This is a genomic window from Corallococcus sp. AS-1-6, from assembly GCF_020037015.1.
Classification (GTDB): domain Bacteria; phylum Myxococcota; class Myxococcia; order Myxococcales; family Myxococcaceae; genus Corallococcus.
Map to the genome: position 1 here is coordinate 56757 of NZ_JAIQDE010000001.1, position 112613 is coordinate 169369.

At 69.6% G+C, this 112613-nt stretch carries 101 protein-coding genes and 2 pseudogenes (2 of these 103 cut by a window edge); 65 read left to right on the forward strand and 38 right to left on the reverse strand.

Annotated features, from left to right (window positions below; all coding sequences use genetic code 11):
- Nucleotides 1-354 carry the beginning of an ATP-grasp domain-containing protein gene (locus K8612_RS00235; RefSeq protein WP_223739195.1) on the reverse strand. It extends 747 nt beyond the left edge of the window, so 354 of the gene's 1101 nt are visible here — the first part of the coding sequence; it begins with the start codon at nt 352-354; its stop codon lies beyond the left edge, outside the window.
- Nucleotides 355-521: 167 nt separating this feature from the next.
- Here K8612_RS00235 and K8612_RS00240 point away from each other — a divergent pair, with 167 nt between their 5' ends.
- From K8612_RS00240 to K8612_RS39460, 5 genes are all read left to right on the forward strand, one after another.
- Nucleotides 522-1820: an HD domain-containing protein gene (locus K8612_RS00240; protein WP_223739196.1), complete on the forward strand. Its 1299-nt coding sequence runs from the start codon at nt 522-524 to the stop codon at nt 1818-1820.
- A 17-nt stretch (nt 1821-1837) separates the two neighbouring features.
- Nucleotides 1838-3364 carry an MBL fold metallo-hydrolase gene (locus tag K8612_RS00245; RefSeq protein ID WP_223760859.1) on the forward strand — a complete coding sequence of 509 codons (1527 nt, stop codon included), beginning with the start codon at nt 1838-1840 and terminating at the stop codon, nt 3362-3364.
- 707 nt (nt 3365-4071) lie between these two features.
- Nucleotides 4072-5067, forward strand: a complete 996-nt coding sequence (locus K8612_RS00250) for a DNA cytosine methyltransferase (RefSeq protein WP_223760860.1) — start codon at nt 4072-4074, stop codon at nt 5065-5067.
- A gap of 5 nt (nt 5068-5072) precedes the next feature.
- Nucleotides 5073-5939, forward strand: a complete 867-nt coding sequence (locus K8612_RS00255) for an NgoMIV family type II restriction endonuclease (RefSeq protein ID WP_223761163.1) — start codon at nt 5073-5075, stop codon at nt 5937-5939.
- Between the two features lie 9 nt (nt 5940-5948).
- Nucleotides 5949-6404: a very short patch repair endonuclease gene (locus K8612_RS39460; protein WP_223760861.1), complete on the forward strand. Its 456-nt coding sequence runs from the start codon at nt 5949-5951 to the stop codon at nt 6402-6404.
- 123 nt (nt 6405-6527) lie between these two features.
- Here the strand turns inward: K8612_RS39460 and K8612_RS00265 are convergent, their stop codons facing one another.
- The 3 genes from K8612_RS00265 to K8612_RS00275 all read right to left on the reverse strand — a co-directional run bounded on the left by K8612_RS00265 (nt 6528) and on the right by K8612_RS00275 (nt 10562).
- Nucleotides 6528-7286 carry a protein NO VEIN domain-containing protein gene (locus K8612_RS00265; RefSeq protein WP_223760862.1) on the reverse strand — a complete coding sequence of 253 codons (759 nt, stop codon included), beginning with the start codon at nt 7284-7286 and terminating at the stop codon, nt 6528-6530.
- A gap of 76 nt (nt 7287-7362) precedes the next feature.
- Nucleotides 7363-9198: a DEAD/DEAH box helicase gene (locus K8612_RS00270; protein ID WP_223760863.1), complete on the reverse strand. Its 1836-nt coding sequence runs from the start codon at nt 9196-9198 to the stop codon at nt 7363-7365.
- The gene (locus tag K8612_RS00275; protein ID WP_223760864.1) at nt 9195-10562 is read right to left on the reverse strand and encodes a hypothetical protein; all 1368 of its coding nucleotides are present in this window, start codon (nt 10560-10562) and stop codon (nt 9195-9197) included. The genes K8612_RS00270 and K8612_RS00275 overlap by 4 nt, the downstream gene beginning before the upstream one ends.
- Before the next feature lie 162 nt (nt 10563-10724).
- Between K8612_RS00275 and K8612_RS00280 the strand changes: the two genes are divergently transcribed.
- Nucleotides 10725-11411, forward strand: a complete 687-nt coding sequence (locus K8612_RS00280) for a hypothetical protein (RefSeq protein WP_223760865.1) — start codon at nt 10725-10727, stop codon at nt 11409-11411.
- Nucleotides 11412-11480: 69 nt separating this feature from the next.
- On the opposite strand, the gene K8612_RS00285 is transcribed toward K8612_RS00280, so the two are convergent.
- The 5 genes from K8612_RS00285 to K8612_RS00305 all read right to left on the reverse strand — a co-directional run bounded on the left by K8612_RS00285 (nt 11481) and on the right by K8612_RS00305 (nt 15769).
- Nucleotides 11481-11711, reverse strand: a complete 231-nt coding sequence (locus tag K8612_RS00285; protein ID WP_223760866.1) for a hypothetical protein — start codon at nt 11709-11711, stop codon at nt 11481-11483.
- Nucleotides 11712-11757: 46 nt separating this feature from the next.
- Nucleotides 11758-12501: a GlsB/YeaQ/YmgE family stress response membrane protein gene (locus tag K8612_RS00290; protein ID WP_223760867.1), complete on the reverse strand. Its 744-nt coding sequence runs from the start codon at nt 12499-12501 to the stop codon at nt 11758-11760.
- Between the two features lie 12 nt (nt 12502-12513).
- Nucleotides 12514-14394: an FTR1 family protein gene (locus K8612_RS00295; protein WP_223760868.1), complete on the reverse strand. Its 1881-nt coding sequence runs from the start codon at nt 14392-14394 to the stop codon at nt 12514-12516.
- A gap of 89 nt (nt 14395-14483) precedes the next feature.
- On the reverse strand, nt 14484-14978 hold the full coding sequence (locus K8612_RS00300; RefSeq protein WP_255671285.1) for a dihydrofolate reductase: 495 nt from the start codon (nt 14976-14978) through the stop codon (nt 14484-14486).
- A complete protein-coding gene (locus tag K8612_RS00305) occupies nt 14975-15769 on the reverse strand; it encodes a thymidylate synthase (RefSeq protein ID WP_223760870.1) in 795 nt (264 codons plus the stop codon). Before K8612_RS00305 ends, K8612_RS00300 begins: the two co-directional genes overlap by 4 nt.
- A gap of 103 nt (nt 15770-15872) precedes the next feature.
- On the opposite strand from K8612_RS00305, the gene K8612_RS00310 reads away from it, so the two are divergent.
- Genes K8612_RS00310 through K8612_RS00320 form a run of 3 tightly spaced genes read left to right on the forward strand, consistent with a single transcriptional unit; the run spans nt 15873 to nt 18386 of the window.
- Complete coding sequence (locus tag K8612_RS00310; RefSeq protein ID WP_223739209.1) at nt 15873-16433, forward strand: cob(I)yrinic acid a,c-diamide adenosyltransferase; 561 nt, start codon at nt 15873-15875, stop codon at nt 16431-16433.
- 4 nt (nt 16434-16437) lie between these two features.
- A complete protein-coding gene (gene queG, locus K8612_RS00315; RefSeq protein ID WP_223760871.1) occupies nt 16438-17463 on the forward strand; it encodes a tRNA epoxyqueuosine(34) reductase QueG in 1026 nt (341 codons plus the stop codon).
- Entirely contained in the window at nt 17436-18386 is a 951-nt protein-coding gene (locus K8612_RS00320) for a DMT family transporter (protein ID WP_223760872.1), read from the forward strand. Before queG ends, K8612_RS00320 begins: the two co-directional genes overlap by 28 nt.
- Before the next feature lie 10 nt (nt 18387-18396).
- On the opposite strand, the gene K8612_RS00325 is transcribed toward K8612_RS00320, so the two are convergent.
- Nucleotides 18397-19209, reverse strand: a complete 813-nt coding sequence (locus K8612_RS00325; RefSeq protein ID WP_223760873.1) for a hypothetical protein — start codon at nt 19207-19209, stop codon at nt 18397-18399.
- A 95-nt stretch (nt 19210-19304) separates the two neighbouring features.
- Here K8612_RS00325 and K8612_RS00330 point away from each other — a divergent pair, with 95 nt between their 5' ends.
- Together K8612_RS00330 and K8612_RS00335 are read left to right on the forward strand one after the other, a co-directional pair.
- On the forward strand, nt 19305-20195 hold the full coding sequence (locus K8612_RS00330; RefSeq protein ID WP_223739213.1) for an MTAP family purine nucleoside phosphorylase: 891 nt from the start codon (nt 19305-19307) through the stop codon (nt 20193-20195).
- Nucleotides 20196-20312: 117 nt separating this feature from the next.
- Nucleotides 20313-21362 carry a YihY/virulence factor BrkB family protein gene (locus tag K8612_RS00335; protein WP_223760874.1) on the forward strand — a complete coding sequence of 350 codons (1050 nt, stop codon included), beginning with the start codon at nt 20313-20315 and terminating at the stop codon, nt 21360-21362.
- 24 nt (nt 21363-21386) lie between these two features.
- On the opposite strand, the gene K8612_RS00340 is transcribed toward K8612_RS00335, so the two are convergent.
- Nucleotides 21387-22211 carry a M48 family metallopeptidase gene (locus K8612_RS00340; RefSeq protein WP_223760875.1) on the reverse strand — a complete coding sequence of 275 codons (825 nt, stop codon included), beginning with the start codon at nt 22209-22211 and terminating at the stop codon, nt 21387-21389.
- A 149-nt stretch (nt 22212-22360) separates the two neighbouring features.
- Here K8612_RS00340 and mutM point away from each other — a divergent pair, with 149 nt between their 5' ends.
- The 9 genes from mutM (at nt 22361) to K8612_RS00385 (ending at nt 31075) form a co-directional block, all read left to right on the forward strand.
- The gene (gene mutM, locus K8612_RS00345) at nt 22361-23263 is read left to right on the forward strand and encodes a bifunctional DNA-formamidopyrimidine glycosylase/DNA-(apurinic or apyrimidinic site) lyase (protein ID WP_223760876.1); all 903 of its coding nucleotides are present in this window, start codon (nt 22361-22363) and stop codon (nt 23261-23263) included.
- Between the two features lie 79 nt (nt 23264-23342).
- Nucleotides 23343-25211, forward strand: coding sequence for a TIGR04551 family protein (locus K8612_RS00350; RefSeq protein WP_223739217.1), 1869 nt, complete (start codon nt 23343-23345; stop codon nt 25209-25211).
- 3 nt (nt 25212-25214) lie between these two features.
- Entirely contained in the window at nt 25215-25430 is a 216-nt protein-coding gene (locus K8612_RS00355) for a hypothetical protein (RefSeq protein WP_223739218.1), read from the forward strand.
- Complete coding sequence (gene lysA / locus K8612_RS00360) at nt 25427-26668, forward strand: diaminopimelate decarboxylase (protein ID WP_223760877.1); 1242 nt, start codon at nt 25427-25429, stop codon at nt 26666-26668. Before K8612_RS00355 ends, lysA begins: the two co-directional genes overlap by 4 nt.
- 16 nt (nt 26669-26684) lie before the next feature.
- Entirely contained in the window at nt 26685-27572 is an 888-nt protein-coding gene (gene dapA / locus K8612_RS00365) for a 4-hydroxy-tetrahydrodipicolinate synthase (protein ID WP_223760878.1), read from the forward strand.
- Between the two features lie 14 nt (nt 27573-27586).
- Nucleotides 27587-28405 carry a 4-hydroxy-tetrahydrodipicolinate reductase gene (dapB, locus tag K8612_RS00370; protein WP_223760879.1) on the forward strand — a complete coding sequence of 273 codons (819 nt, stop codon included), beginning with the start codon at nt 27587-27589 and terminating at the stop codon, nt 28403-28405.
- Nucleotides 28402-29169: a fumarylacetoacetate hydrolase family protein gene (locus K8612_RS00375; protein ID WP_223739222.1), complete on the forward strand. Its 768-nt coding sequence runs from the start codon at nt 28402-28404 to the stop codon at nt 29167-29169. The genes dapB and K8612_RS00375 overlap by 4 nt, the downstream gene beginning before the upstream one ends.
- Nucleotides 29166-29705, forward strand: coding sequence for a 2-amino-4-hydroxy-6-hydroxymethyldihydropteridine diphosphokinase (folK, locus tag K8612_RS00380; RefSeq protein ID WP_223739223.1), 540 nt, complete (start codon nt 29166-29168; stop codon nt 29703-29705). Before K8612_RS00375 ends, folK begins: the two co-directional genes overlap by 4 nt.
- Nucleotides 29702-31075, forward strand: a complete 1374-nt coding sequence (locus K8612_RS00385; RefSeq protein WP_223739224.1) for a lipopolysaccharide assembly protein LapB — start codon at nt 29702-29704, stop codon at nt 31073-31075. Before folK ends, K8612_RS00385 begins: the two co-directional genes overlap by 4 nt.
- Nucleotides 31076-31087: 12 nt before the next feature.
- Here the strand turns inward: K8612_RS00385 and K8612_RS00390 are convergent, their stop codons facing one another.
- The gene (locus K8612_RS00390) at nt 31088-32152 is read right to left on the reverse strand and encodes an SIS domain-containing protein (protein WP_223760880.1); all 1065 of its coding nucleotides are present in this window, start codon (nt 32150-32152) and stop codon (nt 31088-31090) included.
- A 119-nt stretch (nt 32153-32271) separates the two neighbouring features.
- Here K8612_RS00390 and fsa point away from each other — a divergent pair, with 119 nt between their 5' ends.
- The 4 genes from fsa to K8612_RS00410 all read left to right on the forward strand — a co-directional run bounded on the left by fsa (nt 32272) and on the right by K8612_RS00410 (nt 36170).
- Nucleotides 32272-32937 (forward strand): fructose-6-phosphate aldolase, encoded by a 666-nt coding sequence (gene fsa / locus K8612_RS00395; protein ID WP_223739226.1) that lies wholly within the window; start codon nt 32272-32274, stop codon nt 32935-32937.
- A gap of 160 nt (nt 32938-33097) precedes the next feature.
- Nucleotides 33098-34234: an acyl-CoA dehydrogenase family protein gene (locus K8612_RS00400; protein ID WP_223760881.1), complete on the forward strand. Its 1137-nt coding sequence runs from the start codon at nt 33098-33100 to the stop codon at nt 34232-34234.
- Between the two features lie 131 nt (nt 34235-34365).
- Nucleotides 34366-35163, forward strand: a complete 798-nt coding sequence (locus K8612_RS00405; RefSeq protein WP_014399255.1) for an electron transfer flavoprotein subunit beta/FixA family protein — start codon at nt 34366-34368, stop codon at nt 35161-35163.
- Nucleotides 35164-35204: 41 nt separating this feature from the next.
- Entirely contained in the window at nt 35205-36170 is a 966-nt protein-coding gene (locus K8612_RS00410) for an electron transfer flavoprotein subunit alpha/FixB family protein (protein ID WP_223760882.1), read from the forward strand.
- Nucleotides 36171-36262: 92 nt separating this feature from the next.
- On the opposite strand, the gene K8612_RS00415 is transcribed toward K8612_RS00410, so the two are convergent.
- Complete coding sequence (locus K8612_RS00415) at nt 36263-36835, reverse strand: cytochrome c oxidase assembly factor Coa1 family protein (protein WP_223760883.1); 573 nt, start codon at nt 36833-36835, stop codon at nt 36263-36265.
- A 111-nt stretch (nt 36836-36946) separates the two neighbouring features.
- Between K8612_RS00415 and K8612_RS00420 the strand changes: the two genes are divergently transcribed.
- From K8612_RS00420 to K8612_RS00435, 4 genes are all read left to right on the forward strand, one after another.
- Nucleotides 36947-37924: a GNAT family N-acetyltransferase gene (locus tag K8612_RS00420; RefSeq protein ID WP_223760884.1), complete on the forward strand. Its 978-nt coding sequence runs from the start codon at nt 36947-36949 to the stop codon at nt 37922-37924.
- 84 nt (nt 37925-38008) lie between these two features.
- A complete protein-coding gene (locus K8612_RS00425; RefSeq protein WP_223760885.1) occupies nt 38009-38932 on the forward strand; it encodes a DMT family transporter in 924 nt (307 codons plus the stop codon).
- 65 nt (nt 38933-38997) lie between these two features.
- Nucleotides 38998-39972: an MBL fold metallo-hydrolase gene (locus K8612_RS00430; protein WP_223739232.1), complete on the forward strand. Its 975-nt coding sequence runs from the start codon at nt 38998-39000 to the stop codon at nt 39970-39972.
- 36 nt (nt 39973-40008) lie between these two features.
- Nucleotides 40009-40623, forward strand: coding sequence for an MOSC domain-containing protein (locus K8612_RS00435; RefSeq protein ID WP_223739233.1), 615 nt, complete (start codon nt 40009-40011; stop codon nt 40621-40623).
- Between the two features lie 15 nt (nt 40624-40638).
- On the opposite strand, the gene K8612_RS00440 is transcribed toward K8612_RS00435, so the two are convergent.
- The 3 genes from K8612_RS00440 to K8612_RS00450 all read right to left on the reverse strand — a co-directional run bounded on the left by K8612_RS00440 (nt 40639) and on the right by K8612_RS00450 (nt 45431).
- Nucleotides 40639-42192, reverse strand: a complete 1554-nt coding sequence (locus tag K8612_RS00440) for a DUF3943 domain-containing protein (protein ID WP_223760886.1) — start codon at nt 42190-42192, stop codon at nt 40639-40641.
- 70 nt (nt 42193-42262) lie between these two features.
- On the reverse strand, nt 42263-43684 hold the full coding sequence (locus K8612_RS00445; protein ID WP_223760887.1) for a DUF3943 domain-containing protein: 1422 nt from the start codon (nt 43682-43684) through the stop codon (nt 42263-42265).
- Nucleotides 43685-43955: 271 nt separating this feature from the next.
- Nucleotides 43956-45431: a pentapeptide repeat-containing protein gene (locus K8612_RS00450; protein WP_223739236.1), complete on the reverse strand. Its 1476-nt coding sequence runs from the start codon at nt 45429-45431 to the stop codon at nt 43956-43958.
- Nucleotides 45432-45475: 44 nt separating this feature from the next.
- Between K8612_RS00450 and K8612_RS00455 the strand changes: the two genes are divergently transcribed.
- Both K8612_RS00455 and K8612_RS00460 read left to right on the forward strand, forming a co-directional pair.
- Nucleotides 45476-46438: an RluA family pseudouridine synthase gene (locus K8612_RS00455; RefSeq protein WP_223739237.1), complete on the forward strand. Its 963-nt coding sequence runs from the start codon at nt 45476-45478 to the stop codon at nt 46436-46438.
- 30 nt (nt 46439-46468) lie between these two features.
- Nucleotides 46469-49042, forward strand: coding sequence for a penicillin-binding protein 1A (locus K8612_RS00460; RefSeq protein WP_223760888.1), 2574 nt, complete (start codon nt 46469-46471; stop codon nt 49040-49042).
- A gap of 32 nt (nt 49043-49074) precedes the next feature.
- Here the strand turns inward: K8612_RS00460 and pyrF are convergent, their stop codons facing one another.
- Nucleotides 49075-49929 (reverse strand): orotidine-5'-phosphate decarboxylase, encoded by an 855-nt coding sequence (gene pyrF, locus K8612_RS00465; protein WP_223760889.1) that lies wholly within the window; start codon nt 49927-49929, stop codon nt 49075-49077.
- A gap of 14 nt (nt 49930-49943) precedes the next feature.
- On the reverse strand, nt 49944-50705 hold the full coding sequence (locus K8612_RS00470; protein WP_223760890.1) for an SDR family NAD(P)-dependent oxidoreductase: 762 nt from the start codon (nt 50703-50705) through the stop codon (nt 49944-49946).
- A 153-nt stretch (nt 50706-50858) separates the two neighbouring features.
- Between K8612_RS00470 and K8612_RS00475 the strand changes: the two genes are divergently transcribed.
- Nucleotides 50859-51257: a PleD family two-component system response regulator gene (locus K8612_RS00475; RefSeq protein WP_223760891.1), complete on the forward strand. Its 399-nt coding sequence runs from the start codon at nt 50859-50861 to the stop codon at nt 51255-51257.
- A 9-nt stretch (nt 51258-51266) separates the two neighbouring features.
- Here the strand turns inward: K8612_RS00475 and K8612_RS00480 are convergent, their stop codons facing one another.
- Both K8612_RS00480 and K8612_RS00485 read right to left on the reverse strand, forming a co-directional pair.
- A complete protein-coding gene (locus tag K8612_RS00480; protein ID WP_223760892.1) occupies nt 51267-53081 on the reverse strand; it encodes a hypothetical protein in 1815 nt (604 codons plus the stop codon).
- Nucleotides 53082-53175: 94 nt separating this feature from the next.
- Nucleotides 53176-54675: an arylsulfatase gene (locus tag K8612_RS00485; protein ID WP_223760893.1), complete on the reverse strand. Its 1500-nt coding sequence runs from the start codon at nt 54673-54675 to the stop codon at nt 53176-53178.
- 171 nt (nt 54676-54846) lie between these two features.
- Between K8612_RS00485 and K8612_RS39115 the strand changes: the two genes are divergently transcribed.
- From K8612_RS39115 to K8612_RS00520, 7 genes are all read left to right on the forward strand, one after another.
- Entirely contained in the window at nt 54847-55803 is a 957-nt protein-coding gene (locus tag K8612_RS39115; protein ID WP_306799586.1) for a hypothetical protein, read from the forward strand.
- A 95-nt stretch (nt 55804-55898) separates the two neighbouring features.
- On the forward strand, nt 55899-56870 hold the full coding sequence (locus K8612_RS00495) for a CorA family divalent cation transporter (protein WP_223760894.1): 972 nt from the start codon (nt 55899-55901) through the stop codon (nt 56868-56870).
- A gap of 324 nt (nt 56871-57194) precedes the next feature.
- Nucleotides 57195-58187, forward strand: coding sequence for an HAD family phosphatase (locus K8612_RS00500; RefSeq protein ID WP_223760895.1), 993 nt, complete (start codon nt 57195-57197; stop codon nt 58185-58187).
- Nucleotides 58187-59089, forward strand: a complete 903-nt coding sequence (locus tag K8612_RS00505; RefSeq protein ID WP_223760896.1) for a bile acid:sodium symporter — start codon at nt 58187-58189, stop codon at nt 59087-59089. Before K8612_RS00500 ends, K8612_RS00505 begins: the two co-directional genes overlap by 1 nt.
- Nucleotides 59090-59207: 118 nt before the next feature.
- Entirely contained in the window at nt 59208-60965 is a 1758-nt protein-coding gene (locus K8612_RS00510; protein WP_223760897.1) for a SulP family inorganic anion transporter, read from the forward strand.
- Between the two features lie 4 nt (nt 60966-60969).
- Complete coding sequence (locus K8612_RS00515) at nt 60970-62421, forward strand: hypothetical protein (protein ID WP_223760898.1); 1452 nt, start codon at nt 60970-60972, stop codon at nt 62419-62421.
- Complete coding sequence (locus K8612_RS00520; RefSeq protein WP_223760899.1) at nt 62418-63692, forward strand: threonine/serine exporter ThrE family protein; 1275 nt, start codon at nt 62418-62420, stop codon at nt 63690-63692. Before K8612_RS00515 ends, K8612_RS00520 begins: the two co-directional genes overlap by 4 nt.
- A 4-nt stretch (nt 63693-63696) precedes the next feature.
- Here the strand turns inward: K8612_RS00520 and K8612_RS00525 are convergent, their stop codons facing one another.
- Entirely contained in the window at nt 63697-64698 is a 1002-nt protein-coding gene (locus K8612_RS00525) for a formylglycine-generating enzyme family protein (protein ID WP_223739251.1), read from the reverse strand.
- A 251-nt stretch (nt 64699-64949) separates the two neighbouring features.
- On the opposite strand from K8612_RS00525, the gene K8612_RS00530 reads away from it, so the two are divergent.
- Both K8612_RS00530 and K8612_RS00535 read left to right on the forward strand, forming a co-directional pair.
- Nucleotides 64950-65297: a hypothetical protein gene (locus K8612_RS00530; protein ID WP_223760900.1), complete on the forward strand. Its 348-nt coding sequence runs from the start codon at nt 64950-64952 to the stop codon at nt 65295-65297.
- Between the two features lie 46 nt (nt 65298-65343).
- Nucleotides 65344-65700, forward strand: coding sequence for a hypothetical protein (locus K8612_RS00535; RefSeq protein ID WP_223760901.1), 357 nt, complete (start codon nt 65344-65346; stop codon nt 65698-65700).
- Nucleotides 65701-65756: 56 nt separating this feature from the next.
- Here the strand turns inward: K8612_RS00535 and K8612_RS00540 are convergent, their stop codons facing one another.
- From K8612_RS00540 to K8612_RS00550, 3 genes are all read right to left on the reverse strand, one after another.
- Nucleotides 65757-67415, reverse strand: coding sequence for an arylsulfatase (locus tag K8612_RS00540; protein ID WP_223760902.1), 1659 nt, complete (start codon nt 67413-67415; stop codon nt 65757-65759).
- A gap of 71 nt (nt 67416-67486) precedes the next feature.
- Nucleotides 67487-68239: a DUF5953 family protein gene (locus K8612_RS00545; protein WP_223760903.1), complete on the reverse strand. Its 753-nt coding sequence runs from the start codon at nt 68237-68239 to the stop codon at nt 67487-67489.
- A gap of 1 nt (nt 68240) precedes the next feature.
- Complete coding sequence (locus tag K8612_RS00550) at nt 68241-69143, reverse strand: DUF6310 domain-containing protein (protein ID WP_223760904.1); 903 nt, start codon at nt 69141-69143, stop codon at nt 68241-68243.
- Between the two features lie 154 nt (nt 69144-69297).
- Between K8612_RS00550 and K8612_RS00555 the strand changes: the two genes are divergently transcribed.
- The 4 genes from K8612_RS00555 (at nt 69298) to K8612_RS00570 (ending at nt 72610) form a co-directional block, all read left to right on the forward strand.
- A complete protein-coding gene (locus K8612_RS00555) occupies nt 69298-69951 on the forward strand; it encodes a glutathione S-transferase family protein (protein WP_223760905.1) in 654 nt (217 codons plus the stop codon).
- Nucleotides 69952-70013: 62 nt separating this feature from the next.
- Nucleotides 70014-70817 (forward strand): hypothetical protein, encoded by an 804-nt coding sequence (locus tag K8612_RS00560; protein ID WP_223739258.1) that lies wholly within the window; start codon nt 70014-70016, stop codon nt 70815-70817.
- A gap of 42 nt (nt 70818-70859) precedes the next feature.
- Nucleotides 70860-71483, forward strand: a complete 624-nt coding sequence (locus K8612_RS00565; RefSeq protein WP_223739259.1) for a hypothetical protein — start codon at nt 70860-70862, stop codon at nt 71481-71483.
- Nucleotides 71484-71527: 44 nt separating this feature from the next.
- Nucleotides 71528-72610 carry an FAD-dependent oxidoreductase gene (locus K8612_RS00570; protein ID WP_223760906.1) on the forward strand — a complete coding sequence of 361 codons (1083 nt, stop codon included), beginning with the start codon at nt 71528-71530 and terminating at the stop codon, nt 72608-72610.
- Between the two features lie 37 nt (nt 72611-72647).
- Here the strand turns inward: K8612_RS00570 and K8612_RS39465 are convergent.
- Together K8612_RS39465 and K8612_RS00580 are read right to left on the reverse strand one after the other, a co-directional pair.
- Nucleotides 72648-72716, reverse strand: a pseudogene (locus tag K8612_RS39465) (hypothetical protein); the annotation flags it as partial.
- A 57-nt stretch (nt 72717-72773) separates the two neighbouring features.
- Nucleotides 72774-73109, reverse strand: coding sequence for an IS66 family insertion sequence element accessory protein TnpB (locus K8612_RS00580; protein ID WP_223760907.1), 336 nt, complete (start codon nt 73107-73109; stop codon nt 72774-72776).
- A gap of 48 nt (nt 73110-73157) precedes the next feature.
- Between K8612_RS00580 and K8612_RS00585 the strand changes: the two are divergent.
- Nucleotides 73158-73316 (forward strand): annotated as a pseudogene (locus K8612_RS00585) (transposase); the annotation flags it as partial.
- Nucleotides 73317-73870: 554 nt separating this feature from the next.
- Here the strand turns inward: K8612_RS00585 and K8612_RS00590 are convergent.
- The gene (locus tag K8612_RS00590; RefSeq protein WP_223760908.1) at nt 73871-74572 is read right to left on the reverse strand and encodes a hypothetical protein; all 702 of its coding nucleotides are present in this window, start codon (nt 74570-74572) and stop codon (nt 73871-73873) included.
- 861 nt (nt 74573-75433) lie between these two features.
- Between K8612_RS00590 and K8612_RS00595 the strand changes: the two genes are divergently transcribed.
- The gene (locus K8612_RS00595) at nt 75434-76759 is read left to right on the forward strand and encodes a hypothetical protein (protein WP_223760909.1); all 1326 of its coding nucleotides are present in this window, start codon (nt 75434-75436) and stop codon (nt 76757-76759) included.
- Nucleotides 76760-76811: 52 nt separating this feature from the next.
- Here the strand turns inward: K8612_RS00595 and K8612_RS00600 are convergent, their stop codons facing one another.
- Nucleotides 76812-77858 (reverse strand): histone deacetylase, encoded by a 1047-nt coding sequence (locus K8612_RS00600; protein WP_223760910.1) that lies wholly within the window; start codon nt 77856-77858, stop codon nt 76812-76814.
- 91 nt (nt 77859-77949) lie between these two features.
- Here K8612_RS00600 and K8612_RS00605 point away from each other — a divergent pair, with 91 nt between their 5' ends.
- From K8612_RS00605 to K8612_RS00635, 7 genes are all read left to right on the forward strand, one after another.
- Nucleotides 77950-80010, forward strand: coding sequence for a methyl-accepting chemotaxis protein (locus K8612_RS00605; RefSeq protein ID WP_223739261.1), 2061 nt, complete (start codon nt 77950-77952; stop codon nt 80008-80010).
- Between the two features lie 30 nt (nt 80011-80040).
- Nucleotides 80041-81342, forward strand: coding sequence for an MFS transporter (locus K8612_RS00610; protein WP_223760911.1), 1302 nt, complete (start codon nt 80041-80043; stop codon nt 81340-81342).
- A gap of 153 nt (nt 81343-81495) precedes the next feature.
- Nucleotides 81496-81993: a Sec-independent protein translocase protein TatB gene (tatB, locus tag K8612_RS00615; RefSeq protein WP_223760912.1), complete on the forward strand. Its 498-nt coding sequence runs from the start codon at nt 81496-81498 to the stop codon at nt 81991-81993.
- 39 nt (nt 81994-82032) lie between these two features.
- Complete coding sequence (locus K8612_RS00620; RefSeq protein ID WP_223739264.1) at nt 82033-83238, forward strand: twin-arginine translocase subunit TatC; 1206 nt, start codon at nt 82033-82035, stop codon at nt 83236-83238.
- Between the two features lie 12 nt (nt 83239-83250).
- Nucleotides 83251-84342, forward strand: coding sequence for a TrkA family potassium uptake protein (locus K8612_RS00625; protein ID WP_223739265.1), 1092 nt, complete (start codon nt 83251-83253; stop codon nt 84340-84342).
- Between the two features lie 20 nt (nt 84343-84362).
- The gene (locus tag K8612_RS00630; protein WP_223760913.1) at nt 84363-85001 is read left to right on the forward strand and encodes a hypothetical protein; all 639 of its coding nucleotides are present in this window, start codon (nt 84363-84365) and stop codon (nt 84999-85001) included.
- Nucleotides 85002-85201: 200 nt separating this feature from the next.
- Nucleotides 85202-86029, forward strand: a complete 828-nt coding sequence (locus K8612_RS00635) for a transglycosylase SLT domain-containing protein (protein ID WP_223760914.1) — start codon at nt 85202-85204, stop codon at nt 86027-86029.
- 3 nt (nt 86030-86032) lie between these two features.
- Here K8612_RS00635 and K8612_RS39120 read toward each other — a convergent pair whose 3' ends face one another.
- From K8612_RS39120 to K8612_RS00655, 3 genes are read right to left on the reverse strand one after another with little or no spacing between them, the layout of a single operon-like run.
- Nucleotides 86033-88546 (reverse strand): bifunctional aspartate kinase/homoserine dehydrogenase I, encoded by a 2514-nt coding sequence (locus K8612_RS39120; protein ID WP_306799587.1) that lies wholly within the window; start codon nt 88544-88546, stop codon nt 86033-86035.
- Nucleotides 88543-89877, reverse strand: a complete 1335-nt coding sequence (locus K8612_RS00650) for an alpha/beta fold hydrolase (protein ID WP_223739269.1) — start codon at nt 89875-89877, stop codon at nt 88543-88545. Before K8612_RS00650 ends, K8612_RS39120 begins: the two co-directional genes overlap by 4 nt.
- 4 nt (nt 89878-89881) lie before the next feature.
- On the reverse strand, nt 89882-91174 hold the full coding sequence (locus tag K8612_RS00655; RefSeq protein WP_223760915.1) for an O-acetylhomoserine aminocarboxypropyltransferase/cysteine synthase family protein: 1293 nt from the start codon (nt 91172-91174) through the stop codon (nt 89882-89884).
- A gap of 405 nt (nt 91175-91579) precedes the next feature.
- On the opposite strand from K8612_RS00655, the gene K8612_RS00660 reads away from it, so the two are divergent.
- The 5 genes from K8612_RS00660 (at nt 91580) to K8612_RS00680 (ending at nt 98271) form a co-directional block, all read left to right on the forward strand.
- The gene (locus K8612_RS00660) at nt 91580-92497 is read left to right on the forward strand and encodes a S9 family peptidase (RefSeq protein ID WP_223760916.1); all 918 of its coding nucleotides are present in this window, start codon (nt 91580-91582) and stop codon (nt 92495-92497) included.
- A gap of 198 nt (nt 92498-92695) precedes the next feature.
- Nucleotides 92696-94693 carry an AHH domain-containing protein gene (locus K8612_RS00665; protein ID WP_223760917.1) on the forward strand — a complete coding sequence of 666 codons (1998 nt, stop codon included), beginning with the start codon at nt 92696-92698 and terminating at the stop codon, nt 94691-94693.
- Nucleotides 94693-95337 carry a hypothetical protein gene (locus K8612_RS00670; RefSeq protein ID WP_223761165.1) on the forward strand — a complete coding sequence of 215 codons (645 nt, stop codon included), beginning with the start codon at nt 94693-94695 and terminating at the stop codon, nt 95335-95337. Before K8612_RS00665 ends, K8612_RS00670 begins: the two co-directional genes overlap by 1 nt.
- A gap of 292 nt (nt 95338-95629) precedes the next feature.
- Nucleotides 95630-97624 carry an AHH domain-containing protein gene (locus K8612_RS00675; protein WP_223760918.1) on the forward strand — a complete coding sequence of 665 codons (1995 nt, stop codon included), beginning with the start codon at nt 95630-95632 and terminating at the stop codon, nt 97622-97624.
- On the forward strand, nt 97621-98271 hold the full coding sequence (locus K8612_RS00680; RefSeq protein WP_223760919.1) for a hypothetical protein: 651 nt from the start codon (nt 97621-97623) through the stop codon (nt 98269-98271). The genes K8612_RS00675 and K8612_RS00680 overlap by 4 nt, the downstream gene beginning before the upstream one ends.
- Before the next feature lie 105 nt (nt 98272-98376).
- Here the strand turns inward: K8612_RS00680 and K8612_RS00685 are convergent, their stop codons facing one another.
- On the reverse strand, nt 98377-99000 hold the full coding sequence (locus K8612_RS00685; protein WP_255671286.1) for a glutathione S-transferase family protein: 624 nt from the start codon (nt 98998-99000) through the stop codon (nt 98377-98379).
- 123 nt (nt 99001-99123) lie between these two features.
- Between K8612_RS00685 and K8612_RS00690 the strand changes: the two genes are divergently transcribed.
- Complete coding sequence (locus tag K8612_RS00690) at nt 99124-99960, forward strand: class I SAM-dependent methyltransferase (RefSeq protein WP_223740129.1); 837 nt, start codon at nt 99124-99126, stop codon at nt 99958-99960.
- A gap of 3 nt (nt 99961-99963) precedes the next feature.
- On the opposite strand, the gene K8612_RS00695 is transcribed toward K8612_RS00690, so the two are convergent.
- Nucleotides 99964-100407, reverse strand: coding sequence for a hypothetical protein (locus K8612_RS00695; protein WP_223760921.1), 444 nt, complete (start codon nt 100405-100407; stop codon nt 99964-99966).
- On the opposite strand from K8612_RS00695, the gene K8612_RS00700 reads away from it, so the two are divergent.
- On the forward strand, nt 100406-101593 hold the full coding sequence (locus K8612_RS00700; RefSeq protein WP_223760922.1) for a cytochrome P450: 1188 nt from the start codon (nt 100406-100408) through the stop codon (nt 101591-101593). The genes K8612_RS00695 and K8612_RS00700 overlap by 2 nt on opposite strands.
- An 8-nt stretch (nt 101594-101601) precedes the next feature.
- Here the strand turns inward: K8612_RS00700 and K8612_RS00705 are convergent, their stop codons facing one another.
- From K8612_RS00705 to K8612_RS00725, 5 genes are all read right to left on the reverse strand, one after another.
- Entirely contained in the window at nt 101602-102450 is an 849-nt protein-coding gene (locus tag K8612_RS00705) for an aldose epimerase (RefSeq protein WP_223740127.1), read from the reverse strand.
- Nucleotides 102451-102454: 4 nt separating this feature from the next.
- Complete coding sequence (gene pruA, locus K8612_RS00710; protein ID WP_223761166.1) at nt 102455-104110, reverse strand: L-glutamate gamma-semialdehyde dehydrogenase; 1656 nt, start codon at nt 104108-104110, stop codon at nt 102455-102457.
- 123 nt (nt 104111-104233) lie between these two features.
- A complete protein-coding gene (locus tag K8612_RS00715) occupies nt 104234-104632 on the reverse strand; it encodes a response regulator (protein ID WP_223740126.1) in 399 nt (132 codons plus the stop codon).
- Between the two features lie 150 nt (nt 104633-104782).
- Nucleotides 104783-105067 (reverse strand): hypothetical protein, encoded by a 285-nt coding sequence (locus K8612_RS00720; RefSeq protein ID WP_223740125.1) that lies wholly within the window; start codon nt 105065-105067, stop codon nt 104783-104785.
- A 120-nt stretch (nt 105068-105187) separates the two neighbouring features.
- Nucleotides 105188-105853, reverse strand: coding sequence for a serine protease (locus K8612_RS00725; protein ID WP_223740124.1), 666 nt, complete (start codon nt 105851-105853; stop codon nt 105188-105190).
- 352 nt (nt 105854-106205) lie between these two features.
- Between K8612_RS00725 and K8612_RS00730 the strand changes: the two genes are divergently transcribed.
- The 5 genes from K8612_RS00730 to K8612_RS00750 form a co-directional block, all read left to right on the forward strand.
- On the forward strand, nt 106206-109859 hold the full coding sequence (locus K8612_RS00730; RefSeq protein ID WP_223760923.1) for a serine/threonine-protein kinase PknK: 3654 nt from the start codon (nt 106206-106208) through the stop codon (nt 109857-109859).
- Between the two features lie 27 nt (nt 109860-109886).
- Nucleotides 109887-110564, forward strand: coding sequence for a 2-hydroxychromene-2-carboxylate isomerase (locus K8612_RS00735; protein ID WP_223760924.1), 678 nt, complete (start codon nt 109887-109889; stop codon nt 110562-110564).
- Nucleotides 110561-111211: a hypothetical protein gene (locus K8612_RS00740; protein WP_223760925.1), complete on the forward strand. Its 651-nt coding sequence runs from the start codon at nt 110561-110563 to the stop codon at nt 111209-111211. Before K8612_RS00735 ends, K8612_RS00740 begins: the two co-directional genes overlap by 4 nt.
- A gap of 74 nt (nt 111212-111285) precedes the next feature.
- Nucleotides 111286-112482 (forward strand): acetyl-CoA C-acetyltransferase, encoded by a 1197-nt coding sequence (locus K8612_RS00745; RefSeq protein ID WP_223760926.1) that lies wholly within the window; start codon nt 111286-111288, stop codon nt 112480-112482.
- A 57-nt stretch (nt 112483-112539) separates the two neighbouring features.
- On the forward strand, nt 112540-112613 hold the start of the coding sequence (locus tag K8612_RS00750; RefSeq protein ID WP_014399195.1) for a hypothetical protein. The gene runs 142 nt beyond the window's last position; the window shows 74 of its 216 coding nt (coding positions 1-74); its start codon is at nt 112540-112542; its stop codon lies off the right edge, out of view.

Consider the following 112613-nt stretch of genomic DNA (forward strand, 5'->3'; position numbering starts at 1 on the left):
GCGCAGCACGTCCTTGGCCTTGGGCTTGTGCAGCGCCAGGCCCAGCGACAGGGCGGACGAGCCGGTGTACGGCAGGCCCAGCGCGTCCAGCAGGCAGGGGACGGCCATCTCCCCGCGGCTGTCGGCGGCCAGCGACTCGCAGAGGTTCACCACGAGGTCGGGCTGGAGGAAGCGCAGGGCCTCCACGAAGTCCAGCTTGTCTCCTTCGATGGCGAGCGGCTCGGCGTTCACGCCGTCCCGGCTCAGCGCGTGGGCCAGGCTCTCGGCCACCCGGACCACGTCCTCGCGGGCTTCGCGCCCCGGGTCGTCCTCGAGGAGGTCGTGGTCACGATTGTGCAGCAGGATGATGTGCATTCGGAGTGTCCCGAGGGTTAGCACGTCCCCACGGACCTTCCCAGCCTGTGGCGTGGTGGCTGGTCGGTCCCTCACGGGGCTACCGCCTGCCGGGGTATGCGCTACGGTGGGTGACCCGTTGGAGCGGAAACCGGCCACTCCCGGTTTCAGGTCCCGACAAGGACGACATGCGGATTCGCGACCCCATCCACGGCGTCATCCCGGTGAGCGACCCGGAGAAGGCCGTCATCGACAGTCGCTTCTACCAGCGCCTGCGCTACGTGCGGCAGTTGGGCTTCGGGGACATGGCCTTCCCCGGCGCCACCCACACGCGCCATGCGCACAGCCTGGGCGCCATGTACGTCGCCTCGCGCGTCTTCAACGCCGTGGCGGGCCGCTCCGAGCTGCCGGACGATGTACGTGAACATTTCTGCACCGCCGTGCGCCTGGCGGTGCTCTGTCATGACCTGGGGCACATGCCCCTGTCGCACGCGTCCGAGCGCATCGCGCCCCGGCGGTCGCTGCTGCGGCTGCCCGGCTGGCTGGACTCCGTGGCGGAGGGGGAGCAGGCGACCCACGAGGACTACACCGCGAAGCTGCTGCTGGACAGCTCGCTGACGGACGTCATCCACCGCGAGTTCGGACCGCGCGGCATCACCCCCATGGCGGCGGTGGCGTTGATCACCGGCGCGAAGCCGCCCAAGGACCCGGGCTTCACCTACAAGGGCGTGGACTGGACGCCGCTCTTGCGCGCCATCGTCTCCGGTGAGCTGGACGCGGACCGGATGGACTACCTCCTGCGCGACTCGTTCTACACGGGCGTGAACTACGGCCGGTACGACATGGATTGGATCGTCTCCAACCTGAACCCGGCGGTGAAGGACGGGCGCGCGGTGCTGGCCCTGTCGCGCGCGGCGGCGTTCGCGTTCGAGGACTTCCTGCTCAGCCGCTACCACATGTTCGTGTCGGTGTACCTGCACCACACGTCGGTGAACTTCGACCACATGCTGCGCCGGTACTACGAGGAGACGCCCGGCGAGTTCGAGATTCCGCACGACCCGGAGTCCTTCCTGCTCTGCGACGACGCGGCGCTCTGGTACACGCTGCGCCGCTCGAAGAACCGGTGGGCGGAGCGCATCAGCCGCCGGCAGGGCTTCAAGCTGCTGGCGCAGTTCACGGAGCGCGACACCGGCTACGACCTGGAGGTGCTCAGCAGCGCGCTCACCAGCGGCGGCTTCGAGCACTACACGGTGCAGTCCAAGGGGGCGCTCAGCAAGTACGTGGGGTCCTCCGGGGGCGGCGGCAACCCGGGGCTCTTCATCCTGGACGTGTCCACGGGGCGGCTGACGGAGGTGGCGCGCTACACGCCGCTCTACCAGCGCTACAGTGGCGCGGTGCGACTGACGCGGCTCTATGTCCGGCCAGACCAGGCGGAGCGGGCGCGCGAGATGATGGGCCGGCTGCTCGGCCAGACGACGCAATCCTGAAGGACGACGGTGCAACCATGAGCGAGCCCCTTCCCGGCATGGGCCTCTTCGCGCCCCACACCCCCGTGGAGCCCCGGCCCTCCTCGGTGGTCATCCTCTACCGCCGCGCGCACTCCGGCGTGGAGGTGTTCTGGGTGAAGCGCGAGCGCGCGCTCGCCTTCGCGGGCGGCTTCCAGGCCTTCCCCGGCGGCAAGCTGGACAAGGACGACCACGACGTCCCCGTGCAGGGCGCCCAGGAGGAGGAGGCCGCGCTGCGCTCCGCGGCGGCGCGCGAGCTGTTCGAGGAGGCGGGCGTGCTGGTGGCGGAAGGGGCGCGCGCGCTGACGCCCGAGGCGCTGGAGGAGGGCCGGGCGGCGCTGCTCGCGGGCACGGTGAAGTGGAGCGAGTGGCTCACGCGCCACACGCTGTCCCTGCGCGCGGAGGACCTCAAGCCCGCGGGGCGCTGGGTGACGCCGCCAGCCATCCCGGTGCGCTTCGACACGCGCTTCTACCTGGTGGAGCTGCCGGAGGGCGCGGCGGCGAGCATCATCCCCGGCGAGCTGACGGAAGGCGCGTGGATCCGCCCGGAGGACGCGCTGTCGCGCTGGAGCGACGGCACGGCGCTCTTGCACCCGCCCGCGCAGCACGCGTTGCAGGTGCTATCCGGGTTCACGGACGAAGCGGACGCGCGCGCGAAGCTGTGCACGCCGCCGTACTGCCCGGGCTTCGTGGCCCAGCGCATCGAGTTCCAGCGCGGCGTGCGCGTGGTGGCGCTGGAGACGCCCACGCTGCCCCCGGCGACGCACACGAACGCGTACGTGCTGGGCACGGGCGACCTGCTCATCGTGGACCCCGGTTCGTCGGACGTGAAGCAGTACGCGAAGCTCCTGTCGCTGGTGGCGGGGCTGAAGGCGGAGGGCGCCCGTCCGGTGGCGGTGGTGCTCACGCACCATCACGGCGACCACGTGGGCGGGGCGTTCGCGGTGAAGGAGCGGCTGGGCATCCCGCTCTGGTGCCACGCGCGCACGGCGGACCGGCTGGACTTCCCGGTGGAGCGGCTGCTGGAGGACGGCGAGGTGCTGAACCTGGACGGGCCGATGGTGCAGCGCTGGCACGTGCTGCACACGCCGGGGCACGCGCGCGGCCACCTGTGCCTGGTGGACTCGCGCAGCAAGGCGGCCATCGTGGGGGACATGGTGGCGAGCGTGGGCTCCATCGTCATCGACCCGCCGGAGGGCAACATGGCGGAGTACCTCACGCAGTTGAAGCGGCTGCGCGACTGGCCCGTGACGACGCTCTACCCCGCGCACGGCTCTCCGGTGCCGGACGGCCCGGGCAAGCTGAACGAGTACCTGCGCCACCGCGCCCAGCGCGAGGCCCTCATCCTGGAGGCGGTGCCCGCGTCGGGCGCGACGCTCGCGGAGGTGGTGGCCACGGCCTACGCGGACACGCCGCCGATCATGCACCCGGTGGCGGAGCGCAGCGCCCTGGCGTCATTGGAGAAGCTGACGGCGGAGGGCCGCGTGCGCGAGGAGTCCTTCACCTGGTTCCGCGTCGGGGCCTGAAGGAGCATTGACAAATTGATGATTTGCAGCAGCGACGCGAACTCCGCATCCTGGCATTCCGCGCTCTGGGGGACATTCTGGGCTTCTCCTCGTTTAGTCGAAGAGCAGGAGGCGCAGCAGGCGCACTTCCGCAGGCATAGCAACGAGCAACCGTGAGTCAGTTGCAGTTCACAGTCAGTGCAACTCCGGGGACCTAGTCGCAGGTGGAACTCGTCGTGACGGCGACGCACGCCACCCCCGGCAAAGTGCGGATGGTGGGATGATGAGAGGCCTCCATCCGCCAACGACTCCGCTGGCCGCTCTGTCACTCCAACTGTGGGGCCATGGAAACTAAGTTGCCGACGCCCGTCCCGCGTGGGAGACGACACATCTCGTCCTTCGGCCTGGGCTTCGTGGTTCCATCACTAAGCGATGGCCTTGGTTCTTTTCCTGCAACCCGCACGGTTCACGGAGGGCGGATGGCAGGTGGCAAGGGAACAGCGTGGGTTGTTCCGGTACAGCGGTCCTTTGGGTTCGACGAGATACCAGTGAAGGCTCGGCGTCAAGCTCCGGGCCTCCCCGCACTTTGTGCGGGATCGTCCAACGGCGGTGTGGATCAAAGTCGACAGGCTGCCGACGATGTGATCCCATCTCCCTACATTGAAGAGGCACCCGACAACGATGAACAGTCTCACGGAGAGGACCTCTGCGAGCCGGAGGGTGACCCAATGAGCGCCTTCACAGCGCTTGAGCTCTGCGCCGGTGGTGGAGGACAAGCTCTTGGTCTTGAGCAGGCAGGCTTTGAGCACGCTGCGGTGGTTGAGATCGACGAGGCTGCATGCAGGACGCTTAAGCACAACCGGCCCACTTGGCGCGTGTTGAACCGGGACATTCGGATGCTGTCCGGAAAGGAGTTTCGAGGAGTCGACCTCGTTGCAGGAGGTGTTCCGTGCCCCCCCTTTTCCATCGCAGGGAAGCAGCTAGGAAAAATGGACGAGCGGGATCTGTTCCCCGCCGCCCTGCGCTTGGTGGAAGAGATTCAACCTCGCGCTGTCATGTTGGAAAACGTGCGCGGGCTATCGACGGAGAAGTTCGCTCCCTATCGGGCACAGATCATCGAGAAGCTGGACGACATTGGCTACGCCGTTTTCTGGCAAGTTCTGAACTCCTCGGACTATGGCGTCGCGCAACTTCGCCCTCGGTTCGTACTCGTTGCTCTGCGTCGAAGGATTGCCACCGGCTTTTCTTGGCCGAAGCCAACGGAGGGACGAACTACTGTTGCAGATGCGATCGGCGATCTCATCGCGTCACGCGGCTGGCCGGGCGCGTCGGCGTGGAGGCGGGGCGCGCAGTCCATTGCTCCGACTTTGGTCGGAGGCTCGAAGAAGCACGGCGGCCCGGACCTCGGCCCGACGCGCGCGAAGCGGCAGTGGATGGAACTCGGAGTTGACGGAATGGGCGTGGCTAACGAGGCTCCTGGTCCTGACTTTCCGGCGGACAGTCGCCCGAAGCTCACTGTTGAGATGGTGGCCCGCCTTCAAGGGTTTCCGGACGATTGGAAGTTTCAGGGTGGAAAGACGGCTGCTTATCGCCAGGTCGGGAATGCGTTTCCGCCGCCCATAGCTGCTGCCGTTGCACGATCCATCCACTCAGTTCTGCATGCTGACCGGCACAAGAAGGCCGCTGCGAAGGCTGCGCGTGAACTAAATCTTGAGTTACTGTGAACGACATGACGACTGCGCTCTTCACGGCCGCTCGCCTTAAGTTCCACGCGGACCTTCTTGCTCATGTCCTCACGACCGACGCAAGGGGCGTACCTGCTAATGCAGACAGGGCCAGCAAGAGCAGCGTCAAGATCGCGTCGAGCATCAAGCGCCAAATCGAACTCGAGACAGCCGCAGCGCGTGAACGCATGCCGGGGCAGAGTTCGGGTCACAAGTTTGAGGAACTCTGTGCTGCGTTCCTCAAGACGACGTTCTTGGGCCTGCAACACCTTCGACCCGGAGATTGGCATGTTCGCCAAGTCAGCGGGCACAACCGGAACGAGATTGCGGCCTACGAGCAGTACGCGCACCTTGCTGCCCTCCAGCGCGCTGCCGATAGGGATCCTGAACTTAAGGCCGCGCTCGGCAACGACTACACGGTCACTCCGGACATCATCATCACTCGCGAGCCCGAACCTGATACGACGATTAATGCTCCGCAGGTAATCGTGGATCCCAACGTCGCCCGTCACGCCGCACTCCGCAGGAGCAACAACAGGCTGCCGCTTCTTCACGCGAGCATCTCCTGCAAGTGGACAATCCGTAGTGACCGATCCCAGAACAGCCGCACTGAGGGTCTAAACCTCATTAAGAACCGCAAGGGGCGGCTTCCTCACGTGGTTGTAGTCACCGGGGAGCCCTTGCCGGGTCGGCTCGCATCCATCGCCATTGGCACCGGCGAGATAGACTGCGTGTACCATTTTGCTCTGCCGGAACTTGAAGCCGCCGTCCGGGAAGAGGGCTTCGACGACTCCGCAGTGCTCTTGCAGACGATGGTCGTGGGCAAACGATTGCGCGATATTTCTGACCTGCCGCTCGATTTGGCCGTTTAAGACCACATCGTGGACAAGATCAGCAGGAAGCGTCGTAGCGCCAACATGAGCAGGATCAGGGCGAAGGACACCCAGCCCGAGGTACTCGTCCGCCGGATTGTTCATGCGGCCGGGTACAGATTCCGGCTCCACCGGCGCGACTTGCCAGGTCGGCCGGACCTTGTGTTTCCGGGGCTTCGAAAAATCATCCAAGTGCACGGGTGCTTTTGGCATCAGCACGCGCGCTGCGTTGATGGGCGTGTTCCCCGCTCGAACGCGGGCTATTGGGGGCCAAAGCTGGAACGAAACAAGCAAAGAGACGTTGAAGTAGAACGAGCACTAACGAAACTTGGCTGGTCCGTACTCACAGTCTGGGAGTGCGAGACTGCAAAGCCTGACCTTGTAGCCGAGCGCGTGCTTCAGTTTCTGGGCGCATCCGGTGGTGGTGGCACATCCATGCAGAACCCCCCTTTCGGCGCAGGCTAACACGGCGTCGCTGAGCCTTGATTCCGCAGCGTGCCGGGTTGCTCGACAGGGAGCTTGCCCGGGCAAGCTCAGCCCGCCTGTTAATCTCCACCTGGCCACAGGCTTAGGTATGCCTTAGGGAACTCAGCCCGGCCAGCGAGGTTCACCGGCGAGTATCGCGAGTGGCGGCTGGTGCAGAGTACCGAGCACCGCCGGAATTCCAGGAATCAAAGCTTCTGTAGGCACATCCAGCCTCACCGATTCCCAACGCACGCCAGGGGTACGGTCGAGCGGCGCAGACGCGCCGATCCACTCGCGGTCGACGCTGGCGATCGACGCGGGTTGGAAGTCCGGATCCAAGCGCACTGCGACGAGCACCCAAGCGGCGTCCCGGCGCATCGTCTCGTATTCGTTCCGGGAGAGATAGACCCTGAGCCGCCCGCGTCGCGTAGTCGACTTGACCTCTAAGTGGAACGCCGCACCGCCCACGGTGACCTCCACGTCGTACCCGTAGCCGTCGGATTCGAGCGAGACGTGCCGCACCCGCGCCATCGGCGCGGAGGCCAACAGCGCTATCAGTCCGTGCTCGCCCGCAGCTCCAATCCGCAGACGGTCCGCTAAGTCGGCCTTCCCCGAGGCATGCCGGATTGCCGCTAGGCTCTCTTCGGGCGACAGACCGAGAATTGCGGCGGCGCGGCGCGCATCCTCCGGGAGATCGGCGGCCGTGGTCACCAGCGCGTCCGCATCCTGGAACCAGAAAGAGGCTGCAATTGCCGCTTCGAAGAGAGCTATTTTCCCAGCCCGTCCCGCAGCGGCCTCATCGAGGACTCCTAGCGCCTCCAGCCAGGAATACGCCGCCTCATATTGCGTGGGCGTAAGATCATTGAACGCGGCGTGCGACATGAACAGGGCACGCGTCCGCTGCGCGTCCGCTCGTGGCAAGTGTTCCAGCCACCGCGACGCCGCGCGCAAAACCGGATCAGATGGCACCGGCACGCAGATGCCCCATAAGTGCCTGCAGATCGTGCTGATCGAGGCCGCCGCTGATGACTGGTTCCTCGTCCAAATCCGCTAGCTGCTGCACGGCAGGATCATCGAGGATTCTGCCCATGAATTGCAGCTTCACATCTAGCCGCTGGTTCACGACCTCATCGATCGTCTTGGCACTGCTGAGAACGGTAATCCGCGTCTCCGCAGTCGGGGACAGCCCGAGTCGGTGAATCCGGTCGAGGCTTTGCAAGAAGCGGCCGGCTGCGAAGTCCCGGTCCACGTACACCGCATCGTGACATGTCTGGTGCAGACTTATGCCTTCACCAAGCGTTGCCGGGTTTGACAAGAGGACCATGCACTGCGGATCGCGTCGGAATCGGATGATTTGTTCTTGCCGGTCGTCAGTACCGCCGTGCACTACCACGGGTGAGAACTCCTTCAGAATCTGCTTGAGCGTCATGACGCTGCGGATAAAAGTGGACCATACCAACGTTTTCCTCCCCGCCTTTGCATTTTCGGCCACGATGGCGAGCGTCTCGCGATACTTTGGCGACATCTCGTAGCTCGGCAAGTCACGCATGAGTTCGAAGAGCGGCGAACCCTCAGGTACCGTCAATGGGGGCACCTGATAGTTTAGCGGTTCGTATGGCGTCGTCCCGGCAGCGAGCAACGTAGGACTGATCGCCGCCATCAACAGATAGACCAGGATCCGGCCGAGCGCCGCAAACTCATCCTGAGAAGTTGATGCACGGGCGGAATAAAGGCCGACGAGCGCGTCGTAAATCTCTCTGTGCAGAGGCGGCATCTCGATCACTCGCTTGCGGACCAAAACCGGCGGTAGTCCCAACTCACTTTTGGTCGTGCGGGTGAACAGGGGACGGAGAATTCTGCTCGCGTACGCGAGATCGCGTCCAGCAACCGCCTGTGTGACCATCTGCCGACCGTATCCCGGCCACACAAACGCGAGCAGGTTCTCCAGATCCTTCACACCGTTCGGCGCGGGCGTGCCCGTGAGGATCAACCGGCGGCGCGCCCGCGGCCCGAGCGCCATGCAGGCAGCGCCGTACGCCCCTTCCGCACCAAGCTTCATGCGATGCGCCTCATCAAGGATGAGCAACGATGGAAGTGCGGAAACCCACCCGGCGAGCGCGTTGCGAGTCCCCTGAAACCGGAGGCGTTCGTAATTGACAATCACGGCATCGGCCGCAGGATCGATTCCCGTGTCGAAGACGTGCATGCGAAGCGGTTTGGCCAAGCATTCCGTATTTTCGTACTGCCACGCCTCGTAACAAGATTTCGGCCCGACGATCAGTAACCGGCTAACCTGGCCTGCCTGACGAAGGGCCTCAAAAACCGCCAGCGCCACGCGAGTCTTCCCTGCCCCGGGTACCGAAAAGTTCGCTCCGTGGCGCAACGAGAGAAGTTTCGCGATGTCGCGCCTCTGAAACGACGTCAACTCACCTAGCCAGTCCGGCCCGAGCAGCGCCGACACCGCTTCTGGCGAAGTCTGGCGGTCAGCGGCTGTGTCTTCGTCCCTGAGCCGCTCTCCCGCCGCTTGCGCGTCGAGGGTGGTGTCCGTCGCGAGCGCGGCGAGGCTGGGGTCCCACGCGACGCTGTCGGGATGAGGCCACATGGCCAGCTCCCCGAGGTTCATCAAAAGATCGTCGACCGCAACCTCCGCTAAGCCTTGCGATAGCGGGCGCGCCGTCCGGTACCGGTTGAGCAGACGGTGGAGGTCGTCCTCCAGTCCCTCACGCGCCCTGAATCGCGCCACCACTGCGTCATCGCCAAACCCGATCTCCAGGCTAGGACTGGACTCACTCATCGCTCGTCCTTCATAGATTCGAGCAACCAAGCAACACCATCGCCCGGTTCGGGAAACGTACGCCGTGCCTGCTTGGCGAGCTTCTGCAACATACTGCGCAACCGGATGACGGCATCGTCGAATGCCGTCTCGTCGAGAGCGCGCTTCGCGCTCGCTTCGGCAAGCTCGGCGATACACAGTTCGATGTTGTCGCAAGCATCGGAAAGCCGCTCTGGCGCGGCGAGCTTACGCTGCTGAAGGCGGGCGTCCCGTCCCGCGGGATCCAGGGCCCGATCGAACGCCTCTTTAGCAGCCTTGAGCTGCGCCGCCGCCTTTTCGACGGTTGCGGGAGCGGCTTTGTCGCCCGCCTGAGCCAAGGCTTTCGCCTGGAGAAGGTTGTCTGTCAGGGCCTTCGTGATCTTGGTCGTAGGCGTAACATCCGGGACGGCAACCCCCGGGAGCCCAGGAACCTTGAGCTTTGAAGGCTCTTTCACGTCGGGCTTCATCGTCTCGGGAAGCTTGAGTGCGAGGTACTTGTCGTAAAACTCCGCCTGCGCGAGCCGAACGTCGGTCTTAGCGTAGCCGAGCACAATCATCGCCAGCCGCGATTCCTTCAGCGCCTCTGCCGCGTTCTTGTCCGTCGCCGCTACTTTCACGTATGCCCGGTGTAATTCGCGAAGCTTTTCTTGGTGGTCCTCGAAGTCGATCCACCGAAGCGAGGGACCCTCTGGGGACGTGCGGCTACGGCCGATAGCTTCGCGGATGACCGTGTAGATCCAACGATCTTGCTCAAGCGTCGGCGTTTTGATCCGAAACTCTCTCGCGATGTCGTCCGGACGCCGGTTCTGCTTGATCTGCTCGTCGATCGCTAGGAGCCGGTTGATGTACGAATAGTCCCGCTTATGCTCTTTTCTCAGCTGAAGCGCGAGTTCAACCGTGTTGATGTCGTCCCAGCTTGCATCGTCGGGAAGCACGCCGACGCGAATGTATTTTTCACCCAGCTCGCGGAGAGCCGCGCAACGCGTATTTCCGTTGACCAACAGGCCGCGCGTGGTGATCAGGCCAGGATCCTTCTGGCCGAACTTCTCAAGGTCGTCCCGAAGCGCGTCGAACTCGGGATCCCTCTTCTCTGGGTTCGACGGCTGGCATTTCAGCAACATTTCGAGGTAGCTTTGGCCTACTTTTCCATAAGGGTCTGCCTCGAGTTCCCGATCCCGAACCGGATCGAGACTGCGCTGCGCCCTGATCCGGTGCGTGTGGGGGTTGTAGTAGAGTATGTCGACTGGCATTGAAATGACGTAGGGGTGAATTTGCTGTCCGCGCCATTCGACCGTTGTTTTTTCGGCGTTAGCCTTCTGAGCCTGAGCCCGGCGTTCGTCGATCATGGAATTGAGATCTTTGACTCGCCGCGGCATCTTCGACGTTGTGTCCATCCGAGCTTTCCCCTTCGAGCAACATCGTTGTCGCGACGCTATCCTAGCACCGGCTGTGACGGGAGCGGACACAGGAGGCGGTATGCGTGACGCGCGAGCGGAGCGACCTTGACCATGGACAGATGGAACGACCCCAAGCTCAAAGCCGGGACCATGATCAAGGGGGCGCTGTGGCTCGTCAACGAAGTTGGCGAGGGAAACGTATTCACCAAGGAGCAATTGCGGGCAGCATTCCCAGGCATCGCGCAGGTGGATCGGAGGATCCGAGACCTTCGTGATTACGGTTGGGTTATCTACACGAACACGGACGACGCGGCGCTGAGGCCAGACGAGCAGCGATTCGTGAAGGCGGGCATCGCGGTTTGGAAACCTGACGAGCGTCGGAAAGCGCGGGCCGCCGGTGTTTCGGCGAAAGAACGCCGAATTGCGTTCGCCGCGGACCAGTTTCAGTGTGTCGTCTGCGGGGTCACAGGAGGCGAGACTTATCCCGACGCGCCCAGCGACTGCGCCGTGCTGAGCGTCAGCCGCAAGATGGTTTTCTTGCCGGGAGGCTCCACGGAGGAGCAGATGGTCACCGAGTGCAAGCGCTGCCGCTCGGGAAGCAAGGCGGAGGAGACTATCGACACGGGAAGGCTGCTGTCTGACATTCAGGATCTCGATGCGCCAGATCGCGCCCGGCTCCTCCGCTGGATGGAGCGGGGCCGACGGGGCCCGACGTTGCTCGATCGCGCGTGGAATGCTTATCGGCGGCTTCCCGCTGCATCCCGGAACGAGATCTTTAAGCTGCTAAAAGGCGGATGAAGCGAATCACGGCTCTTGGAACTCGGGTCGCCTCTTCTGTCAGAGCGAGGGCCTCGCAACCGTAACTCCTCACCCGCCCCCATCGTGACAGGAGACGGATGACGTGCGGAGGTGAGCGCTAGAATTGAAGCGGGAGGAGCGCTTGGACATGGGGTTGAAGGAGCTGGCCTCGAAGCTGATGACCGTCGCCTCTCCAATGCCTAGCAGGCGGACAATCTGCACATACGACAGGCCCGCGTCGTGGAAGACCCGCACGATGGCCCGTCGCAGCTTCTCCGGGGTGGGATGTCCTTTGCTCATCCCTAGAGAAGAGCAAGCCTCGACGATCGCCTCAATTGAGCCCTTGTCAGAAGCTGCCCATCAGGCCCAGGTGCGGGCCCTTGCTGCTGTAGGTGGCCACGGGCATCAGGCGCACGGACGGGCCCGGAGGGGGCTCCTGCAGCGCGGCCTCCTTGCTCAGGGCGTTGGCGTGGGACAGCTCGAAGCCCGCGCTCGCGCCCACCACCGGGAGGATGAAGAGGGCGGCGTTGAGGGCCGGGGGCGCCTCCGTGCCGCTGTTCACCAGCGTGAGCGCCAGGAACGTCGCGCCCCAGCCCACCATGCTCCCGGCCACCGTCGCGCCCACCCGGCCGCGTCCGCCCATGAACCGGCCGCCCGCGTACGTGCCCACCGGGATGCCGATGATGCCTCCCGCCGCGGCGCCCGCGACGGCCATCACCAGGCACTCGTCGCAGCCCACCGTGGCGGACCCCAGCAGGTACCCCACCGAGCCCAGCACCGTCGCGCCCACGACGCCGCCCGCCGTGCCGCCCAGCACCTCCAGCGCCACGCGCGGCACCGGGTCCTTCGCGGCGGGCGCGGCCTTCACGGAGGGCAGCGCCTGGGCGGGGACGGCGGCGCGCTTCGGGACCTCGTCTCCGGTGGTGACGTCCGGCGGCGGAGGCACGTCCTCGTCCGGCGCGCCCACCAACGGCGGCGGCGTGAGGCTCCCGGCGGGAGCCCGGGCCGGCTCGGAGGGGGCCTCCTGGGCCGAGGCCAGGCCCGATACGAGCAGCAGGGCGAGGAGTGTGGACAGACGTGTGTGCTTCACCAGGACGGGAGGCTACCGCAACGGCTGTGTCGGCGTCGCCCCGTCACCGGAGGCGGGCGTCTCCACGCGGGTGCGGCGGCGCAGGGCCCGGTAGACGAGCGGCGCCACGGCCAGCAGCGCCTGCGGCACCAGCGACAGCGCATCCGGGTACAGGCCCAGCATGTCCACGTAGATGAAGCGCACCGGCACCAGCGGCAGCGCGCCCACCTCCTGCAGCGAGTGGATGCCCTTGCCCAGCAGCATCACCGCCGTCACCACCATCACCACCGTGGAGAGGCTGAAGAGCGTCTTCATGGGCAGCCGGTAGCCCAGGCGGTTGACGAAGAGCACCAGCACCGCCAGCGCGACGATGCCCCCCGCCACGCCCCAGGCCACGCCCGCCGCGGAGTCCACCGCCAGGCCCTGGAGGAAGATGGCCGTCTCGAAGCTCTCACGCAGCACGGACGTGAACGCGATGACGAACAGGCCCACCGTGCTGCCCCGGCCCAGCGCGCCCTGCATCTTCTGGCGCAGCTCGCCCATGAAGTGGCTCACGTTGGCGCGCGCGTTGAGCCACAGCGCCGCGTACAGCAGCATGCCCACCGCCACCAGCGCGGTGATGCCCTCCATCCACTCGCGCTGCGCGCCCGCCAGCAGCTTGCGCCCCACGATGTACGCGAGGGCGCCCGCGATGAGCGCGGACACCCAGCCCGCGTGCACCACGCGGACCTGGTCCATGGCCTTCATCTTCTTCAGCGCGGCCAGCAGCGCCGTGACGATGATGGTCGCCTCGAAGCCCTCGCGCAGCAGGATGAGCAGCGTGAGCCACGCCACGGACAGCACGTCCGTGGTGCTCCCGGTGGACTTGCGCGCCTGGTCCAGCAGCGACAGCAGCTCGCGCCCCTCGTCCTGCAGGTGCGGGCTCTTGCGCTCGGCGGCGAGCCGCGCCTGCATGAAGGCCTCCTCCAGCTTCTGGGTGAGCGCCGGGTCGCGCCCGCGCAGCTTGGGCTCCACCGGCTCCAGGCCGTTGAGGTACGCGTCCAGGAGCGCGTTCTTCGCGCCCACGTAGTCACCCTCCGCGCCCATGCGCATCGCGTGGCCCACCGCCGCGCGCGCGTTGAGCAGCACCTTCTCCTCGTCCGCGTCCGGCATGTTCCGGCGCAGGCACGCCACCTTGTCCGCGCCGAACGCCTTCGCCAGCTCCGCGTCCGTGGACGTGGCCAGCCGCTCCAGCGACGCGTTGGGCGGCTCGCCCTGGCACGGCGGCTGGCGCAGGGTGAAGACGAAGAAGGCCAGCGACCAGCGGTCCTCCTCGGTGAGCGTGGGGTAGGCCGGCATCGCCGTGCCGGGCACGCCGAAGCTGGTGGTGTTGAACGCCTTGTAGGGCGTGAGGCCGTCCTCCATCAGCTCCGCGTCATGGAAGTTCGCAGGCCGCGGCTCCATGTTCGCCGCGATGGACACGTCCGCCTTGCCCTCCGCGCCGTGGCACGCCGTGCAGTTGGCCTGGAAGAGCTTCTTGCCGTGCTCCAGGTCCGGCGCCACGCGAGGGCTGCGCGCCAGGCCCCCCGCCAGCACCAGGCTCTCCACCAGCTCCCCGCAGTCGCGGCTCACGCCCTCGGGGTCCTTCGCTTCGTTGACGCGCGCCTGGATGGCCTCCACGCGGGGCACGAACGTGGCCGCCGCCGGGCCCAGGTCCTTCGCCGCCGCCAGCGCCTCCGCCGCGAAGCTCTTCTGCTCCGTCAGCTCGAACTCCGACTGGGACGACACCGCCGCCGGGTAGTCCGCCTGGAGGTACTGGAGGATGCCCACCAGCCGGTGCCAGGTGCGCCCCTCGTCGGACGCCGGCGACTCGGCCCGGGCGGAAGAGGACAGCGCGAGCAGCAGGCACAACGTGAGGGCGGCGGCGTGTTTCACGACCGCTTTCTACCAACCGCGCCACGCGTGTTCAATTCTGCGAATCAAATTCAATTGATAAGCCCCCCTCGTGAGGCAAACCCCTGGAATCAGGGCTGGCCCTGACGCTCGTAGGTGAAGAAACCGAAGGGCAGGTCGCCTTCCGGGTGCCGTTCCTCCTCCACCAGCGTCCATCCGCTGAGGTCCAGGGGCGGGAAGAAGGCGTCGCCCGGGACGTCCCGCTCGAGGCGGGTGAGGTAGAGCCGCTGCCACAGCGCTTGCGTCTGCGCGTAGAGGTCCGCGCCGCCCGCGATGAAGACCTCGCTGTCGCCCCGCGCCTGCTCCAGGGCCTCGTCCACGGTGTGGGCCACGTGGACGCCTTGGGGCGCGGGCCAGTCGCGCTGGCGGGTGAGCACCACGGTGGTTCGGCCGGGCAGGGGACGTCCGATGGAGTCGTACGTCTTGCGGCCCATGACGAGGGTGTGGCCCAGCGTCAGCCGCTTGAAGCGCGCCAGGTCCGGCGGCAGGCGCCAGGGCAGGGTGTTGCCCTGACCGATGACGCGGTTCGCCGCCATGGCGACGATGGCGGACACGCGCGGACTCATACGGCCACGGGCGCCTTGATGGCGGGGTGCGGGTCGTAGCCCTCCAGCGTGAAGTCCTCGTAGCGGAAGGCGAACAGCTCCTTCACGTCCGGGTTCAGGCGCATGCGCGGCAGCGGGCGCGGCTCTCGCGTCAGTTGCTCCCGGGCCTGCTCCATGTGGTTGAGGTACAGGTGCGCGTCACCGATGGTGTGGATGAACTCGTGCGCGGTGAGGCCCGTGGCCTGCGCCACCATCAGGGTCAGCAGCGAGTACGACGCGATGTTGAAGGGCAGCCCCAGGAAGATGTCCGCGCTGCGCTGGTAGAGCTGGCAGGAGAGCTTCCCGTCGGCCACGTAGAACTGGAACAGCACGTGGCAGGGCGGCAGCTTCATGGAGGGCACGTCCGCCACGTTCCACGCGCTCACCAGGTGCCGGCGCGAGTCCGGGTTCTTCTTGAGCCCGTCCACCAACTGCTTCATCTGGTCCACGTGGCCGCCGTCCGGCGTGTTCCAGGAGCGCCACTGGTGGCCGTAGACGGGGCCCAGGCTGCCGTCCGCGTTGGCCCACTCGTCCCAGATGGTGACCCCCACCTCCTGGAGCGAGCGCACGTTCGAGTCCCCCCGGAGCATCCACAGCAGCTCGTGGATGATGGACTTCAGGTGGAGCTTCTTCGTCGTCACCAGGGGGAAGCCCTGGGTGAGGTCGAAGCGGAGCTGGTGGCCGAAGAGGCTCAGCGTCCCCGTGCCGGTCCGGTCGCCCTTCTTCGTCCCGTGATTCAGGACGTGCTCCATCAGACTCAGGTAAGGCTGCATGGGGCCCTTTTTCCCTAGGTGGGGTCGGGCAAGCGAGCAAAATATCGGCCGCTGTCCACCCGCGCACGGCGTCGCCGTGTCGCATCGTTAAACAAGGGCTGCCATGAAGATCTACACGAAGACCGGCGACGCCGGCGAAACGGGCCTCTTCGGCGGCGGCCGGGTGTCGAAGGACGACGCGCTGGTGGAGGCGTACGGCGAGGTGGACGAGCTCAACGCCACGCTGGGCCTCGCGCGCACGTTCTCGCTGCCGGCGGACCTGGACCACCTGCTCCAGCGCCTCCAGGACCAGCTCTTCACGGTGGGGGCGGTGCTGGCCACGCCGCCGCACACCAAGGCGGCGGCCCACATCCCGGAGCTGCGCCCGGAGTGGGTGGAGGAGATGGAGCGCCACATCGACCGCTACGAGGAGGAGCTGCCGAAGATGACGCACTTCATCCTCCCGGGAGGCGCGCCCGCGGCCGCTGCGCTGCACCTGTCGCGCACGGTGTGCCGCCGCACCGAGCGCCGGGTCGTGACGCTGCTGCGTGAGGACAAGGCCCCGCCCGCGGTGGCCATGTACTTGAACCGCCTGTCGGACCTGCTCTTCGTGGTGGCCCGGCTGGTGAACTTCCGCGCCGGCCTGCCGGACGTGAAGTGGATCCCCGAGAAGCCGACGAAGTAGCCCCGTGTACGCGACGCAACTGCCCACTGCCCGGCTGCGGCAGCTCGCCCAGGACGTGGGCTTCGACCTCATCGGCTTCGCGCGCGCGGAGCCCATCCCGCCGTCGTCGCTGATGTCGTGGCTGGAGGCCGGCTACGACGCGGACATGGACTGGATGGGGTCGCGCGCGGAGGAGCGGCTCGACGTGTCGGTGCTCCTCCCGGGGGCGCGCACGGTGCTGTCGCTCGCGAACAACTACTGGCGGGACGACGCGCCGTCGCAGGGCTCGCCCATCGCGCGGTACGCGAGGGGCCGCGACTACCACTCCACGCTGCGCGACCGGATGAAGGCGTTCCGCAAGACCCTCAACGCCTGGTACCCGGGGCTGGGCACCTACGGCGGCGTGGACAGCGGCCCCATGATGGAGAAGGTCTGGGCCGCGCGCGGGGGCCTGGGCTACGTGGGCAAGAACGGCTGCCTCATCACGGAGTCGCACGGCTCGTGGGTGCTGCTGGCCACGCTCATCCTGGACGCGGAGGTGGACGCGTATCCGGAGGGGCCGGTGGCGGACCGGTGCGGCTCCTGCCGGCGGTGTCTCATGGCGTGTCCCACGGGCGCGCTGGTGGGCAACCGGCAGGTGGATGCGCGGGCGTGCCTGTCGTACCAGACCATCGAGAACCGCGACCGCGATGTGCCGGAGGCGTTCCGGCTCAAGTTCGACAACCTCATCTTCGGCTGCGACATCTGCCAGCAGGTGTGCCCGCTGAACCGCAAGCCGGTGTTCGCGGACGACGAGCGCTTCATGCCCCGCGCGGTGGCGTCGCTGGGCACGCTGGAGCTGGCGGCGCTGACCCCCGAGCAATACAAGGAGCTCATCCCGGGCACGGCGCTGGCGCGCGCGCGGTACGACGGTTTGAGGCGCAACGCTGTCTACGCACTGGGCGTCGCACGGCAGGCACACGCCCGGCCGCTGCTCGAAAAACTCAGCGGCGACGACAGCGAGCTGGTACGCAGCGCCGCACGATGGGCGCTTCTGCAACTGGAGCCGTGACGCCGTCCGCCGCGCCGCCGCCGCTCGGGCGGGTGTACGCGGCGCTGACGGTGCAGGTGCTGATCAGCGCGGGCACGTACCTGGCCGCCAAGCGGGCGATGACGGAGCTGTCGCCGTTCACGGTGGTGCTGTGGCGCTTCCTCGTCTGCGGCGTCGCGTTCGTGGCGTTGCTGGCGCTGACGCCGGGGCGGAAGCTGCCGCCGCGCCACGCGTGGCCGCGCATCGCGCTCCTGGGGCTGATGGGCGGGCCGGTGAACCAGACGCTGTTCTTCTCCGGCCTGTCGCGCTCCACGGCGGCGCACGCGGCGCTGTTCTACGCGCTCACGCCGCTGGGCGTGTACGTGGCCAGCCTGGTGCTGGGCCGGGAGCGGGCGTCCGCGCGGACGACGGCGGGCATCCTCACGGCGCTGGTGGGCGTGGTGGTGCTGCTGTTGGGCCGGGGGCTCGCGAGCGCGCGGGGCACGCTGGAGGGGGACCTGCTCATCCTCGCGGCGGTGGTGGCGTGGGTGGTCTACACGACGGAGGGCAAGTCCCTGGCCACGGAGCATGGACCGCTGCGCGCGACGGCCTGGACGATGACGGTCGCCACGGTGTTGCAGTTGCCGCTCGCCCCGTTCGTGCTGGAGCCCGCGGCGGTGTGGGCCTCCAGCGCCGCGGCGAAGGCCTCCATCGTGTACGTGGGGCTGATGACGTCGGTGGTGGCGTACCTGCTCTGGTCCTACGCGCTGTCGAAGGTGCCCGCGTCGCGCGTGGCCATCTTCTCCAACCTGCAGCCGGCGGTGACGGCGCTGGTGGCGTGGCTCTTCCTGGATGAAGCGCTGCACTGGGAGCTGGCGCTGGGCGGCGCGCTGGTGCTCGTGGGCGTGCGGCTGACGCAGGGCGCGCCGGTGAAGGCCGCGCCGGTGGTGGTGCGCGCGGGCTGACGGACCGGCGTCAGTCGCCGTTGGGGTCCCACTCGGAGATGTCCTTCTTCGCGGGCTCCGGCGGAATCACGGGGCGCGGCGGCTCCTGGATGCGCGGCGGCGGCTCCTTCTTCGCCACGGGCGGCGGCGGGGGCGGCAGGTCCTCGTCGTCCGAGCGGCTCGGCGGCGCGGGCTCGGCCACCGCCGGCCTCGGCTCGGGCTTGCGCGCGGGCGGCTCCGCGCGGGGCGGCGGCTCCGCGAAGGCCTCGATGTCCGGGGTCTCCGTGCGCCGGGGCTCCGGCTCGGGCGCCACGGCGGGGGAGGGCGGAGGCGGCGTGCGCTCCGGCTCCTGGGCCTTCGCCGGGACGGCCGCCTGCTTCCGTCCGTTGTTCCTCGCCGGCTTCTCGTCCGACGCGCGGTAGCCCGTGCGCTCTGGGGGCGGCTCCGGCGGATCATCATAGGAGTCGCGCACCGGCCTCGCGCGCGGCTCCTTGTTCTCGTCGTCGCCGAAGGGGTCCTCCTCGCGGCGGCGGTCCTTCTCCTTGATTTCGCGCAGCTTGGCCGCCTCCGTCTTGCCCATCCGGCGCTCGGGTGGCGCCTCCGGTGCGTCCGGCGCCCGGTTGTTCACCGCGTTGAACCGGCGGGTACACTGCGTGCGCGTCTCCAGGCAGCCCTCGAAACAGCGCGTCAGCTTCTTGAGGGCGGCGCCGTTGCCGCCGTACTCGATGGTGCAGTCCTCCTTGCACGTGGTGGCGTCCTCCTCGCAGCCGGGCGGGACGGGACCGGCCAGGGCGGGGGTTGCGAACAGGACGCTGAGGACGACGAGGCGCGGAAGAAGACGCATGGCAAATGTGAAAGCTACCAGTCTTCCGCGCTTCCTGGGCGAGCCCCCCGCGATATCGTCAGGCCCACGCCCGGCGACCGGGCGAGAGGAGACGCATGGCGGCGGTCAAGGTGGGCATCATCGGGGGCCAGGCCCTCTACCAGGCCCTGGGACTCCAGGGACGCGGCGAGCACCTCTCCGTGGAGACGCCCTTCGGGCCCCACAGCACCCCGCTCATCGCCACGGAGCTGGACGGCGTCCCCATCCTCTTCGTCTTCCGCCACGGCCAGGGCCACGTCCACAACGCCACCCGCGCCCCCTACCGCGCCAACCTCTTCGCCCTGAAGTCGCTCGGCGTCACCCACGTCCTGGCCACCGGCACCGTGGGCAGCCTGCGTGACTCCATCCAGCCGCTGCACCTGGCCCTGCCGGATCAGGTCATCGACCGGACCTACCGCCGCCCCTGCACCTTCTACGACGACGTCGCCGTGCACGTGGAGCTGGCCCAGCCCTTCTGCGCCACCCTGCGCCAGACGCTCACCGACGCGGCCCTCCAGAGCGACACGGAGGTGCACGCCTCCGCCACCTACGTCTGCATCGAGGGCCCCTCCCTGAGCACCCAGGCGGAGAGCCAGCTCTACCGCACGTGGGGCGGGGACCTGGTGGGGCTCACCGCCATGCCGGAGGCGCGGCTCGCCCGCGAGGCGGAGCTGCACTACGCCCTCGTCGCGCTGCCCACCGACCACGACTCCTGGCGCTCCCCGCCCGTGGGCCAGGAACCCGAGGCGCTCCTGCCGCGCTTCGCCCAGCGGCTGGACGCCGTCACCGCCCACGGCGCCGCGCTCCTGCGCCGCGCGCTGCCCCGCATCGCGGGCACGCCCACCACCTGCCGCTGCGACAGCGCGCTCGCGCTGGCCATCTTCACCGACCGCACCCGCATCCCCGCCGACGTGAAGAGCCGCCTGCGCCCGCTGCTGGGCCGCTACCTGCCCTCCGGGCTCGTCTAGCGTTCAACACCCGGCACGCCGCCAGCGCCTCCGGCCGCGAGCGCTCGGCCGGCCGCCTGCTGCCGAAGGGCCGGGCCGTTCACACATTGGCTCCCCACGGACCCGAGGGGGAACCACATGGGGCTGCCACGGCTCAAGTACCTGACGTGGAGGGAGTTCGCGCGGCGCTTCTGGAAGGAGATTGAGGAGGACACCGTCACCGACGTGGCGGCGCAGTTGTCCTACTACTTCATCTTCTCCCTGTTCCCCTTCCTGTTCTTCCTCGTCACGCTGGTGGCGTACATGCCGTTCGCGCCCGGCGCCGTGGACGCGATGATGGACCGCATCCGCCCGCTGGTCCCCGGCGACGCGCTGGGCGTGGTGAGCCAGCACCTCACCTCCCTCGTCGGGGAGACGCGCCCCAAGCTGCTCACCGTGGGTCTCATCGTGGCGCTGTGGACCGCGTCGCGCGGCGTGGACGCCCTGCGCAAGGCGCTCAACCTGGCCTACGACGTGTCGGAGTCCCGGCCCTACTGGAAGACGCAGGGCCTGGCGCTGCTGGTGACGCTGATGGGCGGCCTGCTGATTCCCCTGTCCTTCGCCATCCTGCTGCTGGGCGGTCGCGTGGGGGCGTGGGTGGCGGACAAGCTGGCGCTCATCGACGAGTTCCACCTCGTCTGGTCCTGGCTGCGCTGGCCCTTCACCGCGGCGCTGGTGATGCTGATGCTGTCGATCTGCTACTACCTGCTGCCGGACGTGAAGCAGCGCTTCAAGTACATCACCCCGGGCTCCGTCATTGGCACCCTGGCGTGGCTGGGCAGCACCTGGGGCTTCACCCAGTACGTGGAGCACTTCGGCAAGTACGACGTCACCTACGGCTCCATCGGTGGCGTGGTGGTGCTGCTCCTGTGGCTCTACATCTCCGGGCTCATCTTCATCCTCGGAGGGGAGCTCAACGCCATCCTGGAGCACGCCTCCGCGCAGGGGAAGGCCAAGGGCGCGCGCGACTTCGGCCAGCCCGCGCCCCTGGAGCCGCCCCTCAAGACGCCCGGCGCGGCCAAGAGCGCCGCCAGCGCCCGGAAGACGCGGCTGGCGCTGTTCCGGCGCAAGCGCCGCGTGGCGGAGGGCAAGGACCCGGAGCCCCCGGGCCTGATGCCGGACGGGAGTGACACCCCGTCCGTGCACTGAAGCGCCGGGGACTGGCCGTCACGGCTACTGCCTGGGCAGCCTGGCCTGGATGGCCGTCAGCCCGCCCGCGGTGTTGCGGTCGCCCTTGAGGCCCTGCTGCGCGATGATCTTCCGCAGGTGCGCGATGCGGTCCTCGCTGGTGGGGTGCGTGGACAGCCACTTGAGCACGCCCGGCGTGTGGCCCTGCTCCTTCTGCAGCTTCTGGAAGAAGGTGATGAGGCCGTTGGGGTCGAAGCCCGAGGCGGAGGCGTACTTCGCGCCGTACTCGTCCGCTTCCGTCTCTTCACTGCGGCTGTGCGCCAACTGCAGCCCGCCGCCCGCCAACTGCGCGGCGATCTGCGCGGCGGTGCTCGGGTTCTGGCCCAGCGCCACCTGGGTGATGGCCTGCAGGCCATAGGCGTTCACCATGGCGCGCGCGGAGTGACGGCCCACCACGTGGCCCGCCTCGTGCGCCATCACGCCCGCCAGCTCCGCCTCCGTGTCCGCCGCGAGCAAGAGGCCCGTGTACACGTAGAGGAAGCCGCCCGGCGTGGCGAAGGCGTTGACCGTCTTCGGGTCATTGATGACGTTGACCTTCCACTTCACCCCGGAGCGGTCCTTGTTGGCCTGCGCGAGGATGGGCTGGGAGATGCCCCGGACGTACGCCAGCACCTCCGGGTCCTCCACGTACTGGATGTTCTCCTTCGTCTCGAGCTCCTTCTTCACCTGGAGGCCGAGCTGGTTCTCCTGCTCGTCGGAGATGAGGACACTGGCGATCGCCTTCTCCGCGCCCACGCGCTGCTTGGTGCAGCCCGTGGAGAGGCCCGAGGCCAGGGTGAGGGTCAGCAGTGCGGTGACCATCCGTTGCATGGGCGAGTCATCCCTTCTTGCTCAGTGGGTGGAAGCTTTCGCGGCCCGTCGTAACCGCGCCTCCGCGTCCCGGGCAAGCACCTTCCCGGAGCGCCATCCACCGGGGGACATGCGCCGGACACGGTCCGGTGGTATGCCCCTGCGCCTGGATGCCTGAGCTACCGGAAGTGGAGATCGCCCGGCGCAACCTGGAGCGCTGGTTCAAGGGCCGCCGCATCGTGCGCGCGGAAGCGGACGCCACCCGCGTCTTCCGGGGCGCGGAGCTGCCCCTCTTCACCCGGCTCACCGGGCGCGTGGAGTCCCTGGAGCGCAAGGGGAAGTACCTGCTCCTCACCCTGGAGGGCGGCCACGGCCTGATGGCCCACCTGGGCATGACGGGCAAGTTCGTGCGCCGCGAGGAGGGCGTGCCCGTCCCCCACAGCCGCGCCCGCTTCCACCTGGATGACGGCCACGTGGTCCACTTCAGTGATCCACGCCTCTTCGGCCGCATGGAGCCCGTGCCCGCGAAGGCGCTGTGGGAGCTGCCCTCGGTGAAGGCCCTGGGGCGGGACCCCCTGACTGAAGGGCTCACCGGCCCCCAGCTCCAGGAGGCGGTGGGGGACTCCCGGCAGGACCTGAAGGTGGCGCTGATGGACCAGGGCCGCGTCGCGGGCCTGGGCAACATCCACGCCGCGGAGGCGCTCTTCCGCGCGGGGCTGCACCCGGCGCGCAAGCCCGGCACCCTCACGCCGGACGACTGGAAGCACCTGGCGAAGGCCATCCACGCCGCGTTCGACTTCGCCTTCAAGGAGCAGGAGGGCGAGGACATCACCTACCTGGAGGAGCCAGGGTCCGTGAACCGCTTCCGCGTCTACGGGCGGGCGGACGGGCCGTGCTCGAAGTGTGGAACGACGGTGGAAGCCTTCACCCAGGGTGGGCGCACCACGCATTTCTGTCCGAAATGTCAGCCGCTCTCCACGGTTGCTGTCCGCGCGTCCCGGAAGGGGACGGCGGCGGGGAAGGGGCCGGCTCCCGCCGTCCGCGGCCCGAAACCCCGATCCCGTAGACGTTGACACCCCAGGGGGGCATGGCTTGAATCGCCCGCCCTTTACACCCGGCCGCGTCATGTCGCGGCCCCGGAGACCGTTGACCATGTCTCACGTCCTGCTGGCGGCGCTGCTCGTCGCCTCGTCCACGGCCACCGCGCAGACGCCGGTGCCCGATGGTGGCACCACGCCCTCGGCACCCCAGGAGTCGGCTCCCGCCGCGGCTCCCGCGGCTCCGGCCGCCGTTTCCCCCGCCCCCGCCTCCGAAGGCTCCGTCAGCCGCGAGGAGCTGGAGCAGCGCCTGGAGGCCACGCGACAGGAGCTGCGCGAGGACATCCGCGCGCAGACGGCCACCCAGGCCGTGGCCAACAACGACTGGCAGGAGGAGTGGACGGAGGAGAAGCGCAAGCTGGAGCTGTTCACGCTGGACGGCTACCTGCGCGTGCGCCCCACGCTCTTCTACAAGTTCGACCTGGGCAAGCCCCCGCTGCCCTCCGGCACGCCCCTGGGCCGCCAGCTCTGGACGCGCTCGCCGCGCTCCGGCGCCGAGCAGACCCAGGCCGGCGCCAACATGCGCTTCCGCCTGGACCCGTCCTTCAACATCTCCGAGGACGTGCGCATCAAGGCGCAGGTGGACGCGCTGGACAACGTCCTCTTGGGCTCCAACCCGGACAGCGCCTACAGCGGGGATGGGCGCAACAACTTCACGCTCTTCTCGGAGAACCAGTCCCCGTCCGACTCCGCCGTCAACGCGTTCAAGGACTCCGTCCATGTCCGCCGCGCGTACGGTGAGGTGACGACGCCGGTGGGCATCCTGCGCTTCGGCCGCATGGGCAGCCACTGGGGCCTGGGCATGCTGCGCAACGACGGCAACTGCCTGGACTGCGACTACGGCGACACGGTGGACCGCATCCAGTTCGTCACCGAGCCGTTCGCCGGCTGGTACGTGACGCCCATGCTGGACTTCAACTCGGAGGGGCTGTCCACGGAGAAGGCCAACGCCCTGGGCGAGCCGGTGGACCTCACCCAGTCCGACGACGCGCACAGCCTGGTGCTGGCCATCGCGCGGCGCGACACCGACCAGCAGCAGAAGGCCAAGCTGGACAACAACCAGGGCGTCCTCAACTACGGCCTGTACTTCACCTACCGCACGCAGCGCTACGCCACCCTGACGGAGACGGGCGTCCCCTTCGAGGACGCCAACCCCTCCATCCCCGTCAACGTCACCACGCCGGCCTTCGTCCCGCGCGGCGGCACGCTCTACATCCCGGACCTGTGGTTCAAGTACGAGGAGAAGAAGTTCCGCATCGAGGCGGAGTTCGCCGCGCAGTTGGGCACCATCGACGGGCGCGCGCTCACCGCCACCGACCCCACCACCCAGTCGCTGCGCGTGGCGCAGTTCGGCGGCGTGCTCCAGACGGAGTTCCACGTCATCGAGAACAAGCTGCACCTGGGCATCGAGGCGGGCTTCGCGTCCGGTGACAGGGCGCCGGGCTTCGGCAACTACCCGGGCCGCCAGGGCACGGGCTCGGACGGCAACACCGCGCCGGGCGACGTGGAGGGCCGCCAGTACAGTTGCGACACCGGCGGCTGCAGCGACAACGCCATCCGCAACTTCCGCTTCAACCGCGACTACCGCGTGGACCTCATCCTGTGGCGGTCCATCCTCAACGGCGTCACGGACGCGTTCTACGTGAAGCCGGGCCTCAAGTACTCCATCGCGGAGGGCTTCGACGTCTTCGGCAGCGTCATCTACTCGCAGGCGTTCTACGCGGAGTCCACGCCGTCCTACATCAGCAAGAGCCTGGGCCTGGAGGCGGACATCGGCGCGCGCTACGTCACCGAGGACGGCTTCGTGGCGGGCATCGACTACGGCATCCTCTTCCCGCTGGACGGCCTGAAGGACCTGAACCTGCCGGCCCAGGAGCTGAACACCGCGCACGCCATCCGCGGCACGCTGGCCATCCGGTTCTAGCCCATGCGCTCCTGCCTCCCGCGGCTGTGCGCCGCCACCAGCCTGACGCTCGCGCTGGTGGCGTGCGGCATCAAGGGCAGCCCCCGCGCGCCCCGGCCGGCGCCGCTGCCCGCGCCCACGGCGGAGACGGTGCCCGCGCAGCAGCCGCCGCGCGGGCCCGTGGAGCCCTCCGGCCCCACGGTGCCTCCGTCCACCCTGGACGCCGGGCTGCCCGAGTGAGCTTCTTCCACCACCACAAGGGCGTGCTGCACGCCGAACAGGTGCCGCTGCCCGCCATCGCGGACGCGGTGGGCACCCCCACGTACGTCTACTCCACCGCCGCGCTCACGGAGCGCTTCCAGGCGGTGACGAAGGCGTTCCAGGGCCAGAAGCACCTCATCTGCTACTCGGTGAAGGCCAACTCCAACCTGGCCATCCTGGGGCTCTTCGCCCGGCTGGGCAGCGGCTTCGACATCGTGTCCGGCGGCGAGCTGGCGCGCGTGAAGCAGGCCGGCGGCGAGCCGGGCAGGACGGTGTTCGCCGGCGTGGGCAAGACGCCGGACGAGATGGCCCAGGCGCTGTCCCAGGGCCTGCTGCTCTTCAACGTGGAGAGCGCGGAGGAGCTGGAGGCGCTGGACGCCGTGGGGCGCAGGCTGGGCAGGCGCGCGCCGTTCGCCCTGCGCGTGAACCCGGACGTGGACGCCAGGACGCACCGCTACATCTCCACTGGCCTGAAGACGTCCAAGTTCGGCGTGCCCTTCGAGGAGGCGGTCGCCCTCTACGCGAAGGCGAAGAAGCTGAAGGGGCTGAAGGCGCTGGGGCTGGACTGCCACATCGGCTCGCAGCTCACGCGCACCGCCCCCATGAAGGCCGCCCTCACCAAGGTGGCGGACCTCTACGTCACGCTCAAGGCCCGGGGCCACGCGCTGGAGTACCTGGACGTGGGCGGCGGGCTGGGCATCACCTACTCCAACGAGACGCCGCCCAGCCCCCAGGAGTACGCGCGCACGGTGCTCAACGCGACGGAGGCCACGGGGGCCACGCTGCTGCTGGAGCCGGGGCGGGCGCTCGTGGGCAACGCGGGCGTGCTGCTCACGCGCGTGCTGTACCGCAAGCCCACGCGGGCGCGCACCTTCGTGGTGGTGGACGCGGGCATGAACGACCTGATGCGCCCGGCCCTCTACGAAGCGCACCATGACCTCCAGCCGGTGGTGAAGCGCCGCGGCCGGGACGTGGAGGTGGACGTCGTGGGGCCGGTGTGTGAGTCCACGGACGTGCTCGCGCGGGCGCGCCCCCTGGTGCTGCCCCGCCAGGACGACCTGTACGCCTTCATGAGCGCCGGGGCTTACGGGATGAGCATGGCTTCCACCTACAACTCGCGGCCCCGGCCGGCGGAGGTGCTGGTGGACGGAGCGGCCTGGCGTGTCGTGCGGGAGCGCGAGCGCGTCGAGGACCTCTGGCGCGGCGAGCGGGCCTGAACGTATAAGCGCCGGCATGAAGACCTTCGAAGGCTCCATGACGGCGCTGGCCACTCCGTTCCGTGAAGGGGTGCTGGACGAGGGGGCCTTCCGTGCCCTGGTGCGCTACCAGTTGGACGGCGGCACGAACGTGCTGCTGCCCATGGGCACCACCGGCGAGGCGGTCACCATGGACGCGGACGAGCGCGCGCGCGCCATCGCCGTCGTCGTGGACGAGGTGAAGGGCCGGGTGCCGGTGGTGGCGGGCGCGGGCAGCAACAGCACCCGAGAGACCATCGAGTCCGTGCGCCGCGCGCGCGAGGTGGGCGCCGACGGCGCGCTCATCGTCACGCCCTACTACAACAAGCCCACGCAGGCGGGCATGGTGGAGCACTACCGCGCCATCGCGAAGGAGCACCCGGGCTTCCCGCTCATCGCCTACAACGTGCCGGGCCGCACGGGCGTGGACCTGCTGCCGGAGACGGTGCTCCAGTTGTGTGACGTCCCGGAGGTCGTGGCGCTGAAGGAGGCCACGGGCAACCTCATCCGCGCGGTGGACCTGGTGGAGAAGTGCGGCGACCGGATGACGCTCCTGTCCGGTGACGACTTCACGGTGCTGCCCTTCATCGCGTGCGGCGGCAAGGGCGTCATCTCCGTGTCCTCCAACGTCGCGCCCCGCATGATGGCGGACCTGGTGGCGGCGGCGCGGAGCAACGACATGGCGAAGGCGCGCGGGCTCCAGGTGCGGATGAACGCGCTGCACCGGCTGCTCTTCGTGGAGTCCAACCCCATCCCGGTGAAGTGGGCGCTGCACCTGATGGGCCTGTTCGGCCCGGAGCTCCGCCTGCCGCTCGTGCCCATGGGCGAGGCGAACGCCGCGAAGCTGAAGGCCGAGCTGTCCGGGCTGGGCCTGCTGAAGGGCTAAGGGAAGAGAGCGCCATGACCCGCACCGTCATCACCGGCATCTCCGGCCGCATGGGCAGCACGCTGGCGCGCCTGGCGAAGGCCGCCAGCGACCTGCCGGTGGTGGGCGCCACGGTGCGCCCGGGCAGCCCCCTCTCCGGGCAGGACGCGGGGCTCGTGGCCCGGCTGGGCGCTCCGCTGGACGTGGTGGCGCACGACGACCTGGGCCGCGCGCTGGACGGCGCGAAGGCGGACGTCGTCGTGGACTTCACCGGCCCGGAGGCCACGCTGGAGCACGCGCGCGTCTGCGCCGAGCGCGGCGTGGCGCTGGTGGTGGGCACCACGGGCTTCACGCCGGAGGGGCGCGCGCGGCTGGAGGCGTACGCGAAGCAGGTCCCCATCGTCGCGGCGCCCAACATGTCCGTGGGCGTGAACCTGGTCATCCGCATGGCGGCGGAGCTGGCGCGCGTGCTGGGGCCGTCGTTCGACGTGGAGGTGCTGGAGACGCACCACCGCATGAAGAAGGACGCGCCCAGCGGCACCGCGCTCAGGCTGGCGGAGGTGCTGGTGGACGCGCTGGGCCGCACGAAGGACGACCTCACCTTCGCGCGCGAGGGCCAGACGGGCGCCCGCCCGCCGGGTGAGATTGGCGTGCAGGCGCTGCGCGGCGGGGACGTGGTGGGCGAGCACACGGTGTACTTCTTCGGGGAGGGCGAGCGCATCGAGCTCACCCACCGCGCGACGAACCGTGATCAGTTCGCGCAAGGGGCGCTGAGGGCCGCGCGCTGGGTGGCGGGCCGCGCGCCGGGACTCTATGACATGGCCGACGTGCTCGGCCTCCAGGGGAAGACATGACCGCCCGCTACTGCCGCTTCCAGGTCGAGGGCCGCGCCAGCTTCGGCCGCGTCGATGGCAACGAGGTGGTGGTGCTCACCGCCGCGCCGTGGGCCGGCGGCAAGGAGACCGGCCTGCGCCGCTCGCTCCAGGGGCTCACGCTGCTCACGCCCTCGGACGCGTCGAAGGTCGTCTGCATCGGCCAGAACTACCGCAAGCACGCGGAGGAGATGGGCAAGCCCATCCCCACGGAGCCGCTCATCTTCACCAAGCCCTCCACCGCGCTCAACGGCCCTGGTTCGCCCATCCGCATCCCCAGGGCGAGCCAGGAGGTCCACCACGAGGCGGAGCTGGCGCTCGTCATTGGCGAGCGCCTGAAGAACGCGGACGAGGCCACCGCCGCGCGCGCCATCTGGGGCCTCACCGCCTTCAACGACGTCACCGCACGCGACATCCAGCGCAAGGAGATCCAGCACACCCGCGCCAAGGGCTACGACACCTTCGCCTGCGCGGGCCCCTGGGCCGTGACGGGCCTGTCGCCCGCGGACCTGCGGGTGGTGTGCCGGGTGAACGGACAGGTGCGCCAGGATGGCCGCACGTCCGACATGGTGTTCAGCCCCGCCCGCCTGGTGTCCTTCATCTCCCACATCATGACGCTGCTGCCCGGCGACCTGGTGAGCACGGGCACGCCGTCCGGCGTGGGCGCGCTCAAGGCGGGGGACACGGTGGAGGTGGAGCTGGAGGGAATCGGAACCCTGGTGAACCCGGTTGAGATGGAGCCTTGAGTGCGACCGTCTATGTAGGACTGGGTTCCAACGAGGGCGACCGCGAGGCCCACCTCGTGGCCGCCCTCTCCGCGATGTCGTGCATCGACGCGGTGTCGGTGCTGGGCTGTTCCTCCCTCTATGACTCGGCCCCGGTGGGGCCCGCGCAGCCGCGCTTCCTCAACGCCGTGGTGGCGCTGGAGTGCGACCTGACGCCGCAGCGCCTGCTGTGCATCCTCCAGCGCATCGAACAGGACCTGGGCCGCCGCCGGCTGCAGCGCTGGGGCCCGCGCACCATCGACCTGGACATCCTCCTGTGGGACGAGGAGGACCACTGCGTCGTCGCGGACGCGAACCTCCAGGTGCCCCACCTTGAACTGCACAAGCGCCGCTTCGCGCTGGAGCCCCTGGCGGAGCTGGCCCCCGACTCCCGCCACCCGGTGCTGGGCATGACGGTGCAGGAGCTGCTCGCGAAGCTCGCCCCCCAGGACGTCCGCAAGCGCGAGGCCCTCTACTGGCCCGACATGGGCGCCCGTTTCCCCGTCCACGAACTATGAGCCTGTCCCTCGTCCTGGCCACGACCGCGCTGCTCGCGGCCGAGCCCACCTCCCTGCCTCCCGGCCACCCCACGATTCCCCCCGGCACCCAGGCGTCGCCTGCGGGCATGGGCGCTGGCGCCAATGCCGCCACCGGCGCGCTGCCCCCCGGCCACCCCACGATGCCCGCGGGCTCTCCCGTGGCGCCGGGCACGCCGCTGCCTTCGGGCCACCCCACGGTGGACGCGAACAAGCTGCCGCCCTCCGCCGAGGAGCTGATGAAGCAGCTCGACTCGTCCGAGGGCCTGCGCGAGCGGGAGAAGACCTTCGAGATCGCCTCGTCGCTGGGCAAGCTCTACTACACGAACGGCCGCAACGCGGAGGCGCTGGCCTACCTGGGCCAGGCGCAGGCCAAGGCGGACGGCGTGCGCTCGCTGTTCCTCGCGTCCAGGAAGAAGCTGGGCAAGGCCGCCATCCCCACCCCGGAGGCCGCCAACTGCGGCTTCACGCCGGGCCAGGCGCTGGACGCCATGGCGGCCGTGGCGCAGGCCCGCGCGAAGTCCGGTGACACCGCGGGCGCCGCCGCGTGCGCGGGCGCCGCGCTGGTCCCCGCGGTGGACGTGGACGTGCTGATGGGCAACGCGCTGTACCTGGGCGGTGACAGCGCCAAGGCGCTGAAGGCGTATGAGCGCGTGCTGGAGGTGGAGCCCCAACACGAGGAGGCGCTCTACGCCCACTCCTCGCTGCTCTTCGAGACGCAGGGCGAGAACCTCCCGGCGCTCGGCGCTGCGCGCCAGGGCTTCGACGCGCTGGTGCAGGCGCATCCGAACTCCCAGCGCGCGCCCATGGCCCGCGAGCTGAGCGTGCGCATCCAGGAGATCGCCAAGGCGGGCGGGCGCAAGAAGTGGCTTCAGTCGCGCGCCGAGGACCGCAAGGTGCGCCTGTCCCAGTCCACCGCGCAGGCCGCCGCGATGCCGCCGGACGCGCCGCGCCCGCTGACGCCGGAGATGGTGGACGCGGTGAAGAACACCGAGCGCACGCCGGAGCTGGAGGCGGGCCTCACGAAGCTGGTGGAGGAGGGCGAGGAGCACCTGGCGCGCGGCCGCTACCAGGAGGCCCTGGCCAACTACACCCGCGTGGTGCCCTTCCAGCCGGAGAACGGCCGCGCCAAGGCGGGCATGGCCTGGGCGCTCGTCGGCCTGGGCCGCCCCATGGGCGCGCGCGTGTGGAGCGTGGCGCTGGAGTCCGACGCGGGCGCGGTGGAGAAGCTGGGCGACACGCTGCTCGCCAAGGGCGACGCCAAGGGCGCCAGGGCGCTCTGGGAGAAGCTGGCCCAGGACGTGCCCAACTACCCCAACAAGGCCGCGCTCCAGGCGAAGCTGTCGCAGTAGCGCCCGGCCTTCCTAGACGAACTTCGCCGCCAGCAGGTCCTGGACGTCGAGCAGGCCCACCGCGCGGCCCTCGACGTCCACCACGGGCAACTGGTCCACCTTCAGCTCGCGCATCTGCGCGGCGGCGGTGAGCACCAGCGTGTCCGGGGTGATGCAGCGCGGGCGCTTGCCCATCACCTGCCGCACCGGCACCTCGAAGTCGGTGTGGCCCCTCTCCACCAGCCGGCGCAGGTCGCCGTCCGTGAAGATGCCCTCCAGCTTCCCGTCCCGGTCCACCACGCACGCGGCGCCCGGCCGGCCCGGCGTGTTGGTCATCACCACCACCGCCAGGGACAGCCGCGCGGTGTCCAGCACCAGCGGGTTCGCGGGGCCCGTGCGCATCAGCTCGAAGACGCGCAGCACGGAGCGCCCCAGCTTCCCGCCCGGGTGCAGGAGCGCGTAGTCGTCCCGCCCGAAGGGGCGGCTTCGCAGCAGCGTCATGGCCAGCGCGTCCCCCACGGCGTGCAGCGCGGCGGTGGACGCGGTGGGCACCAGGCCCATGGGGCAGGCCTCTTCAATCCGGCCGATGTCCAGCACCACCTCCGCGCCCTTCGCGAGCGGGCTGTCCGCGTCCCCGGTGAGCGCCACCACCGGCGTGCCCATGCGCTTGAAGAGGGGCAAGAGGCGCAGGAGCTCCTCCGTGCTGCCGCTGTTGGACAGCGCGAGGATGACGTCGCCCGGGCCCACGCGGCCCAGGTCCCCGTGCACGGCCTCCGCGGGGTGGAGGAACACGGAGCGGATGCCGGTGGACGCCAGCGTGGAGGACAGCTTCTGGCCGATGTGGCCCGCCTTCCCCATGCCCGTCACCACCACCTGGCCCGGGCAGTCGCGCACCAGCTTCAGCGCGCGCAGGAACGCGTCCCCCAGCCGGTCGGTGACGCCTAGAATCGCGCGGGCCTCCGCCTCCAGCACGCCTCGCGCGTAGGTGAGCGCGGCCTCGTCGTCGTCGTCGCGGCGGGCGGGGGCGGGGGAGGGCGCGCGGCCGGGGAGGGCACGCAGTTTGGGCTTCTTGGCGGTGGAGCGGGGAGCGCGGGCCATGGATGGGCGCTACCTCTACTCCAGCCGTCGCGTGGGCGGCCATCCTTGACGCATGGGGGGGCCTGGGCTACGGCCTGCCCGCCCGGCCGCCCGTGGCCGGAAAAACCCAAGGGGACGGCATGAAGTTCTTCATCGACAGCGCGGACGTCGGCGAAATCCGCAAGGCCCATGAGATGGGCTGCGTGGACGGCGTCACCACCAACCCGTCACTGCTGGCCAAGGTCGGCCGCGGGCTGGACGAGACCATCCGCGAGATCTGCTCCATCGTGGACGGTCCCATCAGCGCGGAGTGTGTGTCGCTGGACGCCCCGGACCTCATCAAGGAAGGCCGGGAGCTGGCGAAGATCCACGACAACGTCGTGGTGAAGATCCCCATGGGCGTGGAGGGCATGAAGGCCGTCAAGGCGCTCACCGCGGAGGGCATCCGCACCAACGTCACCCTCTGCTTCTCCGCCAACCAGGCCCTGCTGTGCGCCAAGGCCGGCGCCACGTACGTGTCGCCCTTCGTGGGCCGGCTGGACGACATCTCCCAGGACGGCATGGAGCTCATCGCCCACATCCTGGAGATCTACCAGAACTACGACTTCACCACGCAGGTGCTGGTGGCCAGCGTGCGCAACCCCGTCCACGTCCTCCAGGCCGCGCGCCTGGGCGCGGACGTGGCCACGCTGCCCTACAACGTCATCACCCAGTTGGCGAACCACCCCCTCACCGACTCGGGCATCAAGAAGTTCCTCGCGGACTGGGAGAAGGTCCCCAAGCAGGGCAAGCCCGCGGGGAAGTAACCGCCCGGGTTCCCAGGCCGGCTTCCGAGCCTCCCCTCCGCCGTTCCGGTGTCCCTGGAACGACGGGGGGGCCCTTTCGGGGGCTGGCGCCTGGACGGCGGGAGCGGTATGGCAGAGGGAGCGGATTGATATTTGAATCAACCTTCCCGGAGCCCCGCCCATGGATTTCCAGCTCAGCGAAAACCAGCGCGCCTTGCAGGAGGCCGCGCGCAAGTACGCCCGTGACGTGGTGCGCCCCAAGGCCCCCCACTACGACGAGACCTCCGACTTCCCCAAGGACCTCATCTCCGCGGCCTTCGAGCTGGGCCTGCTGAACATGGCCATCCCGTCCGAGTACAACGGCGTGGGCCTGACGCACCTGGAGCAGGTCATCGTGTGCGAGGAGCTGGCGTGGGGCTGCGCGGGCGTGGCCACGTCCCTCATCGCCAACGACCTGGCCAACCTGCCCATCATCCTGGCCGGCACGGACGACCAGAAGAAGCGCCTGCTGGCGCCCTTCGGGGAGAAGCTGAAGCTGAGCTGCTTCTGCCTCACGGAGCCCGCCGCGGGCTCGGACGTGGCGGCCATGGGCACCACCGCGCGCCGCGAGGGTGACGAGTACGTCCTCAACGGCAGCAAGTGCTTCATCACCAACGCCGGCTACGCGGATCAGTTCACCGTGTTCGCCACGCTGGACAAGGGCAAGAAGCACAAGGGCATCACCTGCTTCGTCGTGGAGGGCCGTCCGCAGGGGCTCACCACCGGCAAGCACGAGAACAAGATGGGCCAGCGCGCCAGCAACACCGCCACCGTCACGTTCGACGAGGTGCGTGTCCCTGTCGCCAATCGCATCGGCGAGGAGGGCGAGGGCTTCAAGATCGCCATGGCCACGCTGGACAACAGCCGCCCGCTGACGGCGAGCATCTCCATCGGCATCGCCCGCGCGGCGCTGGAGCACTCGCTGGAGTACTCCGCGCAGCGCCAGACGATGGGCAAGCCCATCCGCGAGCACCAGGCCGTCCAGTTCATGCTGGCGGAGATGGCCATGAACACCCACGCCGCGCGCCTGCTCACCTACGAGAGCGCGCAGGTGCTGGATGAGGGACAGCGCAACACCCTCCAGTCCAGCTACGCGAAGTGCTTCGCCGCGGACATGGCCATGAAGGTCGCCACGGACGCGGTGCAGGTGTTCGGCGGCTACGGCTACATGAAGGAATACCCCGTGGAGAAGCTGATGCGCGACGCCAAGCTCATCCAGGTCTACGAGGGCACGAGCCAGGTGCAGCGCCTGGTCATCGCGAAGGAACTGTTCAGGTAGAAAAGCAAAACTGTGCCCGGCGGGGCTTTCCCGTTGCCGCCGCCGTGTGCGGATGTCTATTACTCCGGCCCTGATGCGCGACGCGTCAAGCGCCCGATTTCCAAACACTCCCCACTGAGGAGAAGCCCGCCGTGAAGATTCTCGTCACCGCCAAGCGCGTGGAAGATCCCGAGTCGAAGATCAAGGTGAAGCCGGACGGCTCGGACATCGTGAAGGAGGGGCTGAAGTACAAGATCAACCCCTTCGATGAAATCGGCGTGGAAGAGGGCCTGCGCCTCGCGGCGAAGCACACCGGCGAGGTGGTGGTGGTCTCCATCGGCGGCAAGGAGGTGCAGGAGCAACTGCGCCACGCGCTGGCCATGGGCGCCAACCGCGCCATCTGGGTGAACCACACGGGCCCGCTGGATCAGTTGGGCATCGCGGGGCTGCTCCAGAAGGTCGCGGAGAAGGAGAAGCCGGACATCGTCCTGCTGGGCAAGCAGTCCATCGATGACGACCAGAACCAGGTGGGCCAGTACCTGGCCGAGTTCCTGGGCTGGGGCCAGGCCACGTTCGCCTCCAAGGTGGAGTCGCTGGAGAGCGACCAGGAGAAGAACAAGGTCCCGGCGGTGGTGCTGTCCGCGGACAAGAAGAGCGTCCAGGTGGTGCGTGAAGTGGACAACGGGCTGGCGACCCTGGAGGTCCAGCTCCCCGCCATCGTCACCACGGACCTGCGCCTGAACCAGCCGCGCTACGCCAGCCTCCCGGGCATCATGAAGGCGAAGAGCAAGCCCATCGAGGAGCTGACCCCGGCGGGCCTGGGCGTGGACGTGGCCCCGAAGATCCAGGTGCTCAAGCTGGCGTCGCCTCCGGCGCGCAAGGCGGGCATCAAGGTGCCGGACGTGGCCACCCTGGTGGAGAAGCTGCACAACGAGGCGAAGGTCGTCTGACCGCGCTCCCAACCCTTCCAACGATTCCGGAGACAGACACCATGTCCATCGTCCTCATCGTCGCCGAGCAGCAGCCGGACGGGAACCTGCGCAAGGCCTCCCTCAACGCCATCGCCGCGGGCAAGCAGCTCGCGGACAAGGCCGGCGCGGAGCTGCACCTCGTCCTGCTTTCCAAGGACCCGTCCAAGCTGGCGGAGGAGCTCAAGGGCTCCGGCGCCAAGGTCATCCACACCGCCGCCGCTCCCGAGTTCGAGCACTACCTCGCGGAGACCTACGCCCCCGTCATCGCGGGCCTGGCCCAGGAGCTGAAGGCCACCTTCGTGGGCGCGGCCTCCACGGCGCAGGGCAAGGACCTGCTGCCGCGCGTCGCCGCCCGGCTGAAGGCCGCCATGGCCACCGACATCACCGCCATCAACGGCGGCGGCGCGGACATCACCTTCACCCGCCCCATGTGGGCCGGCAACGTGTTCGCCGAGGTGAAGCTCTCCACGCCGGTGCAGGTCATCAGCATCCGCGCCACGGAGTTCGCGCCGGTCGCCGGCGCGGGCGCGTCCGCGGAGGTGAAGTCCTTCCAGCCGAAGCTGGAGGCCTCCAAGACGAAGTTCGTGTCGTTCAACGAGGTGAAGAGCGCGCGTCCGGAGCTCACGGAGGCCAGCGTGGTGGTGTCCGGCGGCCGTGGCACCAAGGGCGACTTCAAGGAGATTGAGGCGCTGGCGGACCTGCTGGGCGCCGCGGTGGGCGCGTCCCGCGCGGTGTGCGACGCGGGTTGGGTGCCCAACGACCTGCAGGTCGGTCAGACGGGCAAGGTCGTCGCGCCGAAGCTGTACGTCGCCGCGGGCATCAGCGGCGCCATCCAGCACCTGGCCGGCATGAAGTCCTCGAAGACCATCGTCGCCATCAACAAGGACCCGGAGGCGCCCATCTTCCAGGTGGCCGACTACGGCCTCGTGGACGACCTCTTCAAGGTCCTGCCCGCGCTGCGCGAGGGCATCCAGAAGCTGAAGTAGGGCCGCCTCCGCCGTCCTCACGGCGGACCGTGACCCGCGAGGGGCGCGTCACCGGGACATCCCGGAGGCGCGCCCTTTGCCGTTGGTGGGGCCTACAGCTCGATGTCGGTGTCGTGGCCGGGCTTCTTGCGCGCGGGCGGCTCCGGGGGCTCGGTGTCGTCCGGCTCCAGCTCGTGGGGCACCTCCTCCGGCTCCGGGGGTTCGCCGGGGGCTTCCGGGGACGGCTCGCCCGTGTCGAGCAGGTCGATGCGCTGTCCGTCCTCCACCTGGACGTAGAGGGTGCGGAAGGTCCACGTCTCGCCGTCCTTGTCGGCCACGGCGTGGAGGCTGCCGTCCGCCTTGGGGCCGTCCAGCGGGACGGTGAACTCCGCGTGGGTGCGGCCGTTGCGGGTGCTCACCTGGGTGTTGCTGGGGAAGCCCGGCGTGAAGGTGCCGCCCAGGGCCTGCCGCACGTGCGGGTCCTCCTGGGCCTCCGCGATGGCGTCCGTGTACGCGCCCATGTCCTTGAACGACGAGTAGCCCCAGCCCACGGCGATGGCCGCGAAGCAGAAGCACGAGCCCAGCATCCCCAGGCAGCCCAGGGGCACCGCCCATTTCCAATTGCGGCTCCACCATCCCTGGCGGGGAACGGGTGCGTACTCGCCCTCGGGCATCGTCGGCGGCATGGGCCCTCCTGGCCTGGACCTGGGGCCGTGTCATAGCCGGTTCCGGACGAAGCGGGGGTGGGCCTGCACCGGGGGCGGGTTTCGGGGGCGCCTTCATGACAGAGTGGGGGCATGCCCTCTGGTGGCGTCTCGACGGCCGAGCTCGCGGACCTGCTTGCGGCGCTGCCCTTCGGCCACCGGCTGTGGGTGCGCGGCATGGGGCGGTGTCTCTACCCGCTCCTGCGCAGCGGGGACGCGGTGCGGCTGCTGCGCTGCGGGCCGGAGCGGCTGGCGCGCGGGGACGTGGCGCTGGTGCGGCACGGGCCCCGGCTGGCCGCGCAGGTGGTGCTGTCCACGCAGCCCTGGGTGACGGCGTCGCTGTTGGGCGGCACGGACGTGGCGGGCGGGGAACTGGTGGGGCGCATCATCGCGCTCAAGCGCGGGCGGTGGGTGATGCGGCTGCCCCGGCCCACGCGGCCGGCGCTGTTCCTCCTGCAGCGCACCCTGTCCGGCGTGTGGACGAAGCCCGCGTCCCGGGCGGTGTTCCGCCACCTGCGCGACCTGCTCTCCGGGTGGACGAAGCCGCTGCGCCGCCAGTTCGTGGGCCCGCTGGAGATCCGCCTGGTGCGCCCGGAGGACCTGGACGCGCTGCTCGCCTTCGCCACGGAGCGGCTGGTGGTGTCCGGCACCTTCCTGCGCCGGCAGCTCCGCGACCGGTGGGGCCTGCCCGCGGACAGGCGAGTGGGCGCGGCGGCGGGCGCCTTCGACGCCCAGGGGCACCTGCTCGGCTTCGCGTGGGCGGACGACTACCACCAGGAGGGGCTGTCCCTGGACGGCTTCTGGGTGCGCTCGCTGGTGGTGTCCCCCAAGGTGCGGCGCATGGGCGTGGCCACCGCGCTGGTGCGGTGCCTGGTGGAGGAGATGCACCGGCAGGGCGCGGACCGGCTCCACGCGGACATCGACGAGGATAACACCGCCTCCCTGCGGACCTTCTCCGGCCTGGGGTTCCGCCCCGCGCCGGACGCGCTCACGGTCGCCACGAACCAGCAGTGGGACGCGGCAGGGGGGAGCAAGCGGCTGGTCGTGCTGGTGCGCCCCCTCTCTCGCTGACGGATGGGGGTTGCGCTCCGCCGGTGGCTGGGCCAAACGGCGGGGCGTCCTGCTCGAGGCCTTGGGCGGGGAAGGGTGGATCCGGTGTCCGAAGGGCGTGACGGTGCGCGGTGGAGGGCGGACGGGGCGCTGGTGCTCCTCACCGTCTTCTGGGGGCTGACGTTCGTGGTGGTGAAGGACGCGCTCGCGTTCGCGGACCCCTTCACCTTCCTCACCCTGCGCTTCGTGGTGGGCGCGGCGGTGCTGGCCGTCATCGCGCGCCGGCGGATGTTCGCGCCCGGCATCGTCCCCAAGGGGCTGCTCCTGGGCGGGGTGCTGTTCCTGTGCTTCGCGCTCCAGACGGTGGGGCTGATGGATACGACGCCGTCGCGCGCGGCGTTCCTCACCGGCCTCAACGTCCTCTTCGTCCCGCTGCTGTCCATGGTGCTGCTCAAGCGCCTGCCCCGGTGGGGCACCAGCGTGGGCGTGGTGCTGGCGGCGGTGGGGCTGTACTGGCTGACGCGGCCCACGCCGGACGACACGCTGCCCGGGGGCATGGGCGGCTTCCGCCTGGGGGACTGGCTGTCCATCGGGTGCGCGGTGGCGTACGCGGGGCACATCCTGCTCACGGAGCGCTTCGCGTCGAAGGACAACGCGGTGGGCCTGGTGGCGGTGCAGTTGGTCGGCGTGGCGGTGCTGTCCGCGCTGTGCCTGCCCTTCGTGGAGCGCCGGCTGGAGTGGAGCCAGCCGCTGGTGGTGGCGGTGCTCGCGTGCGGCGTGCTCGCGAGCGCGGTGGCCATCCTGGTGCAGACGTGGGGCCAGGCGCGCACCAGCGCCGTGCGCGCGGCGCTCATCTTCGCGCTGGAGCCGGTGTTCGCCTCGGCCTACTCCGTGGCGGTGGGCCGCGAGGTGCTGGGCCCGAAGGAGTGGCTGGGCGGCGCGCTCATCGTCGTGGGCGTCTTCGCGTCGGAGCTGGGCACGGTGGTGTGGGACGGATGGCGGGCACGGGGCCGCACGCCCGCAGCCTGAGCATCCGACGCGGCTCCAGCCGTGAGCGCGAGCAGCCGGGCCGCGCTATAGACAGCGCCCATCCCATGAGCGTGGAGCTGAGACGCAACGGCCTGCACCTGTCGGGCACGCCCCTGTCGCTGGACGCGAAGCGCAAGTCGCCGCTGTCCTTCGTCAGCCACGGACACTCGGACCACATCGCCCGCCACGAGAGCACCATCGCCACGGCCGCCACGCTGCGCTTCATGGCCCACCGGCTGGGGCCGGTGGCGGCGCCGCTGTCCGTGCCGTTCCGCCGCCCGTTCGAGCTGGGCCCGCTGCTGCTGGAGCTGCTGCCCGCGGGCCACATCCTGGGCAGCGCGCAACTGCGCGTCACGCGCGCGGATGGCAGGCGCATCGTCTACACGGGGGACCTGAACACCGCGCCGTCGCTCACCGCCGAGGCCACGGAGGTGGCCACCTGCGACACGCTGGTCATCGAGTCCACCTTCGGGCACCCGCGCTACCGCTTCCCGCCGCGCCCGGAGGTGCTGGGGCAGGTGGAGACGTGGCTCCACGCGCAGTTGAGCCGGGGCGCGACGCCGGTGCTCCTGGGCTACCCCCTGGGCAAGAGCCAGGAGGCGATGAAGCAACTGGCCCTGCGCGGCTTCAAGCTGGTGGCGCACCCGTCCATCTTCGAGGTGGCGGAGCTGTACGCGGAGCTGGGCGTCCCCATCGAGAACCTGCGCCGCTACGACGGCCGCGTGGAGCCGGGCGAGGTCCTCTTCTTCCCGCCGCACCTGGCGCGGGGCGGGGCCCTGGCGCCGCACTGGCCCCGGGCCACGGCGGTGCTCACCGGCTGGGCCATGGACCCGGGCGGCGCGCGGCGCTACGGCGCGGACGTGGCCTTCCCGCTGTCCGACCACGCGGACTTCCCGTCGCTGCTGCGCTACGTGAAGGACACCGGCGCGCGGGACGTCATCACCTGCCACGGCTTCGCGGAGGAGCTGGCCCAGGCGCTGCGCGACGCGGGCACGGACGCCCGCCCGCTGGGCAAGCCACAGCAGATGACCCTGTTTTGATTTCGCCGCGCTGGCGTGTTGGAACGGGCGCCCGATATGCCCACTCCTGCCCCCTCGCTGACCGGACACCTGGCCAACGTGCTGCTGTGCACGGACGCTGAACCCAAGCGCTTCGTCACCCGGGAGGTCCCGGAGGTGACGGTGGACTTCGCGGGCATCGTGGGGGACCGGCACGCGGGCCTCACGCGCAAGGCGGACGTGCGGGTGCCGTGGTTCCCCAAGGGGACGCTCATCCGCAACACCCGGCAGCTCTCCATCGTGTCGCGCGAGGAGCTGGTGGAGGTGGCGCGCGCGCTGGGCGTGCCGCACGTGCTGGCGTCGTGGCTGGGCGCGAACCTGGAGCTCGTGGGCGTGCCGCGGCTGACGCACCTGCCGCCGGGGACGCGGCTGTTCTTCCCGGAGGACGCCACGCTGGTGATGGAAGGGGAGAACCACCCCTGCGTGCAGCCGGGCCGCGTGATTGAAGCGCACCACCCGGACCTGAAGGGGCTGGCGGGCCGCTTCGTGAAGGCCGCGTGGCAGAAGCGCGGGCTGGTGGGCTGGGTGGAGCGCCCGGGCCTCATCCGCGCGGGCGACGAGGTGCGCGTGATGCTGCCGCCGCCGGTGACGTACTCGCTGCCCTCCGCGCCGCCGTCGGAGGCGGTGGGCTGAGCGTCCTCCCCGCCGTCAGTGCAGGGACACGAAGATGCGCAGTTGCCAGGTGTCCTTCGTCACGTCCGGGTAGGACTCGAAGCGGCTGTGGCGCCGGAAGAAGTTGAGCTGCGAGCCCATCCCCAGGTTCCGGTACACGGGGAGGTCCACCTGGAGCTGGGCCTGGTGCACCCGGTGCGCGCCGCCCGAGCCGTCCACCACCACCACGTGTTCGGCGCCCGCCTCCAGCGTGACGACCTCCCAGTCCTCGCGCAGGTACGCCATCTGGAGCTGGAAGCCCAGGCCGGGGCCGTAGTCGTAGTCCCGGCCCTCGTTGCCCTCGCTGTCGGTGTGCTCGGAGGTGACGCCGGTGAGGAGGCTGCCGTCCACGAGCAGCGCGGTCCTCAGCCGGGAGCGGTTGGGGAACCTGTGCTCGTGCAGCAGGCCCGCGTTCAGGGACTGGCCGCCCACCTCGTACGCGAGCGTGTCCGTGTAGTCGAGTTGCTGGAGCAGCCCCAGGCGCAGCTCGTCGCGCTCGGCGCTCCAGAGCGTGGACTTCACGAGCAGGCCCTGCAGCCTCGCGTGGCTGACGAGGCTGCTCTCCCGCGAGGTGAGCTGCACGCGCGCGTTGAAGGCGTCGAAGGGCCGGTGGTGCGCGCCCCGGTACATGTCGCCGTAGCGCAGGGTGCCCTGGATGAAGAACTGATCCTCGCCCCAGGCCAGGGACCTGCCGTCCCCCAGCTTGAGGTAGCCCAGCGAGGCCCAGCCCGCGATGTCCTCCGGCCACCACTCCGTCGGCGACGGACCGTGGTGGGAAACGTCGCCGCGCGCCACGCGGTTGATGCCGCGCATGGGGCTGAGGACGCCGGCGGTCAGCTCGCGCACGAAGCGCTGGCGGCCCCGGGCCTCCGTGTCCAGCACCAGCGAGGACAGGCGGTAGAGGGCCTCGCCCATGGCCACGCCGCCCACGGTCGTGTTGATGAGGTCATTGGCGGAGGGCGGCTCGTTCTCCGCGAACAGCTCCCACTGGAGGCTGCCCAGGAAGGTGAGCGGCACCGCGGCCTGGAACGGCAGGCCGTTGTCGCGCGCGGCCGTGTAGTAGAGGCCGCCGTGATACGGGTGGGCGAACTGGTTGGTGGAGAAGCCGTCCTGGTCCCAGACGAAGCCGGTGCGGAAGTTCTCCTTCCACACGGACGTGGAGATGTACGCCCAGTCCTTGTTCGCGATGTAGCGGTCATACGTCCAGACGACCACGTTGATGGCCGTCACCTCCCCCAGCGCAATCCACGGGTGGGGCCCGGGGTTGTCCCGGAGCTCGTCCTCCCTCACGGGCGCATCCGCCGGCAATGCGGCGTACGCCTCGGCCACGGGAGGGCAGGGCTCCCACCGGGTCTCCTGGCCGGGCGAAAGCCGCGCCGCGCAGAGGGCCATGACGCTGGACGGAACGGAGCGCGCCATGTCCTGTGGCGAACCATCCGCGACCGCGACGCAGGCGCGCAGGGCGCACGCCAGCGCCACGCCTCGCGGCAGCCATGGCCCCCACCCACCGTGCCCCATCCGGTCCGCCCGCGCCTCCGCGCACGGCTGCATGCCGCGCTCGCGGAAGGTAAGCAGTCAGGTGTTGGAAAGCGCCCCCGGAGCTCATCCTTTCGGGCGACTTCTAGTAGTGCACGGAGAAGAAGACGCGCAGTTGGTACGCGTCCTTCTCCACGTCCGGGTAGGACTCGAAGCGGCTGTGGCGGTGGAACCAGTTCAGCTCCGTGCCCAGCCCCAGGCGCTTGTACACGGGGATGTCCGCCTGGAGCTGGCCGGTGAAGACCTGGTGCGAGCCGCCGGAGCCGTCCACCACCACGATGTGGGAGGTGCCCGCCTCCAGCGTGAGGACCTCCCAGGCGCCGCGCATGTACGCGACCTGGAGGTTCAGGCCCAGGCCGGGACCGTAGTCGTAGTTGCGGCCCGCGACGCCGCTGTGCTCGGAGGAGATGCCGGTGAGGAGGCTCCCGTCCACCAGCAGCGCGGTCCGCAGCTTCGAGCGCGCGCCGAGCTGGCGCTCATGCAGCAGGCCCGCCTCCACGGACTGGCCGCCCAGTTCGTACGCCTCCGTGTCCACGATGCTGAGCTGCTGGAGCAGGCCGAAGCGCAGCTCGTCCTTCTCCGTGCTCCAGAGGGACGCCTTCAGCAGCAGCCCCTGGATGCGCGCATGGCTGATGAAGCTGCTCTCCTTCGAGGTGAACTGGACGCGCGCGTCGAAGGCGTCGAAGGGGCGGCGGATGTCGCCCTGGTACATGTCGCCGTAGCGCATGGCCGCGTGGAGGAAGAACTGGTCCTCGCCCCAGGCCAGGGGCCGGCCGTCACCCAGCTTGAGGTAGCCCAGGTTGCCCCAGATGGACAGGTCGCTGGGGCGCCAGTCCGGGGGCGTGGGCTCGTGGCGCGTCACGTCGCCGCGCACCACGCGGTTGAAGCCGCGCACGGGGCTCATCGCGGCGGCGGTGAGCTCGCGCACGAAGCGCTCGCCGCCCCGGGCCTCCGTGTCCAGCGCCAACGAGGACAGCCGGTAGAGCCCCTCGCCAATGGCCATACCGCCCACGGACGTGTTGATGAGGTCGTTGGCGGACGGCAGCTCGTTCTCCGCGAACAGCTCCCACTGCGCGCTGCCAAACAGCGTGAAGGCCAGGGCGGCCGCGTAGGGCACGCCGTTGTCGCGCGCGGCCGTGTAGTAGAGGCTGCCGTGGTACGGGTGCGCGAACTGGTTGGTGAGGAAGCCGTCCGCGTCCCAGACGAAGCCCGTGCGCAGGTTCTTCGCCCACGTGGACGGGCTCACCTTCGCCCAGTCCTTGTTCGCGAGGACCCGGTCCCACGTCCAGACGAACAGGTTGATGGCCGTCACTTCCCCCACCGCGAGCCACGGGTGGGCCTTCTCCCGGCGCGCGTCCTCGCGGACGGTCTGCTCGTTCAGCGGGGCATCCGCTGGCGGCGACCGCGGCCCGGCCCGCGCGGGGGCCTCCGGCGCGGGAGCGTCCTCGCACGGCGCCTCCTGGGCGAAGGCGGGCGCGCCCACCAGCAGCGCGCAGGCCAGCCGCACGCCCCCTGGAGGCCACGGACTTCCGCCTCCGCCGTGCCCCCGTGCGTGCCTGCCTCGCCCCATATCCCGTCCGCCGCACCCTCGCTCGCGGTGCCACGCCGCGCGTCTTGAAGGTAGGCGGCGGGGCGCCGGATGAAATCCTCCTCCTGGAAGGAGGGAGAAACGGCTTCCAGCGCACAGGCGGCGGGGGACATGACAAGGCCCGGCGGGATGCGCCTGGGGGGCGCTCCGGCCGGGCCTTGTCGTCACGTCACCCGCGGGACGGAAGGCCTCAGGCCTCCGGCGACTGGACGATGAGCTTCTCCTTGCCGCACACGTCGCACCGCACGTGCACGAACAGGTCGTCGTCGCTCTCCTCGGGCACCTCGCCCTCGGGCACGCCCAGCTCCGCCTTGGCCAGCGCCGGCACCTTGGCCGGGATGTCCTGCGCCTTGAGCGACTGCACGTAGGTCATCTCGCGCTCGTGGCACTCGCGCACCTCCGGGCCGGACAGCCACTGCGGCTCCATGCCCTCCGGCAGCCGGCTGAGCAGCTCCAGGTTGGACACGGACTCCGCCAGGTACGCCAGGCGGCGCAGCCGCGCCTCCTCCGGCAGGGCCGCGAACACCTGGAAGCCCTCCAGCAGCGCCTGCCGGTCCTCGCCCGTGGCCGCGTTCGCCAGCTCCAGCGACGCGTCCGCCGACTCCAGCGCCTCGTCCCAGTTGTTCTCCGGGTTGAAGCCCGCCTCCAGCAGCGACGTGTAGAGCTGCGCGGCGGCCAGCCGGCGGCGCACCTCGTGCAGGTGCTCCACCACCTCGTGCGTCAGGCGCAGCTCCAGGAGCGCCCCCGTGGTGCGCGGGTCCACGGAGCCCGTGAGGTCGTCCACCTCCACCTCGGTGCGCAGCTCCGCCTTGAGCTGCTTCGCCGCGGCGAAGCGGAACAGGGGCAGCACGCCCACCTCGCGCAGGTACACCGCCGCGACGTTGGCCTCCTTGCCGCCCATGCGCAGCGCCTTCTGCGCGCGCTCCACCGCGCCGGGGTCCGCCGCGGGCTTCTTGTTCTCCAGCCGCGTCTTCACCGCCTCGCGGTAGAGCGTCTCCAGGGAGCTGCCCGGCGGCAGCCGCTGCGGCAGGAGCGGACGCAGGCCCGGCACGTCCAGCACCCAGAGCGGGGGCGCGCCCACGCGCTTGAGCGCCCGGAAGAAGAGCGAGCCCGGCGGGTCCTGCGGCCGGAACGGGGGCAGCTCGTCCGGGTGCGCGGAGGTCGCGCCGTCCATCGCGCCGCCCGCGTGCGACTGGCCGAGCATCTTCTCACGCTGCTCGCGGGTGAACGCCGTGATGCCCTGCACCGGCGGGGGCGGCGGCGGCGGGGCCTCCTCGCCGTCCAGGCCCGTCACGCGGTCCATGTCCACGTCGTCCATCTCCAGGTCGTCCAGACCCTTGGCGCCCGTGAAGTCACAGCGCAGGAGCTTGAGCTTCTCGAAGACACAGCCTTCCAGGTTGGCGCCCCGGAAGTCGCAGTCCTGGAGGCGGCCCCCGTGGAAGTAGGCGTTGGTGAGGTCCGTGTCCCGGAAGTTCATCTTCGACAGGTCACAGCGCTCCCACTCGGAGCCCACCAGCTCCAGTCCGGAGAGGTCGGCGTTGGCGGAGAACAACTGCGTGAACGTGGCACCCGTCTGGCCGGTGGGCGCCTGGCCGGACTTGCGCAGCTTGTTCCATTCGGCGGAACCGTTCTGGAGCAGCTTCTCGATAGTTGGGGCTTTCGGCATGGACCCCGAATTATTCGTGTGCTCTGGTCCAGGCGCCAGCACAAATGATCGAGTACCGAATCGAAGCCGACACCGTCGGGATGCGGCTGGACAAGCACCTGCGCAAGCGGATGCCCAACGTCCCCGTCAGCCACCTCTTCAAGATGATCCGCACCAAGAAGGTGCGGGTGAATGGCAAGCGCGCGCAGCCGGAGCAGTTGCTTGTCGAAGGAGACGTGCTCACCATCCGCGGCACCGAAGAGCAACTCACCCTCGCGGAGCGTCCGAAATCGGACCGTCCGCCCCCCCCGCCGCCACCGGTGGACCCCTCCCGGCTGGTCATCCTGATGGAAGACGACTGGCTCATGGCCGTGGACAAGCCCAGCGGAATGGCCGTCCATACCGGCAGCGGCATCACCGGGGGCACCCTGGTGGACTACGTGCGCGCCTACCTGGGCCCCAAGGCCACCCGCAACGACTTCACCGCCTCCCCCGCCCACCGGCTGGACCGGGAGACCTCCGGCGTCATCCTGGTGGCCAAGCGCCGCCCGGCGATGGTGCATTTCACGGAAATCTTCACCCACGGCCACCCGAAGAAGCGCTACCTGACCCTGGTGAAGGGGAAGATGCCGAAGGATTCCGGCGTCATCGACCTGCCGCTCGCCGAGCACCAGCAGACGGCCGAGTCCAAGGCCCGTCGGGGAGTGAACATGCAGGAGGCCGTCACCCGCTGGAAGGTCGTGCGCCAGTCGAGCGAGGCAGCCCTCCTCTCCTGCACCATCGAGACCGGGCGCACGCATCAGATAAGAAGGCACCTGGTCGCCGTGGGCCACCCGGTGGCGGGTGACAAGAAGTACGGAGACTTCGCCTTCAACCGCGACGTGCGGGCGCGCTGGGGGCTCAAACGTCTGTTCCTGCACGCCGAGCGCATCGAATTTCCGCACCCCGAGGATGACAGGAAGGTCGTCGTGGAGACCCCCATGCCACCCGAATTGAAGGACGTGCTGAAGCGGGCGGCGCTCCTCTAAGCCTTGAGCCCAGGACTCGACAGAACACGCATGTCCGACCCGAAGATTGACCGCAGCCGCTCCAAGCTGGTGCTCGACGGCGTTCCGCCCAAGCGCAACATCCTCGTGCGCCTGATGAAGCTCGTGGCCGTGCTGGGCCTCATGGGCGCCACCGCGGGCGTGCTCGCCGTCGTGGGCGCCTACTACGTCTTCTCCGACGGGCTGCCCGCCATCCCGAAGGTGGACGAGTACTGGCCGCCCATCGTCACGGAGGTCTACACCGACGACGCGGTGCTCGCGGGCGAGTTCTACAACGAGCGGCGCAAGGTGGTGCCCTACGAGCGCATCCCCAAGCGGCTCGTGCAGGCGTTCATCGCCAGCGAGGACTCCAGCTTCTTCGACCACTTCGGCGTGGACGTGCTGGGCACCACGCGCGCCGTCTCCAAGACGGTGATGACGAAGCTGGGCCTGCGCGCCGGCGGCGTGCAGGGCGGCTCCACGCTCACGCAGCAGACCGCGAAGGCGGTCCTCATCTCCGCGGAGGGCTACAAGGAGGCCACCGCGAAGACGCCCAAGCGGAAGATCCGCGAGGCCATCCTCGCCTTCCGGCTGGAGCAGGCGCTGACGAAGGAAGAGATTCTGTACCTCTACCTGAACAACGTCTTCCTGGGGCACCACAGCTACGGCGTGCAGAGCGCGGCGGAGAACTACTACCGCAAGGACGTGCGCGACCTGACGCTGGGGGAGATGACGCTCATCGCGGGCCTGCCCCAGGCGCCCAGCCGCTACTCGCCCTTCCTGCGCCCGGAGGCCGCGAAGAAGCGCCGCTCGTACGTGCTGGGCCGCATGCTGACGGAGGGCATGATTTCGAAGGCCGAGCACGACCAGGCCAACGCGGAGCCGGTGAAGGTGTACCCGGTGGAGGACGTCTTCCACGAGTTCGCCCCGTACTTCGTGGAGCAGGTGCGCAAGGACGTGGTGGACCGCTACGGCAACCCCGTGTTGCTCAAGGAGGGCCTCAAGGTCTTCACCACCATGGACAGCGAGCGCCAGCGCGCGGCGCAGGACTCCGTGCTGGACGGCCTGATGTCCGTGGACAAGCGCCAGGGCTGGCGCGGCCCGGTGATGCAGTTGGCCACGGAGGGCGAGCGCAAGGCGTTCCTCGACAAGGCGAAGAAGGCCATGGGCAAGGAGGAACTCGTCGAGAACCGCCTCTACGTGGGCGTCGTCACGCGCATCGACGAGGACGGCAAGGGCGCGGACGTGCAGGTGGGGCCGCACCAGGGCCGGCTGCCGCTCTTGGGCATGCGCTGGGCGCGCAAGGTGAACCCGGAGAGCTACTACCCGGCGAGCATGATCACCTCCGTCAAGAAGGCCGTGGCGGTGGGCGACGTGGTGGTGCTGCGCCACGTGGTGAAGAAGGAGCTCACGGACGACAAGGAGCAGTGGGACAAGAAGCTCGCGGAGGCCATCCCCGAGGAGGGCGTGAAGCTCTTCCGGCTGGAGCAGACGCCGGAGGCGCAGAGCGCGCTGGTCTCCATCGACCCGCATCGCCAGTACCTCACCGCCATGGTGGGCGGCTATGACTTCGACGACAACGAGTTCAACCGCGCGTTCCAGGCGTGCCGCCAGCCGGGCTCGTCCTTCAAGCCGTTCGTGTACTCGGCGGCGCTGGAGCAGTTGGAGTGGACGGAGGCCACCGTCATCGTGGACTCGCCCATCGTGGAGCACGACCCGGACAACAAGGTGTCGTGGAAGCCGGCCAACTACAGCGAGGAGTTCGTGGGTGACGTGCTGTTGCGCACGGCGCTGGTGAACTCCATGAACATCCCCGCGGTGAAGACGTTCGGCGCGGTGGGCGTGCACAACATGGCGGAGTGGTCCAAGAAGCTGGGGCTGACGACGCCCATGAACATGGACTTCTCCGCGGCGCTGGGCTCGTCCTGCGTGTACCCGTTCGACCTGGCCAGCGCGTACGCGACCTTCAACCGCTACGGCCGCAAGAAGCCCACGTACTTCATCCGCAAGGTGGAGGACCGCTTCGGCCGCACGCTGGAGGACCACACGGCGTTCGACGACGCGTGGGCCCCGCTGCAGGACCGCGTGGCCGCGGGCTACGCGCGCCTCTTCGAGCCGGGCGAGCAGGTGATGAGCCCGGAGACGGGCTTCATCCTCACGCACCTCTTGCGCGGCGTGGTGCTCCAGGGCACCGGCGGCCCCGCGCAGAGGCTGGGCAAGCCGGCGGCGGGCAAGACGGGCACGACGAACGACTCCTTCGACGCGTGGTTCGCGGCCTACACCAAGGACCTGGTGACGGTGGCGTGGGTGGGCTACGACCTGAACCCGCACCCGCTGGGCCGCTACGAGACGGGTGGCCGCGCGGCGCTGCCCATCTGGCTCAACTACATGAAGCGCGCGCTGGAGGGCCGGCCGCAGCCGGAGTTCTACCCCTGGCAGTCCATGCAGCTTGCGCGGCTCTACATCGACAAGAAGACGGGCAAGGTGGCCAGCCCCGGGGCCAAGGGCGCGGAGCTGATGTTCTTCAAGAAGGGCACCGAGCCGAAGGAGGCCGTGCCCGACAAGAACCAGGTCGGCGTGGACCAGTTCATGATGGGCGCGCAGTAGCCCGCGCGCCGCATCTCAAGACGCAGTGCCCCTCAGGCGCCTTCGCGGAACGCACGCGAGGGCGTCTGATGTGCTTCCAGGGCCTTCCTCAGCGCGGCCACGTCCGGACCGGCCTCCAGCACGGAGCGCGCGGCGGTGGGCAGCACCTGCCGCTCGCGGCCGGAGAAGAGCCTGGGCAGGTCATTGAAGCCCGCGCCCTGCGAGCCGATGCCGGGCGTGAGCAGCAGCGCGCCGCCCAGCCGCTCCACCACGTCGCGGTCGGCCGGGGGCAGGGTGGCGCCCATCACCGCGCCCGCGGGCAGCACGCCGGGGCCGGCCTTCTCGTTCAGCTCGCGCAGGCCGTCCGCCACCGCCTGGGCCACGGTGCGGCCGTCGCTCCCCACGGCGTTCTGCACGGGCACGCCCTCCGGGTTGGACGAGCGCACGACGACGAAGGCGCAGGCCCCGTGGGCCCTCGCGCGCTCCACCGTCTTCGCGAGCGCGCCCAGGCCCAGGTACGCGGTGAAGGTGGCGGCGTCCACGTCGTACGCGCTGCCCCTTCCGAACAGCGACTCCGCGTAGGCGTCCATGGTGGACCCGATGTCGCCGCGCTTCACGTCCAGCAGCGTGAGGGTGCCCGCGGCGCGGAAGCGCTGGAGCACGCGCTGGAGCACGACGAGCCCCTGGGGGCCGTGGCGCTCGAAGAAGGCGCTCTGGGGCTTCACCACCGCGAGCGTGTCGCCGGCCGCGTCTGCCAGCCGGTCGCACAAGTCGGACAGGCCCTGCGCGGTGTCCGGCAGGTTCCAGCGGGCGAGCACGTCGCGGGACGGGTCCAGGCCCAGGCAGAAGGGGGAGCGCTCGTCGGCGAGCTTCGCGAAGCGCTGCGCGAAGGACGGGGGCGTATTCACGGGCGGGCCTCCTCTCACTTCAACCGGCGCGCGGTGGCGTCGAACAGCGGGTTGGGCATCACCTTCAGGACGCGCATGGGCGTGGACAACTGCCAGGGGAAGCTCACCTCCGCGGCGCCCGCGAAGATGGCGCGGCCCATGCGCGCCACCGCGTCCTCGGTCTCCATGAGGAAGGGCATGGGGAAGGTGTTCTTCGCGGTGAGCTCGCTCTTCACGAAGCCCGGGTAGACGCACGTCACCTGGACGCCGGTGCCCTTCAGGTCCACGCGCAGGCTCTCCAGGAAGGTGGCGAGGAAGGCCTTGGACGCCGAGTAGGCCGCGTGGCCCGCGAGCCCCCGCATGCCCGCCAGGCTGGACACGCCGACGAGGTGGCCCCGGCGGCGCTCCACCATCTGCGGCAGCACCGCGCACAGCGTGGCGGCGGCGCCGGTGACGTTGGTGTCGATGATGGAGCGGGCGCGCTCCCAGTCCATGCGCTTGCCGTGCGTGGGGCCACCGATGCCGGCGTTGGCCACCACCAGGTCCAGCCCGCCGCACTCCGCGTCGATGGCGCGGATGCGCTCCTGGGAGGCCTCGGACGCGCTGACGTCCATCACGACGGGCTCCACCGCGGCGCCCGCGGCCTGGGCCTCCGCGGACAGGGCCTGCAGGTGCGTCAGCCGCCGGCCGGTCGCGAAGACGCGCACGCCGTGCTTCGCCAGCCACAGGGCCAGTCCACGTCCCAGGCCGCTCGAGGCGCCAGTCACCAGCGCCGTCCGGTAGGTCATCTCCGCCATGCCGTCCTCCGAAGGGTGTCGCAGCGGCCTGCCTTGTCGCACGGTTGCGCGCCCGAAGGCAGGCAAAACACCTCCCCCCCACCCGAGGACGAGGTGGCTCCTTCCGCGCGTTGACACCCTGGAGGGACGGGACTCTTCGGGAGTGTGCGACGCATGCCCTGGTGGAACTGCATCCTGGTGGTGGACGACGACCTGGACCTGCTCCGGGCCTACAAGGAAGCGCTGGAGCTGGACAGGTACGAGGTGGTGCTGGCGCGCAACGGCTTCGAGGCGCTGCGCCTGCTGAACCAGGGGCTGCGCCCGGCGCTCATCCTGCTGGACCTGATGATGCCGGGGATGAACGCCTGGTCGTTCCGGCTGAGACAGTTGGAGGACCCGGCGCTCGCCTCCATCCCGGTCATCGTCCTGTACGCGCAGGACGCGGGCGCCCGGGCGATGAACGCCCTGGGGGTGGACGCCTTCCTGGAGAAGCCGGTGGACCTGGACGTGCTGCTGGCCGCGGTGGCGGCCTACGCGAGGCCAGCGGCCTTCCAGGGCCACACCCTCCAGTAGGAACCCCGCTCAACGGAACGGCGGCGCGGGCTGCCCCTTGAACCACTCCGTCGCGTTCAGCAGGTGCAGGTCGTGCTTGCCGGGCCGCAGCTCGATGCCGCCCGTCACCGCGCCCAGTGACGCCAGCAGGGCGCCCGTGATGTTTCCCTGCACGAGGTCCAGGTGGCCTTGCAGCGAGAAGCCCTCGCCCTTCGCCTTCAGCTCGCGCAGTTGGAGCCCGCGCTCGTCGATCTGCACCTCCCCCGTCACCTCCACCTTGGGGATGTTGAGCAGGGACGTGAGGAAGCCGGGCAGCTTCCGGGAGGACGTGATGAGCGCGACGATGGGCTGCGTGTCCGTGAGCTGGCTCGCGAAGCGCGCCCTCAGCACCGTGGGGGACAGGGAGAGGCTGGCGCGCGGCAGGGTGAAGGTCCCGCTCCAGGCGCGGATGGGCACGTTGCCGTTGGAGGACACGTCCCTCAGCCGCAGCGTCGTCCCGCTCAGGCCCAGCTCCGTCATGTCCCAGGACAGGTTCCGCGCGTCCACCTCCACCTCCGCGCGCAGGAGGACCTTGTTGGGCCCCATGCGTCCGGAGACGAGGTCCGTGTCCATGCGCAGCTCCAGGGTGTTGCGCGCCTTCGCGCCCTGGGAGGGCTCCTCGCTGCGCACCGTCACGTGGCCGGAGTCGATTTCGAGCGTCTGGCCCAGCCACGGGTTGAGCACGCGCAGGTCCAGGGGCTTGCTCTTCGCCACGCGCAGCTCGGGGGCCAGGTCCAGGCCGGACTGACCTTCCCGCCGCCGGGCCTGCACGGTGAGGGCGACCTCCGGCACCTCCAGGTCGTGGCCCTTGGGGCCCGTCACGTGCACGGGCGCGAAGGCCAGCCGCAGCGAGCCTGACGGCGGCCCCTTCGGCTCCGGGTCCATGGCCGCCTGGAGGCTCCACGGCGCCCGGGCGCGCATGGGGCCGGCCCTCAGGTCCAGCGCCTCACCGGAGGCCTTGAGCTGGCTGCCCGGCTCCAGCGTGTTGCGCTCCATGCGCACGTCCAGGTCCACCCGCCCCGCGCCGCCGTGAAGGGACACGGGCGCGCTTTCGCCCAGCAGGTCGTTGATCCAATCCAGGGGCAGCACGTCGATGCGCGTCTTCACCTGGCCGCCCAGGGCCTGGGACAGGTCGTAGCCCTTGTCGGCCTGGAAGGGCGCGTCGAGCCGGGCGCGCGAGTCGAGCGACTCCAGCCGCGCCACGCGCTTGCCGTCCACCGCGATGAAGCCCTCGGCCACGCGCACCGACGGCAGGTCCACCTGGAGCCGCTCGCGGGACTGGAGGTTCAGCGTGCCGGTGACGTCCAGGGCCCCCTCGAAGCGCACGCGGCTGAAGTCCAGCTCGCGCACCTGGTGCAGCGTGACGTCCCGGAGGTGGATGACCCAGGGCTTGCTGCTCGGGCTGGACGGCTCCTCGGGCGCGCCGGACGGCTCCAGGTGGAAGCGGGCGCCGTGCCCGTCGATGCCGTCCACGTCCACGCGCTTGCGCAACAGGCCCGTGAGCGACATGCCCGCCTCCAGCGCGTCCACCTCCACCTTCCACCAGACGTTCGCGTCCTGCTGGGTGAGGGTGAAGCCCTTCAGGTGCAGCCGGCCCACGGGCCACAGCCACCACGCGCGCTCCCACGTCAACCGCGTGCGGTCCGTCGCGCGGCCCATGATGGCCTGGGTGACGCCCGTGTTGAGCGCGACGTTGAGGGCGACCTCCAGCACCGCCACCGCCACCGCGGCCCACAGGGCGGCGCGGCGCCAGCGCCTGCCGCGAGGGGCCGCGTCCTGCACGTCCGGGGGAGGGGAGACGGTCATGTCGCGAGGTTCCGGGAAGAGGCCCCTGGATGCCTCATGCTCCCGGCACGCACAAGGCGTGTTTCCTCGCGACGATGGATGGGAGACACCGCCCTCAGTGGACGGGGGCGGCGCCGTTCTCCATCTTCGCCATCACCTGGTCGATGGAGAAGCTGGCCGGGTGCTGGCGCGAGGGGAACTCCTGGAAGGTGGCCAGGAACCGGCCCACCAGGGCCTGCGCGGGCACCAGGACGAAGGCGCGGTCCAGCATCCAGGCGGAGTAGCCGACGGAGTCCATGGAGCGCTCCAGCGGATCCGCGCGCAGGTCGAGGATGAGCGGGACGCGGCGGCTGCTGAAGGGATGCGCCCACACCTCGATGCCCCTGGCGGTCTGCTCCTCGAAGACGAGCTTGAAGCGCCGGTAGCGCATGGCGACCAGCTCGCCGTCGTCGCCGAAGTAGAAGAACTCCTCGCGCCTGGACTCCGGGGACTGGCCGGACAGCAGCGCCGTCTGGTCATAGCCGTCCAGGTGGACCTTGAAGTGCTTGTCGCCCGCGTCATGGCCGTCGAGCAGCTTCTGTACGATGTCCGGTTCGCCCGCGGCGGAGAGCAGCGTGGGCAGCCAGTCCTCGGAGGAGAACAGCTCGTTGATCTGCGCGCCGGGCTTCACGACGCCGGGCCAGCGCACGAGGCACGGGGCCCGGAACGCGCCCTCCCAGTTGGTGTCCTTCTCGCCGCGGAAGGGCGTCATGCCGCCGTCCGGCCACATGCTCGTCATCGCGCCGTTGTCCGTGCTGTAGATGACGATGGTGTCATCCGAGATGCCCAGTTGGTCCAGCTTGTCCAGCAGCCGCCCCACGTGCCCGTCGTGCTCCACCATGCCGTCCGGGAAGAGGCCGAAGCCCGTCTTGCCCTGGGACTCCTTCCGCAGGTGCGTGTGGATGTGCATGCGGGTCGTGTTGAACCAGATGAAGAAGGGCTTCTGCTCCTGCTGCGTGCGGTCGATGAAGTCCAGGGTCGCGGCGAGGAACTCCTCGTCCACGGTCTCCATGCGCTTCTTCGTCAGCGGGCCGGTGTCCTCCACCGTCTGGCCGCCCCGGCCGTCCGCCTTGCTCTTGAGCACGCCGCGCGGACCGAAGCGCTGCCGGAACGCGGGGTCCTTGGGGTAGTCCACGTTCTCCGGCTCCTCCTCGGCGTTGAGGTGGTAGAGGTTGCCGAAGAACTCGTCGAAGCCGTGCACGGTGGGCAGGTACTCGTCGCGGTCACCGAGGTGGTTCTTGCCGAACTGGCCGGTGCGGTAGCCCAGGGGCTTGAGCAGGTCCGCGATGGTCGGATCCTCGGGCTGGAGCCCCACCTTCGAGCCCGGCATGCCGACCTTGGTGAGGCCGGTGCGGAAGGGGCACTGCCCGGTGATGAAGGCCGCGCGGCCGGCGGTGCAGCTCTGCTGGGCGTAGTAGTCGGTGAAGAGCGCGCCCTCCCTGGCCAGCCGGTCGATGTTCGGCGTGCGGTAGCCCATGACGCCCAGGTTGTAGGCGCTGAGGTTCCAGTAGCCGATGTCGTCTCCGAAGATGACCAGGATGTTGGGCTGCTTCTTCTTCACGGGCTTCGTCGCCATGGGGGCACGCTCCGGTGTCTGGGGTTGCGCGTAGGGATGGGGACGCGGCGGGCGGTGGACAACCGGAAGGGAGCGGCGTGGCGTGCGGAGGGCGTGTCTGGATGTCATTGCCCGGGTGCGCGGGGGGTCCCATCCTCCAGGGGAACCCCCTGTGGAAGGACGGGTGTCTTGATGGGAAGCACGGGCCGCACGGGACCCGTCGAGGCGCTGCGCAACCTGACGTTGTCACTGCAGCGCATGGTGGCGGCCGAGATCGCGACCGGCGTGGTGCGCGGCACCGCCGACGGGCTCCGCGAGGAGGTCCCCGACGGCGACCATCAGTTGCACACCCTGCTCCAGGACTCGCTCACGGTGCTGGGCCGCATGGCGCACGAGGCCGCCGGGCGCGAACCGGGAGCGTCGGCGGACGCGACGGAGGTGCTGGCGGGCGCGGCCATGGAGGGGGCGCTGAAGGCGCTGGAGAAGGAGTGGAATGACGGGGGCCTGCCGCTCCACGGCTTCATGGTGAGGCTCAACCAGCTCTTCGACGAGGTGGTGGCGTTCGCCCATTCCCGCACGGATGAGATCCGCACGCCGGGCGAGCGCGCCCAGGCGATGGCCCGGGGCGTGGTGAAGGCGGCCACGGAGCAGTTGCATGACTCCCTGCCGGCCATCCTGGAGGACGCGCGCGGCGTGGTGCCATTGGGGGAGGAGGTGGCGTCGAAGGTGGGCCGGGGGCTGGTGTCGGGCGTCGAGTCCATGCTGCGAGAGGACTCCGCGTGGCTGTTGGGGCTGGTGGAGCAGGCGGGGCAGGGGTTGGTGCGGGGGCTGGCGGCGGGCCTCCACGAGGAGCTGGTGACGAACCCGATGGCCTCCCGGGAAGCGCTGGGCGCGTCCCTGGCGGCGCTCGCCGAGAGCACCGCGGCGGCGACCGTCCGGGGGGCGGGGAGCGCGCTCACGCAGGAACAGCTCCGCTGGCGGCAGGAGCCAGCCCACCAGGACCTGGTGCGGCGCACGAGCCGGGACATCACCGCCGGAGCGCTGGAGGCCCTGGGCGCGCGGTTGAGACGGCCCCTGCTGGCGCTCGCGGGAGCAGGCAGCGCGCTCGTGGCGCTGACGGTGCTGTCGTCCCGGTGGCGCCGCGCGTGAGGGTTGAGCCGTCTTCGACCCGGGGTGAGCGGGCGCCAGGCTGATGCGCTGCCCGGGACCTTGGTCCCTGCCCACTCCCTCGCCACCTTCCTTCCATGGACGGGTTCGAGAACGCCTTCGCGCTGCTCCTGGATGGCCGCGGCGGTGCTCGCCCGCTCACCCTGGAGGAGACGCGGAGCTGGCGGGCTTCGGATGGCATGCTCTGGGTCCACCTGCCCCCGGACCTGCCGGACCTCCCCCGCGTGCTGGAGGCCGTCTTCCGCCTGCCTCCCCAAGTTCGTGAACCGCTCCTGGCGGACACGGGCCGCGTGCGCATCGACGTGCTCAACGAGAACGAGCTCGTCCTGCTCCTGCTGCACCCGGACTCGACGCCTCCCGACGCGTCGTCCCCGCGCCAGTTGCGCGCCTGGATGACGGCGGACCGCTGCGTCACCGTGGCGCCCACGTCCCAGCACGCCATCGTGGCCGTCCGGGAGCAGCTCGCCCATGGCCGGGGACCCCGTGGCACGGACCTCTTCCTCGCCTTCGCCACCACCGCCATCTCCACGGCCGCGCTGCGCACCAGCGAGCTGGACGACACGCTGTCCGGCCTGGAGACCCGCTTCGAGGCGCGCCGCGATGACACCGCCGATGTGCCGGGGGACCTGCGCCGGCTGCGCCGCACCCTCGTGGAGCAGCGCCGCTTCGTCTCCCTGGTCCGCGACGCCATCCTGCGCGTCAGCCTGCTCACCGTGGAGTGGGTGCACGCCCAGCAGCGGGAGCTGCGCCAGATGGCCGAGCGCGCCGGCGGCGCCCTCAAGGAGATGGACGCCCTGGTGGAGCGCGCCCGCATCCTCCACGAGGACATCAAGGCCCGGCAGGACGCCCGCAGCCAGCGCATCCTCTACATGCTCACCATCATCTCCGGCGTCTTCCTGCCCCTGTCCTTCATCACCGGACTGCTGGGCGTCAACCTGGGCGGCATCCCAGGCAGGCACTGGCGTGGCTCGTTCCTGCTGCTCGTGCTCGTGCTCGTCGTCCTCGCCGCCGCGGAGTGGCGCGCCCTGCGCCGCCGCGAGCTCGTCTGAGGGCAGGCACCGGACCTCGTCAGCGGACATCCCCGTGCGACCCGCGTTCCGTGGCGACCGGCTCCACTTCCTCACCAGCTTCATCCCCGGGCGCGGCACAGGCAGGGGGAGGACTTGATGGCGGGAGCCCGGGCGCGTTGCCTGCTGCTCGGACTCATGGGGGGCCTGTGCTGCGCCGTTTCCCCCTCTCCGCCAGACGCCGCCTGCTCCCTGACGGCCGGGCTCAGCGGGCCCTCCTCCTGAAGCCCCCACGCCGCGTTGTGGCGGGGCCACGGCGTTCCCACCCTCATGTCTGGGATTGTACCGGGACAGGAGGCGAGCTTGATGCGACGCACGTGGAAGGGCACGGCCTGCCTGCCGTGGGCGCTGGCGCTGCTGGTCGCCATCCCCCTCCAGGCGCTGGCGGCGGATCCGCTGCCGTCCTGGAATGAAGGCCCGGTGAAGCAGTCCATCATCGACTTCGTCACCCGCGCCACCACCGAGGGAGGCCCCGGCTACGTCCCCCCGGAGGAGCGCATCGCCACCTTCGACAACGACGGCACGCTCTGGCAGGAGCAGCCCGTCGTGCAGGGCGTCTTCCTGCTGGACCAGGTCAAGGCCCGCGTGAAGGAGGACGCGTCGCTCGCGAAGCGGCAGCCCTTCAAGGCCGTGCTGGAAGGCGACCTGGCCCTGCTGTCCGCCATGGACGAGCCCCAGTTGATGGAGCTGTTCGCCGCCACCCACGCGGGCAAGACGCAGGACGCGTTCGCCCGCGAGGCCCAGGCCTTCTTCCAGACCGCGCGCCACCCGACGCTGGGCGTGCCGTACACGCAGCTCGCCTACGTGCCCATGCTGGAGCTGCTCCAGTACCTGCGCGCCAACGGTTTCCAGACGTGGATCTCCTCGGGCGGCGGCGCCGACTTCATGCGGGTCGTCTCCGAGGACACCTACGGCATCCCGCCCCAGCAGGTCATCGGCAGCAGCCTCAAGGAGAAGTACGACGAGAACAACGGCCACCCGGTGCTGCGGCGCGAGGCCCGCCTGGACCACCTCAACGACAAGGCCGGCAAGCCGGTGGGAATCGAGCAGCACATCGGGCGGCGGCCCGTGTTCGCGGCGGGCAACGTCCGCTCGGGCGGTGACATCCCGATGCTCCAGTACACGAAGGAGCAGCCGCGCCCCGGCTTCGCGTTGCTCATCGACCACGACGACGCGGAGCGCGAGTTCGCCTACCAGGAGAAGAACGACGCGTCCCTGAAGGCCGCGCGCGAGGGCGGCTGGACCGTGGTCAGCATGCGCCGGGACTGGAAGCGCGTCTTCCCTCAGGAGGGCCGGTGATGGACGTCTTGCATGCCTTCATCGAGCTGATGATCTCGACCTTCATCATCGCGCTCGGGTTGTCGCAGGGGCTGTCGTGGCGCCTGGCGGACCTGGGCCAGGGCGTGCGGCAGCCCGCGTTCGCGCGAGGCCTGGGGGTGTGCCTCGTGGGCGTGCCCCTGCTGTCCCTCATCGTGGTGAAGGTGCTGCCCGTGCCGCCCGTCGCCGCGGGCGTCATCGCGGTGATGGCGTTCTGCCCGGGGCTTCCCATGGCGCTCAACGTCGTGTCCCACCAGAAGGGCAACCTGTCGCTGGCCCTGGCGCTGTCCATCACGCTGTCGCTCGTCGCCATCGTGCTGATGCCGCTGTCCCTGAACCTGCTGGAGCGGCTGTTCCCCTTCGCCATCCAGGCGCCGCCGTACAGCACGCTCCTGGGGCGGGTCATCCTCCCGTTCCTCGTGCCCTTCGCCCTGGGCATCGGCTTCCAGAAGGTGGCCCCCGTCTGGGCGCACCGGCTGCGCAAGCCGGTGAAGCTCTACTTCAACGTCGCCCTGACCGTGGCCGCGCTGGCGGTGGTCGTGGCCAGCTTCCCGCTGCTCAAGCGCCTCCACCCCTGGGCGTTCGTCGCCATGGTGGTGGTGACGCTGGGGGCCGCGGCCCTGGGCCACGTGGCCGGCCGGCCCCGGGCCGGGGACCGCACGGCGCTGGCCATCTCCGCCGTCTTCGGCAACCCCGCCTTCGCCTTCTGCCTGGGCAGCAGCACCTACCCCATGAAGAGCCTGCTGGGCGTCATGGGGCTGTACCTCCTGATTCGCACCCTGGCCCTGGTGCCGTACCTGCTCTGGAACCAGCGCCACCAGGCGTCCGAGCGCGGCGGCGGGCCGTCCCTGCCGTCGGGCAGGCGGGCCTCCGCGGGCACGTAGGCTTCTTCCTGTCGTGAAGCCGATGCGCGCAACGCACCCCGGTGGGTGATGCGGCGGCGCCCGTGGGCCTCCACCCTTCCTTGCGTCCGGGAGGCCAGGCACACGGGGGGGAAGGGCCATGAAGCGCACCGCGGCCAAGGCCGCTCAGGTCCTGGGTCGCTTCCTTCCGGGCATCGAGCAGGCACGCACCTATGAGCGGCGGTGGCTGCGCGCGGACGTCCTGGCCGCGCTCACCGTGGGCGCGATGCTCATCCCCCAGGGGCTGGCCTACGCGCAGATTGTCGGCGTGCGCCCCGCGGCGGGGCTGTACGCGGGCGTCTTCGCGATGCTGGCCTACGCGCTGTTCGGTCCGTCGCGCCACCTGCTGCTGGGGCCGGAGGCGGGCGCGGCCATCCTCACCGCGACGGCGCTGGGCCCGGTGGTGGCGGGCGGCGGACCGGAGCGGCTGGCGTCCCTGGCGGCGCTGCTCGCGTTGATGGTGGGGGGCGTGAGCCTGCTGGGCGGGCTGTTCCGCGCGGGGGCGCTGGCGGACTTCCTGTCGCGGCCCATCCTCATCGGCTACATCAACGGCGCGGCGCTCATCATCATCGGCAGCCAACTGGCCCGGATGTTCGGGCTGGAGCGCGGGTCGAACCAGTTCGCGGGGCAGTTGCAGGAGGTCGCGGCGAACGTGGGCCGCACGCACGTGCCCACGCTGCTCCTGGGGCTGGGCATCGTCGCGGCGCTGGTGGCCATGCGCCGCTTCCTGCCGCGCTGGCCCGCGCCGCTGGTGATGGTGGTGCTCACCACGGCGGCGACCTGGGCGTTCCAACTGGAGCACGGCGGCGTGAAGGTGGTGGGGCCAATCGCCGCGGCGGCGCCCGCGTTCGGCCTGCCCTCCTTGCGCTTCGAGGACTTGCGCGCGTTGCTGCCCGCGGCCTTCAGCCTCGCGCTGGTGAGCTACGCCAGCTCCGTGCTCACGGGCCGCATCTACGCGGACCGCTTCGGCTACCGGCTGGACACGCAGCAGGAGTTCTTCGGCCAGGCGGCGGCCAACCTGCTCACCGGCCTCACGCAGGGCTTCCCGGTGTCGGGCAGCGACTCGCGCACGGCGGTCAACGCGTCCATGAAGGGGCGCACGCAGCTCGTCGGCGTGGGCGCGGCCGGGGTGGTGCTGGTGTTCTCGCTGTTCCTCACGCCGCTTTTGGCGAAGCTGCCCCTGGTGACGCTGGGGGCCATCGTCATCGTCGCGGCGGTGTACCTGCTGGAGGTCAAGCCGCTCCTGCGGCTGTGGCGCGTGCGGCCGGTGGAGGCGGTGCTCGCGGTGGTGACGATGCTGGGCGTGCTCTTCCTGGGCATCCTCCAGGGCCTCCTCATCGCGGTGGCGCTGTCGCTGGTGGACCTCATCCGCCGCGCGGCGCACCCGCACGACGCCGTGCTGGGCGAGCGCGAGGGCATGCCCGGCTGGCACGACGTGGAGGGCCACGCGGACGCGGAGACGATCCCAGGCCTCGTCGTCTACCGCTTCGACGCGCCCCTCTTCTTCGCCAACGCCCGCTTCCTGCGCGAACAGGTGCGCCGGCTGGTGGCGGACTCGCGCCACCCGGTGCGCTGGTTCGTGCTGGACGCGTCCTCCGTGTTCGACCTGGACATCACCGCCGCGGAGAGCCTGGAGAAGGTGCGCCACGAGCTCACGGACGAAGGCATCGTCTTCGCCGTGGCCCAGGCGCGCGCGCCGATGCGCCGGATGCTCAAGCGCTCAGGGCTGACGGGGCGCATCGGCGAGGAGCTGCTCTTTCCCACCGTGGGCGCGGCCGTTCGCGCCTACCTCGAATCGCGAGGCGACGCGCGGACCGCCGAAGGCGGCGCGCCCGTCTCCTCGCCACAGGTGCACTGACGCCATGATGCCAATCCATTCCAGGGCCCCGGGCGCCACGGTGCTGGGCGCGGTGCTGGGCCTGCTCCTCTCCGTGACGGCGCTGGCGCAGGACGCGCACTACACCACGCGGCAGTTCGGCAACCGGGCGTGGCTGCTGGGCGGCGCCTTCGTGGGCAACCCGAACGACATCAGCGCCGTCTATTACAACCCCGGCGCGCTCGCGCTCCTGGACGCGCCGGAGCTGGAGCTCACCGGCAGCGTCTATGAGTACACGCACGTGAACGTGAAGGACGGGCAGGGCCAGGGCAGGGGCCTGTCCGACTCCAACGTGGACGTGCTGCCGTCGCTCATCGCCGGCTCGCTGCGCTTCGGGTTCCTGGGGAAGTCCCGGATGGCCTACTCGCTGCTCACGCGCCAGGGCTTCGCCTACAGCCTGCAGTCGCGCGGCACGCGGCTGGGCACGGACCTGGCCGGCGTGCAGGGCCTGGACCTGCTGTCCACGAACGTGCGCCTGGACCAGAACGTGAGCGAGTTCTGGACGGGCCTCTCCTGGGCCTACCCCGTCACGGAGCACCTGGGCCTGGGCCTGACGCCGTTCATCGCGTCCCGGCATCACGAGCTGAGCTTCCAGACGCTGGCGCAGGGCTCCGGCGCCGCCGGCCAGCAGCTCCTGGCGACCCTGGGGCGCGACCTGGAGTTCGACCACGTCCGGGTGTTGTTGAAGGTGGGCGCCAGCTACCAGCGCGGCCCCTGGGCCGTGGGGCTCGCGGTGACGACGCCGAGCGTGGCGCTCTGGGGCCGGGGCTCGGTGGGGTACGAGCGCGCCGTGCAGTCCCAGGGGCTGGACACGAACGCGCCCGCCCCCGTGTTCAACTATCAGGAGGACCTGCCGGCGCACTTCCGCAACTCCTGGTCCGCGGCGCTCGGCGTCAGCCGGAGCTTCGGCGAGTCGACCGCGGTGTACGCGTCCCTGGAGGGCTACGCGCGCGTCGCGACCGTCACCCTGGTGGACGCGGAGCCCATCCTGCCGCGCGGCAGCACCGAGCCCATCGACGGGGACTACGCCTTCGCGCTCAAGCCGCTGCTCAACGGGGCGCTGGGCGTGGAGCAGGCGCTGGGGGACCGGGTGCGGGTGTACCTGAGCGGGCACACGGACTTCAGCGCGTTGGACCAGACGCCCGGGACGAACGCGCTGCTCGGCGGCTGGGACCTGTACCACGTCGCCTCGGGCATCCACTTCGTGCTGGGCCGCTCGCGCTTCACGCTGGGCGGCGACCTGGCGTGGGGCGGCAAGCAGACCAGCCGCTTCTCGGAGTCGCTCCAGCAACTGGGCCTGTCCTCCTCCATGCGGACCCAGGACGTCCGCTTCTTCCAGGCCACGCTGCTGGTGGGCGCCAGCTTCTCGTTCAAGGACACGCGAGGCACCAGCGGCAAGGGCAGCGTGGAGGAAGCCCCGAAGGCGGACGCGCCATGACGCCGGCGCACGAGGGCGCCGTGGACGAGGCGGCGGCCTCGGCCTTCCTGCTGGACCTGGCGAAGGCGCTGCACCTGGCCTACCAGCCGTCGTCGCTGGTGGAGGAGCGCGTGCGCCGGGCGGCGAAGGCGTGGGGGCTGGACGTGGAGGTCTTCACGCTCCAGAGCCTGGCGATGACGCAGGTGGCGTCACCGCGGCGCCCGCGCGTGGCCTTCGAGAGGCTGCCCTTCAGCCCGCACTGGAACCTGGGCCGGTCCGCGGCGCTCCTGCGGCTGGCGGACGCCATCGCCGAAGGGCGCGGGGGGCTGCCCGAGTCCCGCGCGGAGCTGGACCGCATCCTGGCCCGGCGCGCGCCCTATCCGGTGTGGCTCGTGTTCGTGGCGTACGGCGTCTACGGCGCCGCGGTGGCGGCGCGGGTGGGCGGCGCGGGGTGGGAGATGCTGGTGGCCTTCTGCGTGGGCTTCGTCGCGGGGGGCATCCACTTCGGCACGCTGCACTCGCAGCGGGTGGACCTGCAGAAGAGCTTCCTCGCCGCGTTCCTGGGGACGCTGGTGGCGTTCGGGTTCACGTTCCTCCTGCCGCCCTTCAACGCCGTGCGGGCGCTGTTCGGCGGCATCGTGCTGCTGGTGCCCGCGATGGTGGTGACGCTGGGCTCGCTGGAGCTGGCCATGGAGTCGGTGGAGGCGGGCCTGCCCCGGCTGACGTACGGCCTGCTGCGCTTCCTGATGCTGGGCGTGGGCATGGCCGCGGCGGGGACGCTGTGGAGCTTCTTCTGGCCGCTGCCGCCGCGCACCGCGGGGCCCGGCCTGCCGCCGCTCCTGACGTTCCTCCTGATGGCGGTGGGAGGCGTGGCGCTGTCGGTGTGCATGTCGGGACGGCCTCGCGACGTGGCGTGGATCGTCGCCGGGGTGCTGCTCGCCTGGGGGACGCAGACGGGCGCGAAGGCGCTCCTGGGGGACCACGGCAGCCCGATGGTGGCCGCGTTCGTGCTGGGCGTCGCGGGGCTGCTCTACGGGCGCAAGGGGGACCGGATGTCCATGACGGTCATCCTGCCGGGGATGCTGCAACTGGCGCCGGGCTTCATCGGCACGAAGGCCATCGTCGCGCTGCTCGGCGGGGGCAGCGCGGGCGCGGAGGACGCCCGGCTGTTCGACGTGCTGATGGTGGCGCTCCAACTGGTGCTGGGGCTGGTGTTCGCCACGGTGGTGGTGCCGCCGCGCTTCTCCGTGGACCGGGGCACGCCGGTGCCTCCGGGCGCGGGCCCCGCGTAGCGGCTCAGGGGCGCACGATGCAGCGGAAGCCGATGTGGCTGGCGCCGCTGTCCACGGCCTGGGGCGAGCGCGCCGCGGGGCGGTAGCGGCGGCAGTAGTTGGGCGCGCACAGGTGGCTGCCGCCCTTGAGGACGCGGCGCGGGATGGTGATGGCGGGCGTGGAGGGGTCCTGGCTGCCCTGCGCGGTGGAGGGGCCTCGCGGGTTCACGGGGATGCAGCACGCCTTGCCTTTGTTGCCCTGGTGGCGCTCCTGGTACCAGTCGGTGGTCCATTCCCAGACGTTGCCGGCCATCTCATGCAGGCCGTAGCCGTTGGGCGGGAAGGCGCCGACGGGGCAGGTGCCCTCGTGGCCGTCCTCGCGGAGGTTCTGCCACGGGAAGTAGCCCTGCCAGGTGTTGGCCATGTGCTCGCCGTTCGGGGTGAAGTCATTGCCCCAGCAGAACTCGTTGCGGTCCAGGCCGCCGCGCGCGGCGCGCTCCCACTCCGCTTCGGAAGGGAGCGCCTTGCCGGCCCAGGTGGCGTAGGCCTCCGCGTCCTCGAAGGCGATGTGGACGACGGGGTGGTCGCGGCGGTGTTTCACGGAGGAGCGGCGGCCCTCGGGGTGTTTCCAGCAGGCCTCGGGGACGTAGCTCCACCAGTTGGCCACGTTGCCCAGGTCCACGGGCCCCGGGGCCTTCTGGAAGACGAGCGAGCCGGGGACGAGCGTCTCCGGCGTGGCGCCGGGGTAGTCCGCGGGGTCGAGGGGCCGCTGGGCGACGGTGACGTAGCCGGTGGCCTCGACGAAGCGGGCGAACTGTTCGTTCGTCACGGTGAAGCGGTCCATCCAGAAGCCGGAGACGGTCACCTGGTGCGCGGGCGCCTCTTCCGGATAGTGGTGGTCGGAGCCCATCCAGTACGTGCCGCCGGGGACCCACACCATGTCCGGGAACGGAGCGCGGCCGGGGCGCGCGGCGGTGTCGGTGGGCTCCACGTCGGGGGCGGCGTCGCGGCTGTCATTCCGGTGCATGGCTTGAAGTCCTCCACTGGAGAACATCCGGTCCGGCGCGGGGAATGACACTCGCACCGGGGGCCGGGTAGGGTGTCGGCGCGTTGACGTGCGTTGGAGCCTGGATGGCTGGAAAAGTCCGAGGACAAAGGGCAGTCCTGCCCAAGGCTTTGGGCGCATGGCTTCTGCTCGCCGCCACTGTTTCAGGCGGGTGCTCCCATGCCCAGAGGCCAGCGCGGCATACCTATCTCATCGCGGAGGATGCAGGTGGAGTGGGTGGCGCCGGTGGTCGTGATTGCGATGCCGAGCATGTCACCTGCTTCGACCGGTGCTGGAACTCCGCTCCGCCGCTGACGAGCATCAAGTGGGGCTCCGGCAAGCACCATGAGTACTGCACGGAGGAGTGCCGCGCACGCTACATGGATTGCATCGAGGACGTGGAGCGGGCGTCACGGAAGGGCTCGGAACTGCGGTTCTCGAATCTGGATGGGGCGCTGGATTGGTTGAGAACGCACCGGACGGAGGTGGCGATTGGAACGGTCGTCGTCATCGCGGGCGTGGCGTTCGTCGTCGCCACGGGTGGATCGGGAGCGTTGATTCTCGCCCCTCTTGCGCTCTAGTGACAGCGAACGGGACAAGGCCATGACTGCTTCCAAAGAATTCGAAATGGAGTCGACGCTGCGAATCCTGGACGCCGTGAGCAAAAGCTATCCGCCCGGCTCCAAGGAAGAGGCCGCTGTCCAACTTGCGGCTATCTCCCTGCTCTACCTCCGCCGGCTCAAGAAGCTGGACGGCTTTCTTGAGTTTCATCGGGAGTTCTCCGACTCCTCGGCGCACGTCTCCATCTCAAGGGAGTTCGCGACCCAGGCCGATGCGGACATGTGGCTAGCCAGTGGAGAAGCTGTCGATGGCACGCTCGTCAGGATTGAGGGCCGGGGCTTTCAGGTCATCCAGTTGCCCAAGGGACTGAAGTTCCTCCGGACGCCCCTTCCGGATGAGTTGGGACCTCCAGGGCCGAAGTAGCGAGGCAGCACCGCCACCGCCGTCGGTGCTCCATCCGGCGGTGGCGGTACGCGGGGTTAATGGTGCGACTGCTGGGCGCGGTGGATGAACTGCTCCACCTCGTTGGCCAGGGTCATGACCTGGTCGCCGATGCTGGGCGCCTCCTTCTGCTTGCGCGCCTCCGCCATCTTCTGTTTCACGCGCTCCTTCATCGGCCCGATGCTCAAGCTGCCCGGCGCCTGGCTGGGCAGGAACTCGATGAGGCTCTCCGCGAACTGCTTCACCAGCATCTGCGCCGGGACGAACGTGAACATGCGCTCGCCGTACCACTGGGTGTACAGGCCGGAGTGGGGCCCGTACTCGAACGGGTCCGAGCGCAGGTTGATGAGGTAGGGCCACGCCGGGTTGAAGCGCTTGCCGCTGAACCACATGTCCGGGCCTTCCCCGTCCTGGTAGCTGAAGATGATCTTCCAGTCCTTGTAGCGGACCGCCGCCAGGTCGCCGCTGTCGAGCACGTAGAGGAACTCGCTGCGGCGGCCCTCCTCCGTGCCCGCCAGCAGCCCGCTCTGGTCGTATCCGTCCAGGTGGACCCGGAAGGTCTTGGCGCCGACCTTGTAGCCCTTCCTGCACTTCTCCACGAGGTCCGTGGGGCCGCCCGCCGCCGCCACCAGCGTGGGCATCCAGTCCTCGTGCGCGAAGATGTCGTTGATGACGCGCCCCGGCTCCACCACGCCCGGCCAGCGCACCACGCACGGCACCCGCACGCCGCCCTCCCACGTCGAGCCCTTCTCCCCGCGGAACGGGCTGTTGCCGCCATCCGGCCAGCCCATCTTCTCCACGCCGTTGTCGGTGGAGAACACGACCAGGGTGTTGTCCGCGATGCCCAGCTCATCCAGCTTGTCGAGCAGCACCCCGACGATGTCGTCCAGCTCCCGCATCGCGTCCGCGTAGAGGCCGTAGCCCGTGGCGTTGCGGTACTTCTCCTGGAGGAACGTCCAGACGTGCGTGCGCGTGGTGTTGTGCCAGAGGAAGAACGGCTTGCCGTCCTTCACGGCGCGCTCCATGAAGTCCAGGGAGCCCTCCAGGAACTCGCCGTCCACGGTCTCCATGCGCTTCTTGGTGAGCGGGCCGGTGTCCTCGATGCGCTGGCGGCCCACCACGCCCCAGCGCGGGTCCTCGGTGGCGTCATTGCGGTCCGTGGCCCAACTGTGCAGCACGCCGCGCGGGCCGAAGCGGGCCTTGAAGGCCGGGTCCTTGGGGTAGTCCGGGCACTCCGGCTCGTTCTCCGCGTTGAGGTGGTAGAGGTTGCCGAAGAACTCGTCGAAGCCGTGCACGGTGGGCAGGTAGGGATTGGAGTCGCCCAGGTGGTTCTTGCCGAACTGGCCGCAGGTGTAGCCCAGGGGCTTGAGCATCTCCGCGAGGGTGGGGTCGGAGTCCTGCAGGCCGTACTTCGCGCCCGGCATGCCAATGGTGGTGAGCCCGGTGCGCAGCGGGTTCATGCCGGTGATGAACGCCGCGCGGCCGGCGGTGCAGCTCTGCTGGCCGTAGCAGTCCGTCATCAGCGCGCCTTGCTTCGCGATGCGGTCGATGTTGGGCGTGCGGTAGCCCATCATCCCCTGGTTGTAGGCGCTGATGTTCCAGAAGCCGATGTCGTCTCCCCAGATGACCAGGATGTTGGGCTTCTGCTTCGCCTGCTTGCCGTGTCCGTTGCCCGAGGGTTTCGCTTTGCTTGCCATGCACGACCTCCTGGACACGAGGTGTTCATAGCGATGGGCGCGGGCATCGTTCCGGAAGGCAGGTAAGGGGCTCAGCGGGAGTCGCGTCCACCGATGGCGGGGAACCGCTCGTAGGCTCGCTGGAGCGCTTCGATGTGCGCGGGGTTGTCATAGTCCAGCGGGGCCTCCGTGAGCTGGACCACCCAGCCCCCAGAAGGGGTGCGCCGCGAGCGGGACAGCAGCTCCGCGTCACGAGCAGCGTCCGGGAAACCGATGGCCCGAGCGGCGGCTTCGGACCAGTAGTTCAGCCACCCGAGGTGCTGCGGAATTTCAGGTGCACGGAGCTGCTCGGTCAGTTTGAGCGCCGGAAGCCCATTGGGAGGGCTGCCTGGCTTGTGTACCGGGTCCCTGACCTGCCGTGAGACCTGGACGGCTGCGTTGAATGGCGTCGCGTGTCCCCAGTAGCCACGAGCCGCTTCCGCGACGTTCGCCAGCAGAGTGGTGGCGAGACGGGATGCCTCCAGAGGCAGTTCGGCGTGGACCTCGAGCAACGCATGGCCCCCAGGCCCGAGCCTTCCAGGCCCCTCCACGCCGAAGAGTGTCACGGGATGACGCTCATCGTTGTTGCAGAGAAGCTGAAAGCCGCCTCCGGCCCTGGGCCTGGCAAGCCAGGCGTCTCGTTGGGAGAGCTTCACGAGCTGCTGCTCATCGGAGACCGTCCAGTCCAGATGCGTTCCAGGGAGCGCGTGTTCCACTCCAAGGGCCATCTGCATGGGCCGACGGTCGAAATCTGTCATGGCAGGCGCGTGGATGCGCACGGTCAGGGGGTTGTGACTGAAGGCCATGTCAGCACCACGTCATGAGGACGATGTTGAAATCTGGCAACAGTGCTTCGAGGAGCTTCTTGTGGGCTTCAGTGCGGACGCCAATCGAGAACTGGAATCCGCAAGCCTCCGCGAGAGCGCGCTCGCGTTTTGCCTCATCGACCTGCTTCTGGAGCTCGGCCTGGCGAACGAACGGGCTGTAGGTTTCGATGTCGTTGGTCTTGACCTCCCACAGCATGCGCGTCGCGCCTTGAAGCCCATCGAAGTTCTTTCCGTCAACGAGTGCATCCCATCCCGAAAAGGTGTTCCGTGGAATCCGGTCGGCACATTTGTTGTGCAGGTCATTGCCGCCCAGATGCGGGACCCGCTTGGGACTGCAATTCGGATTCCGCTCGTGCTCGGAGGGGGCACCCGGAACGGGAGGAAACCAATCCTGTCCAGAGGGTTGGGGTTGAGGCTTTCGCTTGGGCAGGGAGCTCCGGATGGCCGTCTGTGTTTCTGACACAGACCGGGTCTCCTCGGGATAAAGTTGGCGGAGCTCGTATGCGTCCAGTGCCTCGTGAATGGCGGCAGCGACCACCACGACGCCGATGATGATCACTGCCCCTACGGCGATCTCAGGTGCGGCCAGGATGCAGACACCCAGTCCCAGCGTCGCGGCGCCCGCGGAGGCCGCGGTGCACCGTCCTGTGGTGTCATGAAAGCGGATCCGGTCATGGTCGAGCTGTTGAAAACAGTGCTCCACGACCGTGGGCCACGGACGAGTGGCCTCCCTGACGACGCATCGCCCTTCATCGGTCCAAGGCAGTTTCGCTGCCCGTTGGAGAGTCGAGAGCCCTGGAGCGCGGGCGACCGCGGCCGGTGCCGGCGTCGTGGCGCAAGCAGAGAGCAGAACTCCCAACAGGATGCCGGCATAGCGATGCATTGGAGCGGAGCGTAGCCGCTTCGCTCCGCCCGCCATATTGCTCAATGCCTGGGCCCCCGCGAGTCGCCATCCACGCTTCGGGCCAGTCACTCCGGCGACATGCGCCATGGATGACGCTGGTCATGCCTGACGGAGTGGCGCGAGGCTGCCAGGCATGATCACCATCAGTGCCTTCAGGTGGGTGCCGCCGTTCGCGCAGGGCGTGGTTCGTGACCTCCGGGTGAGGTGGGCGCTGGAGGAGGCGGGCCTGCCGTACGAGGCGCGGCTCATCGACCCGCAGGTGCAGAAGTCCGCGGACTACCGCGCGCAGCAGCCCTTCGGGCAGGTGCCGGTGTTCCAGGAGGACGGCCTGACGCTCTTCGAATCCGGCGCCATCGTGGTCCACCTCGCGTCGCGGAGCGAGGTGCTCTTCCCCAGGGACGAGGCGGGCCGGGCGCGCGCGCTCACGTGGGTGTTCGCGGCGCTGAACTCGCTGGAGATCTACGTCCAGCAGCTCGCGGAGATCGACCTCTTCGCGCCGGAGGCCCCGTGGGCGAAGCTCCACCGGCCTGAAGTGGTGGCGCGGCTCCACCACCGCCTGGGCGAGCTCGCCACGTGGCTGGGAGACCGCGAGTACCTGGAGGACCGCTTCACCGCGGGCGACCTGATGATGACCACGGTGCTGCGCATCCTCAGGCACACCGACATGCTCGACGCACACCCCACGCTCAAGGCCTACAAGGAACGCTGCGAGGCCCGGCCCGCGTTCCAGCGCGCGCTGACGGCGCAACTGGAGGCCTTCCAACAGCACGAGCGGCGCGGAGCCTGACGCGGCGTGTCCATGCAGGGGTTTTCGCGCTATCCTGCGCTCCCCTTCCAGGAGCGCTCCCCATGCCCCGTGGCATCTTCAAAGCAGGCGCTGGCCCCTCGCTGCCGCCGAAGCGCAAGCACGACGACCTCACCTCGCCCATCCGCAAGCCGGTGGCCGAGGGGCCCCCGCTGAAGAAGCAGCGGACCCAGGAGTCCCTGCCGCAGCAGCCGGTGCGGAAGCCGCCCACGGACCCCTCCATGCACGCCGCCTACGACAAGATGGCGCACGAGGAGATGCTGAAGAACCCGAAGTACGCGGCGCTGGCGAACGACGCCTCGCAGGCGTCCGATGGCAAGACCCTCAACATCATCACCAAGGACCAGGTCCAGGGCGGCATGTTCTACTCGGGCCCGAAGCAGATTGGCCTGCGGCCGGACCTCACGGGCCCCAAGCGCGCGGGCGTCATGGCCTTCGAGCTGACGAACGCGGCCCAGCAGAAGAAGTTCAGCAAGGTCACGACGGACGCCTTCCAGAACGAGGTCAACGCGGCGCTGGGCAAGCCGGCCTTCGGCGGTGACCTGAGCGCCCGGCGGGAGAACTTCGCCAAGAGCATGGAGCGCATCGAGTACGACGGCATCAAGCGCCACCATGAGGTGATGAAGGACGGCATCCAGAACCAGGGCTGGCCGAAGGAGATGGACCGGTTCGGCAAGCGGCTGGAGGGCGCGGACCCCAGCTTCGACAGCTACTGGGCGCGCCAGAACGTCCCGGACGCGAAGACGGGCAAGAGCCACTCGGACGTCTACCGCACCCAGTTCGACAACATCCACGCCAAGGCCGAGGAGCTCGTGGCGAAGAGCAAGCAGCAGCAGGGCATCAAGTAGGCCCCTGGCTCCGCGCGCCGCTTCGCGCTAGGGAGTGGCGGTATGTCCACCGCCCTCCAGACCCGTCCCCGGAGTGAGCTTGCCTCCGGGCGCTTCGGCCAGACCCGCTTCATGCTCCGCCGCAAGTTCTTCAAGCTGTTCGGCGGCGCGTTCCACATCTACGACGAGGCGGGCAACGTCGCCTTCTACTCGAAGATGAAGGCCTTCAAGCTGAAGGAGGACCTGCGCGTCTACAGCGGCGAGGACATGCAGGAGGAGTTGATCACCATCCAGGCCCGCAGCATCCTGGACTTCGGCGCCACCTACGACGTCACGGACGCGGCGACGGGCGAGCGCGTGGGCGCGCTGCGCCGCAAGGCCCTGAGCTCCATCCTGCGCGACACCTGGCTCATCCTGGACGCGGACGGGCAGGAGGTGGGCAAGGTGGAGGAGGACAGCATGCTGCTGGCGCTCGTGCGGCGCTTCCTCACCAACCTGATTCCCCAGACTTTCACCGGCACGCTGGGCGGCGAGCAGGTGTTCAGCTTCCGGCAGCACTTCAACCCGTTCATCCAGAAGATCGACCTGGACTTCTCCGTGGACACGCAGCGCCGGTTGGACCGGCGTCTGGGCATCGCCGCGGCGGTGCTCCTGTGCGCGATTGAAGGCCGCCAGTCCGGCGGGTGAAGACGCCGCGACGCTTTGCACGCCCGGGCCCTATGTGTCCGGGCATGCAAGCCCCTCCCTCGCGGATGCAGGTGCTCATCGTCGGAGGTGGCCTCGTGGGCCTCTCGACGGCGTTGTTCCTCGCCCACCAGGGCGTGCGCTCGGTGGTCATCGAGAAGCACGCGGGCACGTCGCTCCATCCCCGCGCGCGGGGCTTCCATTCGCGCACCTTGGAGCTGTTGCGGTCCACGTGCGCGGGGGCGGAGGTGGAGCAGGCCGGGTCTGTTCCCGCGGGCACGGTCGTGGGAGAGCTGGTGGCCGTCACGCTCGCGGGGCCGGTGCATTCATGGAAGACGAGGACGGTGTCCACGCAGCGGACGGATGTCAGCCCGTGCCCATACGTCTTTCTGGGGCAGGACCGGCTGGACCCCATCCTCCTGGAGGCCGCGCGGAGCCAGGGCGTTGAGGTGCGCTTCCGGCATGAGCTGACGGGCTTCACGCAGGATGCCCGGGGTGTGCGGGCCACGGTGCTCGACCGCGAGTCGGGGACGGTGTCCACCGTGGAGGCGGCGTATCTCGTTGGCGCGGACGGCGTGCGCAGCCCGGTGCGCGAGGCGCTGGGCATCGCGCTCGGTGGCCGGGGCTCCTTTGGCCACAACATCTCCACGCTCTTCGACGCGGACCTCTCCCTCGTGCAGCGGGAGGCGCCGCTGGCCTTCGCAGTGCTCACACATCCGGAGGTGGGCGGCGTCATCGCGGCCACGGACGTGAAGGACCGGTGGATCCACGCGACGCGGATCGACGTGTCCCGGGAGATGGCCGAGGACTTCACGGAGGCCCGGTGGACGGAGCGGCTGCGCACCGTCACCGGCAACGCAGACCTCAAGCCCACGTTGCACGGGACCTTCGTGTGGGAGGCCGCGGAGCGCGTCGCGGAGCGTTTCGGTTCAGGCCGTGTTTTCCTGGCCGGAGACGCGGCGCACCAGATGCCGCCCACGGGAGGCTTTGGCGCCAACACCGGCATCCACGACGCGGCGAACCTCGCGTGGAAGCTGACCGCGGTGTTGAACGGCCACGCGGACCCCGCGCTGCTGGAGTCCTACGACGCCGAGCGGAGGCCCGTGGCCGCCGCCACTGCAGCACCTTGATGCGGTCGCCCCACCTGGAGACGAAGGCGAAGAGGTGCCCCGAGTAGACGTCCTCGCCCCACGCGCCGCGCACCAGCGCCATGAGGCCGTCAATCGACTTGCGCATGTCCACCGGCTCCACCGCCAGCACCACGCGCACCGACGCAGGCAGGGCGAACACGGCTTACCGCCCCAGCGCCGCGACGAGCCGGGCCACGTACGCCACGTCCGTGCCCGCGGCGAATCGCACCCGCGCTCCACCCGCGGCCACCACCTCCAGCACGGACTCCGTCGCCGCGGGGGCCGTCGCCACCTGCACTGGCAACAGCCGCACGGCTTCCGCTCGCGATGGAGCGGCCCGCCGACGCCGGTACACCCACGACTGCAACGTGCTCAGTCGCATGCCGTGCGCCGCCGCGAACTCCCGCTGCGTCTGCCCGCTGGCCTCGAAGGCTTCCGCGACGCGCGCCCACTCCGGCTTCTCCACCTGCTTCGCCATGCGCGCCAGCGTCCGTCGCACGCCGCTACGTCGGCAATCCCTCACGGCACGTCGTTGGCCGGACGGATACGGATACGGAAGCGAATCGAAGAAGTCTGGGGCTGGATGAAGACGGTGGGCGGCTTCCGCAAGACGCGCTTCAAGGGAAGGGAGCGGACGGAGCTGTCGGCCTACCTGGTGGGCGCCGCGTACAACCTGGTGCGGATGGCGCGGCTGACTGCCGCATAGGCGCCCTTCGCCCTCTGCCTCCACCGGATGACAAGGTTGAGAACGGAGGGCACGAGAAGCCCGGACTCATACCTGCAAACCGGGCTTCTTCAACAGCCTGCTAGTTAGAGAGGTCGACCGCTTCACCTAGCTTCCCTCCTTCGAAGTGTACGGGAGCAGTCTAGTCGAGACATGGAAGCGTTTGCTCGCTTCACGTCAAGGTCAAGGGGCGCGGTAAGAAGCCCTGGTCATGGGCCGGCGCATCCTGTTCACGCCTATCCAAGAGCAGGCCCTTTAGTCATTGGAGCAAACTCGGTTCGGAGCACTGGAGCGATCTGCGGCGTTTAATTTCATAATGTACTTAAAGAGGCTTAGTGACTCCTTTAAAGAGGCCGGGACCAGCAGTATTGAGCGCTGAACCCCATTACTCCGGCCCTGAAGAAGGCCCGCTCCAAAGTCTTGAGGAACTGCTTTTTAAGGGCAGGGGATGCGCGCGGTAGGTGCAGGGCTGTAGATGCAGTACAAGCTGATAGAAGATGGTGATGTGCTTTGGTTCTCTGTGAGCAGGCTGAATTTTATTTCTTCTGGGCAAGCGTTTCTATGATGTTACTCGTTTTCTCGGCTGCGGTGCTCATGATCTTCTGGACACTTGCGCCTAAGTCACCGTCTGAAGTGCTTGAGTCCGTGCCCCGTGTAATGGATGCTTCGTTTCGACCCAGTATTAGTTGGTTGATTACTTGCTGCATCGTTAGTTGATATGTCTCTTGGGAGGAAATATGTGCATAGTCTAGTGCAAGCTCGTATCGCTCAAGCGATGCAATGTCTTGTGCTGCTTGCTGATACTGCTCCCGAAGCTTGGCGTCGTGGCGAAGAAGTGCAGTGCCAATGCCAAGTGGTACTGCCGCAAGACTCAATCCTCCAAACATGAAATGCCAATCAGGATTGGAACTGTTGAGGACAATCGCAGCGGCGACCCCAGGACCCGCAATCGCAAGAAGGAAAAATATGAATGCACCTCGGTAAGCCCATATGGAGCGTTGCCAAAGGCGATTTGCGTCTCCCCGCATGAGACTGGCGCGACTGCGCAGTGCAATGCGGGCAAGTTCAAGGCGAGCAATGAGCTTAGGGTCTTCTTCGGTCTCAACCGTCTGTGCCAGAACCCGCTCCCTGACTGCATCTTGAAACTGAAGCTCATTGGCAAAACGCAGTCTTAGATTTGCGCCAAATCCCGCGATCAGCGTGATGGCTCCGCCCGTGATGACGACTCCAGTCAGCACGGATAGTGCAATCTTGCCTGTGTGACTCGTGCTGCTGCTGGAGTAAATAAGCAAGGGAAGAGCGCAAACGAGTACTCCCGATAGAATATTTAGTGTCTTGTAGAGCCAGTGTCTTGGGGAGGTTGCAGTAAATGAAGTTGTGACAAGTCTCGCGCGACTGGTGCCACTTGAGTCTCGAGAAATGATTGCTGTTGCATCTGCCAAGAATGAGCTCGCAATCTCATTGGCAGACTCGGAAAGGCCCGTGGGTACACGGATGGTTATTTTGACTGTCCGCCCCGTCTTGGAGGCGAGTTGTACTTTTAATCCTGCTGTGTTTGCGAGCGCATGGAGTTGGGAGCGCCATGATTCCGGTGGGTCGCTGATGAGGTGGTAGGTTCCAGAGAAGTCTATCATTGTGGTGTGCTATAGTTGGGATGTTGCTCGTCACCAGGGGTTGAGTGGAGTAGATGGTTTTCTGGAGAGCTTTGGCGGACTTCTGTATGTGGGGTGTGATGGTTGGGACTGGTTTTGAATTCTGGGTTGAGCTTGATGGTATGTGCCGCCTGAGAACATGCTTCGGTAGGGAAAAGGTCGGCAACCTGCCGGGTTGACGAAGCAGGCGGGGTCGTCCATGGCACAGTAAAGAAGGACGACGGCTGGAAGGTGCAGGACGAGCCGTGTCAACGCATCGAGCAGTTGCTGTCGCCCCGTCCAGGCTACCCGCTGGTGTGCCGAACCTCGCAACTTACTGCATCAAAATAGACTGTCGGAATGAATGGTCGATAAATGGTGCGTGGTGGGTCATGGTGGGTAGCGGTGTGTCGATGTGTGCCTTGGCGTTGGGGTTGAGGTTGTTCAAGAAAGCGGTAGTCTTTTGGCATGACTCTTCGTGTTCCTCCTGCGGTCGAAGTTTTGAATGATAAGGCTCTATGGACTGTTGATACCCCTGAGGGTCTGTATAAGTTGCTAAAGGGTGGCTTGGCGAAAGAGCTTAATGTGCAGGCCGAACGCACTCTTGATGGTGGAACATATGAATTAAATCTTCCAGCCCCTAGGGACACTTTGTCTCTCACTCCAGGAGCCTCGCTTGATCCGTTTTCGCGGATCTCGAAGTGCAATGCAATTCCATGCCTGAGGGACCGGACCGCTAGGTTTGTTCAGACGCTTGGTTTGCTTGCTGATGCAATAGTAATTCCTGACCCCTTTACGCCGCTGTTTCAAGACCCTAAAGTTTCGGAAAATGTGACTATTGAGTTGTTCCGTCGCTTGCAGGTGTATGCTGTGATGCGACCGTTGGTTGAGGGGGGGGTTGTGAAGTTTGGTGCGCCTGGAGCCAAGTATTGTGCGTCTTGTGCTTCAAGGATTGAGTCGGGGTTGAAGAACGCCGCTAAGTTGTCCGCTCTTGATGTTGTTGAGCAGGCGAAATTCGACGTCCGATTTGTTGATGATAGGACTTGCGTGTTGACGTTTGAGGCTCCGGATGATTATGGCTTTTATAGAATGATTCAGTTGGATGGCGATGATCGTGCATTGCTTAATGGATATCGGCTTGTGCCGGGGCGTTCGCTTGCTCGGTCTGCTGCTCGGCGATTGTTGCCAGGAATTGTTCGGGGGTATGTTAGTGACTTGCTTGATGCTTTGGTTCACATGCAAGGCGCAGAGGCTGATGGGACATATTTTGCTTCAGGCTCCCAATATGATGCCCGGCTTTTGCATTCGCTGGGGCGCATAGTCTCGGCTGCGCCACCTGCAACGCAGTTGAATTCACTTGCGGATGTCCAACTTCCTTGGGTTGGTGAATTGACGCCTGAACAGGTAATTGTGCTTCGAGCCGAGGCGCAAACTGCGTTGCCGCGATTTAGGGCGTATTTTGCTGAACTGCTATCCAGTAAGTCGCCTGGGGAGGTCGCTGCTGAAATTGAGGGGTTGCAGTATGCGGCTTCAGAAGTTGAGGCGGAGTTGCTTGCGGCATCTCGAATTGCGTTTGGGAAAAAAGTAGTTGCGGCTGGTGGCTTGGGGTTGGCTGTGTTTAGTTCTATTCTCGGGGGCGATGCTGCAATCACTGCGGTCGGGGCATTGGTGACGGCAGCGTCGGCTGCCCACGCTATACACGGGGCTGGTTCTGAACGAATTCAAAGCCTGAAGCGTGATCCTAGCTTTGTTTTGGTGAAGGCGAAAAGTATTTTTGAAGACACTCATCGCTAATGCTTGGTTGATGTGTTGATGGATAGAACGCGGTCGTTGGGATCCAGACCCTTCATCGCACGCTGGCCCAGAACGGCTTGAGCGCTTCACGGCTCGCCGCCAGCGCGGCCCGTGCGTCCGCGTTGATGGTGCCGGGCGCGAAGCTGTCATCGCGCCCCGCCAGCACCTCGATGCACGCGTGCACGGAGTTCGACAGCCCCTCCAGCGAATAGCCACCCTCCAGCACCAGCGCCAGCCTCCCGCCGGAGACCTCCTCCGCCAGCTTGCGCACGGCCGTGCACATCGCCGCGAAGCCGCGCTCGGTGACGTCCATGCCGCCAATCGGATCCGCGCGGTGCGGGTCGAACCCCGCGGACACCAGCATCAGGTCCGGCCGGTACGCCTGCGCCACGGGGAGCAGCAGCTCCTCGAAGATCATGCCGTAGTCCGCGTCCGTGTTGCCGCCCGGCAGGCCGCAGTTGACCGTGAAGCCCTGGCCCTCGCCGCGCCCCACCTCCGGCGCCGCGCCGCTGCCCGGGTAGTAGGGGAACTGGTGCACCGACTGGTAGAGCACGTCCCGGCGCCCCCAGAACGCCGCCTGCGTGCCGTTGCCGTGGTGCACGTCCCAGTCCAGCACCAGCACGCGCTCGGCCCCCAGCCGCCGTCCGGCCTCCGCCGCGATGGCGACGTTGTTGTAGAGACAGAAGCCCATGGCCCGGTCCGGCTCCGCGTGGTGGCCGGGCGGACGCACCAGCGCGAACGCGTTCCTCGCCGTCCCCGCCATCACCGCCTCCACCGCCTGCACCGCCGCGCCCGCCGCCAGCCTCGCCGCGTCGATGCTGTCCGGCGACACCGCGGTGTCCTCGTCGATGCGCTCGAAGCGGCCGCCCAGCTTCTCCATCGCGTCCAGGTGCGCCGGGGGGTGCACCGCCAGAAGCTCCGCGTCCGTGGCGGAGCGGGGATGGGTCATCACCGTGCCCGCGATGGGGTTTCGCGCCAGCATCTGGAGGATGCGCCGCAAGCGGGCGGGCGACTCGGGGTGGCCCTCGCCGGCGTCATGCTGGAGGAAGAGCGGGTCGGTGAGCAGCAGCGTCGCGGTCATCCCCTGGACCTTACGCATCCTGCTCCCAGGAACCCAGCGTCCGGCCCGGGCGGACGGGGAGGTCCGTTCCTTGCCCTGGGCGGGCCACCCTCCCTACAGTGCGCGGGCCTTGCAACGTCGCCTCAAGAAACCCGGTCTCCGGGGCATCCTCCTGGGTTCGTTCGGCCTCGCGCTGGCCGTCATCCTCGGGACGCTCTACTTCGTCGTTCCCCGCCAGGTGGGCAACCACCTGAGGGAGCGCATGGCGCTGCACGCCCAGAACAAGGCCGAGGAGGTGTCCGCCCTCGTCCAGCGGCAGGCGGACACCCAGCCCGTCCCCAACCTGGAGGGGCTCCCCCGGGATGACGACTTCGGCGTCGTGGCCGTGCTGGACGCCCAGGGCGTGCCCCGCGCCACCTCTCCGGCGACCGCGCCCGCCTGGTTCACCCAGGGCCTGGAGAAGCGCCTCCAGCAGCGCCCGCTCCCGTCGCTGGAGCAGATGGAGTTCGACAACGGCAACTGGGCGGTGGCCCGGCCGGTGACGCTCGCGGGCGGCGTGCCCGGTGAGGTCGTGGTGGTGGTGGACGGCGCCCGGCTGGAGGGCGTGCTCACGGCCCTGCGCCACACGGTGCTGCTGGCCTTCCTCGTGGGCCTGGTGCTCTTCCTCCTGGTGGCGTTCCTCATCTCGCGCGCGTTCATCCTCCACCCGCTGGACGCGATGATGTCCATGGCGCGCAAGCTGGCGGAGGCGGACCTCACCGGCCGCGCGGAGGTGCGCAACAGCAAGGACGAGCTGGGCCAGTTGGCGGAGGCCCTCAACCGCATGGCCCAGTCCTGGCGCGACACGCTGGGCCGCGTGCGCGGCGTGTCCGACGTGGTGGCCGGCGTCATCGAGCAGATCCACCGCACCGGCACCACCGTGTCCTCCGGCGCGGGCACCGTGCAGTCGCGCGTGGAGGAGACGTCCTCCTCCATGGTGGAGATGATGGCCTCCCTGCGCGGCATCGCGGAGAACGTGGAGGTCCTCTACCAGAGCGCCGAGGAGAGCAGCTCCTCCATCATGGAGATGGCCGCCACCAACGACGAGGTGGCGGAGAACGTCCAGGCCATGGCCGCCAGCGTGGAGGAGACCACCAGCGCCATCGAGCAGATGACGTACTCCATCAAGGAGGTGGCCAAGAACATCGAGGACCTCTCCGCGTCCACGGAGGACACGTCCTCCGCCATCAGCCAGATGGACGCCGCCATCGGTCAGGTCGACGCCAACGCCAACGAGACGGCCCGCCTGTCCGAGCAGGTCTTCGAGGACGCGCAGACGGGCGTGGAGGCCCTGCGCAAGACGCTCTCCGGCATCGACCGCATCAAGGACACCAGCCGCACCGCCGCGGGCGTCATCGACAGCCTGGGCCGGCGCATCAGCGAGATTGGCAACATCCTCAACGTCATCGACGACGTGGCCGAGCAGACCAACCTGCTGGCCCTCAACGCCGCCATCATCGCCGCGCAGGCCGGCGAGCACGGCAAGGGCTTCGCCGTGGTGGCCGAGGAGATCAAGGACCTGGCCGAGCGCACCGGCGCGTCCACCAAGGAGATCGCCGAACTCATCCGCGGCGTGCAGGAGGAGAGCCGCAACGCCGTGGTGGTGATGAACCAGGGCGTCAAGAGCGTGGAGGAGGGCGTGCAACTGGGCCGCGAGGCGGAGGGCGCCCTCCGGAAGATCAACGACAGCACCCAGAAGTCCACCCAGATGGTGAAGGCCATTGCCCGCGCCACCGTGGAGCAGGCGCGCGGCAGCAAGCAGGTGACGGCCGCCATCCACCGCATCTCCGCCACCGTGTCGATGATCTCCCAGGCCTCCAACGAGCAGGCCCGGGGCGGCGAGCAGATCATGAAGAGCGCGGAGCGGATGAAGACGCTCACCCAGCACGTGCAGCGCTCCAGCCAGGAGCAGGCGCACGGCAGCAAGCAGATCACCCGCTCCATCGAAAGCATCAACGAGATGGTCACCCACCTGAACCGCGCCCAGAAGGAGCAGACCAAGGGCAGCGAGCAGGTGCTCAAGGCCGTGGAGACCATCAAGGGCGTGTCCGAGCACCAGACGCGCTCGGTGCGCCAGTTGGAAGAGGCCATCGACAACCTCACGCGCCAGGCGGAGATCCTCCGCGCCGAGGTGCGCCGCTTCCGCGTCTGACGCGCCGGCCGCTCCCCTTCAAAGGCCTTCATGCCCGAGTCGTTCGAGTCCGCCTCCTCCCGTCCCGTGTCCGAGCGCGCCGTGGTGCTGCTCATCGGCGCGGTGCAGTTCGTCAACATCCTCGACTTCGTGATGGTGATGCCGCTGGGCCCGGACTTCGCGAAGGGGCTGGGCATCGAGTCCTCGCACATCGGGACCATTGGCGGCAGCTACACCGCCGCCGCGAGCGTGGCGGGGCTCCTGGGCGGCTACTTCCTGGACCGCTTCGACCGGCGCAAGGCGCTGGCCGTGTGCATGCTGGGGCTGGTCGCGGCCACCGCGGCGGGGGGCCTGGCGGTGGGGCTGTCCACGCTGCTGCTGGCGCGGGTGTGCGCGGGCCTCTTTGGCGGGCCGGCGACGGCGCTGTCCCTGTCCATCATCGCGGACCTCATCCCGGTGGATCGCCGGGGCCGGGCGCTGGGCGCGGTGATGGCGTCCTTCTCCGTGGCCTCCGTGCTGGGCGTGCCCCTGGCCTTGAAGGTCGCGGAGCTGGGCACCTGGCGGACGCCCTTCTTCGTGGTGGCGGCGCTGGGGCTGGTGCTGGTGGTGGCCGCGCTCTGGCTGCTGCCGCCCGTGCGCGGGCACCTCAATCCCGGCGGCAGCGCGGCCCGGGCCCCGGGCGTGGGGGCGCTGTTGGGCAGCACCGACGTGCAGTTGTCCTATGGGATGACGGCGCTGGTGATGATGAGCGGCTTCATCGTCATCCCCAACATCTCCGCCTACCTCCAGCAGAACCTGGGCTACCCGCGCGAGGACCTGTGGATCATCTACGCCGCGGGCGGCGTCGTGAGCTTCTTCACCCTGCGGATGACGGGGCCGCTGGTGGACCGCTTCGGCTCCTTCCGCGTGGGCACGGTGGGCGTGGTGCTGGCGGCCTTCTCCACGTACGTGGGCTTCATCCACTACCCCGCGTGGCTGCCCATCCCCGTGCTGTTCATGGCCTTCATGCTGGCCATGGGCGTGCGCAACGTGGCGTACAACACGCTCACCTCGCGCGTGCCGGACAACCCGGTGCGCGCCCGCTTCATGTCGCTGCAGTCCGCCACCCAGCACATGGCCTCCGCGCTGGGGGCCTTCCTGTCGTCGCGCCTGCTGGTGGACCTGCCGGACGGGACGCTCGGCGGCATGGACACCATCGCCTGGGTGTCCATCGGGCTGGCGGCGGGGGTGCCCGTCATGTTGCGGGTGGTGGAGGGGCGGGTGCGCTCGCGTGAGCAGGCCCGGGCCCTGGCGGTGCCCGCGGCGCAGGGGATGGCCGCGCCGCTGTCACCGGAGGCCCATTCCCACGGCTGATGGGGCAATGTGCCCCAGGAGGCCCGGGGAGCCCGGCCGCCCGCCTCCTGGCCACGAGGCCAGACGGACGCTGGACGGTCGCTGACGGTTGCGCGGGCCGCCTGTGGGCGCGATAACCCCGGGACGTTCCCTCCAAGGGGAAGACGACCACCCATGTTCAACATCGGCGCAGGCGAAATGGTGTTCATCCTGGTGGCCGCGCTGATCGTGCTCGGCCCCCAGCGGCTGCCTGAGCTGGCGCGGGCCATCGGCAAGTTCATGCGCGAGTTCCGCCGGCAGACGGACGATGTGCGCAACGTGGTGGAGCGCGAGTTCTACGCCATGGACCAGGAGTTCAGCAGCGAGCCCCCGCCGCGCCCGGGCACGCGCGTGCCGTCCCCGCCGCCGGAGCTCGCCCCGTCCTCCCTCCCGGGCGCCGCCCCCGCCAACGTGCTCGCGGAGCCCGCGCCCGCGCTCACCGCGACGGTGGACCCCGCGAACGTGCCCGCGCCCTCCGAGGCCGCCGCGGGCGCGGCTCCCGCCCCCGGCGCGCAGGCCGTGGCGGTGGCGGTGGCGGAGCCCGGCGCGGCGCCGGCGCAGGACGAGAACGGCCTTCCGCAACTCGCCCCCATCCCGGGCACGGTGGCGCGCAACGCGCCGAAACGGAGCTGAGCCCTGAATCGCCAAGGGGTTGACCTGTCGGATTTCCGGATGAGCCTGTCGGAGCACCTCACGGAGCTGCGCTCGCGGCTCGTGAAGTGCTCGCTCGCGGTGCTCGTGCTGGGCGCCGTGTCGCTCATCTTCGCCAAGCCCATCTTCGGCGTGTTGATGCGGCCGGTGCTGGACGCGCTGCCCCCGGAGGGGCGCTCGCTCGTCTACACATCCGGCATCGAAGAAATCAACGTGCTGATGAAGGTGGGCGTGTACTGCGGCATCTTCCTCACCACGCCCGTCATCCTCTGGCAGATCTGGGGCTTCGTGGCGCCGGGGCTCTACCCGGAGGAGCGCAAGTACGCGTCGCCCTTCGTGGTGCTGGGCTCCGTCGCGTTCATCGTGGGCTCGCTGTTCTGCTACTTCCTGGTGCTGCCCTCCATGTTCAAGTTCCTCCTCAACGAGGAGGAGACGCTCGCCCTGGAGCAGCGCATGGACACCGCGCGCATGGGCGCGGAGGACGCGCTGCGCTTCCTGCGCATTGGAGAGGTGGAGCGCGCCGGCCACGTGGCCAAGGAGACCAGCGCCGCGCTGACGGCCGCCGGTGAGGGCCAGGTGAAGGACCCGGAGGTGGCGTCCGCGAAGAGCGTGGAGCTCACCGCGCGCCTCAGGGGCCTGGGCGACCTGCTGGACGCGGCCGCGGACGGGCTGGGAGTCCCCGCGCGCGGCGTGCTGCGCCAGGCGGTGGAGAAGCGCGTGGAGGCGGTGACGGCCTTCGGCAAGCAGGACTACGTCGCGTCGGAGGCCGCCATGGACCAGTCGGCCAGCCTGCTCGCGGGCGTGGCGCCCACGCGCGCCGAGGAGATGGCCGGCCTGTGGCGGCTCCAGAAGGAGCTGGCCAAGGGGCACGCCGAGGCGGAGGCCGCGCGCTGGACGCGGCCCATGCTGACCATGAACGAGCAGTTGTCGCTGGTGCTGCTGCTCATCCTCGCCTTCGGCGTCATCTTCGAGCTGCCGCTGGTGATGGCGCTGCTGGGCATCGTCGGGGTGGTGAAGTCGGGCTTCCTCATCCGCTACCAGCGCCACGCGTTCGTGGTGTGCCTCATCGCGGCGGCGGTGCTGACGCCCACGGGTGACGTGGTGAACCTGTCGCTCATGGCCGGACCCATGCTGCTCTGCTACGAGCTGGGCGTGCTGGCGGTGTGGCTCATCGAGAAGCGCCGTGCGAAGGCGGAGGCCTCCACGGACATCACCCCGGCGGCGTAGACTCCCGCGCGCATGAAGAGCCCCGCCGCGCGCCTGATGATGGACCTGCGGTACCTGCGCGCGCTGTCGCGGAGGTTCCGCAGCACGCTGCTGCTCGCCGCGGTCATCTTCGGGGTGGGGCCGGCGTTGTACCACTGGCGCTACGTGGGGCCGGACGGGAGCCGCATCTCCTACGGAGAGGCGCTGCACCACGTCTACTTCCTGCTCTTCGGCCAGCCGTCGCTGCCCTACGTGAGCGACTGGTTCGTGGAGGCGCTCAACATCCTCATCCCGCCGGTCAGCATCGCGCTGGTGGTGGATGGCGTGGTGCGCTTCGCGTACCTCTTCTTCGCGCGGCACAAGAACGACAAGGAGTGGGTCTCCGTGGTGTCCGAAACGATGAAGGGCCACGTCGTGGTGTGCGGCGCGGGACGCGTGGGCTACCGCGTGGTGACGCAGTTGCGGGAGATGGGCAAGGACGTCGTGGTGGTGGAGAAGCGCGAGGACGCGACGTTCGTGTCCGCGCTGCGCGACGAGAACATCCCGCTGCTCATCGACGACACGCGCAGCCCGCTGTGCCTGCCGCGCACGCACGTGAAGAAGGCGTCCGCCATCGTCTGCGCCACGGACGACGACCTGGCGAACCTGAACATCGCGCTGGACGCGCGGCGGCTGAACCCCGGCATCCGCGTGGTCATCCGCCTGTTCGACGACGACCTGGGCGCGAAGGTGCGCGACACGTTCAAGGCGGAGGCCCTGTCCAGCTCCTCGCTGGCCGCGCCCGCCATGGCGCTGGCGGCGTTGGATCCGCGGCTCGTGCACTCGTTCCGCATCGGCAAGCACCTGATGGTGGTGTCGCTGTTCGTGGTGCGGGAGGGGCTGCCGGGGATGAACATCTCCCAGGTGCGCGACCGCTTCGGCGGGCTGGCCCTGTCGCTCATCCGGGGCGACCAGGAGACGCTGCACCCCAACGGTGACGTGGTCCTCCAGGTGGGGGATCAGATCACCGTCCAGGCCTCCTATCCGGAGTACTGCGCCCTGCGCGCCTTCACCGGCGAGGCGGACGCGCCGGCGTACGCGGACCACGACAACTTCCTCATGCCGGGCTACCGCCCGACGGGGTGATTGGGCAGACAGGATTGACCATGGCGACGGGTCGGACTTCGGATGGTGGCTATCAGGCGGGAGTGCGGCGCTCGTTCGCGGTGGGCTCGGAGATGGCGTGGGCCGCTTGGGGTGAGGCGTCGGGATTGGTCCGCTGGGTGGGGGCCTGCACGCAGACGCTGACGGAAGGAGCGCAGATCGCGCTCGCGGACGGGACACGCATCAAGGTCGTGCGTCAGGTCCCGCCCAGGCAGCTCCGCCTGCGCCTGGAGCGTGACGCGTGGCCACGGGCTCGCACCGTGCAGCTTCGCGTGCTGCCGTCGGTGCATGGCGTCACCGTGGCGCTGCACGCGGAGGGCCTGCCGGACGCGAGCACTCGTGAAGAGCTGCTGGCGCGCTGGACGCGTGCGCTGGAGAACTGGGACGCCTTCTCCGGGAGGACCGTGGAGGTGACCCGTGAAGGGGCTCCGAAGCGCGAGCCCGCGGGGAAGAAGGGCGCGAAGAAGCCTCCCGCGCTGGAGAAGGGCCTCGCGAAGCGGGGCGCGGCGTCGCTGAAGAAGCAGGGCCCCGCGCGCGGCACGAAGAAGGCCGTGGCCGCGAAGCAGCCCCGGGCCGTGAAGAAGGCCGCGCCGGTGAAGAAGAAGGCCTCGGCCGCGAAGAAGGCCCGGCGCACGAAGTAGGGCGCGTCGCGGCTGGTGACCGCGGTTGGCGAGCGGTGACTCCAGTCACCAGGGACGGGCCCCGGTTCGTCCCCCCGCGCCTCGTGCTTCCTCAAGGAACTCAAGCACTTGGCCTCCAGCAGGTGTCGGCCCAGGGGATGGCATGTCTCCTGCTGTAGGTGTTCCTCGTCAGCAGCACTCAAGCTCACGAGGAAATCCCCATGGCCATCGCGCCCGCTTCCGCCCGCTCCGCTTCCTTCCGCGTTCCCTCCCAGGACTTCGCCACCCGCCCGGATGCCATCGCCGGCGCCCGTGTGCAGGGCGGCGGCTGCCAGAAGCCGGGTTCGAACCTGGCGGCCCGGTTCCAGGAGGATGGCTTCAGCGCGGGCCCCGCGCAGGGCGCGCAGTGGAAGCAGTTCTCGGAGGGGCTCGAGGACGTCGTGAAGCAGTTGCAGCAGCTCGTCCAACTGCTCCAGGCCCAGATGGGCGGCGCCGCTGCCTCCGCGGACGGCGCGGCCGGAGCCCAGGGGGCGTCCTGCGTGTCCGGTGCGTCCAACTCGGGTGGCGCTCCGAGCATCGACGGTGCGTCCGGCGCGGGTGGCCCGTCGGACGCGGGTGACGCGTTCCAGGCCGGGGATACGCAGTCGGCCGGGCCCGCTCAGTCGACCGGCGCCGCGGGCGACATCCCGCAGGGCGAGGTGGGCGATTGGATCAAGCAGGCCATGGACATCCTCAAGGCCAACGGCGTGCCGGTGGAGAAGATGAACCCCCAGGACATCGCGAAGATCATCCAGCACGAGTCCAGCGGCAACCCCAACGCCATCAACCTCTGGGACCAGAACGCCAAGGATGGCCACCCGTCCATCGGCCTGATGCAGACCATCCAGCCGACGTTCGACGCGTACAAGCTCCCGGGCCACGACAACATCCGCAACCCGGTGGACAACATCATCGCGGCCGTTCGCTACTCGGTGGAACGCTACGGCTCCGTGTCCAACACGCCGGGCATCCAGGCGATGAACAGCGGCAGCGGCTACGTGGGCTACTGAGCCTCACCGCCCCCGCAGGTTCTGGGCGATCTTCAGGATGTCCGCGAGGACGCCCGCCGCCGTGACAGGGCCGCCTGCCCCGGCGCCCTGGACCAGCAGCGGGGAGTCCGCGTAGCGCTCGGTGGAGAAGGCCACGAACGCCTCCGAGCCGCGCAGCCGCGTCGCCGGATGCTCCTTCGGCACGGCCACCGGCCCCACCCGCAGCACGCGCCCGTCCTTCGCCGCCGGGTCGATGCGCGCCAGGTAGCGCAGCACCTGGCCCTCCGCGCGCAGCCCCTCGATGCGCGCGGTGAACGTCCGGTCCAACTTCTCCAGCCCCGCGAGGAAGCGCTCCACGTCTGCCTCCTCCAGGTGCTCGCGCGGTACGAATGGCTCCACCTCCACGTCCTCCAGCGACAGCGCCAGGCCCAGCTCGCGCGCGAGGATGAGCGCCTTGCGCGCGGCGTCCGTGCCCGCCAGGTCCTCGCGCGGGTGCGGCTCCGTGAAGCCCTTCTCGCGCGCGGTGCGCACCGCCTTCGACAGCGGCACGCCCTCCATCAACTGCTGGCTCAGGTAGCCGAGCGTCCCGGAGAAGGAGCCCTCCACGCCGTGCACCCGGTCCCCCGTGCGCACCAGGTCCTTCAGCGTCTGGATGACCGGCAGCCCCGCGCCCACCGTCGTCTCGTAGTGGTACGCGCGGTGGTTCAAATGCGCCGTGCTCCGCAGCCGCTCCCAGACCTCCAGCGGCTGGGTCAGCGGCTTCTTGTTCGCCGCCACCACGTGGATGCCGCTCTGGAGCGCCTCCAGGTACAGCGCCTCCATGCCCTCCGCCGCGGTGCAGTCCACCAGCACCGGCACGGGCAGCCGGCGCAGCGGCTCCAGCAGCGCGCGCACCACGGGCGGTGACGCTCCCTCGGGCACGGACCCGATGCGCTCGCGCCACTGCTTCAGCGGGATGCCCTCCGGCGAGAAGAGGACCCGCCGGCTGTCCGCGAGCCCCACCAGGTTGAGCTGGATGCCGTGCCCCTGCGCCAGCGTCTCCTGGAGCGTGCGCAGTTGCTCCAACAACTGGCTGCCCACCACGCCATGGCCCAGCACCAGCAGGCTGACCTCTTCATGCGCGAAGTGGAAGGCCGCGTGCACCGTGCGCACCGTCAGCGCCGTCTCCGCCCCGTCCACGATGAACGAGATGGAGCGGGCGCTCGCCGTCTGCGCGATGGCGCGCACGTTGACGCCCAGCGCGCCCAGCGGCTGGAACAGCCGCCCCGCCACGTTGGCGCCCTGGCCCATGGCCTCCGCCACCAGCGCCACCTGCGTCACCGGCGCGCGCACCCGAGGCGCCTGCAACGCGCCGCGCTCCAGCTCCGGCGCCAGCTCCCGCCGCAGCACCTCCTCCGCGCGGGCCGCGTGCGTCCGGCGCAGCACCACCGCCACCGAGCGCCCCGGCGACGACTGCGCCGCCATCCACGCGTCGATGCCCGCGGCCTCCAGCGCCTGCAACGCGCGAGGCCCCACCGGCCGCGCCGCCTCCTCCGCGCCGCTCTCCAGGCCCAGCAGCGCCAGGTCCTCCAGGGACACCACGCACGTGGGCACGCTGCCGTTGCCCGCGCCGCGCACGTCGATGAGCGTGCCGGGCTCGTCGGGCTGTTGCAGGTGGCGCACGCGCAGCGGGATGTCCGCGTCGCGCAGCGTGGAGAGCGCGCGCGGGTGCAGCGTGGGCAGGCCCAGGTACACCAGCTCCAGCGCCTCCGTATAGCTCAGGTGCGGCACCGGCCGCGCGTCCGCCACGTGCAGCGGATCCGCCGTCATCACCCCGGGCACGTCCGTCCATAGCGTCAGCGGCGTGCCCAGCAGCACGGACAGCACCGCCGCCGTCTCGTCCGCGCCCTCCACGCCCAGCGTCGTGGAGCGGCCATCCAGCGCCGTGCCCCGCCCGCCCGCGTGCAACGTCAGCCGCCCCTCCCACGAAGGCCGCAGCGTCGCGACCCGTGCGCGGGTGTGCGCGCGATTCACGCGCGCCTGTCCGGGCTCGCCTTCCGTCACCGTCCAGTCCGCCGCGTCCACCTCCAGCGTCGGCACGCCGCGCGCGCCCAGCAGCCTCGCGAGCAGCGCCGCCGTCAGCCGCTCACCGGTGCCGCGCACCACGTCCTCCAGCGCGGGCCGCCGCTCGCGCACCAGGCTGGCGCCATCCAGCGCGCGGCGCGCGGGCTCCAGCAGCGACGCCAGCGTACGCGTGCCGTCCGCCTCCACCGACGTGGAGCCCGGGGGCGCGCCCAGCCGGCGCTCGGCCTCCTCCAGCATCAACAGGCCCCGCGCGAGCAGGCCGTCCAGCTCCTGCCGGGCCAGCGTGGAGTTGCCCTTCAACGCGATGGACAGCGCGGCCTCCAGCCCCGCGGCGAGCCAGGGCGGTGAGGACACGATGGCGGCGCGCGTGCTGCCCGCGTCGCGGCGCGACAGGTGCGTGGCCACGGACGCGAAGCCCTGCGCGGTGTCGAGCAGCAAGGGGGCGTAACGGGTGATGCTCACAGGGGCGGTCATGAGGTCTTCCGGGCGCGGAGGCCGGCAGGGGAGGAGAGGGCGTCGCGGCCCACGCCCGGAGGCAGGGCCAGCGCGCGGACCAGCAGGGGCGCGAGCGCGTCCCATTCGATGAGGAAGCCGTCGTGGCCGTGCACGCTGCACAGGGCCGCGTACTCGGCATGCAGTCCCTGCGCGCGCAGGCGGCGGGACAGGGTCTTCATGTGCTCGGGCGGGAAGAGCGCGTCCCGGTCGATGCCGATGGCGAGCGTGCTCGCGCGGATGCGCCCCACGCCCGGGCCGCCGTTCGGCGTGGGCACGCGCGTGAGGTCGTGGTGGTCCATGGCGCCCAGCAGCGCCAGGTAGGCCCGCGCGTCGAAGCGCGCCTCCAGCTTCGCGCCCTGGTGCTCCAGGTAGCTCTCCACCGGGTACAGCGCGCGTGACGACCACGCCTGCGGACGCGGCTGGAGCGCCTCCAGTCCGGCCTCCGCGCGGTAGGTGAGCGTCGCCAACTGGCGCGCCAGCTCCAGGCCGCGCCGGGGGGATTCGGGGTACTCGGGGTCGAGCAGGACGGCCTGCCGGGCCACGTGGTTCCAGCCCACCACCCACGCGGACGCGGCCTCCGCCGTCGCGATGGGCACCATGCGCTGGAAGCGCTCCGGCGCGAGCGCGGCCAGGCACAGCACCACCATGCCACCCAGCGAGCCGCCGGTGACGAGCGCCACCTCGTCCACGCCCAGCGCGTCCAGCGCCGCGAGGATGGAGCGCGCCTGGTCCCACGGCGTGAGGGTGGCGGGCAGGCTGCGCTCATCCAGGCGCAGGTCGCCCTTGGGCAGCACCGGCGCCGGCCCGAAGCGCGTGTCGTCGGTGCGCTGCGGGAAGCCCTCGTCCGCGGGGCCGGAGGTGCCGTAGCAGGAGCCCAGGTTGTTGAAGCACAACAGCCGCACGCGCGACGGGTCCAGCGGCCGGCCATGCCCGATGACGGGCGCCCACCAGCCGCCTTCGCCTCCGGCGTTCATGTCTCCGGTGAGCGCGTGCACCAGCAGCACGGTGGGCACCGGATCCGGCGCGCGGCGGGGACCCGTGCGGCGGGCGTCGGACGCCGCGTCGCGCAGCTCGGAGGCGGACCTCCGGACCACGCGCAGCCGGCCTTCGCGCGCCGCTTGCTCGGAATGCACGCGGGCGCGGGACTGCAACCACGCGAGGTCCTCCGGGGGCCCCCACCACCAGCCGCGCACGAGGTGGGGCGCCACGCGGGCGCCGGCCTCCAGCGGCAGGTCCGGCAGCGACAGGTCGAAGACGCGCGGGGTCTCCGCGCGCGGGGGGACTTCCTCTCCAGGCCTCACGGGTCTCATGGCGTCAGACCGCGCTCAGGGCCTGGTCGAGGTCGGCCACGATGTCGTCCAGGTGCTCCAGGCCCACGGACAGGCGCACCAGGTCGTCGGTGACGCCCGTGCTGGCGCGCTCCGCCGGGGTGAGCTGTTCGTGCGTGGTGGACGCGGGGTGGATGATGAGCGAGCGCGTGTCGCCGATGTTCGCGAGCAGGCTCCACAGCTTCACGCCGTCAATCACCTTGCGCCCGGCGGGCAGCCCGCCCTTCACGCCGAAGGTGACCAGCCCGCCGAAGCCGCCCCGGAGGTACTTCTTCGCGTTGGGGAACGACGGGTCGTCCTCCAGGCCCGGGTAGCGCACCCACTCCACCTTCTGGTGCTGCTTCAGCCACTTCGCCACCGCGAGCGCGTTCTGCGAGTGGCGCTCCAGCCGCAGCCGCAGCGTCTCCAGGCCCAGGATGAAGGCGTGCGCGTTGAAGGGGCTGAGCGCGGGGCCGATGTCGCGCAGGCCCTCCAGGCGGGCCTTGAGGATGAAGGCCGCGGGCCCGAAGGCTTCACGCAGACGCAGGCCGTGGTAGCCGGGGTTGGGCTCGGTCAGCTCCGGGAACCGGCCGTTCTCCCAGGGGAAGTTGCCGCCGTCCACGATGACGCCGCCAATGGAGGTGCCGTGCCCGCCGATGTACTTCGTCGCGCTGTGCAGCACGATGTTCGCGCCGTGGCGCAGCGGGTTGAAGAGGGCAGGGGAGAGCGCGGTGTTGTCCACGAAGAGGGGCAGGCCCGCTTCACGCGCCACGGCGCCAATGGCGTCGAAGTCCGGCACGTCCAGGCGCGGGTTGCCCAGCGACTCCAGGTAGAGCGCCTTCGTCTTCGGGCCAATGGCCTGGCGGAACGCGTCCGGGTTGCCCGCGTCCACGAACTTCGTGGTGATGTCCAGGCGCGCGAGCGTCACCTTGAAGAGGTTGTACGTGCCGCCGTAGAGGCTAGCGCCGGAGACGATCTCATCCCCCGTCTTGAGGATGTTGAGGATGCCCAGCGTCTGCGCGGCCTGACCGGACGCGACCGCGAGCGCGCCCACGCCCCCTTCGAGCGCGGCGATGCGCTTCTCGAAGACGTCCGTCGTGGGGTTCGTGATGCGCGTGTAGATGTTGCCGAACTCCTTGAGGCCGAAGAGGGCGGCGGCGTGGTCCGCGTCGCGGAAGCGGTAGCTCGTCGTCTGGTAGATGGGCACCGCGCGCGAGCCCGTGGTGGGGTCGGGCGAGTAGCCGGCGTGCAGCGCGAGCGTGTCGGGGTGCAGCGGGCGTTCGTCGTGGGGCGTGCTCATGGCAAGGGACTCCTGTTCGCGTCGCTCCGGAAGGAACGCGCGTGCGTAAAGGCAGACGGGTGGTGGGGACGTCAGGACACTGCGGGCGGCGGGGAGGACTTCAGGACGACGTGGGCGCTGCGACGCTCCTCGGCAGGGGTGCGAGAGCGGAGGCCCGGAACGACGAAGCCCACCGACCCTCGCGGGTGGGTGGGCTCCGGTTGGCTCGCCAGGGGCAGGCTGTGCGTCAGCCGGCCGCGGCGGGCTTGGGCCCACCCGGAACAGGCATCGAACACATGCACATGGCGAAGGTGACGGACATTCTGCGAGAAGAAGTAGACGCGATGTCGCGAGCTGTCAAGCCACCCTCCGGAGCTGTCGCGAACCCGTGACACCGATTCGCCGCGTATTCCCAGAATGATGTCCTTGCGCCGCCATGTCCTGCTGGCCTGCCTCCTCCTCGCCGCGTGCTCCAAGCCCGCACCGCCCACCTCCGTGAATCTTCGAAAGAGCTTCCGCACGCAGTTGAAGGTGGAGCCCAAGCAGCGCGAGCCCGCGCCCACGCCCCCGAAGGAGCTCTTCGAGTCGGTGCGCTATCCCGCGCCGCTGGGCACGAACGCGGCCTACGTCACGCCCGTGCGCGAGGGCGCGAAGCGGCCGGCGGTGGTGTGGATCCACGGCGGCATGGACTTCGGGATTGGCGGGCTCGCGTGGGCGCCTTCGCCTCGGAGCAATGATCAGAGCGCGCGAGCGTTCCGCGAAGCCGGGCTGGTGTTGATGCTGCCGTCGCTGCGCGGGTCGGACGACAACCCGGGAGCGCGCGAGTACTTCCTGGGCGAGGTGGATGACGTGGTCGCCGCCATCGACTTCGTGGCGCAGCGTCCGGACGTGGACCCCGCGCGCGTCTACGTGGCGGGGCACAGCACGGGCGGCACGGTGGCGTTGATGGCGGCGGTGCTGTCGCCTCGGCTGAAGGGCGCCTACGTGTTCGGTCCCACGCACGACGTGTCGGAGTACGCGCCCTATGTGCCGCTGCTGGGACAGGCCCGGGGACCGGAGCTGTGGATGCGCAACCCGGTGAGCTACGTGGAGCACCTGCGCGTGCCCACGCAGGTCATTGAAGGTTCGGACTACGGCAACATGGACGCATTCGAACCGCTGCGCGTGGCGGCGAAGGGCGCGCCGCTGTCGTTCCTCGCGGTGCCCGGAGCCACGCACTTCAGCGTGCTCGCGCCGGTGACGGAGCTGCTGGCGAAGCGGCTGAAGGAAGCACCGGCGGACGCGCCCGCGGTGCTGCTCACGGACGCGGAGGTCCGTCAGGCCGTGGCCGCCGAGCACGAGTAGTCCGCTTCAGCGCACATGCGCGTTCGCGGAGTAGGGCGGCAGGGGGCCTGGGAAGCCGGGCTGGGATTTCAAGCAGCTCCCGCCGTTGCGCGGTGACCCACCGCGCAGCGACTGTAAGTCATTGTCACCCCCATCCGGTCGGTTCTTCACTCCCGGCCCGGGTGGCTGAATCCTGTCAGCCCCGAGTCGGGAGGCGACATGACGATTCAGTTCGGGTTCATCGACCAGGGGGATGGCGCCAACCTCCGGACGCTCCCCGCGGAGATGAAGGGCTCCTCCTGCCTGACCCCGGCGCCCCTGCCTCCGGGCACGCGGGTGAGCGTCATCCGGGACCATGCCCAGGCGCCCGGCTGGTCCTACGTGTCCACCGTGGCGGGGGGCTACCTGCTGCAGGGCTATGTGCAGGCATTCCGCATCACGACCCAGCTACCTGAGCCCGCCGCGACGCTCTATCAAGTCCGTCCAGGGGACCGCCTGGAGCCCATCGCCGCGCGCATCTACCGGCAGGCCATCCAGCCGGGACGGGACCTGCGCTTCTACGAGAATGTCATTCATCACGTGAACGTGAAGAGTGGCCGCAAGGGGGTCCAGCGCATCGACGGTGACGTCCGGTTGGTCGCGGGCGAGCGCATCTGGCTGGTGAGCATCGCCTTCGCCAACCAGCTCCAGGGCATCGTGTCGAGCGGCTCCATCACCCACGAGGCGATCGCCAAGGCGCGACGGGCTGCCCGGCACCTGGAGGACGTCATCGCCTCCGTGAGGCAAGCGGATCGCTACTTCGGAGAGGTCACCGGTCAGTACGGCAAGGCCATCCTGGACAACTGGCTGGAGATCTCCGCGATGGTGGTGGGCTTCATCGCCGCGGAGGCGCTGTCTACCTTCCTCGCGGCGACGCCCACCGGCGTGGGACAGCTCGCGGCGGCGCTCATCCAACTGGGTCTGGCGGCGTTCGGAGCCCATGGCCTCATCGAGGCCGGAGGGGAGGCCCTGAAGCACGCGCAACTGTGGCTCACCCAGGCCTGGGAGGCCAACGGCTCCGCGGAGAAGCTGAAGGAGGCCAGCAAGTCCTTCCTCCGGATGCTGGTGAGCATCGCGATGGCCGCGCTGGCATTGATGGGCGCGAAGACCAACGCGGGACGTGGGCTCAAGCTGATGACGTCCGTGCGAATCACTCCGCCTCGCCTCTACATGATGGCGGCGGCGGGTCCTGGCGGTGCCTACGCGGGCGTCCCCGTGTTCCAGCCGGGCTCCATTACCGCCGCTCCGTCTGTCTCGCTGCCCTTCAATCCCTGGGGCTCCGGCACGCCGTTGCTGTCACAAGCTGTCAAGGAAGGCGGGACGTCCAGGCCTGACCCCGAGCCCCCCCTGACCGAGCGCATCCTCAGCGACGCTGAGTTGGAGAAGCTGCTGGAGAAGCTCCCCAACTGGGACAAGCTCAAGGACTTCGTCGGACGCCGCATCCCGCAGGAGGGGACGCCGGAATTCGACGCGTTCAAGAGGGAACTCCAAGCCGCCGGATACCGTCTGGAGAAGTTGAGTTCGGACTCCCAGCCCTATCGACTGCGCCGTCCGGACGGCAAGGCATTGGGCGAGGAGTATGGGGCGCTCACGGTGACCCAGGATGGACTGGTGGTGCTCAAGGTCGGCAAGGGCACGCCCCGCCTGAGCGTCTTCACCCGCTACCGGAAGAACTACCTGGAGTGGGTGGAGAAGACCCAGGGCCCGGCGGCGCGGGCGGCGGCGGAGGTCCGGATCTCCGCCGGTCATCCCATGCACCACCTCATCCCTGATGGGGTCGCCCAGAAACACCCGCTGACTCGCATGGCCATGGAGCGGCTCAAGGGCTACACGATTGACCGGGGGTCGAACATCCTCGACATGCACTCCGGGCTCAACGTGGAGGGGAAGCTCATCCACTCGGGCAGCCACCCGCGCTACAGCAAGTTCGTGGAGACCCGGCTTGATGACGCCTTGAGGAAGCTGCGCACAAAGGGGTCGTCCTCCAGTTGGACGCCCAAGGTCATCGAAGAGGCCATCCTCAAGGTCGAGCACGAGCTGCGTCAGACCATCCAATCCGGGCGCCTGGATGAGCCGGTCATCAAAGTGATTCAGGAGCAACGCGGCGGTAGGGTGCTCACGGGGAAGAAGCTGGCCTTGCTGGAGCTGTCCGCCAACGGGGAGTCACACACCACATGATGTATGCATTGACGGCTGACACCGCCCACATCGAGGAAGAAGACGTCCATGACGCCACGATCATCGAGTTCGACGGCTTCGAGGACGTGACGTTCTTCGACCCTGGCATCGACTATCAGCGCCAGCAGGGCGCGCCCGCGGTCATCGAGTTCGTCGGCAACCTGGAGAGCGCCGCCCGGCTCGACCACCTGTTCACCGCGCCCATGGGGTGGTTGCTGATCTCCCGGCGTATGGTGCGCGTGCTCGAAGCGGTGGGCCCGTTCCGCCACCGCCTCATCCCCACCGTCATCTACTCGGAACGTATCAAACACCTCGTGCAAGGCGGGTACCCCCGGAGGCGAACCTGGCATTCGGTGACGGACCCGTCTCTGAAGAACGAGGACTTCGTCATCCTCCAGTTGCTGGAGCGGACCGACTGCCTCGACCGGGAGCGCACCCTCGTGAAGGGCGTGCCCTTCCACCAATGCGGCGAAGAGTTCCTGGGGCAGGAGGAAGCCGAGCCGCTCGTGCTCCGTCCTCCGCCAGGAGGTTTCCCGCCCGTGTTCTCCGTCCCCGAGTTGGTCTTTTACTGCTACACCGAGGAGGCGCGGCAGGCGTGTGAGCAGGCGGGGTTGAAGGGCCTGTGGTGGCGCCCCCAACCGTGAGACCGAGATGAAGCGGCGCATGGAAGCAAAGGCGGACGCGCCCGCGGTGCTGCTCACGGGCGCGGAGGTCCGTCAGGCCGTGGCCGCCGAGCACGAGTAGTCAGCGCACGTGCGCGTTCGCGGAGTAGGGCGGCAGGGGGCCTGGGAAGCCGGGCTGGGATTTCAAGCAGCTCCCGCCGTTGCGCGGTGACCCACCGCGCAGCGACTGTAAGTCATTGTCACCCCCATCCGGTCGGTTCTTCACTCCCGGCCCGGGTGGCTGAATCCTGTCAGCCCCGAGTCGGGAGGCGACATGACGATTCAGTTCGGGTTCATCGACCAGGGGGATGGCGCCAACCTCCGGACGCTCCCCGCGGAGATGAAGGGCTCCTCCTGCCTGACCCCGGCGCCCCTGCCTCCGGGCACGCGGGTGAGCGTCATCCGGGACCATGCCCAGGCGCCCGGCTGGTCCTACGTGTCCACCGTGGCGGGGGGCTACCTGCTGCAGGGCTATGTGCAGGCATTCCGCATCACGACCCAGCTACCTGAGCCCGCCGCGACGCTCTATCAAGTCCGTCCAGGGGACCGCCTGGAGCCCATCGCCGCGCGCATCTACCGGCAGGCCATCCAGCCGGGACGGGACCTGCGCTTCTACGAGAATGTCATTCATCACGTGAACGTGAAGAGTGGCCGCAAGGGGGTCCAGCGCATCGACGGTGACGTCCGGTTGGTCGCGGGCGAGCGCATCTGGCTGGTGAGCATCGCCTTCGCCAACCAGCTCCAGGGCATCGTGTCGAGCGGCTCCATCACCCACGAGGCGATCGCCAAGGCGCGACGGGCTGCCCGGCACCTGGAGGACGTCATCGCCTCCGTGAGGCAAGCGGATCGCTACTTCGGAGAGGTCACCGGTCAGTACGGCAAGGCCATCCTGGACAACTGGCTGGAGATCTCCGCGATGGTGGTGGGCTTCATCGCCGCGGAGGCGCTGTCTACCTTCCTCGCGGCGACGCCCACCGGCGTGGGACAGCTCGCGGCGGCGCTCATCCAACTGGGTCTGGCGGCGTTCGGAGCCCATGGCCTCATCGAGGCCGGAGGGGAGGCCCTGAAGCACGCGCAACTGTGGCTCACCCAGGCCTGGGAGGCCAACGGCTCCGCGGAGAAGCTGAAGGAGGCCAGCAAGTCCTTCCTCCGGATGCTGGTGAGCATCGCGATGGCCGCGCTGGCATTGATGGGCGCGAAGACCAACGCGGGACGTGGGCTCAAGCTGATGACGTCCGTGCGAATCACTCCGCCTCGCCTCTACATGATGGCGGCGGCGGGTCCTGGCGGTGCCTACGCGGGCGTCCCCGTGTTCCAGCCGGGCTCCATTACCGCCGCTCCGTCTGTCTCGCTGCCCTTCAATCCCTGGGGCTCCGGCACGCCGTTGCTGTCACAAGCTGTCAAGGAAGGCGGGACGTCCAGGCCTGACCCCGAGCCCCCCCTGACCGAGCGCATCCTCAGCGACGCTGAGTTGGAGAAGCTGCTGGAGAAGCTCCCCAACTGGGACAAGCTCAAGGACTTCGTCGGACGCCGCATCCCGCAGGAGGGGACGCCGGAATTCGACGCGTTCAAGAGGGAACTCCAAGCCGCCGGATACCGTCTGGAGAAGTTGAGTTCGGACTCCCAGCCCTATCGACTGCGCCGTCCGGACGGCAAGGCATTGGGCGAGGAGTATGGGGCGCTCACGGTGACCCAGGATGGACTGGTGGTGCTCAAGGTCGGCAAGGGCACGCCCCGCCTGAGCGTCTTCACCCGCTACCGGAAGAACTACCTGGAGTGGGTGGAGAAGACCCAGGGCCCGGCGGCGCGGGCGGCGGCGGAGGTCCGGATCTCCGCCGGTCATCCCATGCACCACCTCATCCCTGATGGGGTCGCCCAGAAACACCCGCTGACTCGCACGGCCATGGAGCGGCTCAAGGGCTACACGATTGACCGGGGGTCGAACATCCTCGACATGCCCTCCGGGCTCAACTTGGAAGGCCAGTTCATCCACTCGGGCAGCCATCCCATCTACAGCAGATTCGTGCGTGCTCAGCTTGAGGCCGCCTGGAAGGATCTGGCCAAAAAGGGCTCCTCCAGTTGGACGCCCAAGGTCATCGAGGAGGCCCTCCTCAAGGTCGAGAACGAATTGCGCCGGGCCATCGAATCCGGAAGCCTGAAGGAGCCGGTCATCAAGGTGATCCAGGAGCAGCGCGGCGGTAGGGTGCTCACGGGGAAGAAGCTTGCCTTGCTGGAGCTGTCCTCCCACGGGGAGTCACACACCACATGATGTATGCATTGGCGACGGATGCCTCCCACATTACGGAGGGGGTGGATCTCTACGACGCTCATCTCATCGAGTTCGACGGCTTTGAGTCCGTGACGTTCTTCGAACCTGGCATCGACTATCAGCGCCAGCAGGGAGCGCCTGGGGTCATGGAGTACTACGGCGACCTGGAGCGGATTGCCGGGCTCGATCACCTGTTCACCTCACCCATGGGGTGGTTGCTGCTCTCCCGGCGCATGGTGCGCGTACTCGAGTCAGTGGGCCCGTTTCGACACCGCCTCATCCCCACGGTCATCTACACGGAACGCATCAGGCATCTCGTGTACAGCGGATACCCCCAGAGGCGGACCTGGCATTCGGTGACGGACCCCGCGCTGAAGAACGAGGACTTCGTCATCCTCCAGTTGCTGGATCAGACAGACTGCCTCGACCGGGAGCGCACCCTCGTGAAGGGCGTGCCCTTCCATCGCTGCGGAGAAGAATTCCTAGGCGAGGATGCCGCCGAGCCGCTCGTGCTCCGTCCTCCGCCAGGAGGCTTCCCGCCCGTGTTCTTCGTCCCAGAGCTGCTCTACTACTGCTACACCGAGGAGGCGCGGCAGGCGTGTGAGCAGGCGGGGTTGAAGGGTCTGTGGTGGCGCCCCCAGTCTTGAACCGAGACGAAGCGGCTGAAGGAAGCAACGGCGGACGCGCCCGCGGTGCTGCTCACGGACGCGGAGGTCCGTCAGGCCGTGGCCGCCGAGCACGAGTAGTCCGCTTCAGCGCACGTGCGCGTTCGCGGAGTAGGGCGGCACCGGGCCCAGGAAGCCGGGCCAGGCCTTCACGCGCTCCAGCCACGCACGCACGGACGGGTAGGGCGTCAGGTCCACGCCCGCCTCCGGCGCCAGGTGCACGTACGCGAAGAGGCAGAGGTCCGCGACGGTGTAGCGCTCCTCCACCAGGAACGCGTGCCGGCCCAGGTGCCGCTCCATCGCGGCCAACGCGCGCTCACCGCCCTGCACGCGGCTCCGGAGCACGTCGGACTCCGGCGGCTGCCGGCCGGTGAGCAGCCAGAAGCGCGCGGTGCCGAGGTTCGGCTCCACCGCGTTCTGTTCGAAGAACATCCACTGGTGCACCTGCGCGCGAGCGAAGCGGTCCTCGGGCAGCAAGCGCGTGCCCTCCGCCAGGAACAACAGGATGGCGTTGGACTCCGCGAGGAACCGCCCCGGCTCCGGCTCCAGCACGGGGATGCGGCCGTCCGGGTTCTTCGCGTGGAAGTCCGCCGTGTGGCTCTCCCCCGCGAAGATGTCCACCGGCACCAGCTCGTACGCGAGCCCGAGCTGCGCGAGCAACGTGCGGACCTTGTAGCCGTTCGCTGAAGGCAGATGGTCGTAGAGGCGCATGCGGCTGCTCCATGTGGCGAAGGAGGAGCGTGCACCGTAGACCGCTCCGTCCTCCGTCCGCGCTCCGGTCCTTGCTCCCGAATCCATCGGGATCCATGGTGAATGCCGAGAAGGAGGCGTGCCATGGCCGAGCGCGACGTTCCGAACCTCACGGGCATCCCGGAGACGATGCTCCTGACGCTGCACAACCGCGCGGCGGAGGCGAAGCGGCCCGACGGCATCCTTCGCGACGCCGACTGCGTGCGCATCTACGACGCCATCCCGTACGACTTCGAGCGCTCGTTCGGGAAGGCACAGGCGGCTCACGCCATCCGCGCGGTGGAGACGGACCGCGTCCTGCGCCAGTGGCTGGCCACGCACCCGGACGGCTTCATCGTGTCGCTGGGGGATGGGTTGGAGACCCAGGCCCTGCGCCTGGACAATGGCCGGCTGCGTTGGTTGAGCGTGGACCTGCCGGAGGCCATGGCCATCCGCGAGCGCTTCCTTCCCCCCACGGAGCGGCTCCGCCACCTTCCCGCGAGCGCGCTGGACCGCGCGTGGATGGACGCGGTGGACGCCTCCCAGGGCGTGTTCATCGTCGCGCAGGGGCTGTTCATGTACTTCGAGGAGGAGCAGGTCCGCCGCCTGGTCATCGACATCGCCGAGCGCTTCCCGGGCGCGGAGCTGCTCTTCGACACGATTCCCCGGTGGACCTCCCAGATGTCGCTCGCGGGGCAGCACCGCACGCGCGCCTACCGTGTCCCGCCCATGCCGTGGGGCATCAACCTGGATGAGGTGGTGCCCACGCTGAAGGGCTGGCACCCACGCGTGGCGCACGTCTCGAAGGTGCCGTACCGGTTCCCCCGGGGCGCCCAGCGCGCCGTGTTGAACACGTTCAACCGGCTGCCCTGGTTCCGGCACCGGACACCGGGAATCATCCACGTGCGGCTGGCGGAGGCCCCGGTGCCCGTGACGGCCTGACGCCTACTGCGCGGTGGCCTCGTTCCACACCTCCGTGACGCGGCCCACCTGGTCGAAGGCGCAGTGCTGCGCGCCCGCGATGACCTTGTCGTTCACCGGGAACTGGAGCCCGGTGAGGTACTGCTCCGCCGCCTGGATGTCCTGGAGGAGGGAGTCCTGGTACAGCGAGCGCGGGTTGCTGCCGTTGTACGTGGAGGCGCCGTCGCCGTGCAGGTAGATGGCCAGCCGCATGGGCGCGGGCGCGATGCCCGGCTTCGGCTCGATGTACTTCACCTCCGTCGCGCCCACCTGCGCCACGCAGTACGTCAGCGTGCCCGCGTCCGTAAAGGCGGCGAGGGCGAAGCGGGACCTGGTGGCGGGGACTCGGGGGAGGGGGGAGGCGACGCCTCTGTTCAGCAGCCAGTATACCGGGTATAGATTTCCAGCCGGGAAAGGAAATTCTTTCATGACTGGACGCGTGAACCTGATGGCGCCGGAAGTCCGGGCCAATCCCTACCCCGTCTACGCGGAGCTGCGCCGCAGCGCGCCGGTGTGTCAGGTGGAACCCGGCGGGCTGTGGGCCATCACCCGCTTCGAGGACGTGGCCGCGGCCTTCAAGAACCCGCAGGTGTTCTCCTCGGCCGGGGTGCGCACGACGACGGCGCCGCCGTGGCTGGGGCACAACCCCTTCTCCGAGTCGATGATCGTCATGGACCCGCCGCACCACATGCGGCTGCGCACGCTGGTGAGCCGCGCGTGGACGCCCGCGGCGGTGAACCGGCTGGAGCCGCGCATCCGGAGCTTCGCGCGGATCCTCGCGGAGCGGCTGTCCCCGGAGCGCGAGGTGGACTTCGTGGACGCCTTCGCCATGCCGCTGCCCGCCAGCGTGATTGGCGAGCTCTTCGCCTTGGACCCCACCATGACGGCCCGCTACAAGCGCTGGTCGGTGGACCTGTCCAGCGTGTCCGGCACGACGGAGAAGGACACCCACCGGCACGAGTCCATCAAGGCCACCGTGCGCGAGATGGAGGACTACCTGTCCCACGTCGTCGCCGAGCGCCGCCGCCACCCGCAGGACGACATGGTGTCGGACCTGGTGAGGACGCGCGTGGAGGGCGAGGAGCTCACCGACGCGGAGCTGATGAGCTTCCTGTTCCTGCTGGTGGTGGCGGGGCTGGAGACCACCGTGCAGCTCGTCAGCCACTGCGTGCGCATGCTGATGGAGCAGCCGCACCTGGTGGCCCGGCTGCGTGAGAACCCGTCACAGGTGGGGCGCTTCGTGGAGGAGGTGCTGCGCTACGAGCCCTCCGTGCACGGCCTGGTGCGCGTCACCACGAAGGAGACGCAGGTCGCGGGCGTGGTGATTCCGGAGGGCGCGCGCGTGGCGCTGATGATCGGCTCCGCGTGCCGCGACGGCGAGCGCTTCAAGGACCCGGACACCTTCGACATGGACCGCGAGGGCGTGAACAACATGCCCTTCGGCCACGGCATCCACTTCTGCCTGGGCGCCCCGCTGGCCCGGCTGGAGGCGCGCGTGGGCCTGGAGGTGCTGCTCTCCCGCTTCACGCGCTTCACGCCCACGGGCCCGGTGAAGTGGAACACCTCCCTCACCGTGCGCGGCCCGCTGAGCCTGCCCCTCGTCCCGCACGCCTGAGGCGCGCGCTACGCCTCGATGTCGAACGCGAGCGACACGCGCTCGCCCGGGGCCACGTGCAGCAGGCCCTCGCCGGTGGCCAGCGCCCCGGCGGCGGCCGTCCACGGCTCCACGCAGACGAAGTCCTTGCCCTGCAGCGTCCACACGACGAGCAGGCGGAACTCCTGGCTCCAGGACAGCTTCACGGGGGACAGGCCCGGCCCGCGCTCCAGCACCGTGCCCGGCGCGGAGTGGTCGCGCAGGTGCATGTCCACCTCCTGCGCCGTGAGGTCCAGGCCGGTGAAGGGCACCTCGTGCTTCGCGCGGTTGTCCCACGCGTGCGTGGCGTCCGTCTCCACGCGGGCCTTCGCCTTGTTGCCCTGAGGCACGCGGAAGTACGGGTGGTAGCCCAGGTGCAGCGGCAGGGGCCGCGTGTCCCGGTTCTCCACGTCGAAGTCCACCGTGAGCCTGCGGCCCGCCAGCGAGAACGCCAACTGCGCGTCGAAGGCCCACGGGTACTGGCGCAGCGTCTCCTCCGACGACGTCAGCCCCAGCACCAGCAGCGACCCCTCCGCCTGGCGCACCGTCCACGGCAGCTTCCGGGCGAAGCCGTGCTGCGGCAGCGTGTACGCCTTGCGGTCCGCCGGATACGTGTCCCCGGGCAGGGGGCCGGCGATGGGGAAGAGCACGGGGATGCCCCCGCGCACGTTCTTCGTGAGGTCGGCGACGGTGCTCTCGTCCAGATAGAGCACGTCCTCGCCGTCCACCACCATGCGCGTGACGAGCGCGCCGCGCGTGGGAATCACCTCCACGCGGCAGCCGCCATCCTCCAGCGCATAGGTCTCCAGCCCCGCGATGCCCGGGAACGGTCCGCTCATGGGACTAGATGGCCCCTTCCTTCGGGTCGCTGTCCATGAACGGGTAGGGGACCTTCACCGGCGGCGCGAAGTTCTCCTTGATGGTGCGCGGGCTGGACCAGCGGAACAGGTTGATCATCGACCCGGACTTGTCGTTGGTGCCCGACGCCCGGCTGCCGCCGAACGGCTGCTGGCCCACCACCGCGCCCGTGGGCTTGTCGTTGATGTAGAAGTTGCCCGCCGCGTTGCGCAGGCCGCTCATCATCTGCTCGATGGCCTTGCGGTCGCGCGCGAAGATGGCGCCCGTCAGCGCGTACGCCGCGGACTGGTCGCACTCCTTCAGCGTCTCCTCGAACTTCGCGTCCGGGTAGACGTACACGCCCACCAGCGGCGCGAAGATCTCCTCCGTCATGATGCGGTGGCGCGGGTTCGTGCACTGCACCAGCGTGGGCTGCACGAAGTACCCCTCGCTCTTGTCCGTGCCGCCGCCCGCGACGATGGTCGCGTCGCCGCCGGACTTCGCCAGCTCGATGTACGAGGACACCTTCTTGAACGAGCGCTCGTCGATGACGGCGCCCATGAAGTTGCGGAAGTCCGCCACGTCGCCCATCTTGATTTCACCGATGAGCGCCTGGAGGCGCGGCTTCAGCTTGGGCCACAGGGACTCCGGCACGTAGACGCGGCTGGCCGCGCTGCACTTCTGGCCCTGGTACTCGTAGCCGCCGCGCACGATGGCGACCGCGAGCGCCTCCAGGTCGTCCGCCGCGGACGGGTGCGCGAAGATGAAGTCCTTGCCGCCCGTCTCACCCACCAGCCGCGGGTACTGCTTGTAGCGGCCGATGTTCTCTCCCACCGTCTTCCACAGGTGATTGAACGTGGGCGTGGAGCCGGTGAAGTGGATGCCGCCCAGGTGGGGGCTCGCCAGCACCGGGTTGCCCACCGTGGGGCCGTCGCCGGGCAGCATGTTGATGACGCCGTCGGGCAGGCCCGCCTCGCGCAAGAGCTCCAGGCCGTACCACGCGCTCAGGGCCTGCGTGGAGGACGGCTTCCACAGGATCACGTTGCCCATCAGCGCGGGCGACACGCAGAGGTTCAGCGCGATGGAGGTGAAGTTGAACGGCGCGATGGCGAAGACGAACCCGTCCAGCGGCCGGTAGTCCGTCATGTTCCACGTCTGCGGCGAGTTCTCCGGCTGGAGGGAGAGGATCTGCTGCGCGAAGTGGACGTTGTAGCGCAGGAAGTCGATGAGCTCGCACGCCGCGTCGATCTCCGCCTGGTGCGCCGTCTTCGACTGGCCCAGCATGGAGGACGCGTTGAGCAGCGGGCGGTAGCGCGTGGTGAGCAGCTCCGCGGCGCGCAGGAAGATGGCCGCGCGCGCGTGGAACGGCATCCGCGCCCAGTCCTCCTTCACGCTCATGGCGTTCTGGATGGCCTGCTCCACGTGGCCCGCGTCGGCCTCGTGCAGGGTGGCCAGCACGTGCTGGTGGCGGTGCGGCATGCGCACGGTGTCCGTCTTGCCGGACTTCACGTGCTTGCCCCCGATGACGACGGGGATGTCGATGCGCTCCCCGCTCATCCGCTTGAGGGTGGACTGGAGCTCCGCGCGCTCCGGGGTGCCGGGGGCGTAGGAGAGGACGGGCTCGTTCTTGGGAGCCGGGACGCGGGGGAAGGCGTTGAGCACGCGAGGACCTCGGGACGAGAGGAGGGAAAGTTCGGGCAAGGTATAGCCCTCCCCGTGTCCCAGGTCAGTGACAGAAGCGCGGGGCGTCCTCGCCGAGACACCAGGCCCCGGCATCCGTCCGGTTCAGCCCTCGCCCGCGGCCTTGGCGGTGGCGCCCCTCGCGCGCTGCAGCACGGCGTGCAACTGCGCGATGAGGTACGGCGGCTTCACCGGCTTGACCAGGTACGCGTCCGGCTGGGGCTGCCCGGGCTCCAGGTCCGTGCGCGGCGGGTAGCCGCTGACGAACATCACCGGCAGGTTCGCCAGGGAGGGCTCCGCGCGCACGCGGCGGCACAGCTCATAGCCGTCGATGCCCTCCATGTTCACGTCCGACAGGAGCACGTCCGGCGGCTGCGCCAGCGCGTGCGCGAGCCCCGTCTCTCCATCCGAGGCCACCGTGCAGTCGAACTCACCCGACAGGAGCAGCCTCAGCGTCTCGCGCATGGTCCAGGAGTTCTCCACGATGAGGACCTTGGGCTTCACGGTGCATCGACTCCCGGGGAGGCAACGACGGACGGCAAGGGGGAAACCGCGCGCACAGCATCCCCCCGCCGTGCGCACCGGGCAAGAGGTCCCCCCTCACCCGTGAGAATTCGTGAAAGCCTCCACCTCACGGGTTTGCCGCCAACGCCCTCAACCCTCGGGTGGCGGATTCACGAGCCCGCGCCGGGAAACCTCGGAGTCCGGCTCCTCGTCGCCCCGCGCCTCGCGCTCGGGGACCTCTTCGTCCTGCCACTCCGCGCCGCGCTCCACCTCCGCCTCCCAGCGCGTCTCCCGCAGCGGGCCCGGGTTCTCGTCCTCGCGGGCCGCGGCCCGGGAGCGCTCGCGGGCCAGCTCGGCGGCGCCGCGGTCCAGCGCGTCCTCCATCCGCCCCCGGTTACGCGGCTGGAAGTTCTTGGAGTCCTTGTCCGAAGCCATGGTGTCACCTCCGACGGGAAGGTGGGATGCGCCGGGACGGCCGGGCAATGACGGCGCGTGCGCCCGCCGCCCGCCTGGCCGCCCAGGTGCGGGAAGGGCGATGTGCGCCGTCCCACCGCGTCAGCGCGGCGCGGAGGCCGGGCGCCGGGCCAGCGGCTGCGCGTCCTGCCGCGACAGGCGTTGGAGCTCCGGCGCCACGTCCCCGGTGGGCGCGGCGATGCTGCACCGCGCGCCGCCGTGCACCAGCCCCACCACGCGCAGGTGCTCGTCCACCAGCGGCGCGCCGGAGTCCCCGGGCACGCCGTGCATCGTGGTGAAGAGCGCGTTGGGCACGTCCGGCAGCGACGGGCAGCGGCCCCAGCGCTCCACCCTCACCCGCTGCGGTTCGCCGGGCCGGTCATGGCGTCCGGTGAAGACGAGCATCGCGCCGGGGATGGGCAGCCCTTCGGCCACCTCCAGCGGCGCCACCGGCGCCTTCGCCTCCAGCTCCAGCACCGCCATGTCCCGGCCGCGATCCACGAACACGTAGCGGCCCCTCAGGCGCCGTCCGTCCTCGAAGTTCGTCCGCTCCTCGCCCGCCTCCGGCGCGACGCAGTGGGCCGCGGTGAGCACGTGCCGGCCCTGGCCCACCACCACGCCCGCGCAGTGGCCGTCGCCCAGCGTCACCGTGGCGGCCTGGGCCTTCCCCAACCCTTGCGCTTCGCCCGGGCCGGACTGGCCGCAGGCCATCCAGGCGGTCACGGCCGCGAGTGCCACCGTGGCGCCGCCCCACTTCCATGCACGCATGCCGCTTCCCCCTCCTCCCCCGGGCGACGGGCCTGGGGGTGCGTGGCAACGGTGTGCACGCACGCGGGCGCGTCGTGGGAGCGGGGGTGGAAGCGGCTCCCCAGCAGGCGTCCGGGCGCGTCCGCGGGGCTGCTTCCAGCAAGGCGGTGAAACAGGCAATGGGGGCAGAGCGTGCACCTGCTCGGATGTCCCGGAGGCGGTGTCACTGAAACGTGCTATTCCTCGCTACGTCTGGATTCTGGAATCCAGATCCTGGCCCCGGAAACGGCCAGCCCCTGGGCTCGTGAGCGACGACGAGAAGACAACGGTCTTGGATGAACGCACCCGCCCTCCGAGCACCTGGGGGGAGCGGATGCGTACGCCCATCACGTTGCCGGGCTCGGGCATCGGGGAGCGGCGCTCGCTGATTCCGGGCGTCGTCGTCACCGGGCGCTACCGCGTGGAGTCGCTGCTGGGCGAAGGCGGCATGGGCCGCATCTGGCTGGCGGACGACCTGCAGGAGCGCCGCCGCGTGGCGCTCAAGGAGATGCACGTCCCCACGGAGCTGTCCGCGGCGAAGGTGGAGGAGCTGGTGCTGCTGTTCCGGCACGAGTTCTTCGCCATGAAGAAGCTCCAGCACCCGTCCACGCTCAAGGTCTTCGACTGGGGCATGACGGAGGCGGGCAACCGCTTCATCACCATGGAGGTGGTGGGCGGCAAGGACCTGAGCACGCTGGTGCGGGACGCGCCCCTGGACACGCGGACGCTGTATCGCGTGTTGATCCAGATGGCGCAGGTGCTGGCGTTCATCCACTCGCGCCTGTACGTGCACTGCGACATCAAGGCCAGCAACGTGCGCATCACCGAGTCCGGCGCGGTGAAGCTGATGGACTTCGGCGTGATGCACCAGTTGGGCACGCCCAGCCCCGGCAAGCTCAAGGGCACGCTGGAGTACCTGGCGCCGGAGTGGCAGCGCGGCGCGAGCATCGACGGGAGGGCGGACCTGTACTCGCTGGGCGTGATGGCCTGGTACCTGGCCACCCGCAAGCTGCCCTTCAAGCGCAACAGCCCCGCGGTGCTGCTGGCGGATCACCTGACGCGCCCGCCGCCGCGCCCCTCCACGCTGTGCCCGGTGGATCCGCAGTTGGAGGAGATCATCCTCCTGCTGATGGCGAAGGACCCGCGCGAGCGCTTCCAGGACGCGGGCGAGCTGCTGGAGGCGCTCTGCCACGCCAGCGGCGAGCCCGTCCCCGAGGAGCCGCTGTCCGCGCGCGCCAGCTACCTGCACGTGCCGGAGGTGGTGGGGCGCGAGGCGGAGCTGGAAGGGCTGATGAACGGCCTGGCGGAGGCGGACTGGGGCCAGTCGCGCGCGATGCTGGTGGGCGGCCCCGCGGGCGTGGGCAAGACGCGGCTGCTCCAGGAGTTCGAGCTCCAGGCGAAGCTGGCGGAGCTGCCCTTCGGCCGGGGCCAGTGCCGCGCGGAGGGGCTGTCCCCGCTGGCGCCCGTGGCGCAGGCCCTGCGCTGCCTGGTGCCGCACACGCCCGCGGACCTGATGGAGCGCGTGAAGGCCCCGCTCGCGCGCCTGCTGTCGCCGGAGGTGCTGGAGGGAGACCCGGACGAGCAACTGCCGCGCGACGGCTCCGAGGAGAAGGCCGCCTTCTTCGAGGCGCTGACGGAGTGGACGCGCACGCTCGGCGGGCGGCAGTCCTTCGTGCTGTGCTTCGAGGACCTGCAGTGGGCGGACAGCGTGTCGCTGGAGGCGCTCAACGGCGTCATCCGCGCGCTGCACGGCACGCGCGGCATGGTGGTGGGCACGTTCCGCTCGCAGGAGCTGTCGCGCCTGAGCCTCGCGTTCCAGACGGTGGACGAGAAGCTCACGTCCCGCATGGACCTGGAGCCGCTGTCCGCCGAGCACGTGGCCAAACTGGTGGAGCTGGTGCTGCCGGGGCTGGACGTGCCGGGGGGCTTCGTCCAGCGGCTGCACGAGACGACGGGCGGCAACGCCTTCTTCGCCACGGAGTGCCTGCGCATGCTGGTGGAGGCGGGCGCGCTCAAGCGCGTGGGCGGACGGTGGGAGGCGGAGGATGGGCTGGGCACGCGCCCGCTCCCCGCGAGCATCCAGGAGGCGGTGCTGATGCGCCTGGCCAACGCGCCGCCGGAGCAGGTGGCGCTGCTGCGCAAGCTGGCGCCCGCGGGCCGGATGCTGGACCTGCCGCTGTTGCGCGCGCTGTCCGGCCTGCCGGAGGCGGAGCTGTTCGCCGTGCTGGACGGCATCGTGGAGCGGCAGTTCCTCCAGGACGTCGAGGGCCGCTACGTCTTCACGCACGACACCGTGCACCAGGCCGTCTACGACAGCACGCCGGAAGCGGAGCGCCGGGCGCACCACGGCCAGGTGGCGCGGGCGCTCCAGGCGCTGCCCTCGGAGCGCCAGGGCGTGGTGCGCGCGGTGGGCTGGCACTTCGCGCGCTCGGACGCGCCCGCGGAGGCCATCCAGCCGCTCCTGCAGGCGGGCCAGGCCGCCATCGAGGCGGAGGCGCTGCTGGAGGCCACGCTGCTCCTGAAGGAAGCGGCGGGGCTGCTGGAGTCCGCGCCGGACTTCCCGGGCCGCTCGGAGCAGCTCCTGCGCACGTGGGTGTCGCTGGTGGAGGTGGGCTACTCCAGCGACCCGCCGACGTCGGTGGCGTACGCGGAGCGGCTCTTCGCGCACTGGGCGGCCACGGTGGACGTGGAGGCCGGACGGCGCGAGGCGCTCTCCCGGCTCCAGTCCGCGCGCGCGGCCACGCCCGCGGAGCGCGAGGAGCTGCTCATCCCGCTCTTCCGCGAGGTGTCGGCGGACGGGCGGATGGCGCCGGTGGACGTCTTCTGGAAGCGCTCGGAGCTGCAGATCCTCCAGGGCATGGCGCTGGCCATCCTGGGGCGCACGGAGGAGCTGGAGGCGCTCATCGCGCGCGTGGCCGCCGAGCACCCGGAGGACTCGCCGTACCGGGCGGGGCTGTCCGTGGCGCGCTCGACGCTGTGCGCGTACACCGGCCACTGGGCGGGCGGGGTGGCCGAGCAGCGCAAGCAGGTGCAGCGGCTGCGCGAGTTCCGCGACGCGGTGGGGCGTCCGCCCCGGCGGCTGGCGTGGGCGCTGGGCATGGGCGGCTACCTGCTCAACGTGAACCTGGCCCTGCGCGGCGAGCCGCTGGACGAGGAGCTGCTGAGGGACGGGCTGCACCTGGCGGAGGGCCAGGGCTTCACCGACGTGCGCGCCTACCACCTCTTCGCGCAGGTGGCGCGCGCGGCCTTCACCGGCGACGGCGCCGCGTTCGCGTCCGCGCTCGCGCAGAAGACGGAGCTGGTGCGGCGGCTGGGCAGCCCCCGGCTGATGGAGCGCAACCTGGCCCTCTTCACGCCGCCGTACTACCTGGAGCGCGGCGAGCACGAGCTCGTGGCCGCGGTGGTGTCGCGCGGCGAGGCGCTCTCGCGCGTGCTGCCCGAGGACCGCTGGCTGCGCGCGCACGTGCTGGTGTACCAGGCGTGCCGCGACGTGCTCTTCGAGGACGCCGCCGCCGCGCGCGAGTCGCTGCCCCGCGCCCTGGAGGCCGCGCGGATGGGCGGCCTGCGCATGGAGACGCTGGTGCACGTGTACCAGTCGCGCTTCGAGCGGGACCAGGGCCGGCTGGCCGCCGCGCTCGTCGCCGCCGAGGCCGCGCTGGCGCGCGCGCTGGACCCGCGCTTCGCCAACCCCTGGGACGAGATCCTGGCCCGCCGCGCCCTGGCGCCGCTGGTGTCGCGGGCGGAAGGGGACGCGCACCTGCGCCACGCGCGCCTGCTGGCGGAGGCCACGGGCAACGTGCTCCAGATGGGCCTCGTGTACATGCAGCACGCGGAGCGGCACGGCACGCCGGAGGAGGCGATGCGGGAGCTGGAGATCGCCGAGCGGGCCTTCGCCACCGCCCGGGCCACGCACCTGCAGCAGTTGGCCCAGTCGCTGCGCGGCCCGCTGTCGCGCCAGCTCGAGGGGGACGTGAAGCAGAGCGCCTGACGGCCGGGTCGTGCTTAGGATGGGCCCATGGCCTCGTCCCCCCTGCGCTTCTGCCTGGACTACCTGTCCCCGTACGCCTACCTCGCCTGGCTCCGCATGCCCGCCATCGCGGAGCGCCACGGCCGGGTGCTGGAGCCCGTGCCGGTGCTGCTCGCGGGGCTGCTCAACGCCGTGGGCTCCATTGGCCCGGCGGAGATCCCCGCCAAGCGCGTCTACGTCTTCAAGCAGACGTTCCGCATCGCGCACGAGCAGGGCGCGCCCTTCACCCTGCCGCCCTCGCACCCGTTCAACCCGCTCTTGTCCCTGCGCGTGACGGCGGCGGTGGACGACGTGTCGGAGCGAGTGCGGCTCACCACCGCGCTCTACTCGGCCGCGTGGGGCCAGGGCCGGGGCATCGAGACACCGGAGCAGGTGGGCGCGGTGCTGACGGACGCGGGCTTCGACGCGCGGGCGCTGCTCGAGCGGGCCCAACTGCCGGAGGTGAAGGACCGCGTGCGCGAGAACACGGAAGGCGCGCTCGCCCAGGGCGCCTTCGGCGTGCCGTCCGTGCTGGTGGACGACGAGATGTTCTGGGGCGTGGACTCGCTGGGCCACCTGGAGCGCTTCCTGGAGGGCCGCGACCCGCTCACCCCCGCGGACCTGGCGCGCTGGAGGGACCTGCCCGCCACGGCCGCCCGGCGCCAGGACGGAAAGCCCCGCCCGTGAACGTGCTCGGGCAACTGGGGGTCGCCGTCGCCGGGCTGGTGCTGGCCGGCGTGCTCCTGTTCCTCAACTTCTGGCGCGCGCTGCTCTACCTCTTCCCCCACACCGTCCGGGTGGAGCCGGAGGCCCCCGCGGACCAGATGGACCTGCCGGACTCCCTGGCCTCCCTGGCGCTCCAGCTCCAGGCGCTGGGCTTCACGCCCGTGGGCAGCCACGAGGAGAAGCCGCTCCTCCAGAAGGCCACCCGCTCCTACGACTGGGCCCACCCGGGCGAGCGCGTCTTCGCCACCCTCCACGAGGGGGGCGACGGGCTGCCCCGGCTCTACCTGCTCACCCCCCTGGCCTCCGGGGGCTTCGTGGTGACGGCCAGCTACCGGCGCCCCGCGCTGGACGTGCCCGGCTACCGCTCCGGGTCGCTGGAGGACGCCGCACCGGAGCGCCTGTTGCGCGCGCATGTGCGACGACTCGAGGGGGTGGACCCGGCGGGGCCGGAGGGCTTCACCTGGGAGGGGCGAGTCCAGGCGGCCAGGGCCTGGTACCAGGGGCTGGGGCGCAAGGAAATCCGCCGCCAGAACCTCCAGGGGCTGTTGTGGACGGCCATCGCGCTTGCCATCGTCGCCAGCGCCTTCCTGGGACGGCGCGCGGGCTGACGGCCCCCCGGACGCTTTTCCACGTCACGTCGTGCGTGCACCGCGCGCCCCGGAAGAGTAGGGAGACGAGCACCATGAAGAGCGTGTCCAAGAACGAGGAAATCTACTTCCTGTCCGGCAAGCGCACCCCGTTTGGTACCTACGGCGGCAGCCTCAAGGACCTGAGCGCCACCGACCTGGCCGTGGAGTCCGCGAAGGCGGCCCTGGCCCAGGCGGGCGTCTCCCCGGAGCTCATCGAGCACGTGGTCTACGGCAACGTCGTCCAGACGAGCTCGGACGCCATCTACCTGCCGCGCCACGTGGGCCTGCGCACGGGCGTGCCGGTGCCGGTGCCCGCGCTGGGCGTCAACCGGCTGTGCGGCTCCGGCTTCCAGGCCTTCGTCACGGCCGCGGAGATGATGCTGACGGGCGGCGCGGAGGCGGTGCTGGCGGGCGGCACGGAGTCCATGAGCCAGGCACCCCACGTCATCCGCGGCGCGCGCTGGGGCCTGCCGCTGGGCAAGGGCGGGCTGGAGGACATGCTCTGGACCGCCCTCACGGACAGCTACACGGGCAACGCCATGGCGCTCACCGCCGAGCAGCTCGCGGTGGACTACGACATCAGCCAGGACGACGTGGACCAGTACGCCGTCCTCACCCAGAAGCGCTTCGCCGCGGCGCAGGAGGCGGGCCGGCTGGCGGAGGAAATCGCGCCGGTGACGCTCAAGGGCAAGAAGGGCGACACGGTGGTGTCCAAGGACGAGCACAACCGCCCGGAGACCACGGTGGAGGGGCTGCGCAAGCTGCCCAAGGTGTTCAAGAAGGACGGCGTGGTGCACGCGGGCGCGGCCAGCGGCATCTGCGACGGCGCGGGCTCCATGGTCATGGCCACGCGCTCCTTCGTGGAGAAGCACGGCCTCAAGCCCGTGGCGCGGCTCGTCAACTGGGGCATCGCCGGGTGCGACCCGCGCATCATGGGCATTGGCCCCGCGCCGGCCATCCGCAACCTGCTCCAGCGCGCGGACGCGAAGCTGACGGACGTGGACCTCTTCGAGGTCAACGAGGCCTTCGCGCCCCAGTACCTGGCCGTGGAGAAGGACCTGGGCCTGCCACGCGACGCCACCAACGTCAACGGCGGCGCCATCGCCGTGGGCCACCCGCTGGGGGCCTCCGGGGCCCGCATCACCATGACGCTGGCGTACGAGCTGAAGCGCCGGGGCGCCCGCTATGGTATCGGGTCCGCCTGCATCGGTGGCGGCCAGGGCATCGCCGTGCTGGTCGAGGCGCTCTAGGCGCGCAGGGTGGCGACGGGGTACGGGGCAGACGACTTCCGGACGGGACGTGGTGAGATGAGCAACGAGGTGGACGCGAAGACGGCCCGCGAGCGGGCCAAGGCCATCGCCGAGCAGCGCCGTGCCGAGCG

Coding starts and splice junctions, on each gene's coding strand:
- K8612_RS00240 (WP_223739196.1), top strand. CDS start 522: ATGCGGATTCGCGACCCCATCCACGGCGTCATCCCGGTGAGCGACCCG.
- K8612_RS00245 (WP_223760859.1), top strand. CDS start 1,838: ATGAGCGAGCCCCTTCCCGGCATGGGCCTCTTCGCGCCCCACACCCCC.
- K8612_RS00250 (WP_223760860.1), top strand. CDS start 4,072: ATGAGCGCCTTCACAGCGCTTGAGCTCTGCGCCGGTGGTGGAGGACAA.
- K8612_RS00255 (WP_223761163.1), top strand. CDS start 5,073: ATGACGACTGCGCTCTTCACGGCCGCTCGCCTTAAGTTCCACGCGGAC.
- K8612_RS00265 (WP_223760862.1), bottom strand. CDS start 7,286: ATGTCGCACGCCGCGTTCAATGATCTTACGCCCACGCAATATGAGGCG.
- K8612_RS00270 (WP_223760863.1), bottom strand. CDS start 9,198: ATGAGTGAGTCCAGTCCTAGCCTGGAGATCGGGTTTGGCGATGACGCA.
- K8612_RS00275 (WP_223760864.1), bottom strand. CDS start 10,562: ATGATCGACGAACGCCGGGCTCAGGCTCAGAAGGCTAACGCCGAAAAA.
- K8612_RS00280 (WP_223760865.1), top strand. CDS start 10,725: ATGGACAGATGGAACGACCCCAAGCTCAAAGCCGGGACCATGATCAAG.
- K8612_RS00285 (WP_223760866.1), bottom strand. CDS start 11,711: ATGAGCAAAGGACATCCCACCCCGGAGAAGCTGCGACGGGCCATCGTG.
- K8612_RS00300 (WP_255671285.1), bottom strand. CDS start 14,978: ATGAGTCCGCGCGTGTCCGCCATCGTCGCCATGGCGGCGAACCGCGTC.
- K8612_RS00305 (WP_223760870.1), bottom strand. CDS start 15,769: ATGCAGCCTTACCTGAGTCTGATGGAGCACGTCCTGAATCACGGGACG.
- K8612_RS00310 (WP_223739209.1), top strand. CDS start 15,873: ATGAAGATCTACACGAAGACCGGCGACGCCGGCGAAACGGGCCTCTTC.
- K8612_RS00320 (WP_223760872.1), top strand. CDS start 17,436: ATGGGCGCTTCTGCAACTGGAGCCGTGACGCCGTCCGCCGCGCCGCCG.
- K8612_RS00325 (WP_223760873.1), bottom strand. CDS start 19,209: ATGCGTCTTCTTCCGCGCCTCGTCGTCCTCAGCGTCCTGTTCGCAACC.
- K8612_RS00330 (WP_223739213.1), top strand. CDS start 19,305: ATGGCGGCGGTCAAGGTGGGCATCATCGGGGGCCAGGCCCTCTACCAG.
- K8612_RS00335 (WP_223760874.1), top strand. CDS start 20,313: ATGGGGCTGCCACGGCTCAAGTACCTGACGTGGAGGGAGTTCGCGCGG.
- K8612_RS00340 (WP_223760875.1), bottom strand. CDS start 22,211: ATGCAACGGATGGTCACCGCACTGCTGACCCTCACCCTGGCCTCGGGC.
- mutM (WP_223760876.1), top strand. CDS start 22,361: ATGCCTGAGCTACCGGAAGTGGAGATCGCCCGGCGCAACCTGGAGCGC.
- K8612_RS00350 (WP_223739217.1), top strand. CDS start 23,343: ATGTCTCACGTCCTGCTGGCGGCGCTGCTCGTCGCCTCGTCCACGGCC.
- K8612_RS00355 (WP_223739218.1), top strand. CDS start 25,215: ATGCGCTCCTGCCTCCCGCGGCTGTGCGCCGCCACCAGCCTGACGCTC.
- dapA (WP_223760878.1), top strand. CDS start 26,685: ATGAAGACCTTCGAAGGCTCCATGACGGCGCTGGCCACTCCGTTCCGT.
- dapB (WP_223760879.1), top strand. CDS start 27,587: ATGACCCGCACCGTCATCACCGGCATCTCCGGCCGCATGGGCAGCACG.
- K8612_RS00375 (WP_223739222.1), top strand. CDS start 28,402: ATGACCGCCCGCTACTGCCGCTTCCAGGTCGAGGGCCGCGCCAGCTTC.
- K8612_RS00385 (WP_223739224.1), top strand. CDS start 29,702: ATGAGCCTGTCCCTCGTCCTGGCCACGACCGCGCTGCTCGCGGCCGAG.
- K8612_RS00390 (WP_223760880.1), bottom strand. CDS start 32,152: ATGGCCCGCGCTCCCCGCTCCACCGCCAAGAAGCCCAAACTGCGTGCC.
- fsa (WP_223739226.1), top strand. CDS start 32,272: ATGAAGTTCTTCATCGACAGCGCGGACGTCGGCGAAATCCGCAAGGCC.
- K8612_RS00400 (WP_223760881.1), top strand. CDS start 33,098: ATGGATTTCCAGCTCAGCGAAAACCAGCGCGCCTTGCAGGAGGCCGCG.
- K8612_RS00410 (WP_223760882.1), top strand. CDS start 35,205: ATGTCCATCGTCCTCATCGTCGCCGAGCAGCAGCCGGACGGGAACCTG.
- K8612_RS00415 (WP_223760883.1), bottom strand. CDS start 36,835: ATGCCGCCGACGATGCCCGAGGGCGAGTACGCACCCGTTCCCCGCCAG.
- K8612_RS00420 (WP_223760884.1), top strand. CDS start 36,947: ATGCCCTCTGGTGGCGTCTCGACGGCCGAGCTCGCGGACCTGCTTGCG.
- K8612_RS00430 (WP_223739232.1), top strand. CDS start 38,998: ATGAGCGTGGAGCTGAGACGCAACGGCCTGCACCTGTCGGGCACGCCC.
- K8612_RS00435 (WP_223739233.1), top strand. CDS start 40,009: ATGCCCACTCCTGCCCCCTCGCTGACCGGACACCTGGCCAACGTGCTG.
- K8612_RS00440 (WP_223760886.1), bottom strand. CDS start 42,192: ATGCAGCCGTGCGCGGAGGCGCGGGCGGACCGGATGGGGCACGGTGGG.
- K8612_RS00450 (WP_223739236.1), bottom strand. CDS start 45,431: ATGCCGAAAGCCCCAACTATCGAGAAGCTGCTCCAGAACGGTTCCGCC.
- K8612_RS00455 (WP_223739237.1), top strand. CDS start 45,476: ATGATCGAGTACCGAATCGAAGCCGACACCGTCGGGATGCGGCTGGAC.
- K8612_RS00460 (WP_223760888.1), top strand. CDS start 46,469: ATGTCCGACCCGAAGATTGACCGCAGCCGCTCCAAGCTGGTGCTCGAC.
- K8612_RS00470 (WP_223760890.1), bottom strand. CDS start 50,705: ATGGCGGAGATGACCTACCGGACGGCGCTGGTGACTGGCGCCTCGAGC.
- K8612_RS00475 (WP_223760891.1), top strand. CDS start 50,859: ATGCCCTGGTGGAACTGCATCCTGGTGGTGGACGACGACCTGGACCTG.
- K8612_RS00480 (WP_223760892.1), bottom strand. CDS start 53,081: ATGACCGTCTCCCCTCCCCCGGACGTGCAGGACGCGGCCCCTCGCGGC.
- K8612_RS00485 (WP_223760893.1), bottom strand. CDS start 54,675: ATGGCGACGAAGCCCGTGAAGAAGAAGCAGCCCAACATCCTGGTCATC.
- K8612_RS39115 (WP_306799586.1), top strand. CDS start 54,847: ATGGGAAGCACGGGCCGCACGGGACCCGTCGAGGCGCTGCGCAACCTG.
- K8612_RS00495 (WP_223760894.1), top strand. CDS start 55,899: ATGGACGGGTTCGAGAACGCCTTCGCGCTGCTCCTGGATGGCCGCGGC.
- K8612_RS00500 (WP_223760895.1), top strand. CDS start 57,195: ATGCGACGCACGTGGAAGGGCACGGCCTGCCTGCCGTGGGCGCTGGCG.
- K8612_RS00505 (WP_223760896.1), top strand. CDS start 58,187: ATGGACGTCTTGCATGCCTTCATCGAGCTGATGATCTCGACCTTCATC.
- K8612_RS00510 (WP_223760897.1), top strand. CDS start 59,208: ATGAAGCGCACCGCGGCCAAGGCCGCTCAGGTCCTGGGTCGCTTCCTT.
- K8612_RS00515 (WP_223760898.1), top strand. CDS start 60,970: ATGATGCCAATCCATTCCAGGGCCCCGGGCGCCACGGTGCTGGGCGCG.
- K8612_RS00520 (WP_223760899.1), top strand. CDS start 62,418: ATGACGCCGGCGCACGAGGGCGCCGTGGACGAGGCGGCGGCCTCGGCC.
- K8612_RS00525 (WP_223739251.1), bottom strand. CDS start 64,698: ATGCACCGGAATGACAGCCGCGACGCCGCCCCCGACGTGGAGCCCACC.
- K8612_RS00535 (WP_223760901.1), top strand. CDS start 65,344: ATGGAGTCGACGCTGCGAATCCTGGACGCCGTGAGCAAAAGCTATCCG.
- K8612_RS00540 (WP_223760902.1), bottom strand. CDS start 67,415: ATGGCAAGCAAAGCGAAACCCTCGGGCAACGGACACGGCAAGCAGGCG.
- K8612_RS00545 (WP_223760903.1), bottom strand. CDS start 68,239: ATGGCCTTCAGTCACAACCCCCTGACCGTGCGCATCCACGCGCCTGCC.
- K8612_RS00550 (WP_223760904.1), bottom strand. CDS start 69,143: ATGCATCGCTATGCCGGCATCCTGTTGGGAGTTCTGCTCTCTGCTTGC.
- K8612_RS00555 (WP_223760905.1), top strand. CDS start 69,298: ATGATCACCATCAGTGCCTTCAGGTGGGTGCCGCCGTTCGCGCAGGGC.
- K8612_RS00560 (WP_223739258.1), top strand. CDS start 70,014: ATGCCCCGTGGCATCTTCAAAGCAGGCGCTGGCCCCTCGCTGCCGCCG.
- K8612_RS00565 (WP_223739259.1), top strand. CDS start 70,860: ATGTCCACCGCCCTCCAGACCCGTCCCCGGAGTGAGCTTGCCTCCGGG.
- K8612_RS00570 (WP_223760906.1), top strand. CDS start 71,528: ATGCAAGCCCCTCCCTCGCGGATGCAGGTGCTCATCGTCGGAGGTGGC.
- K8612_RS00595 (WP_223760909.1), top strand. CDS start 75,434: ATGACTCTTCGTGTTCCTCCTGCGGTCGAAGTTTTGAATGATAAGGCT.
- K8612_RS00600 (WP_223760910.1), bottom strand. CDS start 77,858: ATGCGTAAGGTCCAGGGGATGACCGCGACGCTGCTGCTCACCGACCCG.
- K8612_RS00610 (WP_223760911.1), top strand. CDS start 80,041: ATGCCCGAGTCGTTCGAGTCCGCCTCCTCCCGTCCCGTGTCCGAGCGC.
- tatB (WP_223760912.1), top strand. CDS start 81,496: ATGTTCAACATCGGCGCAGGCGAAATGGTGTTCATCCTGGTGGCCGCG.
- K8612_RS00620 (WP_223739264.1), top strand. CDS start 82,033: ATGAGCCTGTCGGAGCACCTCACGGAGCTGCGCTCGCGGCTCGTGAAG.
- K8612_RS00625 (WP_223739265.1), top strand. CDS start 83,251: ATGAAGAGCCCCGCCGCGCGCCTGATGATGGACCTGCGGTACCTGCGC.
- K8612_RS00630 (WP_223760913.1), top strand. CDS start 84,363: ATGGCGACGGGTCGGACTTCGGATGGTGGCTATCAGGCGGGAGTGCGG.
- K8612_RS00635 (WP_223760914.1), top strand. CDS start 85,202: ATGGCCATCGCGCCCGCTTCCGCCCGCTCCGCTTCCTTCCGCGTTCCC.
- K8612_RS39120 (WP_306799587.1), bottom strand. CDS start 88,546: ATGACCGCCCCTGTGAGCATCACCCGTTACGCCCCCTTGCTGCTCGAC.
- K8612_RS00650 (WP_223739269.1), bottom strand. CDS start 89,877: ATGAGACCCGTGAGGCCTGGAGAGGAAGTCCCCCCGCGCGCGGAGACC.
- K8612_RS00655 (WP_223760915.1), bottom strand. CDS start 91,174: ATGAGCACGCCCCACGACGAACGCCCGCTGCACCCCGACACGCTCGCG.
- K8612_RS00665 (WP_223760917.1), top strand. CDS start 92,696: ATGACGATTCAGTTCGGGTTCATCGACCAGGGGGATGGCGCCAACCTC.
- K8612_RS00670 (WP_223761165.1), top strand. CDS start 94,693: ATGTATGCATTGACGGCTGACACCGCCCACATCGAGGAAGAAGACGTC.
- K8612_RS00675 (WP_223760918.1), top strand. CDS start 95,630: ATGACGATTCAGTTCGGGTTCATCGACCAGGGGGATGGCGCCAACCTC.
- K8612_RS00680 (WP_223760919.1), top strand. CDS start 97,621: ATGATGTATGCATTGGCGACGGATGCCTCCCACATTACGGAGGGGGTG.
- K8612_RS00685 (WP_255671286.1), bottom strand. CDS start 99,000: ATGCGCCTCTACGACCATCTGCCTTCAGCGAACGGCTACAAGGTCCGC.
- K8612_RS00690 (WP_223740129.1), top strand. CDS start 99,124: ATGGCCGAGCGCGACGTTCCGAACCTCACGGGCATCCCGGAGACGATG.
- K8612_RS00700 (WP_223760922.1), top strand. CDS start 100,406: ATGACTGGACGCGTGAACCTGATGGCGCCGGAAGTCCGGGCCAATCCC.
- K8612_RS00695 (WP_223760921.1), bottom strand. CDS start 100,407: ATGAAAGAATTTCCTTTCCCGGCTGGAAATCTATACCCGGTATACTGG.
- K8612_RS00705 (WP_223740127.1), bottom strand. CDS start 102,450: ATGAGCGGACCGTTCCCGGGCATCGCGGGGCTGGAGACCTATGCGCTG.
- K8612_RS00720 (WP_223740125.1), bottom strand. CDS start 105,067: ATGGCTTCGGACAAGGACTCCAAGAACTTCCAGCCGCGTAACCGGGGG.
- K8612_RS00725 (WP_223740124.1), bottom strand. CDS start 105,853: ATGCGTGCATGGAAGTGGGGCGGCGCCACGGTGGCACTCGCGGCCGTG.
- K8612_RS00730 (WP_223760923.1), top strand. CDS start 106,206: ATGCGTACGCCCATCACGTTGCCGGGCTCGGGCATCGGGGAGCGGCGC.
- K8612_RS00735 (WP_223760924.1), top strand. CDS start 109,887: ATGGCCTCGTCCCCCCTGCGCTTCTGCCTGGACTACCTGTCCCCGTAC.
- K8612_RS00745 (WP_223760926.1), top strand. CDS start 111,286: ATGAAGAGCGTGTCCAAGAACGAGGAAATCTACTTCCTGTCCGGCAAG.